The sequence below is a fragment of the Candidatus Methanogranum gryphiswaldense genome, from assembly GCA_019262145.1.
GTDB classification, from domain to species: domain Archaea; phylum Thermoplasmatota; class Thermoplasmata; order Methanomassiliicoccales; family Methanomethylophilaceae; genus Methanogranum; species Methanogranum gryphiswaldense.
Map to the genome: position 1 here is coordinate 1207397 of CP076745.1, position 115343 is coordinate 1322739.

The 115343-nt window shown below is 42.4% G+C and carries 115 protein-coding genes and 7 tRNA genes (2 of these 122 running past the window's edge); 58 read left to right on the forward strand and 64 right to left on the reverse strand.

Annotated features, from left to right (window positions below):
* The 3 genes from KRP56_06155 to KRP56_06165 form a co-directional block, all read left to right on the forward strand.
* On the forward strand, positions 1-611 hold the 3' portion of the coding sequence (locus KRP56_06155; protein UAL07408.1) for an ABC transporter ATP-binding protein. It extends 178 nt beyond the left edge of the window; the window shows 611 of its 789 coding nt (coding positions 179-789); the start codon falls outside the window, past its left edge; its stop codon occupies positions 609-611.
* Positions 612-672: 61 nt separating this feature from the next.
* Entirely contained in the window at positions 673-1011 is a 339-nt protein-coding gene (locus tag KRP56_06160; GenBank protein UAL08485.1) for an aspartate 1-decarboxylase, read from the forward strand.
* An 81-nt stretch (positions 1012-1092) separates the two neighbouring features.
* Complete coding sequence (locus tag KRP56_06165) at positions 1093-1896, forward strand: sel1 repeat family protein (protein UAL07409.1); 804 nt, start codon at positions 1093-1095, stop codon at positions 1894-1896.
* Between the two features lie 44 nt (positions 1897-1940).
* Here KRP56_06165 and KRP56_06170 read toward each other — a convergent pair whose 3' ends face one another.
* Together KRP56_06170 and KRP56_06175 are read right to left on the reverse strand one after the other, a co-directional pair.
* Entirely contained in the window at positions 1941-2810 is an 870-nt protein-coding gene (locus KRP56_06170; GenBank protein UAL07410.1) for an ABC transporter ATP-binding protein, read from the reverse strand.
* Between the two features lie 234 nt (positions 2811-3044).
* Positions 3045-4370, reverse strand: a complete 1326-nt coding sequence (locus tag KRP56_06175) for a hypothetical protein (GenBank protein ID UAL07411.1) — start codon at positions 4368-4370, stop codon at positions 3045-3047.
* Positions 4371-4505: 135 nt separating this feature from the next.
* Between KRP56_06175 and KRP56_06180 the strand changes: the two genes are divergently transcribed.
* The 3 genes from KRP56_06180 to cobN all read left to right on the forward strand — a co-directional run bounded on the left by KRP56_06180 (position 4506) and on the right by cobN (position 10483).
* Complete coding sequence (locus KRP56_06180; protein UAL07412.1) at positions 4506-5579, forward strand: iron ABC transporter permease; 1074 nt, start codon at positions 4506-4508, stop codon at positions 5577-5579.
* Positions 5579-6643: an iron ABC transporter permease gene (locus KRP56_06185; GenBank protein UAL08486.1), complete on the forward strand. Its 1065-nt coding sequence runs from the start codon at positions 5579-5581 to the stop codon at positions 6641-6643. Before KRP56_06180 ends, KRP56_06185 begins: the two co-directional genes overlap by 1 nt.
* A 90-nt stretch (positions 6644-6733) precedes the next feature.
* On the forward strand, positions 6734-10483 hold the full coding sequence (cobN, locus tag KRP56_06190) for a cobaltochelatase subunit CobN (protein UAL07413.1): 3750 nt from the start codon (positions 6734-6736) through the stop codon (positions 10481-10483).
* Between the two features lie 2 nt (positions 10484-10485).
* On the opposite strand, the gene KRP56_06195 is transcribed toward cobN, so the two are convergent.
* Positions 10486-10728, reverse strand: coding sequence for a hypothetical protein (locus KRP56_06195; protein ID UAL07414.1), 243 nt, complete (start codon positions 10726-10728; stop codon positions 10486-10488).
* Between the two features lie 125 nt (positions 10729-10853).
* On the opposite strand from KRP56_06195, the gene KRP56_06200 reads away from it, so the two are divergent.
* Together KRP56_06200 and KRP56_06205 are read left to right on the forward strand one after the other, a co-directional pair.
* Complete coding sequence (locus KRP56_06200; protein UAL07415.1) at positions 10854-11888, forward strand: AAA family ATPase; 1035 nt, start codon at positions 10854-10856, stop codon at positions 11886-11888.
* A complete protein-coding gene (locus KRP56_06205; GenBank protein UAL07416.1) occupies positions 11870-13756 on the forward strand; it encodes a VWA domain-containing protein in 1887 nt (628 codons plus the stop codon). The genes KRP56_06200 and KRP56_06205 overlap by 19 nt, the downstream gene beginning before the upstream one ends.
* 96 nt (positions 13757-13852) lie before the next feature.
* Here the strand turns inward: KRP56_06205 and KRP56_06210 are convergent, their stop codons facing one another.
* Complete coding sequence (locus tag KRP56_06210) at positions 13853-15151, reverse strand: ABC transporter substrate-binding protein (protein ID UAL07417.1); 1299 nt, start codon at positions 15149-15151, stop codon at positions 13853-13855.
* A 345-nt stretch (positions 15152-15496) separates the two neighbouring features.
* Here KRP56_06210 and KRP56_06215 point away from each other — a divergent pair, with 345 nt between their 5' ends.
* The 9 genes from KRP56_06215 to KRP56_06255 all read left to right on the forward strand — a co-directional run bounded on the left by KRP56_06215 (position 15497) and on the right by KRP56_06255 (position 24996).
* Entirely contained in the window at positions 15497-16579 is a 1083-nt protein-coding gene (locus tag KRP56_06215) for an iron ABC transporter permease (protein UAL08487.1), read from the forward strand.
* A 70-nt stretch (positions 16580-16649) separates the two neighbouring features.
* Positions 16650-17666: an iron ABC transporter permease gene (locus tag KRP56_06220; GenBank protein UAL07418.1), complete on the forward strand. Its 1017-nt coding sequence runs from the start codon at positions 16650-16652 to the stop codon at positions 17664-17666.
* 87 nt (positions 17667-17753) lie between these two features.
* Complete coding sequence (locus tag KRP56_06225) at positions 17754-18104, forward strand: aspartate 1-decarboxylase (GenBank protein ID UAL08488.1); 351 nt, start codon at positions 17754-17756, stop codon at positions 18102-18104.
* 1 nt (position 18105) lies between these two features.
* On the forward strand, positions 18106-18507 hold the full coding sequence (locus KRP56_06230; protein ID UAL07419.1) for a ribonuclease HI family protein: 402 nt from the start codon (positions 18106-18108) through the stop codon (positions 18505-18507).
* A gap of 230 nt (positions 18508-18737) precedes the next feature.
* Positions 18738-19601, forward strand: a complete 864-nt coding sequence (locus KRP56_06235) for an ABC transporter ATP-binding protein (protein ID UAL07420.1) — start codon at positions 18738-18740, stop codon at positions 19599-19601.
* Positions 19598-20347 carry an ABC transporter permease gene (locus tag KRP56_06240; protein ID UAL07421.1) on the forward strand — a complete coding sequence of 250 codons (750 nt, stop codon included), beginning with the start codon at positions 19598-19600 and terminating at the stop codon, positions 20345-20347. Before KRP56_06235 ends, KRP56_06240 begins: the two co-directional genes overlap by 4 nt.
* Positions 20348-20894: 547 nt before the next feature.
* Positions 20895-23060 (forward strand): AAA family ATPase, encoded by a 2166-nt coding sequence (locus KRP56_06245; GenBank protein UAL07422.1) that lies wholly within the window; start codon positions 20895-20897, stop codon positions 23058-23060.
* Positions 23060-24334 carry a hypothetical protein gene (locus tag KRP56_06250; GenBank protein UAL07423.1) on the forward strand — a complete coding sequence of 425 codons (1275 nt, stop codon included), beginning with the start codon at positions 23060-23062 and terminating at the stop codon, positions 24332-24334. The genes KRP56_06245 and KRP56_06250 overlap by 1 nt, the downstream gene beginning before the upstream one ends.
* Positions 24335-24414: 80 nt before the next feature.
* Positions 24415-24996 carry an isochorismatase family protein gene (locus tag KRP56_06255; GenBank protein UAL07424.1) on the forward strand — a complete coding sequence of 194 codons (582 nt, stop codon included), beginning with the start codon at positions 24415-24417 and terminating at the stop codon, positions 24994-24996.
* Positions 24997-25050: 54 nt separating this feature from the next.
* Here KRP56_06255 and hisS read toward each other — a convergent pair whose 3' ends face one another.
* Positions 25051-26304 carry a histidine--tRNA ligase gene (hisS, locus tag KRP56_06260; GenBank protein ID UAL07425.1) on the reverse strand — a complete coding sequence of 418 codons (1254 nt, stop codon included), beginning with the start codon at positions 26302-26304 and terminating at the stop codon, positions 25051-25053.
* A gap of 186 nt (positions 26305-26490) precedes the next feature.
* Here hisS and KRP56_06265 point away from each other — a divergent pair, with 186 nt between their 5' ends.
* Complete coding sequence (locus tag KRP56_06265; GenBank protein UAL07426.1) at positions 26491-26982, forward strand: PH domain-containing protein; 492 nt, start codon at positions 26491-26493, stop codon at positions 26980-26982.
* On the forward strand, positions 26975-28447 hold the full coding sequence (locus KRP56_06270; protein UAL07427.1) for a PH domain-containing protein: 1473 nt from the start codon (positions 26975-26977) through the stop codon (positions 28445-28447). The genes KRP56_06265 and KRP56_06270 overlap by 8 nt, the downstream gene beginning before the upstream one ends.
* On the opposite strand, the gene KRP56_06275 is transcribed toward KRP56_06270, so the two are convergent.
* Positions 28448-29548 (reverse strand): GTP-binding protein, encoded by a 1101-nt coding sequence (locus KRP56_06275; protein ID UAL07428.1) that lies wholly within the window; start codon positions 29546-29548, stop codon positions 28448-28450.
* Between the two features lie 190 nt (positions 29549-29738).
* Here KRP56_06275 and KRP56_06280 point away from each other — a divergent pair, with 190 nt between their 5' ends.
* Entirely contained in the window at positions 29739-30842 is a 1104-nt protein-coding gene (locus KRP56_06280; protein ID UAL07429.1) for a zinc ribbon domain-containing protein, read from the forward strand.
* 58 nt (positions 30843-30900) lie between these two features.
* On the opposite strand, the gene KRP56_06285 is transcribed toward KRP56_06280, so the two are convergent.
* On the reverse strand, positions 30901-31743 hold the full coding sequence (locus KRP56_06285; GenBank protein UAL07430.1) for a hypothetical protein: 843 nt from the start codon (positions 31741-31743) through the stop codon (positions 30901-30903).
* Between the two features lie 210 nt (positions 31744-31953).
* Between KRP56_06285 and KRP56_06290 the strand changes: the two genes are divergently transcribed.
* Together KRP56_06290 and KRP56_06295 are read left to right on the forward strand one after the other, a co-directional pair.
* The gene (locus KRP56_06290; GenBank protein UAL07431.1) at positions 31954-33984 is read left to right on the forward strand and encodes a DNA topoisomerase VI subunit B; all 2031 of its coding nucleotides are present in this window, start codon (positions 31954-31956) and stop codon (positions 33982-33984) included.
* Positions 33962-35068 (forward strand): DNA topoisomerase IV subunit A, encoded by a 1107-nt coding sequence (locus tag KRP56_06295; GenBank protein ID UAL08489.1) that lies wholly within the window; start codon positions 33962-33964, stop codon positions 35066-35068. Before KRP56_06290 ends, KRP56_06295 begins: the two co-directional genes overlap by 23 nt.
* A 94-nt stretch (positions 35069-35162) precedes the next feature.
* Here KRP56_06295 and lysS read toward each other — a convergent pair whose 3' ends face one another.
* A complete protein-coding gene (gene lysS / locus KRP56_06300; GenBank protein UAL07432.1) occupies positions 35163-36707 on the reverse strand; it encodes a lysine--tRNA ligase in 1545 nt (514 codons plus the stop codon).
* Between the two features lie 133 nt (positions 36708-36840).
* On the opposite strand from lysS, the gene KRP56_06305 reads away from it, so the two are divergent.
* On the forward strand, positions 36841-37008 hold the full coding sequence (locus KRP56_06305) for a preprotein translocase subunit Sec61beta (GenBank protein ID UAL07433.1): 168 nt from the start codon (positions 36841-36843) through the stop codon (positions 37006-37008).
* A gap of 159 nt (positions 37009-37167) precedes the next feature.
* On the opposite strand, the gene KRP56_06310 is transcribed toward KRP56_06305, so the two are convergent.
* Genes KRP56_06310 through KRP56_06320 form a run of 3 tightly spaced genes read right to left on the reverse strand, consistent with a single transcriptional unit; the run spans position 37168 to position 40558 of the window.
* Positions 37168-38001 carry a class I SAM-dependent methyltransferase gene (locus KRP56_06310; protein ID UAL07434.1) on the reverse strand — a complete coding sequence of 278 codons (834 nt, stop codon included), beginning with the start codon at positions 37999-38001 and terminating at the stop codon, positions 37168-37170.
* Positions 38001-39095 (reverse strand): iron ABC transporter permease, encoded by a 1095-nt coding sequence (locus KRP56_06315; GenBank protein ID UAL07435.1) that lies wholly within the window; start codon positions 39093-39095, stop codon positions 38001-38003. The genes KRP56_06310 and KRP56_06315 overlap by 1 nt, the downstream gene beginning before the upstream one ends.
* A 47-nt stretch (positions 39096-39142) precedes the next feature.
* Complete coding sequence (locus KRP56_06320; GenBank protein ID UAL07436.1) at positions 39143-40558, reverse strand: hypothetical protein; 1416 nt, start codon at positions 40556-40558, stop codon at positions 39143-39145.
* Between the two features lie 95 nt (positions 40559-40653).
* Here KRP56_06320 and KRP56_06325 point away from each other — a divergent pair, with 95 nt between their 5' ends.
* Positions 40654-41415: an ABC transporter ATP-binding protein gene (locus tag KRP56_06325; protein UAL07437.1), complete on the forward strand. Its 762-nt coding sequence runs from the start codon at positions 40654-40656 to the stop codon at positions 41413-41415.
* Between the two features lie 17 nt (positions 41416-41432).
* On the opposite strand, the gene KRP56_06330 is transcribed toward KRP56_06325, so the two are convergent.
* From KRP56_06330 to KRP56_06340, 3 genes are all read right to left on the reverse strand, one after another.
* Positions 41433-42710, reverse strand: coding sequence for a cation:proton antiporter (locus tag KRP56_06330; protein UAL07438.1), 1278 nt, complete (start codon positions 42708-42710; stop codon positions 41433-41435).
* Positions 42711-42818: 108 nt separating this feature from the next.
* The gene (locus KRP56_06335) at positions 42819-43991 is read right to left on the reverse strand and encodes a hypothetical protein (protein UAL07439.1); all 1173 of its coding nucleotides are present in this window, start codon (positions 43989-43991) and stop codon (positions 42819-42821) included.
* A gap of 162 nt (positions 43992-44153) precedes the next feature.
* Entirely contained in the window at positions 44154-44522 is a 369-nt protein-coding gene (locus KRP56_06340; GenBank protein UAL08490.1) for a CopG family transcriptional regulator, read from the reverse strand.
* Positions 44523-44628: 106 nt separating this feature from the next.
* Between KRP56_06340 and KRP56_06345 the strand changes: the two genes are divergently transcribed.
* Complete coding sequence (locus KRP56_06345; GenBank protein UAL07440.1) at positions 44629-45414, forward strand: ZIP family metal transporter; 786 nt, start codon at positions 44629-44631, stop codon at positions 45412-45414.
* 75 nt (positions 45415-45489) lie between these two features.
* Here KRP56_06345 and KRP56_06350 read toward each other — a convergent pair whose 3' ends face one another.
* Both KRP56_06350 and KRP56_06355 read right to left on the reverse strand, forming a co-directional pair.
* Positions 45490-46035: a nitroreductase family protein gene (locus tag KRP56_06350; GenBank protein UAL07441.1), complete on the reverse strand. Its 546-nt coding sequence runs from the start codon at positions 46033-46035 to the stop codon at positions 45490-45492.
* A 137-nt stretch (positions 46036-46172) separates the two neighbouring features.
* Entirely contained in the window at positions 46173-46316 is a 144-nt protein-coding gene (locus tag KRP56_06355) for a rubredoxin (protein ID UAL07442.1), read from the reverse strand.
* A 442-nt stretch (positions 46317-46758) separates the two neighbouring features.
* Between KRP56_06355 and KRP56_06360 the strand changes: the two genes are divergently transcribed.
* From KRP56_06360 to KRP56_06375, 4 genes are all read left to right on the forward strand, one after another.
* Positions 46759-48126 (forward strand): ammonium transporter, encoded by a 1368-nt coding sequence (locus tag KRP56_06360; protein UAL07443.1) that lies wholly within the window; start codon positions 46759-46761, stop codon positions 48124-48126.
* Between the two features lie 10 nt (positions 48127-48136).
* The gene (locus KRP56_06365) at positions 48137-48457 is read left to right on the forward strand and encodes a P-II family nitrogen regulator (GenBank protein ID UAL07444.1); all 321 of its coding nucleotides are present in this window, start codon (positions 48137-48139) and stop codon (positions 48455-48457) included.
* A 99-nt stretch (positions 48458-48556) separates the two neighbouring features.
* Positions 48557-48754 carry a hypothetical protein gene (locus tag KRP56_06370; GenBank protein UAL07445.1) on the forward strand — a complete coding sequence of 66 codons (198 nt, stop codon included), beginning with the start codon at positions 48557-48559 and terminating at the stop codon, positions 48752-48754.
* Between the two features lie 75 nt (positions 48755-48829).
* Positions 48830-49345: a hypothetical protein gene (locus KRP56_06375; GenBank protein UAL07446.1), complete on the forward strand. Its 516-nt coding sequence runs from the start codon at positions 48830-48832 to the stop codon at positions 49343-49345.
* A gap of 891 nt (positions 49346-50236) precedes the next feature.
* On the opposite strand, the gene KRP56_06380 is transcribed toward KRP56_06375, so the two are convergent.
* The 3 genes from KRP56_06380 to KRP56_06390 form a co-directional block, all read right to left on the reverse strand.
* Positions 50237-50590: a hypothetical protein gene (locus tag KRP56_06380; GenBank protein ID UAL07447.1), complete on the reverse strand. Its 354-nt coding sequence runs from the start codon at positions 50588-50590 to the stop codon at positions 50237-50239.
* Positions 50591-50617: 27 nt separating this feature from the next.
* A complete protein-coding gene (locus KRP56_06385; GenBank protein ID UAL07448.1) occupies positions 50618-51499 on the reverse strand; it encodes a hypothetical protein in 882 nt (293 codons plus the stop codon).
* A 164-nt stretch (positions 51500-51663) separates the two neighbouring features.
* A complete protein-coding gene (locus tag KRP56_06390; GenBank protein UAL07449.1) occupies positions 51664-52536 on the reverse strand; it encodes a hypothetical protein in 873 nt (290 codons plus the stop codon).
* Between the two features lie 242 nt (positions 52537-52778).
* Between KRP56_06390 and KRP56_06395 the strand changes: the two genes are divergently transcribed.
* Complete coding sequence (locus tag KRP56_06395; protein ID UAL07450.1) at positions 52779-53312, forward strand: hypothetical protein; 534 nt, start codon at positions 52779-52781, stop codon at positions 53310-53312.
* A gap of 243 nt (positions 53313-53555) precedes the next feature.
* Positions 53556-54419, forward strand: a complete 864-nt coding sequence (locus KRP56_06400; GenBank protein ID UAL07451.1) for a hypothetical protein — start codon at positions 53556-53558, stop codon at positions 54417-54419.
* Positions 54420-54448: 29 nt separating this feature from the next.
* Here KRP56_06400 and KRP56_06405 read toward each other — a convergent pair whose 3' ends face one another.
* Positions 54449-55072, reverse strand: a complete 624-nt coding sequence (locus tag KRP56_06405) for a hypothetical protein (protein ID UAL07452.1) — start codon at positions 55070-55072, stop codon at positions 54449-54451.
* Positions 55073-55220: 148 nt separating this feature from the next.
* Positions 55221-56120, reverse strand: a complete 900-nt coding sequence (locus KRP56_06410) for a hypothetical protein (protein ID UAL07453.1) — start codon at positions 56118-56120, stop codon at positions 55221-55223.
* 522 nt (positions 56121-56642) lie between these two features.
* Here KRP56_06410 and KRP56_06415 point away from each other — a divergent pair.
* A complete protein-coding gene (locus tag KRP56_06415; protein ID UAL07454.1) occupies positions 56643-57494 on the forward strand; it encodes a hypothetical protein in 852 nt (283 codons plus the stop codon).
* A 3-nt stretch (positions 57495-57497) separates the two neighbouring features.
* Here the strand turns inward: KRP56_06415 and KRP56_06420 are convergent, their stop codons facing one another.
* The 3 genes from KRP56_06420 to KRP56_06430 all read right to left on the reverse strand — a co-directional run bounded on the left by KRP56_06420 (position 57498) and on the right by KRP56_06430 (position 59067).
* Positions 57498-58496: a DUF4062 domain-containing protein gene (locus KRP56_06420; GenBank protein UAL07455.1), complete on the reverse strand. Its 999-nt coding sequence runs from the start codon at positions 58494-58496 to the stop codon at positions 57498-57500.
* Positions 58497-58535: 39 nt separating this feature from the next.
* Entirely contained in the window at positions 58536-58760 is a 225-nt protein-coding gene (locus KRP56_06425; protein UAL07456.1) for a ribbon-helix-helix domain-containing protein, read from the reverse strand.
* Between the two features lie 234 nt (positions 58761-58994).
* A tRNA-Glu gene (locus tag KRP56_06430) sits at positions 58995-59067 on the reverse strand.
* A gap of 126 nt (positions 59068-59193) precedes the next feature.
* Here KRP56_06430 and KRP56_06435 point away from each other — a divergent pair.
* Positions 59194-59742 carry a zinc-ribbon domain-containing protein gene (locus KRP56_06435; protein UAL07457.1) on the forward strand — a complete coding sequence of 183 codons (549 nt, stop codon included), beginning with the start codon at positions 59194-59196 and terminating at the stop codon, positions 59740-59742.
* Between the two features lie 39 nt (positions 59743-59781).
* On the opposite strand, the gene KRP56_06440 is transcribed toward KRP56_06435, so the two are convergent.
* Positions 59782-60576 (reverse strand): NAD+ synthase, encoded by a 795-nt coding sequence (locus tag KRP56_06440; GenBank protein UAL07458.1) that lies wholly within the window; start codon positions 60574-60576, stop codon positions 59782-59784.
* A gap of 121 nt (positions 60577-60697) precedes the next feature.
* Between KRP56_06440 and KRP56_06445 the strand changes: the two genes are divergently transcribed.
* Positions 60698-61468 carry a carbon-nitrogen hydrolase family protein gene (locus KRP56_06445; GenBank protein ID UAL07459.1) on the forward strand — a complete coding sequence of 257 codons (771 nt, stop codon included), beginning with the start codon at positions 60698-60700 and terminating at the stop codon, positions 61466-61468.
* Here KRP56_06445 and KRP56_06450 read toward each other — a convergent pair whose 3' ends face one another.
* Both KRP56_06450 and KRP56_06455 read right to left on the reverse strand, forming a co-directional pair.
* The gene (locus KRP56_06450; protein ID UAL07460.1) at positions 61469-63301 is read right to left on the reverse strand and encodes a VWA domain-containing protein; all 1833 of its coding nucleotides are present in this window, start codon (positions 63299-63301) and stop codon (positions 61469-61471) included.
* On the reverse strand, positions 63283-64314 hold the full coding sequence (locus KRP56_06455; protein ID UAL07461.1) for an ATP-binding protein: 1032 nt from the start codon (positions 64312-64314) through the stop codon (positions 63283-63285). The genes KRP56_06450 and KRP56_06455 overlap by 19 nt, the downstream gene beginning before the upstream one ends.
* Positions 64315-64533: 219 nt before the next feature.
* On the opposite strand from KRP56_06455, the gene KRP56_06460 reads away from it, so the two are divergent.
* A tRNA-Ser gene (locus tag KRP56_06460) sits at positions 64534-64621 on the forward strand.
* A gap of 81 nt (positions 64622-64702) precedes the next feature.
* Here the strand turns inward: KRP56_06460 and KRP56_06465 are convergent.
* On the reverse strand, positions 64703-66040 hold the full coding sequence (locus tag KRP56_06465) for a ClC family H(+)/Cl(-) exchange transporter (GenBank protein UAL07462.1): 1338 nt from the start codon (positions 66038-66040) through the stop codon (positions 64703-64705).
* 122 nt (positions 66041-66162) lie between these two features.
* On the opposite strand from KRP56_06465, the gene KRP56_06470 reads away from it, so the two are divergent.
* Positions 66163-66834, forward strand: a complete 672-nt coding sequence (locus tag KRP56_06470; protein UAL07463.1) for a hypothetical protein — start codon at positions 66163-66165, stop codon at positions 66832-66834.
* Between the two features lie 116 nt (positions 66835-66950).
* Here the strand turns inward: KRP56_06470 and KRP56_06475 are convergent, their stop codons facing one another.
* The 4 genes from KRP56_06475 to KRP56_06490 form a co-directional block, all read right to left on the reverse strand.
* Positions 66951-67364 (reverse strand): hypothetical protein, encoded by a 414-nt coding sequence (locus KRP56_06475; GenBank protein ID UAL07464.1) that lies wholly within the window; start codon positions 67362-67364, stop codon positions 66951-66953.
* Positions 67361-67564, reverse strand: coding sequence for a hypothetical protein (locus KRP56_06480; GenBank protein ID UAL07465.1), 204 nt, complete (start codon positions 67562-67564; stop codon positions 67361-67363). Before KRP56_06480 ends, KRP56_06475 begins: the two co-directional genes overlap by 4 nt.
* A gap of 1157 nt (positions 67565-68721) precedes the next feature.
* The gene (locus KRP56_06485) at positions 68722-69948 is read right to left on the reverse strand and encodes an OFA family MFS transporter (protein ID UAL07466.1); all 1227 of its coding nucleotides are present in this window, start codon (positions 69946-69948) and stop codon (positions 68722-68724) included.
* Between the two features lie 514 nt (positions 69949-70462).
* Positions 70463-70888: a universal stress protein gene (locus KRP56_06490; protein ID UAL07467.1), complete on the reverse strand. Its 426-nt coding sequence runs from the start codon at positions 70886-70888 to the stop codon at positions 70463-70465.
* 237 nt (positions 70889-71125) lie between these two features.
* On the opposite strand from KRP56_06490, the gene KRP56_06495 reads away from it, so the two are divergent.
* From KRP56_06495 to KRP56_06515, 5 genes are read left to right on the forward strand one after another with little or no spacing between them, the layout of a single operon-like run.
* Entirely contained in the window at positions 71126-71545 is a 420-nt protein-coding gene (locus KRP56_06495) for a homoserine dehydrogenase (GenBank protein ID UAL08491.1), read from the forward strand.
* Between the two features lie 10 nt (positions 71546-71555).
* Complete coding sequence (locus KRP56_06500) at positions 71556-72542, forward strand: homoserine dehydrogenase (GenBank protein ID UAL08492.1); 987 nt, start codon at positions 71556-71558, stop codon at positions 72540-72542.
* Positions 72543-72544: 2 nt separating this feature from the next.
* Positions 72545-74113 carry a citramalate synthase gene (cimA, locus tag KRP56_06505; GenBank protein ID UAL08493.1) on the forward strand — a complete coding sequence of 523 codons (1569 nt, stop codon included), beginning with the start codon at positions 72545-72547 and terminating at the stop codon, positions 74111-74113.
* Between the two features lie 15 nt (positions 74114-74128).
* A complete protein-coding gene (locus KRP56_06510; protein ID UAL07468.1) occupies positions 74129-74401 on the forward strand; it encodes an ACT domain-containing protein in 273 nt (90 codons plus the stop codon).
* Between the two features lie 5 nt (positions 74402-74406).
* Positions 74407-75771 carry a PFL family protein gene (locus KRP56_06515; protein UAL07469.1) on the forward strand — a complete coding sequence of 455 codons (1365 nt, stop codon included), beginning with the start codon at positions 74407-74409 and terminating at the stop codon, positions 75769-75771.
* A gap of 156 nt (positions 75772-75927) precedes the next feature.
* Here the strand turns inward: KRP56_06515 and KRP56_06520 are convergent.
* The 3 genes from KRP56_06520 to KRP56_06530 all read right to left on the reverse strand — a co-directional run bounded on the left by KRP56_06520 (position 75928) and on the right by KRP56_06530 (position 77111).
* Positions 75928-76097, reverse strand: a tRNA-Trp gene (locus KRP56_06520).
* A 170-nt stretch (positions 76098-76267) separates the two neighbouring features.
* Positions 76268-76369: transfer RNA gene (locus KRP56_06525), tRNA-Arg, on the reverse strand.
* 142 nt (positions 76370-76511) lie between these two features.
* Positions 76512-77111: a hypothetical protein gene (locus KRP56_06530; GenBank protein ID UAL07470.1), complete on the reverse strand. Its 600-nt coding sequence runs from the start codon at positions 77109-77111 to the stop codon at positions 76512-76514.
* Between the two features lie 157 nt (positions 77112-77268).
* Here KRP56_06530 and KRP56_06535 point away from each other — a divergent pair, with 157 nt between their 5' ends.
* Complete coding sequence (locus KRP56_06535; GenBank protein UAL07471.1) at positions 77269-77736, forward strand: hypothetical protein; 468 nt, start codon at positions 77269-77271, stop codon at positions 77734-77736.
* Here KRP56_06535 and KRP56_06540 read toward each other — a convergent pair.
* Complete coding sequence (locus tag KRP56_06540) at positions 77726-78262, reverse strand: helix-turn-helix domain-containing protein (protein UAL07472.1); 537 nt, start codon at positions 78260-78262, stop codon at positions 77726-77728. The two genes, KRP56_06535 and KRP56_06540, sit on opposite strands and share 11 nt — an antisense overlap.
* Positions 78263-78375: 113 nt before the next feature.
* Here KRP56_06540 and KRP56_06545 point away from each other — a divergent pair, with 113 nt between their 5' ends.
* Positions 78376-78999, forward strand: a complete 624-nt coding sequence (locus KRP56_06545) for a MarC family protein (protein ID UAL07473.1) — start codon at positions 78376-78378, stop codon at positions 78997-78999.
* Positions 79000-79089: 90 nt separating this feature from the next.
* Complete coding sequence (locus KRP56_06550) at positions 79090-79710, forward strand: lactate utilization protein (protein UAL07474.1); 621 nt, start codon at positions 79090-79092, stop codon at positions 79708-79710.
* A gap of 65 nt (positions 79711-79775) precedes the next feature.
* On the opposite strand, the gene KRP56_06555 is transcribed toward KRP56_06550, so the two are convergent.
* From KRP56_06555 to KRP56_06650, 20 genes are all read right to left on the reverse strand, one after another.
* On the reverse strand, positions 79776-80135 hold the full coding sequence (locus tag KRP56_06555) for a 4Fe-4S binding protein (GenBank protein ID UAL07475.1): 360 nt from the start codon (positions 80133-80135) through the stop codon (positions 79776-79778).
* Between the two features lie 2 nt (positions 80136-80137).
* Positions 80138-81223, reverse strand: a complete 1086-nt coding sequence (locus KRP56_06560) for a nickel-dependent hydrogenase large subunit (GenBank protein UAL07476.1) — start codon at positions 81221-81223, stop codon at positions 80138-80140.
* Positions 81220-81591: an NADH-quinone oxidoreductase subunit C gene (locus KRP56_06565; GenBank protein ID UAL07477.1), complete on the reverse strand. Its 372-nt coding sequence runs from the start codon at positions 81589-81591 to the stop codon at positions 81220-81222. Before KRP56_06565 ends, KRP56_06560 begins: the two co-directional genes overlap by 4 nt.
* A complete protein-coding gene (locus KRP56_06570) occupies positions 81588-82034 on the reverse strand; it encodes an NADH-quinone oxidoreductase subunit B family protein (GenBank protein UAL07478.1) in 447 nt (148 codons plus the stop codon). The genes KRP56_06565 and KRP56_06570 overlap by 4 nt, the downstream gene beginning before the upstream one ends.
* Positions 82035-82046: 12 nt before the next feature.
* Positions 82047-82916 (reverse strand): NADH-quinone oxidoreductase subunit H, encoded by an 870-nt coding sequence (locus tag KRP56_06575; GenBank protein ID UAL07479.1) that lies wholly within the window; start codon positions 82914-82916, stop codon positions 82047-82049.
* Positions 82913-84826, reverse strand: coding sequence for a hypothetical protein (locus KRP56_06580; protein UAL07480.1), 1914 nt, complete (start codon positions 84824-84826; stop codon positions 82913-82915). The genes KRP56_06575 and KRP56_06580 overlap by 4 nt, the downstream gene beginning before the upstream one ends.
* Positions 84827-85861: 1035 nt before the next feature.
* A tRNA-Ala gene (locus KRP56_06585) sits at positions 85862-85934 on the reverse strand.
* 31 nt (positions 85935-85965) lie between these two features.
* On the reverse strand, positions 85966-87396 hold the full coding sequence (gene purF / locus KRP56_06590) for an amidophosphoribosyltransferase (GenBank protein UAL07481.1): 1431 nt from the start codon (positions 87394-87396) through the stop codon (positions 85966-85968).
* A 10-nt stretch (positions 87397-87406) separates the two neighbouring features.
* On the reverse strand, positions 87407-87577 hold the full coding sequence (locus tag KRP56_06595; protein ID UAL07482.1) for a 50S ribosomal protein L37e: 171 nt from the start codon (positions 87575-87577) through the stop codon (positions 87407-87409).
* A gap of 13 nt (positions 87578-87590) precedes the next feature.
* Positions 87591-87806 carry a small nuclear ribonucleoprotein gene (locus KRP56_06600; GenBank protein UAL07483.1) on the reverse strand — a complete coding sequence of 72 codons (216 nt, stop codon included), beginning with the start codon at positions 87804-87806 and terminating at the stop codon, positions 87591-87593.
* 80 nt (positions 87807-87886) lie between these two features.
* Positions 87887-89008, reverse strand: coding sequence for a YkgJ family cysteine cluster protein (locus tag KRP56_06605; protein ID UAL07484.1), 1122 nt, complete (start codon positions 89006-89008; stop codon positions 87887-87889).
* Positions 89001-90263 (reverse strand): dihydroorotase family protein, encoded by a 1263-nt coding sequence (locus KRP56_06610; GenBank protein UAL07485.1) that lies wholly within the window; start codon positions 90261-90263, stop codon positions 89001-89003. The genes KRP56_06605 and KRP56_06610 overlap by 8 nt, the downstream gene beginning before the upstream one ends.
* Positions 90263-90850, reverse strand: a complete 588-nt coding sequence (locus tag KRP56_06615) for a TIGR00296 family protein (GenBank protein UAL07486.1) — start codon at positions 90848-90850, stop codon at positions 90263-90265. Before KRP56_06615 ends, KRP56_06610 begins: the two co-directional genes overlap by 1 nt.
* Positions 90847-91368 (reverse strand): hypothetical protein, encoded by a 522-nt coding sequence (locus KRP56_06620; GenBank protein UAL07487.1) that lies wholly within the window; start codon positions 91366-91368, stop codon positions 90847-90849. The genes KRP56_06615 and KRP56_06620 overlap by 4 nt, the downstream gene beginning before the upstream one ends.
* Positions 91349-92539, reverse strand: coding sequence for an ArsA family ATPase (locus KRP56_06625; GenBank protein UAL07488.1), 1191 nt, complete (start codon positions 92537-92539; stop codon positions 91349-91351). The genes KRP56_06620 and KRP56_06625 overlap by 20 nt, the downstream gene beginning before the upstream one ends.
* A gap of 190 nt (positions 92540-92729) precedes the next feature.
* A tRNA-Met gene (locus KRP56_06630) sits at positions 92730-92838 on the reverse strand.
* 65 nt (positions 92839-92903) lie between these two features.
* Positions 92904-93650: a 30S ribosomal protein S3ae gene (locus tag KRP56_06635; protein ID UAL07489.1), complete on the reverse strand. Its 747-nt coding sequence runs from the start codon at positions 93648-93650 to the stop codon at positions 92904-92906.
* A 243-nt stretch (positions 93651-93893) separates the two neighbouring features.
* Complete coding sequence (gene hdrB, locus KRP56_06640) at positions 93894-94739, reverse strand: CoB--CoM heterodisulfide reductase subunit B (GenBank protein UAL07490.1); 846 nt, start codon at positions 94737-94739, stop codon at positions 93894-93896.
* Between the two features lie 4 nt (positions 94740-94743).
* Complete coding sequence (gene hdrC, locus KRP56_06645; GenBank protein UAL08494.1) at positions 94744-95175, reverse strand: CoB--CoM heterodisulfide reductase subunit C; 432 nt, start codon at positions 95173-95175, stop codon at positions 94744-94746.
* 150 nt (positions 95176-95325) lie between these two features.
* Entirely contained in the window at positions 95326-96129 is an 804-nt protein-coding gene (locus KRP56_06650) for a LysR family transcriptional regulator (GenBank protein UAL07491.1), read from the reverse strand.
* 85 nt (positions 96130-96214) lie between these two features.
* Here KRP56_06650 and KRP56_06655 point away from each other — a divergent pair, with 85 nt between their 5' ends.
* Both KRP56_06655 and KRP56_06660 read left to right on the forward strand, forming a co-directional pair.
* Complete coding sequence (locus KRP56_06655; protein ID UAL07492.1) at positions 96215-97699, forward strand: DUF1538 domain-containing protein; 1485 nt, start codon at positions 96215-96217, stop codon at positions 97697-97699.
* Positions 97700-97787: 88 nt separating this feature from the next.
* Entirely contained in the window at positions 97788-98294 is a 507-nt protein-coding gene (locus KRP56_06660; protein ID UAL07493.1) for a hydrogenase maturation protease, read from the forward strand.
* Here KRP56_06660 and KRP56_06665 read toward each other — a convergent pair.
* A complete protein-coding gene (locus KRP56_06665; GenBank protein ID UAL07494.1) occupies positions 98260-99534 on the reverse strand; it encodes an insulinase family protein in 1275 nt (424 codons plus the stop codon). The two genes, KRP56_06660 and KRP56_06665, sit on opposite strands and share 35 nt — an antisense overlap.
* A 61-nt stretch (positions 99535-99595) precedes the next feature.
* On the opposite strand from KRP56_06665, the gene KRP56_06670 reads away from it, so the two are divergent.
* The 3 genes from KRP56_06670 to KRP56_06680 are packed head-to-tail and all read left to right on the forward strand — an operon-like array spanning position 99596 to position 101229.
* On the forward strand, positions 99596-100315 hold the full coding sequence (locus KRP56_06670) for a PAC2 family protein (protein ID UAL07495.1): 720 nt from the start codon (positions 99596-99598) through the stop codon (positions 100313-100315).
* A gap of 4 nt (positions 100316-100319) precedes the next feature.
* The gene (locus tag KRP56_06675; protein UAL07496.1) at positions 100320-100793 is read left to right on the forward strand and encodes a pyruvoyl-dependent arginine decarboxylase; all 474 of its coding nucleotides are present in this window, start codon (positions 100320-100322) and stop codon (positions 100791-100793) included.
* A gap of 4 nt (positions 100794-100797) precedes the next feature.
* On the forward strand, positions 100798-101229 hold the full coding sequence (locus KRP56_06680) for a hypothetical protein (protein ID UAL07497.1): 432 nt from the start codon (positions 100798-100800) through the stop codon (positions 101227-101229).
* A 2-nt stretch (positions 101230-101231) separates the two neighbouring features.
* Here KRP56_06680 and KRP56_06685 read toward each other — a convergent pair whose 3' ends face one another.
* Entirely contained in the window at positions 101232-101948 is a 717-nt protein-coding gene (locus KRP56_06685; protein ID UAL07498.1) for a hypothetical protein, read from the reverse strand.
* A gap of 24 nt (positions 101949-101972) precedes the next feature.
* A complete protein-coding gene (locus KRP56_06690; protein ID UAL07499.1) occupies positions 101973-103928 on the reverse strand; it encodes a phosphoadenosine phosphosulfate reductase family protein in 1956 nt (651 codons plus the stop codon).
* Positions 103929-103988: 60 nt separating this feature from the next.
* Here KRP56_06690 and KRP56_06695 point away from each other — a divergent pair, with 60 nt between their 5' ends.
* Complete coding sequence (locus KRP56_06695) at positions 103989-104633, forward strand: site-2 protease family protein (protein UAL07500.1); 645 nt, start codon at positions 103989-103991, stop codon at positions 104631-104633.
* Between the two features lie 101 nt (positions 104634-104734).
* Positions 104735-105883, forward strand: a complete 1149-nt coding sequence (locus tag KRP56_06700) for a hypothetical protein (protein ID UAL07501.1) — start codon at positions 104735-104737, stop codon at positions 105881-105883.
* 62 nt (positions 105884-105945) lie between these two features.
* Here KRP56_06700 and KRP56_06705 read toward each other — a convergent pair whose 3' ends face one another.
* Positions 105946-107379, reverse strand: coding sequence for an FAD-binding oxidoreductase (locus KRP56_06705; GenBank protein UAL07502.1), 1434 nt, complete (start codon positions 107377-107379; stop codon positions 105946-105948).
* Positions 107380-107493: 114 nt separating this feature from the next.
* Here KRP56_06705 and KRP56_06710 point away from each other — a divergent pair, with 114 nt between their 5' ends.
* The 4 genes from KRP56_06710 (at position 107494) to crcB (ending at position 109523) form a co-directional block, all read left to right on the forward strand.
* The gene (locus KRP56_06710; GenBank protein ID UAL07503.1) at positions 107494-108126 is read left to right on the forward strand and encodes an adenylate kinase; all 633 of its coding nucleotides are present in this window, start codon (positions 107494-107496) and stop codon (positions 108124-108126) included.
* A gap of 77 nt (positions 108127-108203) precedes the next feature.
* Positions 108204-108279 (forward strand) — tRNA-Gln (locus KRP56_06715).
* Positions 108280-108465: 186 nt separating this feature from the next.
* On the forward strand, positions 108466-108957 hold the full coding sequence (locus KRP56_06720) for a ferritin (protein ID UAL07504.1): 492 nt from the start codon (positions 108466-108468) through the stop codon (positions 108955-108957).
* A 203-nt stretch (positions 108958-109160) separates the two neighbouring features.
* Positions 109161-109523 carry a fluoride efflux transporter CrcB gene (crcB, locus tag KRP56_06725; protein UAL08495.1) on the forward strand — a complete coding sequence of 121 codons (363 nt, stop codon included), beginning with the start codon at positions 109161-109163 and terminating at the stop codon, positions 109521-109523.
* Here crcB and KRP56_06730 read toward each other — a convergent pair whose 3' ends face one another.
* Both KRP56_06730 and KRP56_06735 read right to left on the reverse strand, forming a co-directional pair.
* Entirely contained in the window at positions 109524-110099 is a 576-nt protein-coding gene (locus tag KRP56_06730) for a potassium channel protein (protein ID UAL07505.1), read from the reverse strand. It abuts the gene before it with no gap.
* Positions 110096-110782 (reverse strand): potassium transporter TrkA, encoded by a 687-nt coding sequence (locus tag KRP56_06735; GenBank protein UAL07506.1) that lies wholly within the window; start codon positions 110780-110782, stop codon positions 110096-110098. Before KRP56_06735 ends, KRP56_06730 begins: the two co-directional genes overlap by 4 nt.
* A gap of 255 nt (positions 110783-111037) precedes the next feature.
* Here KRP56_06735 and KRP56_06740 point away from each other — a divergent pair, with 255 nt between their 5' ends.
* From KRP56_06740 to KRP56_06750, 3 genes are read left to right on the forward strand one after another with little or no spacing between them, the layout of a single operon-like run.
* Positions 111038-112237 carry a magnesium transporter gene (locus KRP56_06740; protein ID UAL08496.1) on the forward strand — a complete coding sequence of 400 codons (1200 nt, stop codon included), beginning with the start codon at positions 111038-111040 and terminating at the stop codon, positions 112235-112237.
* A 56-nt stretch (positions 112238-112293) separates the two neighbouring features.
* A complete protein-coding gene (locus KRP56_06745; protein ID UAL07507.1) occupies positions 112294-113451 on the forward strand; it encodes a formate--phosphoribosylaminoimidazolecarboxamide ligase family protein in 1158 nt (385 codons plus the stop codon).
* Positions 113452-113461: 10 nt separating this feature from the next.
* A complete protein-coding gene (locus KRP56_06750) occupies positions 113462-114253 on the forward strand; it encodes a DUF3244 domain-containing protein (protein UAL07508.1) in 792 nt (263 codons plus the stop codon).
* Positions 114254-114303: 50 nt separating this feature from the next.
* Here the strand turns inward: KRP56_06750 and KRP56_06755 are convergent, their stop codons facing one another.
* Both KRP56_06755 and argS read right to left on the reverse strand, forming a co-directional pair.
* A complete protein-coding gene (locus tag KRP56_06755; GenBank protein ID UAL08497.1) occupies positions 114304-114786 on the reverse strand; it encodes a GNAT family N-acetyltransferase in 483 nt (160 codons plus the stop codon).
* A gap of 16 nt (positions 114787-114802) precedes the next feature.
* A protein-coding gene (gene argS, locus KRP56_06760; GenBank protein ID UAL07509.1) for an arginine--tRNA ligase crosses the window boundary here: on the reverse strand, positions 114803-115343 show its 3' end. The gene runs 1178 nt beyond the window's last position; 541 of the gene's 1719 nt are visible here — the last part of the coding sequence; the start codon falls outside the window, past its right edge — the gene reads right to left on this strand; its stop codon occupies positions 114803-114805.

The window sequence follows — 115343 nt, forward strand, 5'->3', positions numbered from 1 at the left end:
TGATTGATGATACAGATCTGGAAGAACTTTCAAAGAAAGAAGTTGCCAAGACCATTGCCGTCGTACCGCAAACAAATGAGATCCGCTTTGCATTCACCGTAAAAGATATCGTATCAATGGGCAGACTTCCTTTCACAAGAGCATTCGAAGGTGAATCCCATAAAGATATAGACATAATAAACAGCGCAATGCAAAGAACAGGTATTTGCGAATTTTCTGAAAGATACATCAACACCATGAGCGGGGGAGAACGCCAAAGGGTCATAATCGCTAGAGCATTGGCACAAACTCCCAAAATACTTTTGATGGATGAACCCACTCTGCATCTAGATATCAACACTCAATTCGATGTTTTGGATCTTGTATATGAATTATCAAAAAAAGAAAATCTTGCCGTGGTCGTTGTTTCTCACGACCTAGCAATGGTGGCTAGATACTGCGACCGTATAGTGCTTATCAAAGATCACAAGATCCACTCTATGGGCACACTTGATGAGGTCCTGACACCGGAAAATATGGATCTGGTATTTGGTGTTGATGCTGAACTCAGCATTGACGAGAAAACAGGAAAACGCACTGTAGTGCTTCATGGTTCTACGAAGAGACTTTAACGTCAAACGTCGGACCGAAAGTATCTTTTATTGCATATGGATAAAGAATATCATGCGTTGGATGTTGCGCGGAAAGATCCACAGAGCCACTGTGACGGAGACCAGACTCGATTACGAGGGCAGCATAACCGTTGATCAGGACCTTCTAGATAAATCCGGCATATGGCTCGGAGAAAGGGTCAGCATAGCTAACGTCAACAACGGTGCCCGCTTTGATACATATACCCTTCCCGGGGAAAGAGGTTCGGGCATCATAGCCATCAACGGCGCCGCAGCACACCTTTGTAACGTAGGTGACAAGATAATCATCATGGGATACGAACTCACTGACGAGCAGATAAACGCGAAAGTTGTCCTCGTTAACGAATACAACGAACCAGTCAAAGAATTCATTTATTGACCTATGTCAGGTATGCTACAATGGCCTAATATCTGATGCCAATAAAACAATGATTTATACTTATCTTACATTATGCCATGTATGTTGGATTATCCATCCAAATCTGTCAATCCCAATTCATTCGTACGTTCAAAATTTGAAAAAGCTTTAGATTTATGGAAAACTGACCCGAAAAATGAAAAGATAAAAGATATTCTTCTTGATAACATAGAAAAAAGATGTTCTGATTCTATGGTCCTGCTAGGAGACATATATGTCGATGGAACTGAAGAAGAAAAGAAAATAGCATTGGATCTTTTCATAAGAGCGGCAGAAATGGGAAATGATTCGGGTATGAGGAATGCAGGATACCTGCTTGCCATCGGCATAGGGTGTGAACGCAATAAAAAGAAGGCCGCTGAATGGTATATAAAAGCGGGAAATGCAGGAAACGCAAAGGCACAATGCAATATCGGAGTCATGTACGACTTTGGAAATGGCGTTTCCCAGAATTTTGAAGAAGCCGTCAAATGGTTCAAAAGATCAGCAGAGAACGGATACTCCAGAGGAATGACCAACCTAGGGATGATGTATCTTGAAGGTAAAGGTATAGAAAAAGATCCCATTGAAGCTCAAAAATGGTTCATTAAATCTGGATCCCCCAGAGCACTTTACAAACTATCGGAAATGTATCTTGAGGGATCTGATGTTGAAAAGAACGAAACCCTTGGGATGTCATACCTCTTAAAAGCTGCTGATGCAAAGAATTCTAAAGCAATGTACCGCCTTGCAACAATTAAAGAAAAAGACGATATGACTCTCGCATTATCACTTTATAAAGAAGCTGCCGCAAAAAGGAATAAAGATGCAATTGCGAGACTTGTAGAAATAGAAAAATATAAATGACCGCTGTGAAACCTCTATAAAAATTCAAAATAACGAATGTGCCATCAAGCCTCTGTCTTCTCTGGCTCCTTAGAAACTTCATCTTTTGAGACTTTCATTTTGAGGGCGGCCGCCATCTTTGCACCAGGTACGTTCTCGTCAGTCATTGGTATTGCATCCCTGAGTATGACATGAGGTCTTCCCTCATCCTCGATGACCTTTGATGTCACGCCGTATACAACCTTGAGATTCTCCTCGCTTATGACCTCTAGCGGTGTACCCACATCGTAGATGTTGCCTTGGTACATAAGTATGACCTCATCTGCGAACTTTGATGCTATGTTGATGTCGTGACTTATCATTATTATCAATATGTTCTTCTCGATCGACAATTCTTTCAGCATCTTAGTAACATCGATCTGGTGCCTCACATCAAGATTTGAAGTTGGTTCATCCAGTAGAAGTATCTTAGGTTCCTGGACCAACCCCCTTGCCAACATGACCTTCTGATGTTGACCTGCAGAGAGCTCATTGAATGGCCTCATGGCAAGATGCGATATCCCCAACATCTTTAGGGTATCATAAACGATGTCAAGATCGTTATCCAACGATTTCCATTTACTGTGGGGATGTCTTCCCATGAGGACCGTGTCTACCACTGTGAGGGGGAACGTATCATTGGCAGAATAGGGAACATAACCAACACTCTTTGCCATCTCCTTTATCGTTATATCCTTTACATCCTTCCCATCAAGTAATACGGCCCCAGAATCTGGAGATAATATCTTGTTTATGCAGTGTATCAATGTTGACTTGCCGACACCATTTGGCCCTAATATCGATACGAACTTGGCTCCATCCAAGTCCAACGATATGTCGTTGAGTACGGGTACACTAGAATATCCGAACTCCACATTATCTATCTTCAAATGCATTTGATACACCTGTTCATATTGGATATATTATCCAAAGTAATAATACATTCTTTCGTATAAATAGATAGGCCTGTATTGAAAAAAAGGCCCCACAATATTAAAAATCCTTTGTGATCAGACAATCTAGCCCCGCTAATAGATGTGACTGACACACTTTTGACTTCCTTATTATTATTCAATTTATCATCTACTATGAATATTAAATTGGATGCGAGCTTTTTGCCCGCATCCATATCATGATCTAGCAGCGATATAATCCGAATAAGTGATAGTTGTGGTCACATCTTGAGTAACATCAAAATCACCATCAGATTGAGCATCGTTCAAATAGCCCATGAACTCATCAACGAATTCTTGGAAAACCTTATCCGCATAACCTGAGAACAGATCAGGATACATTATCTCGGCCGCATATGCTACCCTGCACGCAACAGGTATTGCCGCATTGAGATATACCAAATCCTCATAGGATGTGCAATTGAAGAAATAACTCATATACTTCTCCCATGTGGATACAATATCTGAATCAGTCTGATTTATGAGGTCCATCGTTCTGAAATTGATCATATGCTGTACGCCATCATACTGAGTTATCGCTTCAGTATTTGCCAATTTCACGGAGCTTGTACCTTCCAATTGGGTTATGTTATTACCGCCTGCAAGTTCGGTTATTATCGTATATTGTGATTCTGTCTGACATAGGGCGTAATATTGAGAGAAAGCTATACAGGTCTCCTTAGTCTCGACTGTCGATACCTTCTCACTCACATAGTCCAAAATATCATAACATGAGTCGACATAATTCAACGCTGTCTCTTCTGTATCGGTACCGAGTAGGAACCCGATGGTCAAGGCAGCATCGATTGAAGATGTCGGGTCTCCACATTTGATTATGACAGTAGGTATTCCTGCCGCCTGAAAATCAGAACCGTAACCTCCCAGATTGTCTGTGGTCATAACAAATATCGCACCTATTCCTCCAGAAGAGTATAATTCAGTATCAATATTCTTTATGTTCAAATATGCAGTGCTATCGATCGATCTGGAATTTCCTGTCGTAAGCAATTCTGCATCACTGCTATACACTGGCCCTAATAGTGATGTGTAATCTGTCGATGTGATATATCCTGCAATGCTGTCCAGCCCTCCTATCACAAGGAACAATGATGTCATATCGACATTGACTGTCACCACATTCTTCAAAGGATAACTCATCTCAACAACATTAGAATCCTGATCTATGACATATACGATCGTAGATTCACGAGATATCAATTTCTCAACTATGGCTACATCGGAACTGTCTATTGTCCCATCGTTGTTAGCATCCGCAAGAGGATATTCTTCAAATGATTTGCTTCCGGAAATTATGTCCTTGACAATGGTCAAATCCTCATCATCGATTGTGTAATCTTGATTTGCATTACCCATTATGGAAAGAGCTGTATCCACATCGATTGAATCACTGCCTTTATTATCATTATGAACCAGATAGATCCATGCCCCTGCAATAACAACAACGGCAACGACAACAACGGCTATTATCTTCATATTTGCCATATGATTCGCACCTATTTGGCGTACTATGTAATAATATTTAATAAAATCGTATATTCAAAGTAACATATAATCTTAAAATTATATTACTTATAAATACTGAGAAAATATGAGCATTCCTAAAGATAGGTGAGTGATTTGGAAGACCCGAACCCAAAAAATACCTACAAAACTAACTCTTTCAAAAAAATATCACTTATATTCTTCATAGCAGTGATGCTTTGCCTATTAGTGATATTTACATCATTCATAGGTACCGATGTCTCTTTTACCCGCTCCTATGAGGTCATAATGGATCACATATGTGGTATTACATACGCCCCGGGAAGTCCAGATTGGTGGGCGGATTACTACATCTGGAACAATGTCCTGCCTGGTGTCGTAATGTGCATAATTGCAGGAGCTGGCCTCGCCATTGGCGGATGTGTTATGCAAAGTATGATGGGGAATCCTTTAGCAGACCCTTATACTACAGGTATATCATCTGGTGCCTGTCTGGGAGCCGTTACCGCCATAATAATGGGATTCTCATTCTCAACGGTAGCTGGAGAATATGGTATCATCACCAATGCGTTCGTATGCGCATTGATACCTGCGATCATCATAGTCCTATTCTCAAAATACATAAATAACTCACCGGCGACCATGATCTTACTGGGCACTGCAATATCCTACTTTTTCAATGCATTGGTCACGTTCATAATGATCGGGACGGATAGTGACACACTCCAATCAGCATTCCTATGGCAGGTAGGATCCGTGACAAATGCCTCGTGGAGTGACATCCCAATAATGCTCACCATTGTGGTGATATCGTCGCTGGCCGTGGAATTGGCATCTAGAAAATTTAACATACTGGCATTAGGCGATGATAGTGCCAAAAGCCTTGGTCTTGATGTTGAGAACTTCAGAATATTGTGCCTTATACTCCTTTCCGTACTTATTGCTTCTATAGTGAGTTACACAGGCATAATCGGATTTGTTGGACTTACATCGCCACATATTGCTAGATTCTTGATCGGCGGTAACAATAGATTCGTAATACCCGCCTCAATGGCGATAGGCGCACTTATGCTCACATCTGCCAACGTTATCGCCCGTATGTTGACTTCGACTGCAGACATACCGATAGGCGTGATAATGGCTTTCATCGGCAGCCCCATATTCCTATATCTGGTAATAAGAAAAAAATCAGACAGAGAGGTGATCTGATCACCGATACGGCCCAGATATTCAAAGAAAAATATCTTAAAAGTAATCGCCAAAAGATACTATTCATAGCAATATGCATAATATTGGTCGTATTAGCTTTCGGATACACATTGACGATAGGTTTCTTTAAAATCGGGATTATTGATACTTATAAAGTCATAATAGATCATATAACCGGAAATATCACTGATGCTAGAGCAGACAATATAATCTGGAACACACGTCTTCCCGAAGCAATAATGGCCGTTGTCGCCGGTGCATCACTTGCGGCCGCTGGTGCCGTCATGCAAACAATGATGCGCAATCCCCTTGCAGATCCCTATATGATGGGTGTATCATCGGGTGCATCCCTCGGAGCTTCGGTTGCAATCATCTTTGGCATCTGCATATTACCTGGCATTGCCGGTGACAACGCCATCGTGATCAACGCTTTCGTTCTCTCACTGTTGCCTACAGCTTTGATACTAGTAATGTATCGGAAGAGAAGCATGACGCCTACAAGGATGATATTGTCGGGCATTGCAATAATGTATGTTTTCTCTGCGATAACGACACTTTTAATGGTCACTGCATCATCCGAAACACTCGATGAGATCTACAGATGGCGGGTTGGAACACTATCCGGTATAGAATGGTCGTGCATACCTCTTACAATAGTAATTACTCTATTGGGATTGTTATTCTTGATGTTCCAGTACAGAAAATATGATATACTGTCCACAGGCGATAAAATTTCTTTAACACTTGGCGTCGACCCGAAAAAGGTCATACTTTTCGGTAGCGTCGTAATAGCGCTTATGACCGCTACGATAGTGAGCTTCACAGGTACTATTGGATTCATAGGACTTGTTGGACCGCACATAGCTAGGATGTTCGTCGGCTCCGATTCCAAATATCTGATACCTGCATCCGCATCTTTTGGAGCCCTATTCTTGCTTTGTGCCGATTCCATTGCTAAAGTATCTGGATCTTTAGGATTGCCAGTAGGCATTATCAGTGCCCTGATCGGCTGTCCACTTTTTATCATCATACTCATAAAATTAAATCATAAAGTCTGGGCATAATTAGTTCAATCAAATTTTAGTTTCTGCTTGTTCGTTTTATGATTGGGGCGCCGTTGATATTTTATATATTGGCTTATACATCCAACATATATGAAGATCAAAGTCGTGTCTGTATCGGTTCAAAGCTCTGATGCACGTTCCCTGACAGAACCCTTGAAAAAAATGGGAAAAGAACTGGATCTGGAATATGACATATACTGTGTAAACTGTGAAGATGCAGACGAAGATCTGCTGATATACCAGGAGCTTGAAAGAAAGACCAGAGATGCGGATTTCGTATTCATACGATGTATGGCCGATGTCTCGAGATTCAACAAATACGAAAAATACGAAAAAGCATTGAAAGAATGCGATGGATTCGTTTTCCTTAACTCTGGAAATCTAGAAGTTACGATGATGCACCGTGATTTATTCAAAGGTTCAGATGATGACTTCATCCTTTTGAGAAATTTTGCAATGAACAGAGGGCCGGAGAACGACCATGGACTTCTACGTTGGGCCGCCGTGGCACTGGGTTTAACTAATTTACCTGTACCGGCTCCGGTAGAGCAGAGATCGTCTGGAATATATCATCCAAATTTTCCAAAGGATGTCACAGCCGATCACTATTTTAAAACACTCACACCTAGAAAATTAAAGATCGGGATAATGTTCACCAGCAGTCTGTGGTCATATGACAATATGGACCACATCGACTCACTCATAAGATGCCTTGAGAGCTATGAAATGAATACAATACCCATTTTCTTCTCGGCTACATCTTTTAGTGTAGACGGCGTTGAAGGCACAAGATCCAGTGTAGAAAAATATTTCATAAAAGATGAAAATGTGATCGTTGATGCTCTCATAGTATGCACTCCTTTTTCACAACTTGTAAACTCCAGAAAGATCCAAGGCGTAGGAACAAAAGATTCAGAGAATTACTACCACACATTGTTGGACGTACCTGTGATACATGCCATTAGTGTGACAGGAGATTATCACGATTTCGAACAAGACCAAATAGGTCTAGGAAAACATGATATTTCTGCCAATGTAGCATGGCCAGAGATCGACGGGCAAATAATTGCTGTACCGATATGCTACACTCCAAAAAAGGGCGGATTAAAACGGGCCGTACCGATACAAGACAGGATAGAGCATATATCTCGTCTTGCGAAAGGATGGGCAACACTGAGACATAAGCCGATCTCGGAAAGAAAGGTCGCTATACTTCTATATCAATCACGTCCCAACTCTGGTAACATAGGCGGAGCTGCAGGACTGGATTCCATTGAGAGTGTATCGGATCTCATGAAAAAAATGTACGATCTGGGATATCATGTTGAAGGCGTTCCTGACTCTGGAAAGGAATTGATAGATGAGATATTGAATGGCGTCACAAACGATCTTGATAATATTTCATCAGAAAATATGAGAAAAAAAGCTGCAGACCTTGTAAATTCAAAAGAATACAAACAACAATTTTCGAATATCCCTGAATTTGACCAGATCATGACAAAAAATGATTGGGGAGAACCGCCGGGAACAATATGCATAGATGGAAATGAAATCGTGATACCTGGCCTCATAAAAGGAAATATTTTCATCGGATATCAGCCACTAAGAGGATGGGCCGATAAGATGGAATCAAACTGTCATGATCCCACACTATTCGCACAACATCAGTATATCGCTTATTACAAATGGATAAGAAACACCTTCAAAGCAGATCTTCTTATGCACATAGGCACACATGGAACTTTGGAATGGCTTCCGGGAAAAAATGTGGGACTTTCTGAAAAATGCGATCCCGATCTTATACTTGACGGCCTTCCAAACCTATACCCTTACATAATTGATGACCCAGGAGAAGGAATACAAACCAAGCGTAGAACAGAATCGGTTGTCATTGGACACATGTGCCCTACTATGGCACGCGCTGGTATATATGAAGAATTGGACCAAGTCAATATCCCTCTTCAAGAATATTTCAAATCAAGAAACATAGCTTCACAGGATAGAAAGGATGTCATGATCTCGCAGATATATGAAGCTGCAAAGGAACACGATCTTTTAAGCGACCTTGGCATAACAGAAGACCCGGGCTCTCAAGGATTCGAACCTTATGTCGGCAAACTTCATGATTACATCACTGAGATCAAAGATGCATTGATCAGAGCCGATCTTCATGTTTTAGGAAGATCCCCGAAAGAACATCACATGGACGAAACCGTATACTCCCTGATGAGATTGGATAACGGTGGAATACCGTCCCTCCGTTATTCTTTTGCAGAGAACATGGGTATCGATCTCAGAAAAATAATTGATGATCCGTCTGGTACATCCAATGGGGAAGTCAATAGTATTGCAATAGATCGGGTCGATGACGAACTTCAGGCATTCATAATAAAAATGAGGGAAATGGAATATGACCGGATAAAATGCTTAGAGGAGATCCAAAGAAGATACAATACTGTCTCTGAAAAACTCATTGAATCAATATCCTACACATGCGATACGCTTGTGCCTAATATACTAAGGATGACAGACGAAATCGATAACATCATGCTCGGACTCGATGGAAGATATGTACTCCCGGGTCCTTCTGGGGCTCCTACCCGCGGTAACGCCTCGATACTGCCAATGGGAAGGAACTATTATGGACTGGATCCTGACACTGTCCCCAATCATGCGTCATGGGTGATTGGCAGCAAGATGGCAGACCAGATGATCGAACATTATGTTAAGGAAAAAGGAGAATACCCTCGTGAGATCGGATTCATACTCTGGGCAACTGACACGATGAAGACGGGTGGAGACGACATATCGTACATCCTTTGGCTCATGGGCGTGAAACCCATATGGTCAAAAGAAGGTGGACAGGTAATAGATCTGGAAGTGATTTCGCTTGAAGAACTTGAACGTCCGAGGATAGATGTTACCGTCCACATAACTGGGCTTTTCAGAGACACTTTCCCTAACCTTATCGATCTGATAGACACTGCCGTAAAAATGGTCGGCGACCTAGATGAATCTGAAGAGGACAATGCTTTGGCGGCAAATCTCAGAAAAGATATGATCGATAGCATTGCCAACGGCCTAAGTCCTGAGGAAGCTAGAAAAAAGAATTCCGTACGTGTGTTCGGAGCCCCTCCTGGGGCTTACGGCACTGGTGTGAACAAGATGATCGAATCCAGCACTTGGAAGACCGTCAACGACCTTGCAGACATGTACATCGACTGGTGCAGCCATGGATATGCAAAAGGAGACTATGGCATGAACCTCAAGGATGAATTCATCAAAAGATTCAGCAAAGTGAGTGTCACGGTCAAGAACATGCCAGACAGGGAAATAGACCTATTGGACTGCGATGACGTCTATGAATATCTGGGTGGAATGAATGCTTTCGTACGTGCATATGGCAAAAAAGATGCGATATCTGTTATGGGGGACAGTTCCGACCCCAACAGACTAAAGATAAGGGATACCGCAGAAGAGTGCAAATTCGTTTTCAGAAGCAAGATATTGAACCCAAAATTCATGTCAGGACTTAAGGAACATGATTACCGCGGAGCATCAGAACTTGCCAACATTACGGAATATGTTATGGCCTGGGACGCAACATCAGATATTGTAGACGATTGGATGTATGAAGGGATGGCAGAAAAATTCCTATTCGATGAAGAAACACAAAAATGGATGCAAGACGTCAATATACACGCCATGATGAATATCCTTAATCGTCTTCAAGAGGCAATAGAAAGAGGCCTATGGAATGCATCTGATGACATGAAAGATAGGATCAAAGACCTATACATGAAAACGGAAGAAAAAATAGAAGAAGTCACAGATCGCTGAGATCATTTGTCCTTTTGATCTGCATCTTCACTTCCATAACGCTCTTTGTAAGTTTCCGACGGAGACCTCATATAGATCAAAGAGGCAGATATCAGTACGAATAAAGTAAGTGTTGACCCCAAGAAAGAACTCCAAAGAAGAAGCATATCGGGATCGTCACCGAGAGTAAGTATGCATATCGCCAACATTACAAAAAACAAGGATACTACGATTGTCGAAAAAATGGCGATTGTCTTCTTTTCCATACACAAGATAATGCATATCTGAAATATAATCTATTTTGCAGACCACAGAATTATTTTTAAGGTCTATATCCCACAAAGATATATTTATTGGATTAATCATCCAACATCATTACAAGGTGTAAAGAATGTCGATCGATGAACCAGTACTTTTTCCATTCACGAGTATAGTCGGCCAAGAGAATATGAAAAAAGCACTTCTTTTGAATGTAATAGATCCCAGTATCGGAGGAGTGCTCATCAAAGGGGAAAAAGGTACTGCAAAATCCACGACCGTGAGGTCGATGGCACAGATATTGCCTTCGCGCGTAGTAGTGAAAGGCTGTCCATTCCGTTGCGATTTCTACAATGAAGAAAGATATTGCCCATACTGTCGTAAACGTGTGGCCGACAATGAAAAACTAGAACCTATATCTGTACCAATGAGGGTGACAGAACTTCCGTTAAGTTCCACGGAGGACAGGGTATCTGGAACATTAGATCTGGAACATGTCCTTAAAACAGGTGAGAAGAAATTCGAGCCAGGTGTACTTGCAACTGCGAACGGCAATATCCTCTATGTCGATGAGGTCAATCTTCTGGACGACCATCTTGTGGATCTCCTTCTCGATTCTGCGGCAATGGGCATCAACTATGTGGAAAGGGAGGGCATATCATTTGCACACCCAGCAAGATTCGTTCTCATTGGTACGATGAATCCTGAAGAAGGGGACCTCAGACCTCAACTTCTAGATAGATTCGGATTGTCCATAGATATTATTGGGGAACGGGACGTAAAGAAAAGAGCTGAAGTGGTAAAACGCAGACTATCATTCGATATGGATCCAAAAAAATATGTAGATTCTTGTTCCAAAGATATAGATGTAATGAGAGCGAAGATCATCAGAGCCAAAGAGATATTACCGACAATTGAGATAGATGATGACTTTGTCGATATGGTTGTATCCGTGATGATACATTTCGGAGTAGACGGCCATAGGGCAGACATCACACTCATGAAGGCCTCAAAGGCCAATGCCGCATTGGAAGGAAGAACGAATGTCACTAAAGAGGACATATACGCTACAGCAGAACTCGTTCTGTCCCACCGCTTGAAAAGACGGCCATTCGAAGACTCTAGCCTCGACCAAGAGGAGCTAAAAAAATGCCTGCAGAGCCTTTGACGTGCATTTATCCAATATCTGCGATCGTAGGCATGGAGAATGCGAAGATAGCGTTAGAATGTGCACTCATAAATCCTTCTATCCATTCCGTACTTTTGCGTGGAAGTGAGGGCACTGCAAAAAGCACAACCGCACGTGCAATAGCTGGAATAACATCTAAAAAGGTTATAACTTGTCCTCTGGGAATATCAGAAGAACAACTTTTCGGAGGTCTTGATCTGGAAAAGGCCATGAGGACCGGAAAGACCGAATCTGATGCGGGACTTTTAACAAAAGCAAACGAGAATATACTTTACATAGACGATGTGAATCTTATGGAAAAGACAACATTGGCATCGATATTCGATGTTGTTCTTACAGGTATGGCCAAAGTAGAAAGGGGACCAATATCAAGGACGTACTCATGCAATACGATCCTGATAGCAACCATGAATCCTGAAGGTTCTGACCTAGACCCACACATGTTGGATAGATTCGATCTATGTTCATATATTGAACCAACGGATGAAATATGCCGCAAAGAAATCTTGAATAGAAATATTGACTTCTGTAACGATCCCATAGCTTTTTCAAAACTTTACAAAAAAGAAGAAAATGAGACCATTGCAAAAATTAGAAGAGCCGAACAAATCCTACCAACGGTCACAATATCGGATGAGATAATATTGATAATTTCCGAACTATGCATAAGACTGGGCGCAGATGGATGCCGCGGTGATATTTCAATGGTAAACTGTGCAAGAACGCTTGCAGCCATGAATGGAAGAGACGAGGTCATAAGAAAAGATGTGGAAGCAGCAGCCATACTTTGTCTAGCGCACAGACGCAACAACAATCCGCCTCCTCCTCCCAAACAACAGACACCAGAGAATCAAAAAAACGATCAAAACGAACTTCCATCAGAACATAATCAGAAAGAAGATCAGAACTCCCCTGAACCCCCTCAAATCGAAAAAGACGATCATAATAACGAATCCGTTGAACCTGAAGAACAAGAATTACCGGATATTGATGATATCATGTTCGAGATAGGCAAACAGTTCCGCGTAATTGACTACCTTGATTCTTATGAAAGATTGCCTTCCAGAACAAAGACCCGCAAAGGTCGCAGAGCTATCGCTGAGAGCGGTGACGGTACAGGGAGATATGCACGCTCCAGGATCCCGTTCGGTCAATCCAAGGACATAGCATTTGATGCTACTATACTGGCGGCTGCCCCCTATCAAAGAACCAGAGAAAGCAATGGATTATCCATTGTCATCAACAAACAAGACCTACGTGAAAAAGTGCGTGAAAGACGTAGCGGATGCACATTGATCTTCCTTGTCGATGCCAGCGGTTCATTGGGAGTAAAAAGAAGGATGGCGACTGTAAAAGGAGCCATATTGTCCATGTTGCGTGAAAGTTATGTGAAGCGCGATAGGATCGGACTCATTGCTTTCAGAAGGGATTCAGCCGATGTCATCCTCCCACCTACCAGATCGGTCGAGTACAGTTATAAGAAACTGGAAGAATTACCAACTGGTGGAAAAACCCCATTGGGAGAGGCATTGAATAAGGTCGATGACTACATGAATTCATATGCCAGGTGTCATACCGGTGAAAGATGTTTTGTGATTCTGGTAACAGATGGGAGAGCGAATGTACCGCTCAAAGAAGGCACAGATGCTAACGATGAAGTACAGAGAATAGCGAAAAAGATCAAGATACCAGGAATAAGATGGATAGTGGTGGATGCAGGCATAAGTTACCCTCACTTCGATAATGCAGAAAGACTTGCGGAAAACCTTAATGCTAGATACTTCAGATTAGAAGATCTGGATGCCGACCGTTTCGCTAAAAACATTAAATCTGCAATAGATTCATGATATGTGTCTACCGTTTATCATCGTCTCTTCTCGACCTTATATGGTAAAGATAAAATCAGAAAATTAAAAATTGTAAAGGGTTTTTATTAGCTGTTTTTAATTGGAGGTCGCGGCAATCATATCGCTTGTAAGCACGAATATGCCATCGGTGGTCACATCATACCCTGACTCATGTAGATTGTCAACGAAGTTATCGATAAAGGTCTGATGGACCTGTGCTCCGTAATCGCTTCCGAAGAGATCAGGATAGAATATTGATGCCATATATGCGATCCTAACAGGAACTGGCATATTACCGTTCAATATCAGGTAATTGCCATCCTCATAAGCATCCATTGCTGTGAAATATTGCGAATATGTATCCCATATCGTTACCAATTGCTCGGAGGTGTATGTGCCATACCCTATACTCCTCACATGTACTATGTAATCTGCCTGATACTTACTTTCCAACAACCATTCGTCTCCGATATTGAATCTCTTTGTCGTCTCCGACCAATCTGCAAGATTTATAGCGCCTGCAAGTTCAGTGGCGGCATAGTAATCGGATGATGTTCCACCGACATAGTTGGTCATTGTAACACTTAGTGCGGTCACACGATCGTCATCAGAGAGGACATCCGATCCAATCTTGGATTGCACATAATCTATGACCTCGTCACAAAACTGTGCATATGCATTGGCACGATCCTCACACTGAAGTAAATATCCTAATGTGATGACACCGCTGATAGATTCGATACCATCTGAAGCCGATATCCTTACAACATCTATTCCTGCCGTCTCAAAATCAGAATAATTTGTTAGAAATGATGAACTATCTGAAGTTATTATTGCAGAGACTGTGTATTTTGATACTTCCTCCACATTGGCCTTGAATAGGCTGTCACTTACAGTAGGTAGATCTACAATATCCGAATAAAGTGTACTGTCTATAGTACCACCAGATATACAAACGATATCCTCTTCGGCTCCAATCGATTTCATAGCGAGAAGGACACTGGTCCCAACAATGCACGCAGAAGTTATAGGATAACTTACCTGACCTTGTAAAAGATTGCCACCGTAATAATAATCATAATAGATCTCCATGGATTCACGATCTATCATCTTCTCGACCATATCGATATCAGATTGGTCGACCTTACCGTCCAGATTGGCATCTGAATAGGTGGTAGCTTCAAGCTCACCAGATATTACCTTCTCCAATGTTGCCACATCATCCTCATCCAAATAATCATCGTTATTCGCATTACCGTATATCATAAGACGACCTGTATCATCATCAGATCTGTAGTTGCTACTGTCATTACTATTATTCAAAAAATAAAGACCCGTACCTGCAGCTACTACGACCAAGATAACGACAACTGCAATCAATTTTGTATTTGCCATATGTCTCACTTGGATATAACATCCAATTGTATAATCTGATTGTGATATATAAAATCGATGAGACAATAATTCGATATGAAAAATATGCTATAAACTAAATAATTACCATCAATTAAAACCATTAAAACATTTGATTCAGATATGAAAATAACAGTTCATTTTTGCTTCAATATTATTACATGATAATGCATGAAAACAAATAAAAAATCCAACCATAAAGAGGATTATATACATCTTTGTCAATTGCGTTGGAGCAATAATCCAATTATATAAAATGCATTGTACGACCACAATATAAATCGAAATAATGCAAAAAAAACCAATTCGACAAAAATAGGAATGACCATGGATAACGAGAATGATAAGATTACCCTTAGGGAGAATTACCATAGTTATACCATAAGAAAATTACTTTTCATTGCAGTAACCATCATTGCCATTTTTATAATCGCAGGTGTGGCATTAACATTAGGCGGCCGGGACATAGGGTTCGTGCAAGTCTATCAGATCCTATTTGATCACATATTGGGCGCCACTTACACACCCGGAACCGAAGAATGGTGGGACGATTATATTGTCTGGAGCGTCAGACTCCCCCGTATCCTGATCGCAATCGTTGCCGGTGCTGGACTTGCCATAGGTGGTGCAGCAATGCAGGTTGTGGTGAAAAATCCATTAGCAGACCCATACACAACAGGAATATCCGCGGGAGCTGTATTCGGAGTTGCCATAGCACTTGTTTTAGGTTTTACTGCTGGATCAACTATTGGCGATTACGGACTTGTTATCAATGCATTCCTGTTCGGCCTGATCCCAGCGGGAGTGATAATAATCATATCAAAATTCACGAACACTTCCCCTGCAACCATGATACTTGCCGGTATAGCAATGTCATACATGTTCACTGCACTTAGTACACTTCTTCTTGTATCTGCAAATACGGAGACCATACAACAGGCATATCTTTGGCAGATTGGAAGTCTCGAGAACGTAAATTGGTCTGACCTTCCATTGATGTTCGTTATAACGTTGATTGGTGGCATATTCATGATGTTCTCCACAAAAAAATTGAATATCCTTACACTTGGAGATGACAGTGCCAGAAGTCTGGGACTAGATGCTGAGAATTTTAGAATTCTTGTTTTGATAATCCTTTCGATAATGACCGCAAGTGTGATTGGATTCATAGGAATAATCGGATTTATTGGCCTTATATCTCCGCATATCGTTAGAATATTCCTTGGCTCCGACAATAAATATGTATTGCCTGCATCAGCAATATTCGGTGCAGCCTTCCTTCTATTGGCTGATCTGATATCCAGGGTCATTGTATATCCTGGAGAAGTGCCAGTGGGTGTAATAATGTCCTTTATTGGCGGCCCGCTCTTCCTGATATTGATATTACGTTCTAAAAAGGAGATGTGGTAATATTACAACATCGATACCTAATTTTTCTGATTTTAAAAATACATATTACAAGTATCTTTCAAAAAAACTGATGTTTGTGATATTGTGTCTAGTAATAGCTTTCTTAGCAATGGGGCTAGAACTATCTTTCGGAAAATATGATATCGGATTTATTGAATCTTATCGCATACTAATAGACCATATCTTGGGAGTTGTGCCAATAAGTGAAGCTGAAAAGATGAAAGATTATGTTATCTGGGACTTACGTTTTCCACGCGCGATTGCTGGATTGGCCGTGGGTGCAGGCTTAGGTGTGTGTGGTGCTGCCATGCAAAGTGCTTTGAAGAATCCTCTTGCAGACCCATATACTACTGGTATTGCATCAGGTGCATCATTCGGAGCATGTTTAGCGATAATACTTGGAATAAGTCTGATACCTGGCCTATATAGCGAATCAGCCACCATGATGAACGCATTCATTTTTGCATTGATACCTGCAGCAATGATAATCATCATATCAAAATTCAAAAAGAACATAACCCCTGCAGCGATGGTATTAATCGGCATTGCAGTCATGTACATATTCACAGCTGCAACAACGATGCTGAAAGTTACCGCCTCAGAAGAATCCCTCGCTGAAATATACATCTGGAACATTGGTACATTAGGAAAGGCCAGCTGGAGTAACGTCTGGTATATGGTCGTTGCAGCATTACTGGGGATCATAGCATTCCAAATACTTGCAAAAAAACTCAACGTGTTGGTAATGTGCGATCAAGGTGCAATAACATTAGGAGTTAATCCCAAAAAAACAAGATTGATAACACTAGGTATCGTATCTTTGGTCACTGCTGTGCTTGTTGGATTCACAGGAACAATTGGATTTGTTGGATTGGTAGCACCACATGTCGTAAGGATTTTCCTGGGATCCGATAACAAATATCTCATTCCCGCTTCTGCAGCCTTTGGCGCAATGATGCTCCTTCTAGCAGATTGCATCGCAAAGAGCGCAGGATCCACAGGATTACCGGTCGGTACCATTACAGCACTTATCGGTGGACCACTTTTCCTATATTTGCTTATCAAACAGAGTAAATCAGCATGGTAATTTGAAAAAAACATATTATTTGTTAGCAAAAAACTTTACTTCAAACGTCAGACCGAAAGTGTCTTTTATTCCGTACAGATAAAGAATATCATGCGTTGGATGTTGCGCGGAAAGATCCACAGAGCCACTGTGACGGAGACCAGACTCGATTACGAGGGCAGCATAACCGTCGATCAGGACCTTTTGGATAGGTCCGGCATATTGCTCGGAGAAAAGGTCTATATCGCTAACGTCACCAACGGTGCCCGTTTCGAAACATACTCCCTCCCCGGGGAAAGAGGCTCGGGCATTATAGCCATTAACGGCGCCGCAGCACACCTTTGTAACATAGGTGACAAGATAATCATAATGGGATTCGAACTTACTGATGAACAGATACATGCAAATGTTACCCTGGTCAACGAATACAACGAACCTATCAAGGAGTTCACCTACTAACATGTACCAAATATTCTCAGACGGAGGATCGAGAGGCAACCCTGGACCTGCAGCGTACGCCATCGTAGTAACTAAAGACGGCAAGATAATACATGAGCATTCTGAATTTCTTGGAATAGGAACCAACAATTATGCAGAATATCGTGGATTGATCGCAGGCATGATTAAAGCAATCGAACTAGGTGCAGACGATGTTGAGTTCATTATGGACTCCCAACTGGTAATAAAACAAATGACTGGGGAATATAAAGTAAAATCAGAGAACATCAAAGACCTTCATGCGGATGCCATCACCCTTTCATCGATGATACCAAAAGTCAGATTTAGAAATGTAAGGCGTTCAGAACTTTTGATACCGAGAGCGGATGCACTTCTCAACATAGAATTAGATATTAACAAGTAAGATAAATATTAAATTAATACCAATTTATGTATTATTTGTAATCGCCAAAATAACTTTTTTAATCTACAAATTAAAAATAACATAACAATAAAATCAAAAATAATCTTAAAATTTGATTTATAACAATTATTTTACTTATTTCTAATAAAAAATATAAAAAATAATTTACTTAACCCTAACTTGGTCATGCATTTATTATATGTTGGATGTATTTTCCAATTGGTGATTTATTGGACGACATCATATCGGTCAAAGGACTTTCCAAGGCTTTCAATAAAAAAACAGCCGTAGATCATATTGACCTAAATGTGAAAAGAGGGGAAGTGTTTGGATTTTTAGGACCAAACGGTGCAGGAAAAACAACAACGATCCGATTGATTACAACGTTGGAAAACAAAGACTCAGGTACTGTGATCATTAATGATTACGACATTGATAAAGACCCCATAAAAGCAAAAACAAGCATCGGCGTGATACAACAGCAGATCAGTCTTGATAATGACCTTACAGTCATAGAGAACATGATATGCCATGCAAAATATCATAAAATGTCAAAAAAAGAAGGAATGGAAAAAATTGAATACCTGATCAATTACCTTGGGGTTAGCGAATACAGAGATTACAAAATAACTGCCTTGTCCGGTGGTTGGAAAAAAAGAGTCTCCATCGCATGTGCATTGATACATAATCCAAAGGTGTTATTCCTTGACGAACCTACAGTCGGATTGGACATTGGAGCAAGAAGACTTATCTGGGACATTGTCAGAAAATTGAATTCCGATGGTACCACCATATTTCTGACCACTCACTATATCGAAGAAGCAGAGGCACTTTGCGATAGGGTCGCCTTCATCAATCACGGAAAGATCGTGGTCGTAAACACGCCTGAAGAACTATGTAACATTGTGGGATCCACAGCAGTTGAATGTTTTGACCAAATGAAAAAGACAACTTATTCGTACTTCGATAACAGAGAAAAGGCGAATGAATATGCCAATACCCTTGATCCAAAAAGTACAGTCACTGTAAGGAATACCAATCTTGAAGATTGTTTTGTAAAAATGACTGGCGACTCGGTCGGTGAACAAAAATGATCGACAATCTAAAGGAGATCTCCAGTGTTGCATGGGGCGATATGCGCTTCCTAAGACATAGTGCCCTCAGCGTACTTGTGATGAGCCTGATGAGCCCACTTTTATATCTTTTGGCATTCGGATATGGATTAGGAAATGGACAGATAATCGATGGCGTATCATATATCGCATTCATCATTCCCGGTATCGTTGCTCTTACTGCACTTTCTGCATCGTTTTCGTCAACTTCGGCTAGAATGAATGTTCAAAGATTGTATTATCATAATTTCGATGAATTGATACTGTGCCCTCTAAGATATTCATCAATTGCAATTGGAAAGGCCATGCTTGGGGTGGTGCGTGGTCTCATCAGTTGTGCAATAATATTCATCATCGGGTTATTCTTGGCCCCCGAATTACATTTCACAATAGAATTTTTGATCACTTTGGTCGTATCATGTTTTACATTCTCCCTACTAGGAGAATCCGCTGCTTTGATAGCAAAATCCCATCAAAGCATGTCAACATTCAGCACTTTGGTTATATTACCCATGACATTCCTTTGCGGTACTTTCTTCTCAGTATCCTCTATGCCGGAATGGTTCCAAGCAATACTGTACTGTCTGCCGCTGACATATTCAAGCACTCTGATGAGAGAAAGTTCATTAGGATTAGATTACTCTTGGTTATTCCTCATTGTCTTAATAGCATTCGGAGTTGCATTATTGCTGTTCAACATCTATCTTATGAGAGAAAGAAAGATCTGAATGTTTAAATTTAAACTTCTTAAAACTTTTTTCTATAAATTTTCAATAGGCCCCTGTAACTCAAAATAGAACTTTGAAATCATTATGGAATCATAGAAAGCGTCTCATGAATGCGCTCTATGTGCTGTGCAAATTATTCTCAGTAATCTTAACCCATTAAATCGTTTTATTCATAATCCTTCAATTATGTAAACAAAGTTGAAATGTAAATCCAAAATATCTTTTAAAATTTAATCATCGATGGATATCAAATTAACAACATATATATAAGAAAAAATTAATCAACAATTGGATAATATATCCAAATAACATTTGCATTAAACAAAGTTTAAACCTTCAAATTGAAACTGTAGTAAAATTTCAAGAGTGCATTTAATAATTCGTTATATTTGCACAAAAACTCAACCAATGCAGATCAATAAAACACATTATTCATTACATATCGCCAAATTTCTACAAAAATACCAAAAAGGCTATAATAAAAAATAATGAAACTGCACAATACAAAAAACAGCAAATATTACATTATACAAAAAAAGGACATCCTATGATACAAATAGCAATTTATGGAAAAGGAGGAATAGGAAAATCTACAGTATCGTCAAATATTTCATATTCTCTTTCACAAAAAGGAAAGAAGGTTCTGCAGATAGGATGTGATCCCAAACATGATTCCACTAGAGCTCTTTTGGCAGGAAAAGAACAATCTACAGTACTCAACTACATAAGAAATACACCTCCCTATGACAGGCATCTCGAGGATATTGTTCTTGATGGGGTCAATGGAATAAAATGCGTGGAAGCAGGAGGTCCAGAACCTGGGATAGGTTGCGCTGGCAGAGGTATCTTGAGTACATTCGATACCCTGAAGAAACTCGGCCTCGACGATATGTGCTTTGATGTGAAACTGTATGATGTCCTTGGAGATGTGGTATGTGGGGGATTCGCAGTTCCTCTAAGAAATGAATATGCAGACGGAGTATACCTAGTGACATCGGGCGAATTTATGTCATTATATGCTGCAAACAACATACTCAAAGGAATTAGCAATTTTGATAGGGGAATTCCCAGAGTGGCAGGCATAATCTTGAACTGTCGCGGTGCAGATGCTGAATATGATACTGTAAAAAGATTTGCAGATGCGGTCGATCTTCCAATAGTAGCGTGCATTCCAAGGAGCAAACTTTTTGCAGATGCTGAAAGAGCAGGAAAGACCGTAATGGAAATGTTTCCTGACTCCGATGTTGCATATGAACTTAACAAGATCTCCGAAAATATCCTGAATATAGTGAACGGCAAATCCAAACTACTGGATTCAAAACCATTAAATGATCATCAAATGGAACAAATAGCAAAAGGAGAAACAGTAAGAAATAGTACTGCTGATCTCTTGAGTATCAAGAACGAAATTTGTCGAACGTGTGCTAGAACCACCAAAGAAAAGGTCACAACAGAAGAGAAGATACTTTCATCGTGTGCCACATCTGGCGCAGTACATGGATGTTCTTCGGTCATAGATTCCATTGTTATAATCCATGGCCCCCGCAGCTGTGCACATATAATGTCATCATCAAAAAATCTAAGCGAAATAAAAAGAAGAAGCAACCATATCCATAATTTTAATCCTCAATCAATGAGAATAATATCCACAGATATGGACGATACAGTATCTGTGTTTGGTGGAGCTGGACTTCTTGAACAAAAAATACGCGATTCGATACTTGAAGGCCATCACAACATATTCATTGTAACATCATGCGTTTCAGGCATAATCGGAGATAATGTGATCGATGTCGTCAATGCTATCAGCAATGAACATCCTGACATGTATTTCAGAGTGGTAGAAGCTGATGGAAATATTCTTGGAGACTGGGAAGCAGGTTACATTGAATCTGCCAACGCACTCTTGGACATGGTAAATAACACTCTAGAACCTGAGATGAGAAAGGTAAACATCCTTGCAGAAAGATATTTCTTCAAACAAGGAGAAAACAAAGATAACGAGATATTCGACCTTTTCCGCCCATATGGAATAGAAGTCAACTGTAGATTCATGTATGAATCCTCGATGGAATCTATCTGTAATTTCCGCTTAGGAAAAATGAATTACATCGTTGACAGTGATAGGGGTTCCATTAAAATTGCTCAACTGGTAAAAAATAAATTGAACGTACCTGTAGACTTTGAACCACTTCCAATTGGTATAAGGGAATATCGCAGATTTTCTGAAAAAATTGGAAAACAGTTCAACATTTCCGATATAGCCGAAAAAATAGCCAATGATGAAGAAAAGAAATATGATTCTGAGATCAGTAAACTAAGGACAAAATTAGTGGGAAAAAGGATCATAATCGAAGATAAATTTACACAAAACGTAGATTGGCTTATCGAACTTGTTCTAGATCTAGGGATGGAGATCATTGTCGTCGGTGTCGGTCCAGTATATTATTGGAAAGAAAAAAGACAGGAATCGATCTATGTTGCCATGGGCATCAAATTCAAGCACAATTATAGATTAGAAGAAATAACTTCAGATATCGTACTCTATTCGCCCGATATTGTGGCCTCGGATAGCGGACTCACCGAATTGGACGGTGTTTATCATATGACCTATTCTCGTCCAGGTCCGGGCCTTAACGGTGTTTTAGCATATGGACGCAAATTCGTAGATTTGATTAGCGTTCCAAAAAAAGAAGGATGGAGGGACCTTTAATGACAATTAATAGAATATGCATGGACGGATTTACAGGTGCACTTTTGGCCGTAGAGAGTTTTAGCGATGGATGTGCTGTGCTCCACGGCCCTGGCGGATGTAGAAATTATCATACATTTTTATCATCTATGTGCTACCCGCGTGCAAATCCTGGAGATTTCAAAAAATATTCACAACAATATTTCTTTGGTCAATCCAGAATACCTTGCACTTTCATTGATGAAGACAATTACATAAATGGGTCTGACAAGAAACTTGAGGAATGCATACCGCTGATCTGCAACATGAATGATTGTTTTGATGTATTCATAAAATCTCCTGGAGCGGCTCTTATCGGAGATAACATAACAGATTCGATAGAAAGATCTGGTTTTACGAATAAGGCAATGGCAATAGAAGAATCACTTATATCCCAACCTTTCTCTGCAAGTTACGATCATACCATAAAATCCATACTCGAATGGAAATCTCCGAAAAAAAAGACCACTATACCCAATACTGTAAACATAATCGGTCTTCCGATTTCCAGTAATGACTGGGAGGATGCACTCAACGATCTAAGGCTAATGCTGAATGAAATGGGCATTGATGTCATCTCCTCACCTGGTGCGGGATGCAGTTCATCGGATTTGGAAAGATCAACTGCAGCAGAATTCAATGTTTGTGTAAGTCCAGAATATTGCAGTAGGGTCGCCTCGTTCTACGATAAAGAATATGGTATTCCGACAATATTTTCAGAAATGGGTGCCCCCGTTGGATTTGATGCCACAGAAGGCTGGGCAAATAATATAGCAGAAAAAATGGAAGCTGATACTTCAATAATGACCAAACATGTACACAAATATAGAGAAAGGGCTTTCAAAAGGATCAACGGCTCCCTATATTCACAAAGTACAAAATGTTGCAGATTCACAATAATGACAGATAGTTCTGTGATGTATCCGTTGATGAAATGGTTATACAGCTATCTCTGCATGGTACCCATGAGCATATCTGCGGACCCGGGGGCTGACAAGAATATGATCGCATCAACGATCAAATTCTTGGAAGATACAGGACTAAAAGAAGCATGGTATAACGATCCCGCAGCGAACAAAGTAGATTTCATGTTCACTGATGGACAGACAGCAGAGACTCAGATGATGATGGGTAACTGCAGGAAAGGAGTGGATATCGCTCTACCAAATCTTTCTCGTGCAAATTTCATTCCAAGACCCATATATGGCCTTAATGGTTCACTATTCATACTAGATGAGATTTTCAACAATCTTTAATCCAATCGAGAACTAAATCCTCTTATGAATCGTCATTGATATTTACCTGTGGATATATACTCCAATTGATAAGCATGCCAATGCCTGAAAAAAAAGATAGGAAGTTAGCACTTGTTATAATAGATGTGCAAAAAAAATTTACAGGAGGCTCCATATCTGAAGAAGGCAACCTCGACAGCGTAGCAACGATAAACAGAGCTGTTGCTTCATTCCATAAAAATAAAAGACCGGTCATTTTTGTTCATTACGACGGTCCGTGCGAATGTTCGCTATATGAAAAAGATGATGGTGACGAATATATTCAAGGCATCATATCAGATCCAAGAAACATCATCGTCCATAAAACACGCATGAACTCCTTTGTAGGAACAAAACTAGCGGATGTCGTGAAAGAATGTAAATGCGACAGCATACTCTTGGCTGGACTGGTCACTCAATATTGTATTATAGGGACATATTACGGGTCCTTTGAACACAACATCAGCCCGTATCTTCTGATCGGAGGAACAATATCCACTGATAATAAATTTGACAATGCCGCATATACCATTTGCAAAACATTCACAATGGATGAACTAGAAGAAAATCTAAGTACAACAAAAATACCCGAATTCACAATTTGTGGATCGGAATACCCTTGTTGTGAAATTATTAACAAATGAATATGACCAAATAAGATCTGGGGCACTTCTGACCCTTGAAGGCAGCATCGATGTTCAAAACGGACCTGACATTACCTCAACTATGTTCCAGATCTTTACAATGGTCTGTTTTCCTGTGACCATGTCCCTAAGGGTTACCGCTCCTTCCTCCATCTCTTTTGAACCGACGATAAGGACTTTCCTTGCCTTTGCATCGGATGCAAATTTCATGGCCTTGGACATCTTGCGGCCCATGAGGTCTACATCCGCAGATATGCCCGCATTGCGTAACAATGAAACTATCTCGAACGCCTTGATCCTCATCTCATCGGAAGCTGGTACAACATATACTTCGATACCTTTTGTCTCGTACTGAATGCCTTCCTTCTCCATGGCCAGAAGTATCCTGTCGAATCCGATGGCAAACCCTGTGGAGAACACCTTTTCACCACCAAAAAGCTCAGACAAAGTATATGACCCGCCTCCGCAGATCTGTTTCTCTGCTCCAAGGACCGGTGCCTCTGCTTCAAAGACCATCCCTGTATAATAATCAAGACCGCGAACAACACCCAGATCGATCTCGATGTTGTTCACACCCATCGCAGAAAGATAACTGACCACGGATCTCAAATAATCCCCAGCCTCTCCTGGGATCTTTTCCAGAACAGTCACGTCTCCCACTGTCTCAGTGAATCTAAAGATGTCGTCTACCATATCCTGGGACACGCCCATGTCAATAAGGAGCGGCTCTGCTTCATCATAGAGCTTCTTATCCAGTTTCTGAAGGACTTCGGCCGTCCTTTCCTTTGGAACACCTGCATCTGAGATCTTCTGTCTTAACACACCGATGTGCCCGATACGCATCTTGTAATCCTTGAGGCCAAGGTCCTTTATCATGGAGGCAGCCATTGCAATGACCTCTGCATCGGTCTCGGGTGTTGCACTGCCTATGATTTCAGCACCGAATTGGAAGAATTCCCTGTATCTGCCGCTCTGCGGCCTCTCATATCTGAAGCACTGACCGAAATAGAACACCTTTATCGGTTTTGGATCATTGCTCATGTTGTTGACGAAAAGCCTGATCGCGGGAGCGGTCATCTCAGGACGAAGGGCCATTTCCCTGTCCCCTTTGTCCTTAAAATTGTAAATTTCCTTCAACACATTGGGTCCAGAACGAAGTATGAACAGCTCTGCCTCTTCGAATATGGGGGTCTCTATCTCCCTGAATCCGAAGGTGTGCGCGGTATCCCTGAGGATGTTCTCGTAGAATCTTCTCTTTTCCATCTCGTCCGGGAGAAAGTCCCTTGTACCGCGCGGGCATTGGATCATGACTGACCCAATGTTCAGGACAGTAATAAATTTTGACCCATTTTTACCAATAATAGATCGAAATAAAACAAGACATCTCGTGCATATCTGCCAAATACACGACGCTTTGTCCAAAAAATACAAATAAAAATCCAAGACCAATAATAATTTATACGTATTACAACTAGGAAGCGAACAGCGATTTGAATGACAGATGTGGAATATAAGACATTGAACCCGAAATGCAAATCTGCGATGTATGTGAAATATGCGATATTGCTGATAATATTCATAGCAGCCGTCGCAATAATCGAAGCATTATTCATCAAGAACGATTCCGTTCGCAGCGACATACGTATCATCACAGCATTGATCTTTGCAATATGCCTGATATATTCTATCGTAGGCCCGATAATATTCTACAGACGCTACAAATACATCCTGACCCAGGACAAAGTGGATATCAGGCGCGGGATAATAATCGTAAGACACACACTCGTGCCTATAGAGAGGATCCATCAGGTCGAAGTCGTCAGCGGTCCGATCAATAATATGTTCGGTCTGGCTGATGTGAACATCACCACTGCCGGCGGTACAGCGCGCATTGAATTCCTGGAAAAAGACGAAGCAGACAAGGTCGCTATTGAATTGAACGCAGTCGTCGAAAAAATCCTCAAGGACAGGATGAAGAATGAATGAAAGGAAGTACAGGAATCACCCAACGGTGATGATCCAGAATACCATATTATTGGTTGTGATACTTGGATTCATAATCATATCCTTCATGAAGGATTCAAACGTTCCAATAGGAGCGACCTATTTCATATTGGCCATCTTCATAATATGGGAGCTTTTAGTTTTCATTTCCTGGAAAAGAACGACCATTACATTCGAATCGGATCAAGCCATTGTGGAAAGCAATGTATTCTACAAAAAGAAGAAGACCATACCTTACTCGAAGATAGCCTCGGCCAACGTAGTACGCAGTGTCTTCAATCGTATATTTGGAACTACAAGGCTTCAGATAAACATAAATTCCTCACACAATGCCGCAATACCCGAAGCAAGCTTTGTTTTCAAGAAGGACCTTGCCGACCAGATCAGAACAGAACTTATGTCCGGTATATTCAAACAGGAATACAAGACAGAAAATGAGAACTCATTTGAATCAGTATTGAAATTCAAAGGGTCCGATGCCATACTTTATGGAGTGATCGGAGGTTCTAGCTGGAGTTTCCTGTACGCTCTGTTCTTTGGTGCCTTTTCACTCATATCCGTCATATTCACTAGCGGAGGAGGATTGATCATCTCTCTGATGATGCTCTTGGTATCCAGTTTGATACCGATGGTAAGTTTAATATTCAGATATTATAACTTTAAGGTTTATCGTTTAGATGACAAGATCCACCTACAACACGGATTGATCGAAACCTATCGTACCTCGTTCGAAGTAAAAAGGATAAATGCTGTGCGTGTAAGAAGGCCATATTTTGCGAGACTCCTCCACAGATGCTGCATAGAAGCAGAAGTGGTGGGGATCAACGCTATCGGAAAAGAGACCACGCCCCTTCTATGCCTTCTGATCAAAGAAGAACAATTAGATGAAGCAATGAAAGCACTCGTGCCTGAGTTCATGCGCGACATAAAGACGCATGTACAGCCTGAAACTGCCAAATTTCCACTTGTATCAAAGACCACATATGTAATGATCGCCTGGGTGATCTTAATGGCATATCCGTGCTGGTGGATATACACCTACACAGGAACTATCGGTAATTTGCCAGACTATTCTGTCACCGTATTAAAATATCTCACCATTGTTGGTACAGCCGCTGTTGTTGCACTATTTTATTTCGGAGCGTTCATATCCTACAAAAAACGTGAATTTGGAATGGATGATGAGATGTTCGTGTTGATCAACGGTATCTTGGATAGAGAGACCCTGACTGTGCAATATGATCGCGTACAGATAACCGATGTATTCGCTACACCTATGTCTAGAAGATTCGATCTCGCAAGAATTGACATCTCCCTATTGTCATCAGCAGGTGCAAAAACCGTAAGATCTGGATACTTCGATGAACAGGAACTCTCAATGATCTCAAATAAGATCATGGAACGTCTTGCTGACGGGAGATATGATTACAAAGCAACCGAGATCTGATCATCTCTTTACGATGATGGTCAAGATATCCTCATCCTGAACAATGTGGTCCAGTCCCACGGTCTGGCCGGGGAACTTTGCGCTCTTACCCCAGATCATGGCATAACGGAAATTGCTCTTGAAATCCCTGTGTATGAGTTCACAGACCTCACCGACACTGTTCCCCTTTTTGACAATGAGGGGGACTTCCATATCTGCATCCTTGCCCTGAGGCTTCAGATAGATGCGGATCATCTCGATGGTATCGTACAATGTCTTTTTGAGGTCTTCCATACCAAAACCCGTGGCTGCAGAAACAGGCACCTTGACGAAATCTTTGTGCGTCTCCAGCACCGCCTCTAATTCTCCGGGCTTCGCCAGATCTATCTTATTAATTGCCATGACGGACTTGATGTAAACACGGTTACCTGCTAGAACGTCCAGCATCTGTTCCACGTCGATATCTTCCCTTACAACGACTGTCGCATTTATGTGTCCATACGCAGAGGTCATGTCTGCGATGGTCTCTACATCTATCTTTGTCAACTTTACCGTGGGCATGACGTTTATCCCGCCCTGAGAACTGGTAGTTATAACCACATCCGGTCTTTTTTGATCCAAACGTATGGCCGCATTGTAAAGTTCCTTCATCAGGACATTGATATTGGGATTGAAGATATCCACAACAAGAAGTATCACATCGGCTGCCCTCGCAGCCGCGATTACCTCTCTTCCTCTTCCTTTTCCCCTTGATGCATCCTTTATCAGCCCTGGCATATCCAAGATCTGGATCTTTGCGTGGTTGTATTCCAACACCCCGGGCACAACATCCAACGTTGTGAAATGATACGCTGCTACTTCGGATTTGGCTCCTGTCAACTGATTCAGAAGAGTGGATTTACCAACCGAAGGGAATCCTACGAGGGCAACTGTCGCGTTGCCTGCCTTTTTGACATAAAATCCTTTGACCGGTCCTTTAGAGGACCTTCTCTTTTCCTCTTCCTCGGAAAGACGGGCGATCTTCGCCTTCAACTTTCCAATGTGGGCCTCGGTGGCCTTGTTATATTTGGTATTGGAAATCTGATCTTCCAACTCCTTGATCTGTTCTTCGATCGTTGCCATAAAGAAATCTCTTACAACTAGGTGATGTCGGTCACATATTTTACAATTATTAATAGACTACAATTGAAGGTTGATCCGAAAATACCTATCTGCGGCTATTTTTTTCCATACTGGCACATTAACATTAAAAAATATCCCCCAAAAAGATGTGCACAATACCTTTTAAAAGAAAGAAAGAATAATGGGGACCATGAGTATATCGCTGAAGATCGATAAAAGTAAACTCGATCTAAATCCAAAAAGGACGGCGGCCTTGGTAATAACCTTCATCTTGGCCCTTATCCTTACTTTGTATGGATGGACGGCTAACTGTTTTGGAATGTTCCTTATCGGTGTAATGCTTTACATGATCCCTCACCTATTAGGTGTCAATAACCTCAAACTCTTGACAGCTTACGGTGCCATCTTCATGATAACAGCATTGATAATTGGTGCCACGGTAATGGCGCCAGGTGTGATCGATAAGAATTCGGAACCAGTAGAAGATTCTAACTTTACAGATATCACATGCACTTACGAAGACAATACCGTCACAATAGTTGCAACCTATTCCGGTGACACTTCAGGATATGACATAGTCCTCCGCACTTACACGGTCAGTGGCGTAGGTTTCACTACCGATCAGGTATACGGTTCTGACTTAGAAAAATTCGAATTAACGGTCGTATCCTATACCTCAGAAAGTACAACGGCTAGCGGTACTTTCGATCTAGATTCCTCTAAGCTATACATTGGTCAATTAGGTCTGGTCAACGATAATGATGACTTTAGTGATGGATCATACACCTGGTTCCTGACAGATGCTTACGACGGAAGTCTCACATCGATTTGCATATATGGAACCTTCATGAGCACGGTCTACGTGATCATAATCTTCCTGATGATCCTCTTCCTCTCTGCATTCATGAGGTCAAGATTGGAAAAGACAAGGACCAAGATGGAAGAAGAGGGCCGCCTGTACCCCAAGGGATACGGTAGATGCGAAAAATGCAACGCAGTTGTATTGCCTGGTGAGGTCAACTGTAGGAAGTGCGGTGCATATATCGACCGTCCAGAAGACATAAAACCGAATAAGGCAGACTTCTTTACCTGTTCAGACTGCGGAGCCGAAGTGCCAGCAGATGCCAAGGTATGTCCCAAATGCGGATCCAAATTTGATGAGGAGATCGAAACAGAGGTCACACATGCCGACGGAACAGTAGAGGTCACTTTGAATAACATCATCTGTCCTGACTGTGGAGCCGAAGTACCTTCGACCGCGTCCTTCTGCCCCAAATGCGGTAAGAAATTCTGATCAACATTTTACAGGGCGGGAAACCGCCCTGACTTTTTTACCCTGTTTTATATATCGATTATCCCAGTTCAAATGAGGTTATACCAAAAACATTGTTCCAACGAACATCAGGACATCCTCTGGTATACATCCTTAAAGTCGAAAATATCGGCCTCATTCCTATATTTTGGACCAATGTTCCAGCTTCATTATTGTTGTCCATTATGTCCAAATAGATCTTGTTCCCTTCCAGACCATTTACCAACCCGCTCAAAAGATCCTTTGCTATACTGGAATTGTCACTGAATAAGGGGCCGATCTTATAACCATCATTACACTCCCTTATGACACCAAGACCTCTGATATTATCTCCCTCCATGTATGTAAATGACCTATGGGAATTATGTATCCAGGATCTCAAGAATGCATCCCTTCTTGCAGGAAAATGCATCCTGTCATAAACACAGATATCCTCGAATTTTATTGCGTCTGCATCTACAAGACACCTGGTATCACCAGATGAACGGATGTCTTGACCGCAATAACGATGATTAACGTTGTTCGATTTGAAACCACTCTTGATGTAATTATCTACTTGAGCTGGCACACCGTCCAGACCTACATTCCTATTAGGATTGCGTCCGAACACTTCCTTCCATAAAGAATGACCGTTACCCTCATTTCTGTGTTCGGGGAAGGTCATGTAAAACCCAACGAATGAAAAATCTGAATCTGGGTAATTGACAAAACTCAGTGTGCTAACTATCCTTTCGTCATCATCAAGACCGACCCAGAATCCATTGTTATCGCATGAATAAAAGCACTCTGCATCGTTCAGTCCAGGATTCCATCCCTCTGACTTGGCGGCCTCGATCAGCACATCCATTTCATTCCTTTTGACATTCCTGATCTCAGATAGCAAGTTTATATCTCCGATTTTATGACCGAACAAGACGGTCGTACAAGATTGAGTTGGTCTGTATTAAAATTAAGCATTAAGATATTGAAAATAAGGGATTAGCAATTCACTAATCAATCTTGAATTACACCGCCTGCAAACATAAGATAATAGCATTTTTCAGTTTTTTATGAAACTAAATCATAAAATACGCTAATACAATACCTCGGCTGGATGCCCTCTACTAGTAGTGATTCTAAAGCCGTCAAGGACAAGGCTCCGACGGCACTTCAGCTTGCAGCAAAACAACAGGAGATCTCAGTAACTGAATTCTTTGAGAAGAATAAACAGATCCTTGGTTTCGATTCGCGTCAAAAATCGCTCATAATGGGTATAAAGGAAGCCGTGGACAATTCTTTGGATGCTTGCGAAGAAGCGGGATTCTTGCCAGATATAATTGTCAAGGTCAATCACGGTGAGGATGATGATGACTACATAGTGTACGAGGAAGACAACGGCCCAGGTATCATCCACAAAATGATCCCCAATGTTTTCGGCCGTCTACTCTATGGTTCAAGGTTCCACGCCCTCAGACAATCCAGGGGACAGCAAGGTATCGGTATATCGGCCACTATCATGTTCGGTAACATAAACACCGGAAAACCAGCCCATGTCAGATCCAAGATAGAAGGTATTGATGAAGTTGCATGGCAGATGGACATCTCGGTGGATACCAAGACAAACCGCCCCATTGTCACCCACGACAAAGCATTCACCTGGGAAGGCAAAGAACACGGCGTAAGCGTTGAATACACTACAAAAGGAAGATATGTGACCGGAAAACAGTCCATATTCGAATATCTGAAAGAGACGGCCATCGTCAATCCTCATGCGCGCATAGAGTTCCATGACCCAGACGGAAAAACATACACTTTCGAAAGAGCGACCGATCAGTTGCCTCCGAGATCCAAGGAGATCAAACCCCATCCGGAAGGCATGGAGATCGGAGACCTCATGAAATATGCCAACAACACACAGCAGAAGACCATGAGACTTTTCCTGAAAAGTGATTTCTCCAGGATCACAGACAGAATAGCTGACGATATCTTAGAAAAAGCGAAGATAAATCCAGAATCAAAACCCGACAAAATGTCACGTGATGATTTCAAGAATCTACTAAAGGCCATAGACAATGTAAAGATAATGGCCCCTCCTACCGATTGCTTATCCCCTATAGGAGACATACTTATCAAAAAGGGTCTCATGCATATCCTGGACGGTATGCGTCCAGATTATTATGCGACGCCTGTCACCAGAGCTCCTAAGACAGTAAACGGCAATCCGTTCATAATCGAAGCTGGAATAGTCTACGGTGGAGAGATACCCAGCGATTCACCTGTACAGATCCTTAGATTTGCCAACCGTGTACCTCTGTTATATCAAGCAGGTGCATGCGCGATAACCAAAGCAGTCGCAGAGGTTGATTGGAGAAGATATGGTCTTGAACAGAGAGGAGGAAAGGGAGTCCCGTACGGACCAGCCATAATACTGGTACATATTGCCTCCACAAAAGTTCCATTCACTTCCGAAGGAAAAGAGGCTGTAGCTACATTCGATGAGATACAATCTGAGATCAATCTTGCACTCAGACTATGTGCCAGAAACCTTAAGAGTCATCTTAATAAAATGGAAAGGAAGATCAAGACACATGCCAAATTCGAGATCGTGCAAGTGATACTTCCGGATCTAGCACAGAAATCCGCAAAGATGCTGAACAAACCTGTTCCAGACCTCAGCATGACCATATCGAAGATCATGAATGTCGTGTGGATCGAACCCACCGTGACAAAGATCGGGAAGAACGCGCGCTCATTCAAATATACGATATATAACTACACAACACACCCCAGAAGCATGCAGCTACATGCACAGTTGCCGAAGGAATGCGTAAATCTCACACTTTTCACCAATCCTCACTTCATAGAGATGAACGAAGAAGGAAAGACCACATGGGAGATCAAGGATCTTGCACCTTCCACCAACTTAGAATTGAATTTCGAACTCAAAGGAGATATGTCAGATACTTTCGATGCAGATGATATCTACATCTCTGGAATAAATCCTGTGATCGTAATGGGTGCTGAAGCTTTGCCCGGAGATTGGGGAATAAAGGGATTGGAGATCGTTGAATCCGAGGATGATTACGTCCAAGATAGCACAGAGGAAGAAGAAACAACGGAGGATGAAGATCTTGGAGACGAATGAGAGACAACGGATAGCCCGTGAAAAGTTGACAACCGTCGTAGAAGGCCTCTACAACGAGATGTCCGCCGGAAACATACCTGAGATGAAATTAGCACTAAGGTCAAAGAAGAACATAGAGTTCGATTGCACACATAACGTTTGGAAATACGGCAGTCTCAGAACCTGTCGTACAGCAAAGACCGTCCAGGGGGCGCAAATGATGCTCAGGACAGCATACACAGCAGAGTTCATCAATGAAATGATCCGCGAAGGCCACTCTTCAACCTTAAGGGAGATGTATTACATCTCTGAAGGATGGCATAACGCAAAATTCCATACACAAGATGAAAGCAATCTTTTAGCGGAAGACCTGGAGGTCATATCCGGCTGCATGAGAGAGGATTTCAAACTGCGTCCGGAAGAAAGTGGTGCTCATATCTATGGAAATGTAGATTTCCAAACGATGACGAAAAAAGGTCTGAAGACCATCAATTGCATGGAAGATGTTGCCGAGACTGGATTCGCTGTACCTTACAACGTAGATGATGGAACGTTCAATATCAAAGGCATCAGAGATTCCAAATTTGTGATGGCCATAGAAACTGGTGGTATGTACGCAAGACTGATCGAGAACGGCTTTCCTGAAAAATACAACTGCGTATTGGTACACCTTAGCGGACAACCTGCAAGAAGTACCAGGCGCATTATAAAAAAGCTAAATGAGGAATACAACATGCCCATCACTGTCTTCACTGACGGTGACCCTTGGTCATTCAGGATATACGGTTCCGTCGCATATGGTGCGATCAAGACCGCACACATATCAGAATACCTTGCAACGCCCACAGCACAGTTCATCGGTATAACTCCGTCAGACATATTGAACTACGATCTGCCGACAGATAAACTGAATGACAAAGATATCGGGGCCCTCAACGCAGAACTTTCAGACCCCAGGTTCGCAGATGAATTCTGGGTCAATGAGATACAGGCCATGCTCAGTATGGGTAAAAAATCTGAACAGCAGGCATTGGCCAAATACGGTCTGGATTACGTCACGGACACGTACCTTCCCGAAAAACTCACCAATATGGGAATATTGTGATCTTACTAAGGGTCGAATTAAAGACGTAATATATGCGCCTCTCGGATTCGACTCTTATGATCGGGTCAAATTAATTAAAAAAAGGTTTCAGGCCTCACATCGAGGCCTGAATGAACCTATTTATTACAAATTGTTTATCCATGCTTGCAAGGAAGGGGCCCAACCTTGGACCTGCGGCCTTTCCGATAAGTACAGAATATATCGCCTTGAACGCACCTTTCGCACCAAGCGGAGAACTGTTTCCAGTATCGGATATTATATCGCTGATGGTCTTTGAATCCCAATTGCAATCATTCATCTTGTTGACAAGCTCCTTGAAGAATACCTTATCATTCATTGTAAGCTCGACCCCCATGGGAACAGTTGGATAAACAGAGAACTTGACAATATCTGGAGCAAATCCCTTGAGCCAATATCTCACACAAGTGACCCTGCGTTCGAGTCTCTTGAGGTCCTCCTCGTTTGCTTTGGACATGTCCTCTGTACGGCTCAATACTTCAATGACGCCTTCGAAGGAATCCGTCATCTGAACAACATTGACAAGGTGCCTGTATGGTATCTGCATAGGCATCTGTTTAGGTACATGATTGTGCTGTGCAATCTCGTAAGCACGAACAGAATTCTCTTCGGCCTCTGTAAATTCTCCCTGGAAGAAAAGACGTTCCATCCTGTCATATTCGTCTGCCATATCGAGGGTCCCGATACCGGAGTCATAATCAATAGCTCTGCTGGGATTCACTCTCAGGAACAGATAATTCAAAACTTCCGGAGGGGTCATACTGATCGCATCCAGTCCTGTAACGGAACATCCCAAGGACTTATGCATCTGTCCGACCCCTTTGAGCTGAACGAACTCATATGGGATCGGAACTGGAGGTTCTGCACCGAAGATCTCCCTTACGATCCTTACACCTGTGTCGTAAGAGCCTCCTGCCGCTGCATGGTCCTTACCAAAAGGCTCTGCGGATGTGCCGAATAGTGCCCACTTTGCAGGCCATTCACACCTCCATGTGAGCTTTCCATCTCCTTTCCTGATGTCGGCCTTTCCATGGTGCCCACATGTACATTGGTACTCCACGAAAGGGAATGAATATGTATCGAACAAGGGATTTGTGAAACGTCCACATTTCGCACATATTGGATTGTAAGGTGCATAATTTGGATTGGCCTCCTTGCCTGAGACCTCATTGAGTATCTGTATGACCTGATGCCTCTTCTTAAAGGTCATATCGATGGCCTCCGCGAACTTCCCGTTGTCATACAGTTCATGGGTCCAGATTATATCGCATTTTACTCCTAAAGAGTCCACTGCATCCAAGAATGGTTTAACGAAATGATGTGCATAATTCTCATGCTTACCGCATGGACATGGGATCCTTGATATGGGCATCCCTACATAATTCTCATATTCCTTGGGAAGAAAATCGTAGCATTTCCTGAGAGGATCGAACGAATCTATCAGATAGATCAACCTGACCTCTTTACCGAGTCCTTCCACAGCGCTGCGTACAGACTCTCCTGTAATGGCCTCTCTCAAACTTCCCACATGAATGATTCCCGTGGGGCTGATACCTGTAGCTATGAGCGGGTGCTCACAGGTGTCGGCCACTTCTTTCGCAATAACGTCAGCCCAGTGCATTTTGATCAGACTTGATATAGACCTGGAATAAAAGAGATTTTCGGTCTAAAAAATAGATCAACGATAAAGAAAAGATGTCTGTGCTCTAAACCCACGGTAGGTTTTTATATGCTGTCATTATTTAAGACAAGTAATGGCCAAGAAAAACGACAGCTCGTTCGCATCATCTGCCGGATTGATGAGATACTTCGATACAGAGGACGACAAAGGTATTAGGATCGGCCCGAAGACCGTCATCGGAATAGCCATTGGATTCTCGATATTTATTCTTCTTTTGTCCGTATTCCTGCCAATGAACTGATCCTGCTAGGTATCCCGCATTGCGGAACGAATCATTCATTTTCATTTCCATCTTCAGGCTTGGCCTTGTATCCACTATTATAAGTCAAATAATATAGGAAAGAGATGTTCACAAATGGCCTGACCATTTTGATATCAAGAAATTCTTATCGATCTGATATCATGAAGCCCTCGTAGGCTTCCATATTAGCATTCCCATCCTCATTTCCTGTTCTGTGTTTACATGCCCATTACTCTGATAAGACATGACCACATCTGTAACAATGTTTTCGATCTCAGGACATATTGATCTATATTGAGATATCTTGGCCAATTCCGAAGATATTGCATTTTCCACGGTTTGCTCATTTTTCAATATCTCTGAATAAAATCTCAACTCAGGTTCACGACCTTGTGATTTCAAAAACTCGTAAGGATACTTCGTATCATACCCTCTGAAAGAATATTTTTTCCCTAACCTATTCCAGATCTCAAGATTCATACCTTTATCATCATTGGATGAGGATATGTACACACAATACTTGGATGCAAATTTTTCCAGCCTTAGTATTGATATCGGATCATTAAGGGGAGGACACAACGATGTAAAAGCCACATCCACATCATCAATGGGCTCCAAACTTTCCCATGTGGAGTGCCTGACCTCTATATTTTCGACACTTCTCTTACCCATATTGGATACTAGTCTGTCTATCATTGGTATACTGCTATCGACACAGTACACCTTCTTGACGCACTCTGCAAAAGGCAATGCGAAGAGACCGGGGCCGCAACCGATATCCAATACGATGTGCTTATCGTTCAATATGCCCATTTTTAAAAGGTCTTCTATTATGGATGAACGGATGTTAGAATAATTATCGCCTGTATATTTCTCTGCAGAACGGTCCCAACAAGAAAGAACCCTATCCTCGGAAAATGATTCTCCAAAAAAAGGATGTTTTTCTCTCTCAAGTCTCCATTCCATGCACACTGGAACATCATCGTAATCCATCAACTCACCACGGTGTTCTTGTTACGTAACAAGAGATATATTAGTATCGGTGCACCGATCAAAGCAGTAATCGCTCCGACAGGAAGTATTATTGGATTTAGCAGGTCCTTGGCGATTATGTCCGCAATTACCAGTAGTAATGATCCAGTAACAAGAGATGCTGGAAGCAGATAACGAAGGTTACCTCCTACGAATATCCTTGATATCTGCGGTGCAAGAAGACAGATGAATCCTATTGCTCCAACAAAACTGACAGCGATCGCAGTCGAGAAACATGCCAGTACAATGGCTGCTGTACGCGTCCTTTTGACATTGACACCCAACGCTGTGGCCGTCTCATCTCCCATCCTCATTATGTCTATATCTTTAATCAACCATGCTGCCAACGCAACAGTTATGCACAATGTTACAGCCACATAAGGAACCTGACTCAATGTCGCATTGTTAAGATCGCCTACTGCCCAGAACATAGCCTGTTTTACTGCATCCGCACTACCAAAGTACTGCATTATCGTATTTGCAGCACTGAAAAGATACGATATCGATATCCCAACAAGTATCATCGTCGTTGCCATCATGTTCCTGCGTGCAGAAGCAAGTAGTATTATGGCGGCCGGAATGAGTGAGAACAAGAATGCATTTAGCATCGTGCCAAATGTTCCAGCAACCGCAGTTATGCCAAATATTATGGCCATTCCAGCACCGAATGCAGCACTTGAAGATACTCCCAACGTGTAAGGTGTGGCCAGTGGATTCTTCAATATCGTCTGCACGATACACCCCCCGACCGCTAGAATTCCTCCCACGATGAGCGCCATCAAAACCCTAGGCGCATACACTTTCATTACTATCTGCTCGGTCTTCCAAGGTATATCAAAAAGACCTGGGAATATCTGATTTATAAGTGCCTCATAGACCTGAATAGGTGTTATCGTTGTAGAACTTATAGTGATTGAATATGCAGAAAGGACCAATACCAAAACAGTAATTATCAAAATATAACTGATACGTTTTGAACGTGATCTGCGTACAGTTTCTTTATCCAGATCGTTCTCTTTCGACCCGAACAATTTAGAACCGAACTTAAAATTCATTTAGATCTACCATTAAATAAAAGGGGGGAAACCCCCCATGTTTTTAATCATTCTGCGGTGTAAATGAATACTCCACTAGTAGCAACATCGTAATCTTCGATGCCCATCCATTGGACATACTCGTTATGCATTGCAATCGGGTCTATGCTTGAGTAATATTCAGAATTGATTATGTTTCCCATATATGCTGCAAGCAATACTCCCCCGGTACATCCATTCCTGAAATCTCCTGCAATAAGAGATATGACCTCGTCTGTAAGCAATGAACGACTGCTAGCATCCTCGGTAGCTGCTTCAATCTCTGTATAATCGTCCGCCAAATACCCATGTTCAGGGGTTGTAGAATATGACAACGCACTGTATGTGTGTTTAACCATATGCAAAAAGAAATAGTCCACATAAACGTCAGGATCATCATTGAGAACCGCATCGATCTGTACCTTCACAGAATATGTCGAACTTGATAAGAATTCAGTCGTATCAATAAGCGACACTATGTTCTTTCCTCCTGCAAGAGCGATTGCCTGCCCCAAGGGATCATTATCCTTATACAGTACCATTGTTGTGTCTGTTTCAACCTGGAAGTATCCAGAATTTCCACTGTAGTTGGATATGCCTACCACGGGCTTTTCATCTTCTGGTATAGAATTAGATATCTCTAAAAGTCTGTCTCTATAATCCAGTATCCAATCTACATATCCCTCTGCACGATCCACGGCTCCAAAGATATATCCTGCCTTTAAAACTCCCTGAACAAAACTAGAGTTGGCAGTGTTCGTGAGATCAGGATTATAAAGTCCCAGATAGAGAACATCACAGTCGATGATCTTATCTTGCTTTGCCTCATAACTCGCTGTACTGGAAAATATCAAAAGAACATCAAGATCCAAGGTGTTCACAAAATCATAATCGGGCGTGTTCATGTTAACCATATTAGTAATGTTACTCTGCTGCTCTGTTGTAAAATAAAAGTCCTTGTACATGTAAGGTGCGTTATCCACAGCAACGATACTGTCCGCAAGACCCAGAATCAGACAAAGTTCTGTGCACTGATAATATTCACACCCTATCCTAGAAATATCAGTTTCAACACTGCGCACATTTCCAACACCATCAAGGAACCAGATCTTTTCTTCTGTACCATTTGATATGGCTTTGATCTGTTCAACATCGATACTATCAACAAAACCGTCATTGTTTGCATCTGCAAATGAAAGGTTGATCTCAGATTCTAGCTCAATAATCTTAGTCTGATTGTTATTTTTGACCGCGGCAACATACTCCTCTACAAGAACTGCATCATCCTCATCAATGTCCCAGTCCTTATCTGCGTTACCATAAACTTCCAAATCTACATCCAGATTGATACTATTGTTATCATCGTTTTTCAAGACAAGATAAATTCCCGCTCCAGATACGACGAGGATAACGGCAATAATGACCACTATTATTTTTTTATCCATGGTTAACTGCAAAGAAATTATTCTATTTAATACATACCTTTTATTATATTCGTAACACCAAAAATTATTAAATTCATTTTTTGTATTACTCCAATATGCATCTGAAGATGGACGGCGTGGAATTCAGTTATGGTAGCGTGCCTATCTTACAGAATGTGAACATGGAACTTCATCCATCCGAGATATTGGGCATATTGGGACCTAACGGATCTGGAAAAACAACCATGCTTCGTTGCATAAACGGAATTCTCACACCTCAACAGGGTTCAATTACATTGGATTCGGATGAGATCAAGAAGATGCCTCGCAAAGATGTGGCAAAAAATTTAGGGTATGTCCCTCAAAACGCCATATCAGAAAAGAATGGGCCTACTGTATTTGAGGTCGTCTTAATGGGTCGCAGACCCCACATAGTATGGGAATTCGGTGACAAAGATAAAGATATCGCATGGAACGCGATGAATGATATGGATGTAAAGAATCTCGCTGATGCTGATTTCGGAACACTTAGCAGCGGTCAGGCACAAAGGGTTCTTATGGCAAGGGCCATAGCACAAGAGGCCAAAATACTGCTCCTTGACGAACCTACAAGTAACCTTGATGTGAAATATCAGATAGAGGTCATGAGAACCATACATGATCTGGTACATCAAAAAAAGGTGGGCGCGTGCGCAATAATACATGACCTGGACCTTGCCATGAGATTCTGCGACAAAGTAGTACTGTTACATAACGGCAATATTATGGCCGCAGGACCCACAAGACTGGTCCTCAACCCCAAGAATATTAAGACCGTTTACGAAGTAGATGCTATCATAGACGACAAATACGACCGCCCGCGCGTTCTTATAATGTAAGAATGATCTAAAGTAGTTTACACATCGTCCAGTGTGATCTTGTATTCTTCTGGATACTTCTTCCTGAATGCCTTGGATAACAGCGGAGGCGCTATTATTGTCGTCGCCACGGCCATTACTATCACGACAGCATACAGATCATTGCTTAACACACCATGTTGAAGACCATATGCTGCGACTATGATACCAACCTCTCCTCTGGGGATCATTCCGACTCCTATGATATTAATAGAGGTCTTATCCAAGGTCTTATCACCCAATCTTGCTCCCAATCCACAACCAATGTACTTAGACACCACTGCGAGGAGTATGATCACTATCGCAAGACCTATGACCGTCCAACTTGCACACTCAGAAATGTCGATCTGCATACCGACATTCAAGAAGAAGAACGATAGGAAAAGTGTCATTATCGACTCCACCTTACTCTCAAGTTCCCATTCCCAGGCGTGATCTGCTAATAGCATGCCTCCCAAGAATGCACCAATTATTGCTGCAAGACCTATTGAATCCGCTATCCATGCAAAGAAAAGACATGTTACCAAGGCCAGGATCAATTTATTCACTGTAGAATGCGCTTCTCCAGTCTTCTTCAATCTATTTTCTGATCTGGCCTTGAAATAATCATAGACCTTGGGTACAATGAACTTGGCTGCAGCTATCGTGAGCAGAACGAACGCTACTGCCATCGCGGACACGAGTATTACATTGCCTATGTCGATACCGCCGCCTGTACCGGACGACATGCCAATTACAACAGCCAATACGATCATGCCAAGAATATCATCTATCACCGCGGCACCTATTATGATCCTAGCTTCCTTGGTATCTATGAGTTTCATGTCCTTGATGACACGAGCAGTTATACCTACACTCGTAGCGACCATCGCAGCCGCCATGAACAGTGCCGCGTTAAGACCATCACCTGTTACTTCGATGACGGCAAATCCCAGAATGAACGGGACTATGACTCCAAGTGTGGCCACCAACATGGCGGCCTTTCCAACGGACATCAGATCACTGACCCTTGTCTCCAATCCAACAGAGAAAAGTAGGAATATGACACCCAGCTCAGCAAAAAGCTCCAGCACCTCATAATTCTCATTCGCAGGATCCATCTGGATATCGAGCATGGACAAGAACGACCAATCACCGATCGTAAGATTCGCGATGACCACACCAATTATTATCTCACCGATAAGTCCGGGCGTCCCGAATCTCGCGAATATCCTAGAGCCGATACGTGCCAAAATCAATAGCACGACCAACATTATGAGGATTGGGCCTATGTCCATATTGGCCAATAATGTCGGCCTCTTATAAAAACTTCATTTTATTAAAAAAGAACAATAATTCTTAATAGGCCAGAGTAAATAAAAAAATAAAAACTGAGGGAAAATCCCTCAGAAAGTGAAATTAAGTGAAGATCCAATGGTCTGGATCTTCTTCCTTCCGAAATCCATCGCAACGGAACTTACCGGTGCAACCTTAACCATACGAAGGTTGAACTTTGCATCGAAGCTCTCGAGTCCATCCTCTGGGATGTTCCTCTCGATATCGGCAGGAAGATCGGAAACGATCATCTCGTCCTCGTTCAATTCGGGAAGTGTGAGCTTCAGGACATCAGCGACGATATCCTTGACATCATATACCTCCACGATCTTGGACCTGGACTCGACTGTGGGGATCTCGACCGTAATATCAGCTACTGGGTCCGCAGGGACCTCTGAATAAAGCTGTGTTGCAGGCCTCTCCTGTGCCTCCGATGTGACCGCAAGGTCCTTGAATATCTCTCCTGAGAAAGATGTGCTGTACTCGACCTTGTCCTCGGACTCGGCGGAATTGATATTCTTGGCTCCCTCGATGTGAAGGCCCTGAGTATCCATTCTGAAGTCTCCCTTGTCGGTTGACTCCTCGACCTCCTCCACGATGTCAGCCTCGTCTGTGAAATTAATTGTGTGCATGCATATCGGCTCGGCGACCGCACCATCGCAGGTCATTGCCTTCTGCTCTTCAGGCTTCGAGACATTGGTCATACCAGTGTCCACGAATTCTTCCTTTGCACCCAAATCTGCAAGAGGTGCTTCCGCTTCCTCTTCATTGTGCTGCTTGACGATGACCTCATTGAAATCTATATCGTCGAAGGCCTGTCTTGGCATTGCGTGAACGAAGAACTGCTCTGGTCTGAGACCTACATTGACAGTCTCTTCGAAAACCTCGGGCTGCTTGACAGCCCTATTAACATCGATATCGGAGATTCCAAAGTCCTCTGTACTGACCTTGATCAGTATGGGCTCATCCTCTTCGAAAAATGCCTTGTCTCCGGGGCGCGATACAAAAATATCGTTATCTTCCGGAAGATTATAGATCACGAAGCCTTCCTTATTGAGTTCCATGATCCCAGGGTCCGCTGCGTTATGCATCGGTATTGCCCTAAATCCATCATCGTCGTTCGTACTGTCAAAAACGGCCTGCTTCTCAGCCGCTGCCCTGTCGGTACTGCGATCTGCACCGAGTACCTTCCTGAATATGCCCCTCCCGAGGCCAACTCCATTCTTGCCTGAGCTACCACTCATGCTATCCCATCCAAAAGATACATAGGCATTACCTATTATTAAAAGTCACGGTTTGAGCTTAACTAATAAATGTAAAAATGTGTCTGTTGTAATATCATAATCACACAAAGTGTCTATAAAAAAACATTTACTAAAATGATATGTATCTAAAGATACAATTTTTCAACTGCGAACGAATTTTACATAATCCGCTTTACCTTGAGCGTGTATCTCTGTAATCATTGCAGACAATCTTCCGGAATCACTTGATATCACCATGACCTCAAGACACTTGCTATCCCTCAAATGAGAATGCAACTGCGTCTTGATATCCGATACATATCTGGATTGGATGACGTTCATCCAAGGATCGGCATGATCCCTTCTCACGATTATCAATACCCCTTCCACGACCCCGGACATACCTTTGAGATCCTGCATCTCGATCTTGGCAGCATTGATGGCAGTACGGACAGCTTCACTTCTTCCTGCCAATCCAAAAACCTTCTGAATATCATCCAATGCCTGGATGTTCTCATCGTTCAAAGAAATACTTACAACTGCCAAAAACATCACCTTATTAACAGGAAAGGTTAAACATTCAAGATATTAATAATTTTACAGTAAAATTTATTAACTTCTTAATGTTGGGACCGCTATGGAGCAAACGGTCACATTCGCCATATTCATTGTAGCGATACTCATCGTATCTCTCGTGGCAGCTTTGCTGCCCCTGATGATCAAGATCAGCGATAAGCAGGCACACTTGCTGATCGCATTCAGCGCAGGTATTTTCACAGGTGTTCTCTTCCTCATACTAATGCCTGAAGCGATAGAGGAAAGCCTCGACTCAGGTTATTCTGCCCAGACCATAATGTACTCTTTGATGGCTGGATTCGTAGCGGTATTCATCTCAGATATAATCCTGAAACACTACTACAAGACCGAATGTGCATGCGAAACCTGCATGGACCTACATTCACATGATATAACATCCATGTCCGCATTCATTGGACTGTCGATACACGCCTGCTTCGACGGTCTGGCCATCGCCTCGGCATTCGTCATAGGGACCGAGATCGGAGGCATGGTGATCATTGCGATGTGCATCCACAAGGTCGTGGAAGTGTTCTCACTTTCATCAACCTTCCTCATGTCCAACAAGAAGAAACAGGCAAAGAAATACCTCACCACATTCTGTTTCATAACTCCTTTGGCAGCAGTGGCATCATACATATTCCTTGACGGGATCAGCCTAGAATGGACCGGTATCGCCCTGGCAATATCCGCAGGTATATTCATGTTCGTCACTGTGTGCGACATAATACCCGAGGCATTCCACAGGAAGAAATACGACCTCGAGTCGCTAGGACTAATGATGATCGGTATCGCCGTGGTAATTGCTGTGGTCATATTCGCAACGATGGCGGGCGTAGACTTCTAAAAAAATCAACGGGGCGATGCCCCATTTTCCTTATTTTAATTGAAGATAATGTTCTATAAGATGCCAATTTGTATCTTACCATTTTTCAAAATGCATTATTTCCTTTGTGTCGATCCTTGTTCTTTGACGTCCATCTTTGGTCGGTAATCCTATCGGAAGCATCGCAACTGGTCTGATGTGTGAAGGTATATCCAATATCTTTGAGACCGCTACTTCATCGAATCCACCGATCCAGCATGAAGCATACCCTGAATTTACGATGCAAAGTAGCATGTTCTCTACAGCGGCAGCCACATCCTGGATGCAATATAGCTCGATCCCTCTTTTTTGATATTTGGTTATCTTTTCAAAATTTGCACAACAAACAATGATGACAGGAGCATTTCTTATGAACTCTTGATGATTACCGGCCATTTCCCTGGTAAACTCGACCGAAGCTTCAGTGATCTTTGATATGGAATCCTTATTCTTCACAATGATGAAATCCCTTGCCTGAAAATTACCGGCCGATGGCGCTAGATTCCCGAGACGAACAAGTTCGATGATGAAATCGTTCGGTACATCTTCATCGGTAAATCCCCTTACACTCTTCCGAGCCTCGATGCATTCAACTAGGTCCAAGTTTTTGTCTCCCATATGAACATGATATTCAAAGATATTACAACTACCCAAATTTCAATGGACCAATTCCAATACGCGCCACTCTGATTGTTAAAAATAATTTTTCAAATAGGAAACTCCCTTTCCTTACTTTTTGTTTAACACAATGTACGATATGGTAAGAATGCCGACTTGGGTACTCCACACATCGGGCAGGTCCAATCATCAGGAAGTTGATCGAAAGAAACCTCTTCCTTATCGTCATCGTAAATGTGGCCACAGAATGAACAGATATACTTCATGGACAGGATATTAAGAACAGAGAATATATTTTTAATGAGATGAGTGTAAAAAAATAAATTTCATCTCAAACAGATCCGTATTCCATATCATTAAACAAATATAAATTGATCAGATCTCTCCAAATTTACAAATTTTGAGATCGCATCGAATACAATAGATTCAATACTTTTTCTCAATTTTATACGATTGTTCGGGTATGGTTTAAAAACCTTTCGTACAAATATGACATTATTTAAAAAATATTATATAAAAAATGTGGTCATACCAGCAAAATTCTGTTGTTAAATTCACCTAGATCCAAAATACTGGTCTTTAACTTAAATTTTACATTCATTTGTTCACAATAACTCCTACTTGTTATATCAATTGATACAAAGATAAATATAATACTAGACATTTGTCTAATTAGTATTACATCTTTAATACAAATGGGGGAAGAAAATGAAAACGAGTATAAAGATCGCTATAGTGGCATTCATAGTCCTTGCGATCGCGACAATTCTAGTGCCTTCGGTAGCGGCAGAATCGTTGGAAGACTATGGTATGGATACCATGGACACTATATGGATCCTTATCGCCAGTCTACTTGTGCTGATAATGGCGCCAGCTTTGGCATTGTTCTACGGAGGAATGCTAAGGAAGCAGAGCATGACGTCGATCATCACACAATGTACTTTCGCAATGGCCATCGTATTTCTGTTTTGGGTAATGTTCGGATTCTCATTCGCATTCGATGGCTCATGGAACAACGGTGATTTCTTTGGTATAATAGGAGGTACCGCGTACTTCTTCATGGATGGCGTCAGTGCATTTACTCCGTGGGGAACAATACCCGGAGCATTATTCCTTATTTTCCAAGGTTTATTCGCACTTGTGACTGCCATCATCGTTCTGGGTGCAGTCGCTGAGAGGGTCAAGTTCATACCTCTCATGATATACCTCGCCCTTTGGTGCGTCTTCATATACGCACCGATGACGCACATGGTCTGGGGAGGAGGCCTGCTTTCGACAGGAATAGAGGATATCTTCGGATGGCCTGTCCTCGATTACGCCGGAGGTACAGTGGTTCACATATGCTCAGGAGTATCTGGCCTTGCTATCGCCATTGTCGTCGGCAGACGCAGTAAGAGGATCGTGAAGGACAGACCTCACAACATTCCGTTCATGTATATCGGAGCGGCCTTGGTCCTTCTCGGATGGCTTGGATTCAACGGCGGATCCGGCCTTGCGTTCAACCTCACCCTGATAAATGTCGTTCTGGTAACATTGATCAGCGGCTTCGTCGGTATGATTACATGGGCGGTCATCCAGGTTCTCCACACAGGACGCGTCAATGCGACCGGACTGTGTACTGGTATGCTAGCGGGATTGGTTGGAATAACACCTGCCTGTGGATTCGTCGATACCACCGGAGCGATCGCCATCGGAATAATCACACCTATAATCTGCTATTTCGCAATACTCTTCATGAGAAAGAGATCTGGTGTGGACGATGCGCTCGATGTCTTCGGACTTCACGGAGTAGGAGGTATCGTCGGAGCGGTACTTACAGGATTTTTGGCTGTCCACGGATGGGGCGGAGTGGGTGACGGTGTTGCCGGTCTGCTCTATGGCGGAGGTTTCGCCCTCATCGGAGGTCAGCTCCTTGCGGTAGGTGGAACGTTCATCTATTGTTTCATAGTATCATACATCCTGATGACCGTGATATCGAAGGTCTTCAAGTCCGCTGGTAAGAGCGCGACCCTGTCTGACGAGGAACAGCAGGTCGGAGCAGATATCGTGGAACACGGAGAGTCCGCATACAACTGAGGTGACAAAGATGAAAATGATAATCGCCATAGTACGTCCGGAAAAGGTGCAGGATATCAAGGATGCTCTTAAGGAGGCGGGCGTTAACGGCCTGACCATGACCTCGGTCCGCGGTAGAGGGTCCCAGGGCGGTCTTTATTTCACCAACAGGGTCGAGAGGGTATGCGTAGATGAGATCGAGAAGATCAAGCTGGAGATCGTTGTTGAGGACGATCAGAAACAGACGGTGATCGATACGATCAAAAGCTCCGCTGCCACAGGCAATATCGGTGACGGGAGGATATTCATCGTCAATGTCGAAGAATCCTACAAGGTGCATGACGTGAATTGATCTGGATCTCAAACTTTTTAATAAACTTCTTACCCGTAAGATATATTTACCACACAATAACACGCTTTCTTATCAATAATCATACAGAAAGATGAGAAAATGAAAGAAGTAGATGGAAAAAGATCATTGGAAATTTATATCATATGCGGGATTTTATTTATTTTGATATGTATCTGGCAATTATTAGAACATGGTCTGGATCCTACACTAGGTGTAATAATAGGTTCTGGTACAGTTTATCTGATACTCGGTATCTATTACTGGAGAAAAGGACAAATGCATTGGTCTAAAAATTGATTTCAAATGTTAAATATTTTAATTAATTCAAAGATTATATATAATATGTAAATTGTATTTGCAATTGGTAATGAAATGGTTAAAAATAGCACAATGGTCGTAGCTATTACATTGATTGCAGTTACAATAACAGCGGCATTCTCTGTTATCATGATGACATCAGATTCTGATGAACAGTATGTATCTCCCTATGAGTCCATGGGATGCTATGAAGATGAAATCACCACTGTAAATAATGCAAGTGATTTTGATAATGTGAAAGAGGGTGGAATAATTCTCCTAGGAGAAAATGTATCGGCAGATGCTGAGTTTTATGCAAAATTGAAAATTGCAATAGACAATGGTTCACCCATAATCTCATTTAACGGACCAGATGTGTTCAAGTCTCCGTATCTAGGTAGATCCGTATCGTACTGTGAAGATACTGATTTTATGGGATACTATCAAAATCCTGTTACAGGAACAATAAAATGTTATGGCATCGAAGGAGTGGACAACGGTGAATCAACATTCCGTCTTTGTGAATGGGCAGACCTATGTTCAGAAATAACAGAAAGCGTAAATCTTTCTAAGGAAACCTCTGAGACCTAAAACAAACAACGGGGCAGTCGCCCTTGTATTTCATTTTTATTCTATATTATTCCGATTTTTTCTAACTATATATGCTGTACCGAACATGGCAAGCCAATATGACTAATACGATTATTATTGAGTAAATGTCAGCATCTTCTATTACTCCGAAAAATAACATTGCTGCGATCCATACAATTGACATTATTGTAACAAAGAAAGCAAGTTCTCTAATACTCATATGCTCAAGCGACTTCATAATATTCTGATCCCTATATTCTTTATTATTATCTAATTTTGTTGTTAATATTTTTTTTAAATTTTATTGAAAGGTTTGGATCTTTTACGATTGTATGATTGCAGATATTACTATCCAATTTCCGTCCAATAATCCCAAAATTATCATATTTTTATGAATGTAATTTGACTTAAGGGATTTATTGAATGCTTATCTACGACGGAGGCCCGAGTATCAATTCAACAGTTAAAAACGAATAAAAACAAAGGAAGTTTGTAAAAATGAAATTTATTGATAAAGAAAAATCAAAGGGAAATATCAAGAAGAATTTGAATGAAGTCAGACTAAATGAATCAGTGCTTTTTATGATAATGTGCTGTCAAATTCTATTATTGATTGTGACAGTTTGTAGATCGTATTGTTATGAAGATCTGATAAATGCAACATTATATTCTATAATATCAGCAACTTTGAGTTTTATAGTCATATTGTATATTTGGATATTATACAAAAAAAAGGTCACGAATACAAATTTTTGTTTCTGTTTTCTATTATGATTGTTGGAATTATTATGTATTTAGGAAATGAATTCATCTTTTCCGTTTACACTGCTTTTGTAGCATTTTGTTATATAACATACATGATTTGTGTATTATCGATACTATATGTATACCTCATATACGTTCTACACAGAATTTTATTACGATGGATATGATCACGACTGCGAATGATAACAATATTATCGGCAATACAACCTCATTGAAAACCCTTAAATTTATTCCAGGTTCCTTGATCTCCGCAAATACAGCGGAGATTACTAAACCTGATACTATGGTTCCAATTATCATCATTGGAATCGATTTGCCGTTAAGAATAAGATAAAGGAAAGGCGCAGCAAAGAAAAGTGCCATTGCCAGCCCTAGACCAAAAAAGTCCAACATATATCCTGCTATTCCGAAGGCCAATATCGCCGCAGGTAAAGTGAACTCGATTGTAATACTATTGACATTGATTCCTGGAATGCTCATTTTATCTCTCGGTTCATATAAAGGAGGTCAGATTTGATTTTTAATTTCATTTCTTTTTAATATTTCTTTATAGTGTCTAATATTCAGATCCATATTATTAATCCATTCATTTAGTAATTGAATTCTTGTTTTATCTTCTTCTTTATTTTTAATTAAAATTAACTGATCTTTTTCCAATTCTAAGATATTAATCATATATTTTAATTCAGATGATTTTTCAAAACATTCTAATTCAATTAAATTACGATTACGATTATCCCTAGAAATCTTATTTTTAATCATTTCTTCACGTTGTTTTTCAACATAATTAACAGACCTTTCTAACTCATCCATTTTATTCAATAGTTCATACAGGATATCTTTAGTGATAGAGTCTGAAGAACTAGTAGTTTTTTCAAAATCTTTATTCAAGTCTATTTTTAATCTATTCAATCCACTTATTATCGGATTACTATAATCATCATTTTTTATTTTTTCAAATAGTATATCTTTTGTTTTCTCTATACTACCAAATTCAAAATTATGATCGTAATGTGTGGTTATCATATTCATATTGTCAAAAGGAATTGGCGTATTATCTGACTTGAACAATATGGTATTTTTTCTTAAAGCGTGTGCAAAAGCTAGCTCATAATACACATTTGGATTATTATATGTTAAATCTGCAATAATGATGTCTGCTTCATAAATGGATTTTACAATTAAATCAGTTATTTGTCCTGAATGTTCAATGGTATCGGATCTATTTACTTCATAGCCTTTCGATTCTATTGATTTCGCTATGTAATTAAAAAATTTATCTGCATGTATTCTTACTTCTGAGTCTGCTTTTTCTATTGGCGAAATCACAAAACATTTTTTATCTTTACTTTGACTATCATATGGAACTATTGTTTTTTCATTTTTCATAATTTCACTAATGGAAATTTGAATGTTTTCTATTTAATAAATTGGTCAGGTATGGGTCATTTCTGACCAATTGCTTTTTTTGGGTAACTGCCTCCTTCGATTATTGATCTGGGATATACTCGGTGTTCTTCGTCAGAAGAGCCTATTGGAAAAGGGCAAAGCCCTTATTTTCTATAAACATAATTTTTTAATTTATCATAATCAGATTTTTTTATCTTGTTTATATCTAATTTATCCATCAATTCAACAAACATATATATGCTCATTCCAGCATCTAACGCATCTAAAATTTTTAATACTTTATCAATACCATCTGATTCTTCGTATATCATTTCTATTAAACTATCTATCATCATATTGTCAGTGTCAACTAATTTAGATTGCTTTAATTTTATATTCATATCATATAAATCAGAATCCAATTTTTTTGATTTTTTATCACCTATTACATCATCCATACTTTCTATTTTATCATTCATTGTTTTTAACATTTCTAAAACCATAGAAAGTTCAGATCCTTTATTCTGTTCAATACTTTTATTTACAATCTTATCTAATTCTATAAGACCTAGTGAATTTTTTATTGGATTGTCATATTTGTTAGTTTTTATTATTTCAATTAATTCTGTTCTAATTTCATCTATGTTTCCATAATCGAAAGTATCATCATATGAAATAATTTTCATGTCTTTAGTATCAAAATACATTTCTGTCTTCTTTGTTTTAAAAACAATAGTTGGCTTATTTATTGTATGCGCGAATGCCAATTCATAATATACATTCGGATTATCAAAAGTTAAATCAGCTATTATTAGATCAGATTCATAAATCTCACGTATTATTTTTTCTTTTATTTCTCCTGAAAAAGAGTACTCATCTGCCCTTTTAACAGCATATTCCTCTTCTATTGACTTTGCAATATATTTCAAAAATTTATCTGCATGCATCCTTTCTTTTGAATCTTCTTTACCTATTGTAGAGATAACGAAACATTTTTTCTTTTTGATTTTTTGATCGCTATTTTTTATTGAACTCATTTTAACACTGTGCGAAAATCATTATTCCATTATATTAAAGAAATATATGAAAATTAAAACTAAAAATTATTTATTAATTTGTCCACAACGGAGACCTGCATATTGACAGACCTATCAAAAAGAATGAGAATCTGTTGAAATATTTTATACACAAAGTCAGGTGGATGAGATGACGTTATAATAATTTTGGAAAGATAATAAAACGAATAGAATTTATATATCGATAAATTGTTATTTTTGATATGGGTCTGTTTAAAAAAGAAAAAAAGTATTCTAATGATGCGTTAGCTAGAATCGAATCGAAAAAAAAGATTGAATGTATGAATGATCAAAAAATAAAAGAAGATCAAAAACAAAAAGATACTGAACAGCGTATAATCGAAATAGAAACGAAGAAACTTGAATCTGCTCTCCCAGAATTATTTTCAAAGAAATATGGTGATGATTGGAAAAATGATATTGATCTATGGGGATTAATATTAGAAGATTATCCTGGTTCATATTTCATTGCATGCTATAATTGTAAAATAGCGCACACATATAAAGATGATTGGGGAGACATGGAAACAATTGAAATTTATGAATCTGGACAATTAAGTGAACCTTTGTATACCGTTGAACAATTGAAACGTAATTTATCTAGAGAGTTCAGACCCAATTGTCCTCATTTAGATGAATCACGCCGCATAACAAAATATATGCCAACAAAAAGAATTGGATTACACATATCAATAAATGGAAAAACTCCTATACTTGAATTGAAATATAAAAAATAAATTCACAATACGAAATTCATAAACATTAAGCTATCAATTCGGTCTGTATATTGCTTCCGTTATACAATATAATAGTTTTGAAATCGGAATTATCTTCCGCTCGTTGTATTAAATGTTGTGATGACTTGTTTAAAATCACCTTCTCAAAATAACAAATAATTTAATTTTTATCTATAACAATGCTCGGATATAAATTAGAAATCAAATGAATAGGTTTAATTGTTTGTTTGTGATTTTTACATTATGTTGGAGTTACTTTCTTTGAGAAAAAAACCCATAGAAGATCCAGATCAATTTGAATATTCTAAAACTAGTCAAAAATTTAAAAACCAATCTTCTAATGTTATACTTGATCTTTTAAATAATGCGCCATTTTGTTATGATATTAATGATATTATCAAAGAATACTGTAAATTTAAAGGTATTTTTTGTTATCCAGATAAAATACATGATCTTAGGAATCTTACAAATTTATTAAATGATAATAATGATGAAGATTATTTAGATTTAATTGATTGTTGTTGTATTGTTGCATATTATCGTGGAAATTGTACTGAAATATATAAAAATTCAATTGATGACTTAAATATCATATTTAGAATGAATGGTATCGGCTATGAAGTAAATGAAGGCAAACTTATTTTAATATTTAATCCAAAAATTCATGAAGAAATAATACGGCCTTCATTAAAAATCATACATAATTCTTTATTTAAAGTTGCTAACGAAGAATTAATCTTGTCTTTTGATAAATTTAAACAAAAAGATAATTCTGGTGCAATATTATCTGCATCCAACGCAGTTGAAAGTACAATAAAGGTAATTGCCAAAGAATTAAAAATCAAAATAGACGATTCAAAACCCATTTCTGTACTCATAAAAAAACTTTGTGAAGGTGGATTTTTTGATACATTTTTAGATAGCCAAATCAATTCACTTACAAATTTATTGCAATCTACATCTAACGCTCGTAATGCGACGAGTTCCGCACATGGATCGGAGGGTAAAACAGTTAATACTGATGATGAGCTTGTAAAATATGCAATTGATTCTGCTGCATCTAATATTCTGTACCTTATACGCAGATTTGAAAGAATAAAAAAATAATTTTTACTTTCATTATATGAAATCTTTTATTACTTTTTAATTTCTAATCCTTCATTACAAAGTTTTTCTTTTTCTATATTCACCTGTTTTGTAAATTCATTTATTCTTTTACTTATATCAAAAATTTCCTTATTTCCTATTTTTTTACCAATTGCATAATTTTCAGTTATTATTTTTATTACTCCAAAAATTTCAAGATATTTGTAACTCATATTTTGATCCAAATTAATCATTGCTCTTTCACTACTTCTTACTGCATTACAAGCATGAATATTACATTCTTCTATTTTTTCAATTTTTACATTAAATTCATTATCTTGCTGTGTAAAATATATGAGATCAATTTGTAATGCAAACAAATCTTCAAGCATTTCATCAATTGCATTAATTTTTGATTCGAAAATATACTTCTTTTTTTCAATAATAAATTGTTGTTCCAATTCTAATTTTTTATTTATGTTTTCTAATTGTGTCTGCATTTTTACTATTTCTTTATCTTTTTCATCTTGTTTAATCAATAATTCTTTTTCGAAGATTATCCGTTCATTTTGCAATTTTTTATTACTATTTGATGTGTATGCTACAATAATAATTGGAATAATCGCTGCACTAATTAGTGAGATGCAAATTGTAACAATTTCAAGTAACGTCATAATATCAATAATAGTAGTATTGTTCTTAACTTATTTTTAAAATTTGTCTACGAAGATTTCCCCGAATATCAATTCAACAAATAAATGAATGAAAACAAAGATTATAGTAAAAATCATAGATAATATAAAATTTAAATTGAATCTTCTTTTAGTAAAGATAAAACATACACAACACATAAGATAATAAGAAAGTAAATGAAAACAATATTAATTCTAATGGCATATTAAACGTTATAATCAAATAAATACAACATATAAATAGAATCAAGAAGATAATAATTGATTCTCTACCATTGATTTGTCCGAATTTATTTGCTACAATTATTATTAAAAGTACAAATGTAAATAATATAATGACATATATCGATATACCTGTTTTATCAATAATTTCAGGACAAAGTGTCATTAAACTAACAAATATTAGTAAGTAAGAACAAATAATAATTGGATAAGAAGTATAATTTAAATAAAATCTATATCTTCTTGTATATTTTAATTCATAATTAATTTCTCCACACTGTTCTAACCACTTTTTTGATACCCAATTATATGTAGGCGATACTGTTGTCCATTTTTTTGATATGAATACATCATAATCGGAATAAATCAAAAATTTGAATCTAAAATAATCCAATGAATATTTATTGTATCTTAATATTTGCAATATAACTGAATTATTTACATTTTTTGTCCATTTTTCTTTAATAAGCTCGTATAATACGGATTCATCATAAAATATTATTTTAATAGAATCATTGATCTCAATTTTTTTATTTAATAATTCAAAATTTTCAATTTCATTATCTCTTATTTCTAAAACATCTCCTCGAAAATAGATACGAATACTGTTTATATTTACAGGTCTGTTGCCATCATTAAATATAGTCAAGACTGATTTATTATTGTAATTATCTCTTGAATATCTTAAAGCAATACGTTTTGCACGATTCATATAGATTGTTTTGTAAATTGTAATTATCATTACTATTCCTGTGAACCAGGTACCTATTGCAGCAACTGCTTCCCAAGGTATAGATGACCAATCCAAATGAATCACTTTGATTTATTCAAAACCTCATGTGGATGTTTTTGAATGTCTTTATTTGTTTCGTGTAAAATACTCTGTGAATTCTATCTTGACCTCATAGTAGATATCGTCTATCTACGCGTAGCGGTCGTGCCGTGCAGGCACGAAACAGCCGGAGACTCCCTATGTATCTTGACCGTCCTCCAATCAATGATTTTCTTATTTTAACAGTTCGGATCTCCTGTTCACGTTATTCATTATCTCCCTCAGTTCCTCTTCTCTTCTCTCAGGATCCTATATTCTGTTGACATAACGCGGATCACATTCCATGAAATCCACGATATCAGCCATGACATTGTGTTCTGTCGCATCATAAATCGTGTCCATTATTTCTTCGTTCAATTCAGATATCATCCTTGTTATCATCATTCTCAACTTTCAATAACAATCAACAATGTTTTATTCAGATTAATTACAGTTAGTATAACTGACCAAACTATTTTCTAAAATAGTATTATATAGTGTAAAAATCAGTTGAATTCGATGGTCGATGTATATAATAACTTCTTAAAAACAATCAGCGATAAATTCAAAGCCTCCTTTAATGAAATACAGTCGGATTATAATTTCGATCTAGGCGATGAATTCGAAATAGCTGTTTGTAAAACACTAAATCGGATATTACCGAAAAAATATGGTGTTTGTCGTGGAACAGTTTTCACAATAGATGGAAGAACTTGCGGAGACGATATAATCATTTATGATCAACAAACATTTCCAACTCTCAGATTGTTAGAAGATGATCAATGCGCTCAGAAACAGCGTATTCCGATTGAGGCAGTAGTTGCTTATATCGAGGCGAAAAATACCATTGTTCTTGAAGATGGGTGCGGTAATAGCCTTATGCACGCTGTTGAGCAAGCAGTAAAAATTAAAACTCTTGGTCGTAAAGAACATCCATTAGATGTACTCAATGGACAAATTGATCCAATTCCCGAATGTCTTAAAATTGAAAGAGATAAAAGATATCCGCAAATCAATAATCCCATATATACTTGCATATTTTCAAATGGAATACGTAAAAAACCAAAAACCAAAATACTCAATAATGTGGATGCGATTAAATTAATGGATGGTATGAGTTTAAAATTTGAAGAGTTTCATCCAGATCTACTTATCCTTAGTAATGATATTTTTTTACTTCCTGCAATAAATGGTTCATTTTGTTCTCCATTTTTTATGGAGGGACAATCTAAATTACATATTACTTTAGAAGAAAAAATGGCTTGGGGTATAGGAATATCTCTAATGTTTCATGCATTTGAAGATATTAGACTTAAATCTGAATGGAAGTGGACGGTTATAAAAAGTCTTGAACTACTAGAAGAACAATAATAATTATTTTTTCGATTTTATTGCGTAAATCTGTTCAAATTTATATTTTCCATATGGTGTATATTTCCATAATAATGAATTTCCAGCAATCTCATATTCTATAATACCTAATGCTTTGAATTGCATTTTTATTATTTTTGTTATTTGATCTATATTTGTTATGCGATAACCATTCCATGGTTCAACTTCATAATATCCATTAAAATCATTTTCTAATAATCTATCTAATTGATTATCGTACAAATCAGATATTAATTCGAATCCAAAAATCTTCAACAATTCATTCCAAGATAGGGATATTTTTATTATATCCTCGTTTATTATCATGTCACCCTGAAATATTTCTAAAAAACAATTTATTTCATGTATTTCATCGTCCTTTGCAAGATCTTCAGTTCCTTCAGGAGCTTTTGTATTTATGTCGAGCAAATTTTCTTTTAGTTCTTTATTTTCATCTATTAATCCAATGTATTTCTTAGAAATTTCTGGAGGAATCGTATCTCCTCTTATCCAACCAACTGCTGGTTTTTCATCTTTGGTTTCGTCTATTGCTTTAAGAACCTCTAAGCAAAGATGGTATTTATTTTTCCAATGCCTTAGATGATGACTGTCTGTTAATCTTTTTATAAATTGCGAATACTTTATTTTGCCTTCTTCTGTTTCTTCCTTTTTTTCAGATGGCATATCTTCGATATTTTCTGGTATAAAAACTAAAACTGGAATCTTTTTTTCTAATGCATACTCATATTCTTTTTCAGTATAGGATTTTCCATCCTTACAGGATCCATATCTACCGCCTACGATTAAAACATAATAATCGCATTGATCCATTACTTTTTTGATATAACTGAATTGATCATCAGGCGATGCAGCAAATAATTCCATTCCCGATGGTATACAGTTTGCATCCAATAATGTTTGAAAAACGCCCATCCTTTCTTCTACTAAGTCTGTAAATGTTGAACTGACAAAAACCTGATATTTTACGGTATTATCAGCCATATTATCAGTCCTTATTCAAATTTCTGCTCACCGACATCTTTATTTTGCCGTATCTAAACTGATTTCGCCGTTTTCAGAAAATTTGATGCCTTTTCTTTCAGCTAAAAGTTTTATCCTATACGCTTCGTATTGTCTTAACGCAGCGATAATGTAATCATTTCTACTTGAAAAATCTCCGGAAGATATTATATCTTCTTCGATTCTGGATAGTAAACCTTCTGGTATCTTTACTGAGGTTGCTTTTGTTCTTTCTTCTCTATCCATTGTATTTCAATTGAGTTTTCCTTTTAACTAGTTTGGTATTTCTTATGTGTTTTAAATGTAATATTTATATAATCTATATTTTATTTGAAATACTGAGGTTGCAACCGACACCCGATGCAAATGATATGGAATCAGAGTATCTGGCAAGATAATATTTACAATTTTTACGTAAAAAAATCTAATAATAAAAAATAACCCAAATGAAAAATCTACCAACAGAATGAATCAGAATAGTGCTCCCGCCGGGATTTGAACCCGAGTCGAAGCCTCGAGAGGGCTTCATGATTGGCCGCTACACTACAGGAGCTGTAACTCCACCCATACGAAGGTCATTAATAAAGATTTCGAAAAGCGTTCATGTCACTGGATTACCCACTACAAACGGTGTGGATGATACTAAGCTTTAAATTCATGGCAATACAATCCTTACATCATGTCTGAACAATTCTGCACCCAATGTGGTACTATAATCGCAGATGATGCCCAGTTCTGTCCCAAATGCGGGAAAGCGGTCGAAGGCCGTGATGCCGCAACAAAGGAAAAACAACAGATCGCGCAATTCCAGAATGCAATCAACGAGTCTAGAATAGGCTGGCTCGTGTTCCTTCTGGCGATATACTCGATACCTGCCATCATCATAGGACTCTATTACGCTATTGACCCATCAGCTATGGCCAACGCGGCATGGAACAACGAATCGATCAAACAATGGCTTATTGATAACAATATAACCTACGACCAGTTGGTTAATTATTTCCGTTACTTCGGATACATAATCATCGCAAGCGGTGCAATGGTCCTCGTCAGCCTGATATGCACATGGAAGCGCACAGCCTGGAAGATCGCATTCATCGCATGCATGATCGGATCGTTCCTTTGCTTTTTCTCCATATTCGGTATCATCATCGGCCTTCTGGTCTCTTGGATGATCTATGGCACAAAGGATCTTTACGTCAACGACAAATCAATCTCCAAAACGTGAACATCTGAAAGTTAAACCTTTTAAACCCTTTCCATTTTTTCAAGCATTGAATCTTTTATCTGGACAATAAGCGGACACTCTCTTATGCTCCATCGCTGAGATCCTGTCCCTTGTTTCCCTGACCTTGAACACCGATACGCCTGTATCTTTGGATATGTCCTCATCGGTCATCGAAAGTGCTATGCCGTTGAGAACAAGATCGAGATCATGATAGGTTATGCCCATCTCACCCTCATCCGTCTGGCCTTCCCACAACCCTGCAGTAGGTATCTTGTCAATGAACACCTGAGGCACGGCCAATAACTTGGCCAACTGCCAGACCTGCGTCTTATAAAGGTCTATCATAGGCGCCACATCCGCTGCACCGTCACCGAACTTGGTGAAATATCCCATCATCAGCTCGCTCCTATTGGAAGTTCCCACCACAAGATAGTTCTTCTTCCTGGCAATGTTATAGAGAACGATCATCCTGCATCTGGCGGAGATGTTGCCTCTCTCCAGCTGAGAACCCTGATCGGTGAAAAGGGCCGCCGTGAAAGCATCAACTGCTGGCTGTATGTCCACCACCTTGTATGTTGTGCCCCATCTGTTGCTGAGGACCTTGGTGGACTTGTAATCATCCAGGGGCGTAACTGATGTCGGCATGAAGATATTGATGACATTCTTTGCACCTAAGGCTTCGATACACAATTTCGTGATCGTTGCAGAATCAATGCCTCCGCTGAGACCTACCACTGCTCCCTTGCATCCTGCCCTCTTAACAGTGTCCCTGATGAAATCGACCAGCGCCCTGGCGTCATCCTCGTTCATTTCGCGCAACTCGGTGCCTGCCATAGGAAGCGTATCCAATTATTGATAGAAAAACATGTCTGGTGACCTATATCTTAACTGTACATGGGAACAACATTCCGTTAGACCCGAAACACATAATAAAGAAGATTCCATCAGGTTATACATGGGAGTAAGAATCGCCTTGTGTCAGATACCTGCGAACACTGGCAGTGTCGGGACCAACTTAGACCGTATAATGAGCACAATAACACAGACCAAGGCGGACATCTATGTATTTCCAGAGCTTTTTTTGACAGGATATGGCACCGATTATGTGCCATTGAAGAACGATGTCGAATACGCCCTCGACAAGATCTCCCTGTGGTGTTCTGAGAACGATATCGCCATAGCTGTCGGTTCCCCCGCGTTCGTGGAAGGGGCCATCAAGAATTCACTCTATTTCATTACTCAGAACAAGGTCGTACGTTACGATAAGATATACCTCGCAAAATTCGGGATATATTGCGAATCCATGTTCGTCCAAGGTAACAAACCAGCCATGGCAGAATTCAAAGGCATGAAATTCGGTCTTTCCATATGCTATGACCTATTCTTCCCCGAGATCTCCAGATTCTATGCTATGAACGGCGCCGACGTCAACATATGTGTTGCGGCATCGGCAGAACCTTCCAAAGAATATTACGAGAAGATAGCGCCAGCGAGATCGTTGGAGAATGTCATGTACACCATATTCGTGAACAACATCGGTAAATACGGTACAACGAAGATGTTCGGCCATTCCCGCCTAATAGGCCCACTCGGGAACACGATAAGCGAGGCCGATGACCGTGAGGACATCAGATGCGTCTATGTTGACAAAGAAGTGATCAAGAATTCACGCAAGATAAGAAGACACATGACCGATCTGAGAAAGGACATCGACTGGAAGATATGATCAATATTCTACCAGATCGCCCAACTTTATGTACCTCGCGTTCAACCATTTGGCCAATTTCAACGCGTCCTTCTTCCACAGGCCGTCACTCGAATCGATGACCGTCCATTCAGTATTGGGAAGGTTCATGATCGGTGCGATCTTCTTCAGTTCCGAGATCGGTTCCATCCCAGGAACTGCAGACACGTTACCTTGGCCATCCGTGATTATTATCACATAACATCTCTCATCCGGATGCTTCCTCAGATAATTCATCAGATAATCCCTTGCTGTCAAAAGAGCAAGATTCAACGGAGTAGAATCTCCGGTGGGTGTATTTGCCAAGGTCTCGCATATGGTCTCCACAGAACGGGTGAACGGTACTATCAGATCCGCCCTGTCTGATCTGAATGTCATCAGTGCCACCTTGTCCCTCTTGACATAACTATCCGTCAACATGGACCTTATAGCTCCCTGGACCACTGCCATCATGTTGCCTACTACAAGCGACCCGCTGACGTCCACCATGAATAAGAAGGAACACGAATCACGTTTGATCCTGACCTTCTCACGTATATCCTGGGACTCGATAACGAGACTCAGACCGTTGGATTCCCTTGCTTTCTGATGTGGTGCCGCCGCCCTGACTGTGGCATCGAAGGCCGGGTCACCGGTCTTTCCATTGGGTATCCTGAATCCCTGATACCTGCCAGAATTCTTTTTGCTGGATCTGTCGACCCTTTTGGTCTTTATACCGACCATCTCATGAAGGCGTATCGCTTCGAACTCAACTATCTGGTCTATGGTCTTCTTAATATCATCACATAGGTCTGTGCTGTTTCCAATGGGCACCGTTGTTTTTGGTTCGAGATCCCTTACAACTATACTGCTCTCATCTATGTCTTCAACATTCACATCGGTCTCGACGAGCTCCATCACATCCACATCATCGAGTTCCAGAACATTCTCTGCCTCCACCTGATCCTCGACCTCTCTGTCCGTTCTCCTATGGGAAAGACACATTATCGATGCTTCACGTATATCATTGTCAGAAACAGAGGCCCTGGCATCCAAAGCGGCCAATACCTTCGAGACCCTTGCAACGGCGATATCGCCGCGATGTCCCTTTACGCCTAGTTCCTCGCATATGCGTGCGATGGTTGTAAGGTCCCCATGTGTGAGAACAATGCCCGAGATCGTTGATCTGGCCGTCTTTATCCTGTTTGCCTCTGCCACATCATGTTCATCATAATCAGATGAGAAAACAGAGGGGTCCTCGCGGAATCCCAATTCCACCGAGGTTATGTCGGCTCTGACCCCTATCTCCTTTTCAGGAAAGACACTCACACATATGTCGAATCTGTCCGATATAGCACCAGATATCTCTTTCTCTGCTGGGTCCATCGTAGCCATGACAGTGGTACTTAGAGGATATTCTGCTGAGACGCCCTCCCTCTCGACTATGACCTCACCAGACAGTACGCACTCCATCAGAGCGCTTACCGTCCTCTGATCGAAAAGATTGATATTGTCCACATACAGCATGTTGCCGTCAGCGCGCTTTAGAAGACCGCCTAGAACTACAGTACGCCCCTCTTTTATGGCCTTTTCCAGATCCAATCCTCCGAACAGCTGTTCGTCGGATATGTTCTGTGGGACCTCCACCATCTTTTTGCCCTGTACAAGATTCGAGAACGATCTCACAAGAACGCTTTTTGCAGTGCCAGAGGGCCCCCTTATAAGAACCCCTTTTATGCGATCGTCCACTGCAGCGCACATCAAGGCTTTCTTGGCAAGGTCCATACCGACAACGGCCGAGAAAGGAAGACCCTCTCTCAAAGATTGCTTAGACATTCCTCTAACTCTCTCCTGTCGAACTTTGTATCCTCGAAAGGTTTCCTCTTGATACGATGACTCAGCACCATGGGTGCGACGATAGCGAGGTCCTCTTTGGTTACACTGTCCCTGCCTTCGAAAGCTGCGTTCGCCCTTGCCGCCCTCACTAACGTTATATCGGCCCTGTGACCTTCCATGTCGAAATGCATTGCAATCTCGGATGCCATTACGACGGTGCTCCTGTCCACCTTGATACCCAGCACTCTTTCTCTTGCATCCTTTATCTTATTACGGAGCTCGACGGTTTCTTTTTTGTATTTCTCCGTGAAGGCCACTGGGTCTGAATCGAATTCCAATCTGCGCATGACCACTTCAGCCCTATATTCGATGGTCCTCTCCCCGATTATCTCCACACAGAGTCCAAATCTGTCCAATAATTGAGGTCTCAGATCTCCTTCCTCCGGATTCATTGAACCTACCAGTATGAACTTCGAAGGATGGGAGAATGAAACTCCTTCTCTTTCGACGTAATTGACGCCCATCGCCGCGGAATCTAAGAGCAGATCTACAATATGGTCATCTAAAAGATTGACCTCATCCACGTACAGAAGATTTCTGTTCGCCTGTGCCAGTACACCCGGTTCGAACTTTTTTTGACCAGTCTGCAGAACATGTTCCAGATCCAATGTGCCTGCCACACGGTCCTCTGTCGCACTCAACGGAAGTTCGACAACACGCATTGGCATTACCTCGATATCGTATTTTTTGGAATGATATCTCTCTGAACATTCTGCACACATGTTATTCTTATTTTTTGGGTCACAATGAAAAGGACACCCTTTGATGTACTCCACTTCTGGAAGCACCTGCACCAAAGACCTGATCGTGGTTGATTTGGCGGTTCCTTTTTCGCCTTTCACAAGAACGCCGCCTATTCCTGGATCCACGATATTCAACAACAAAGCCCTTTTCATATCTTCCTGTCCCACTATAGCGGCGAATGGAAACAGATTCTGACCTATGGACGACATCTTATCAAAATCAAAATTACATCATCGGGACTTAAACATGATGTGCTGGATGTAAACAACGTTACAACCAATGTTTGCTAATGTCTATGATAAAACAATTAAAAACGATGTATATCTGCGCGCATTGCTATAATTCCAAAGTTATTCTCCATTATTTCTAATCTATTTTTCTGGCTTCCACAAAAACTTATAAATGTGAAGCATTTAACGGTGACCTAGGCCGAGATAGCCCAGCCCGGTAAGGCGCGAGCCTGGAAAGCTCGTGGGAGTCTTTCCCTCGGGAGTTCGAATCTCCCTCTCGGCGCCATTCCCTTAAAAAAATAAAAGTATTTTTCCTTTATATCATTAAAAAACCGTATTCATGAAAATTCTTTGAATAAAACTGGATTCATGTTTCGCACTTCATCAGATCTTCCATGGATTCCCCTGCACCTTCCTTAACGTCAGGATTCTTTTTCACATAATCATCGAGAAGAACATCGTATATCGGTTGCGTACCTACGCGTCCAGATATCACGTATGCAATGAAAACACATATAGCCACAGGAAGAAGATGCGTTAATGTTCCAGTCATTTCGGTCACCAGCATTATTGAGGTCACAGGTGCTCTTAAGGATGAGGCGAGTGTTCCAGCCATGCAATAAATTGCACAATTGCATATCAACTCATTTGGCATGCCGACCTTTGTCATCACTATGCCGACCGCAGCACCTCCTAACGCACCGACTGCCAGTATTGGCATGAATATGCCACCGGGAGCACCACAACCAAAACTACTGGTGCTGAAAAATAACTTGACTATTAAGAGCGTCAATATCATCGCGATCCCGATCTCTGCCTTTTCTGCGATACCTACTAATCCCTCCCCACTACCCAAGGTCTCTGGAAAATATATCCCGATCGGAAGGGCGACCAGAATTACCACTCCAGGAGCCAACCATCCAGGCAACCTGCCATACAATGCCCTCATCTTGATGTAAGAGTAGTTCATAGTCCAACCCAGTACTCCGGCCACTATTCCACATGGTATCAACCACCAATACTCATTGATGGCCAGATCTGGAACATCTACGAAATCAAGAATTGGTGTCAGACCGAAGATATACATGGCGATCAAACTCGCTGCCAGTGATCCGGCAATACCTGCCAAAAAAACATACTTCGAAAAACTATGTTGTATCTCTTCCATGGCAAATACCATACCAGAAATGGGTGCACTAAATGCCGCCGCGAGTCCCGCTGCAGCACCACTGGTCATAAGTAATCTTTTTTCTAACTCATCTCCACTCATCCGGTCAGATGTTACTTTTGCCGTTGCCGCACCGATATAAACAGAGGGTCCTTCTCTTCCGACTGAAAGCCCGAATATGCCGCCTAGAAACCCACCAGAGAAACGTGCCATCAATACTTTTGGTGCATTGAGTTTGAATCCGAACATCACATTTCCTTTAACTTGAGGAACACCGCTGCCTGATGATGAGGGTTCCCACTTTATTATACGATATATTAGAAATCCCGAAAAAAGGGCCAAAGCGATCCATGGGAATATGTATATCGGATTTTCTTCCAAAAAAGCATACATAAAAACGGCAAAATCCGTACCGTAATCGATACCCAAACGGAAAAGACAAGCCATAAAACCAGCTAAAAGACCGATTATTATGCATTTCCATGCAAGGTCCCATCTTGCATGTTTCTCTCTCGACCTGGATGCTTTTCTTTCCATTCAAATATGCATGCTGTTTGAATCCTATTAACATTTGGCCAAATAAAATTCATTATTCATGCCCTAATAATTATTTAAACCAGAAAGGCCATAGAAAAAGAAAGTCGAAAGGAAACGATTTCATGGACCTTAACGAAGCCATCATGTCAAGGCACTCTGTCCGCAATTACATGGACAAAGAAATAGAAGAAGAAAAACTCGCAGAACTATATTCTGAGATATATCTCTGCAATACAGAGGGCAAACTCAATATACAAATGATCACAAATGAACCGAATGCATTTGATGGGTTCATAGCACATTACAGTAACTTCAGCGGAGTTGCCAACTATATGGTGCTAATAGGCCCAAAAAATAAGGACCTTGACGAAAAGATCGGATATTACGGGGAGCGCTTGGTGCTGAAAGCACAACAACTTGGACTTAACACCTGTTGGGTAGCATTGACCTTCAATAAGGGAAAAACAGAATGCAGAATGGACAAAGACGATAAACTGGTGTGCGTCATAACCCTTGGATACGGAAAGACACAAGGTGTCCCCCATAAGAACAGACAACCATTGAAGTTTTTCTACAGAGCGAAAGAAGAACCACCAGAGTGGTTCATGAATGGTGTGAGAGCTGCTGTTTTGGCCCCTACCGCGATGAATCAACAGAAATTTGTAATCAGCCTCGTCGACGACAAGACCGTTGATGTGAAATCAAAATTCGGCCCCTATACAAAAGTGGACCTTGGTATTGTAAAATATCATTTTGAGATCGGAGCAGGCGAAGACATCTTCAAATGGAAATAAGACTGAAGTGTTTAAAACATCAAACCCACAAAAACAGATTATAAAACATCTTACCGTTTAGAATCAAAACCTGTTCTACAACGGATTCAAATCTTTAAAAGGATAAAAATCAGGAATTATAAACATTCCTTGAGAAATTTTGAAGGCGTGGTCACCCTGACGGGCGACCCGTAGAACGACTCTACATTACTGGTCAATATGACGTCTATCCCATTTCTCAATGCAGCATATGCGTATATCGCCTTGTCCGTTTCCGTCATTTCGGAATCCATGGCGCATACTACATCCTCCATCTGAGAATCCAGAGGAATCACCAACCGCATCAGTCTTACAGCAACTGCTCTTGCCAACTCATCAGAGCCGAGAATGCCCCTGGCAGTACAGATGATCTCCTCGATGCAAGACACCGTGCAGAACCTTTCCATGGTCTTATCGGCCATTATTTCTGAAAAGGAATCGACTTCGATCCTATCTTCAGCACAATCGAACATAAGATCCAGGATTATATCGGTGTCAACTAACAACTTCATCTGCTCATCCTCAACCTCTCTGGATCGCTTCCTATCGGGAATATACCGCGCAATGAATTGACCGCCGTCTTAAGTGAATCTTCGGTATTGGTCACTGTCGCAACGATCTTGTTATGCCTGGTGACCATTACATCCTCTCTAGAAGATAACTCCAGATAATACAACATATTTGACCTGAAATCGGACACAGATACGAACACTCTATCACACTTCCTTTGTTATTTAACAGGTTTAAAAAAAGTTTACAAATGGTTTGAAAGTGTTTGATATGGATTTGCTGACCCATTGGGTTTTTCTGGAAAGTGCCAATCTCGCTGGTTCCTTACGGACACACATTGTTGCAAGACTGCGATAGGAAACAACGAACATTTGAGCCCGTAAGCATCCTTCATTCCTTCCGTATCTCATTCTCATGACCAAAGACCATGAAGATACGCCACAATTTGTCTATCGACCTTGACTATGGACGTGCACATGACACGAACGCCCTCGGATCGCCAAATGTTATCAGGCATTTTTTGTATATAATATTTTTCTTTAACTAGACATTTGTCTAATCAAATTATATTTAAACATACAAAAGTTCCAAATACAAATGTTGATTTGAACAATATCATATGAATGAATTAGAAATCAAAAAAAATAATAACGTGCAGTTTCGAAATAATGCCACATGTTTTTAAAAACCGTTATACGACCAAATTGTTCTATGACATTGAATCAAATTACATCTCGATTCCAGCAAGGCAAATTTCCAGACGATTAATGATACCTAGAAGGAACAATCGAAAAACATATTGAACGCACAAATTTCTAAGCGGACAAAAATTCCAGACACCGAACAACCAGTCGAATCGAACATACGTGTACTAACCAAAATATCTATTAAACGACCTACTAATTATTCAATTATGGGATATTAATATACATAACGATACGTAACACTATTAAAATATTTTTATATTAGATATTTGTCTAAAATGTAAATTAGTTTGTATTAAAAAGTACATAATTAAATGTGTCTAGTCTAGACAAAAATAGAAAAAATAAGAATGAATCTTATTAAAAAGTGAAAGGAAAAATGGTTTTACGGTTCGATCGCATCATCGTCGGGCACCCATGCCCCCGCTGATGAGAACGGATCAATTCTTTTTCTGGGTCTGCGATGATTCTGCGGCCTTGGGTGCGTCGTTTTGGGCGGCCTTTGACTGAGCATTGTCGTTACAGCGCTCTTTTGGGTGCTTTCCCATGTAAAATGAATTGGCATTTCTATATATACGTATCCACAATCAACCAAAATCTAAGTAATAAATCTTAAAAAAGAAAGAAAATTAAAAGGCCATGGAGCCTTGTTTGATCATGCTGAATTCGGCTGATCGTTCTTCTCCCTCTTCAAAAGAAGTACGAGTATCAAAGAAACAACACAGGTTGCTGCCGCGATCAAGAACGATGCTGTATAATCCCCTGATCCAGATAGCGCATTGTTGATGCATGTGAAGACCAAAGAAGATGCACCCAGCGCCAAACACACGATACCATAGTTAACACCCATGTTCTGTGTTCCGAAATGATCTGCTGTAACAGTGGCATAAACACCGGACACGCCTCCGAAGGCGTATCCTATTATGCTGATACATACAAGGAACATTACACCCTGTGCAACAATGGCCGCAATGATGCCGACCGCTGTGAGAACAATAATGAACAATAATGCTTGAAGACGACCTATCCTATCGGAAAGCCAAGTAATTGAAAGACGACCGGCAGCACTACTGGCACCCACGATCATGACTCCGAGTGTCGCCAAAGATTCCACTAATCCACGGTCCATTCCCAGTGGCTTGAGAAGAGGATTCAAAATGAAGAATGCTGGAACTACGAAGAACAATGAGAGGAATATCAAATAGAATGACTTTCTACGAAGCATCTCTTTGGTCGTATATTGCTTCTGTGACATCTGGACGTTTATCTGCACACCATCTTTTGAAACAGTGTAGTCCTTGGGAGGGCTGACCAAGAAAAAAGAACTTGTCACACATATCAACAAGAAAGCGATTCCAAAGATCTCGAAGGTCGTTGGAACTCCAAATTCCTTAAGAAGATATGATGCGACAGGAGCAAAGATGACCATCGAAAATCCGAAGGCACCTACCATCATTCCTGTTGCAAATCCACGTTTATCAAAGAACCATTTCTGAACGTTAGCGACCGTACAGGTATAGATTATTCCTACACCCAGGCCACCAATTATCGCATATGTGAGAAAGATGAGGGACGGACATCCTGAATTGACGAACGCTGTGATCAATATACCGAACGACATCACAATACTTCCAAAAATGGCCGTCTTTTTTGACCCGAATATGGACATGATCTTACCACCAATGACCATTCCGATCACAAACGCCACCATCATTATCGAAGTGACCAATGCAGCCGAACTCGAATTCCAAGAAAGATACTGTGTTACCGGCTGCTTAAAAACGCTCCACATGTAGATGATACCAGCACAAAGTTGGACCACCATACCAGCTGCCAGGACCAGATATCTGTTCATGACCTTTTGACTGCAATTTTCACTCATGATTGCACCTATCGGGCTCCTGATGCAAGATGAGTATTTTAATATGTGTTCATTGATGTATATTTTTATACATTAATTCTAACAAAAACAGTGACGCATTCAGAGTAAAAACGAAAAAGAAGAGGTTTGGAAAGAGTTTCCCAGAACTACCGACCCGTAAAGGAGGAAACCGTCATGAAGACGTGGATCGGTTTTTTGTTCGAACCTAATGTTGAGGATTAGGGTCCAAACAGTTTTGGAGGTTGTCCCAAGTAAGTATCCATCCGTCATCGAACCGAAATAAAGTCTCGAAGACACGAGATGTCCAATCATCCCGCCCTTCCCTTTGTTCCAAACGTCGATTCAGGCATACAAAGGACTTACGTCCCACAAAAAGAACACCGATAGTGCCCTACTTTGTATGAACTAAACGAACGAATTCCTACTAATATAAAAATAATTCTATGCCGTATATATAAGAAGGTCACAATCGTACAAAATAGGCCTTAAATGGAGTAAGAAGTTTACGAATGAATCATTGCTTGCGACATATAAGAACGGGACAATATGCCATCCTTGCGATCTTCTCAGCAACACTACCCAAAAGTGTATGGGATAGACCAGTACGCCCAAGTGTTCCACAAACAACAAGATCGTGATTCTTGGATTCTTCTATTATTACTTCGGCCGGCCGTCCGGTAATGATCTTGGGTTGAACCTCGACTCCCATCTCGGCCGATCTTTCAGTCACATATTTCAACGAGGCCTTTGAAGCATTCAAGATGAAATCCCTCTCATCTCCAAGGCCATACCCTTGAGCTACCGCTGCATAACTGCCGATGTCGAAAACGCATATTGCAGTCACCTTGGAATTCAATGCCTTCGCAAGTTCAAGACCGTCATCTATCGCAAACTTGTTACTGTCGCTACCGTCAACAGCGATCAATATTTTTTGATACATATTATGAATATCGTGAGGCAAGAATAAAAAACTACGCCAAAATACAAACGGCCAGATTTTTTATTCATGATCGAAAGGAAGTCACCTACCGCACGCGTACACGCACACAAACAGCCATTTAAATAAGATAATATATTAGGTCTTAGGAACATCGAGGTTGAATTAATGTTAGTAAACGCAGAACTCTACGTAAAGGACCTCCCGGGACAACTGGTGGGATCTTTGGAACCTATCTCCATGGTAAATGGCAATATTGTCGGAGTGGTCCATAACCGCGATATAATTGTCAACCAGAGGATCTGCGTTAACGTCACCTTCGAAGTTGGAAGCAATGACGATCTGGAAAAGCTGAAAAAGACCTGGAAGGCCAAGGATATCCTGATAGCATCCATAGGCTCGGTATACAAAACGGCCACGATGGAATATCTCCTCTTAGGTTCATTCAATGCTTCACATGTAGAGAGGCTCATAGATGAGGCCTCCAATATCGTATCGTTCGAATCCGTGGACGTGAACTATTCTACAGCCAACGCCACCAAGACCCGTACCGCGATGATAACCGTAGAGGTACTCAATGACGAGGACCTTGACAAATTGGACAGATTCCTTGATGCCGCCTGCAGAGAAAGTGGCATTGTATACATCAGGGGGCTCTAAGATGAGAATACTGATATCAGGTTTCGGAACTGTGGGACAAGGATTTGCGGAAGTCGTTGCAGCCAGACAGGACTTTTTCCAAAAAAGATACGGCAAAGACGTTAAGATAGTCTGTGCCATGGATTCCAAATCATATGCATCGAATCCAGAAGGACTCGATCCATTAGCACTAGTATCCATAAAAAAATCCACAGGCAGAGTCGGAAACCGTGAATATACGAATTCCACAGAGGTCATGGATTCGGTCGATTATGATCTTCTGGTAGAGGTCAGCCCGACCGATGTACAGACCGGCGGGGTCGGATTGGTGAATATAAGACATGCCCTTGAGAACAAGAAAGATGTCATCACGGTCAACAAAGGTCCGCTCGCCCTCAAATTCTCCGAATTGATCGGTATAGCAAAGAAGAACAAATGCAAGTTCCGCTTCGAAGGATCTGTAGGGGGGGCTATGCCCATCATAAATCTCTGCCATGAGAACCTTGTGGGGGAGAATATCAAATCGATACGCGGTATCCTTAACGGTACCTGCAATTACATCTTGAGCAAGATGGACAACGGACAGCCATTCGAACAGGCCCTCAAAGAGGCCCAACAGATGGGATATGCAGAAACAGATCCCACGAATGACATAGAAGGTTACGATGCAGCATGCAAGATCGTTATCCTTGCCAATTCCATTTTCGGAAAGGATGTGACCTTTTCCGATGTTAGGATCACAGGTATAAAATCCATAACTGCAGAGGCGGTTGCTCTGGCTGCTTCCCACAACATGGTAATAAGACTCATAGGTGAGGTCTCAGAGAATAAACTCGAGGTTGCTCCGCGCCTTGTACCCAAAGGACACCCGCTTAGCATCTCTGGTACACTTAACGCCGCCCAGATCGTATCGGACCTTGCGGGGCCCGTGACCGTTACTGGACGTGGAGCAGGGCGCATTGAAACCGCTTCTGCCATATTGAGCGATCTGATAGCCATAATGGATGTAAGGAAATGAACATGTCCGAAAAGCCAATAGTGATGTATGATACCACTCTGCGCGACGGAGCACAGACCGAAGGGATAACCTTCTCGGTAGAGGACAAACTGGAGATACTCAAGGAACTTGACGAATTCGGGGTCGGATTCGTAGAAGGGGGATGGCCGGGTTCCAACCCCAAAGATGATGAGTTCTTCGAAAAAGCTGGAAAATTAAAATTGAAAAACACCGTTCTGACAGCCTTCGGGAGCACATGCAGACATGGCATCGAAGCCAAGGACGATAAGAACATGAACGCCTTGGCAAAATGTTCTGCTGGATGGTGCTGCATATTCGGAAAATCATGGGACTTCCAAGTAACAAATGCACTATGCATACCGTTGGAAGAGAACCTAAGGATGATCGAGGACAGCGTCAGATACCTAAAAACCTCAGGGAAACGTGTGATGTTCGACGCCGAACATTTCTTCGATGGCTACTATTCCAACCATGATTACGCACTGAAATGCCTGGGAGCTGCCGAAAAGGGAGGGGCTGAATGGTTAGTGCTTTGTGACACCAACGGCGGTTCCATGCCTGATGAGATCAGAACGGCGGTCGAGGACGTGATGCTCACATTCGATATCCCGATAGGCATTCATTGCCATAACGATACGGACCTTGCAGTTGCGAATTCGATGATGGCCGTAGAAAGCGGTGCTATCATGGTCCAAGGGACCATAAACGGAATTGGAGAAAGATGCGGTAATGCGAACCTTTGTTCGGTCATTGCCAATCTCGCGATCAAGATGGAGTATGATGTGCAGATTAAGGACATCTCAAAATTGACAGAGGTCTCCAAGTTCGTCGGTGAGATCAGCAATACCTTACCGTCTTCCGGACTGCCTTACGTAGGAGAGAAGGCATTCGCCCATAAAGGCGGCATGCATGTATCGGCACTCGCGAAAGATCCCCGTACTTACGAACACATACCGCCGGAGACCGTCGGTAACAAACGCAGAGTACTGATCTCGGACATGGCAGGAAAAGCCAGCATAAATGAGAAACTGAAAGAATTCGGCATTGAAATCACCGACAACGAAAGCAAAGAGATCATAGAAAAGATCAAGAAGCTTGAGGCCAAAGGATATGAGTTCGAAGGGGCAGATGCAAGTTTCGAACTTCTCGTAAGAAGACTCAAAGGAGATCTGGAACCCCCTTTCAAAGTGGTAGGGTTCAGACTATTCATTGATGAGATCGGAGATAACAAACTAATATCCGAGGCCAGCATCAAGGTCCAGGACGCAAACGGCAACATAGAGCATACGGCGGCCGACGGAGAAGGTCCGGTTAATGCATTGGACAACGCATTGAGAAAAGCATTGTCCAAATTCTTCCCAATAATGAAGGATATAAGATTAACGGATTACAAGGTCCGTGTGCTCGATGAGAAATCCGCCACAGCAGCAAGCGTCAGAGTACTCATCAGATCATCCAACGGCAAGACAAGTTGGACAACAGTAGGTGTTTCGGAGAACGTGATCGAGGCATCCCTCAATGCCTTGGTCGATTCGATAGAATACGCCATCTTAAAATATCACGAAAATTGAACAGGAGCAATAGAGATGAATAGAACAATCATCACGCTGGTCGGAAAGGATCATACAGGGATCATAGCTGCGGTCTGCAACTATTTCGCTGATAATGACATCAATATCCTTGACATCAGTCAAACAACAGTCCAGGAATACATCAACATGATGATGATCGTGGACCTCAGCAAATACAAAAAGAGTTTCAAAGAGCTCGCTGAGGACCTTGACAAAGTCGGAGAGAAAGTTGGTGTCAAGATCAAGGCACAGCATGAAGAGATCTTCGACATGATGCACAGGATCTGAGTAAAATGTTGGAAATGAACGAGGTTTTCGAGACCAACAGCATGATCTCCAATGAGAATTTGGATGTCAGAACCATCACGATGGGCATCAGTCTCCTTGACTGCATAGATTCAGATCTGGATGCTATGTGCGAGAGGATCTATAATAAGATCACGACCTGCGCCAAGGACCTCGTCAGAGTAGGTGACGAGATCGGTCTAGAATTTGGTATTCCCGTCATAAACAAAAGGGTCTCGGTCACACCGATCGCTTTGATCGGAGCATCCGCGTGTAAGACCTCGGACGATTTCGTAAAGATAGCAGAGACCTTGGAAAGGGCCGCTGGAAAGATAGGTGTCAATTTCATCGGTGGATATTCAGCGCTGGTCCAGAAAGGCATGACCCGTGCCGATGAGCTCCTGATAAGATCGATACCAAAGGCATTGAAGGTCACAGACCACATATGCAGTTCCATAAGCCTTGCATCTACAAAGACCGGGATCGATATGGATGCCGTCAGGCTTATGGGGACCATCGTCAAACAGACAGCGATGGAGACCAAAGACCAGGACTCATTGGGATGTGCAAAGCTGGTGGTATTCTGCAACCCTGCGGATGACAATCCATTCATGGCCGGAGCATTCCATGGAGTGACAGAAGGGGACACCGTCATCAATGTAGGTGTCAGCGGACCCGGTGTCATCAAGACCGCGATATCCAAAGTAAAGGGAGAGAACTTCGAGGTACTGTGCGAGACAATTAAGAAAACATCTTTCAAGGTCACGAGGGTCGGACAGCTGGTAGCCAAAGAAGCATCGAAAAGACTGAACGTACCGTTCGGGATCATTGATCTCTCGCTTGCTCCCACCCCTGCGGTCGGAGATAGTATCGCCGAGATCATCCAAGCAATGGGAATAGAGGTCGTTGGTGCCCCAGGTACCACTGCGGCATTGGCCATCCTTAATGACCAGGTAAAGAAAGGAGGCATAATGGCCTCATCTTATGTCGGAGGACTCAGCGGAGCATTCATACCTGTATCGGAAGACAGCGCGATGGCGTACGCCGCCGAGATAGGCGCACTTACATTAGAGAAACTGGAAGCCATGACGTGTGTATGCTCAGTAGGTCTGGACATGATCGCCATACCCGGCGATACACCGGATACCACCATAGCCGGTATAATCGCTGATGAGATGGCCATCGGTATGGTCAATCAAAAGACGACGGCCGTTAGAGTGATACCTGTCATCGGGAAGAAGGCCGGAGAGCACGCCGAATTCGGTGGACTCCTAGGAAGAGCGGTCATAATGCCAGTGAACAAATACGGTTGCGCTGAATTTGTAGATCGCGGAGGAAGGATCCCCGCTCCGATTCACAGTTTCAAGAACTGAAACCATTCAACATTTTTCTTTTTTATATTTATTCAAAATCTTACGGCACAAAGCCGACGCTGTATTAGAAAATTTAACCGCAATTTTTGACGAAAAGAGATAAGAAAGTATTTAGTCCCCTTTCGGGGCAAAGTCACAACTAAGATGTGCAAGAGGTGGGAGCAGAGGGATTTGAACCCCCGTCAGCGGGTTTCCACCACGGGGGGAGCTACCCCCCGCGAAATTAACGAGTCATCGCTCCAGTTAATCATCAACTGTCAGCAAACTCATTTTAATCACGCTCAATAACTGGAGCCCGCCAGTCTGCCAGGTTAGCCTATACTCCCATGGTAGCCCGTCAGGGTTACTTCTTGCGCATCTTTGCCGCTCTCTTTCTTCTTCTCATTTTCTTCTTGCGCCATTTCCAACGCTGGTTACCGCGTTTCTTCCAGGCGCGTGAACTTCTCTTCATGATATTTCCTCTCGATAGATCCTCATCACACAGGTGACGACCCTCTGGCGGGCCCGTCGGGAATTTCGGTCCCTTTAAGGGAGACTTTCGAACCCGAGGCGTCTGGCTTAGAAGGCCAGCGCTATATCCTGGCTAAGCCACGGGCCCCGCAGACCTCCATTCACATCTATCATTTAAAGGTTTAGTTTAAATGACACATGAAAGATGGAAATCTCCGACGTTCACAGGTAGATATAGCGGACAATTTGACTGATTATTAAAGATTTGCTATATAACTTGATTAATTCGGTTACCAGTACTTACTGTTGGCGATCACGTCTGAGTCCACGAAATATTGATAGATCGAATTTCCAGTGATCAATAAACAAAGCGCCTCGGCCATGCAGATTATTGCAAGCAGTACCATAAATGGCCACCAGTTGAACAGTTTACCGAACAACATCACGATCTTTTCTGCAAAACTTGCGATCATATACACAACTGCACCGGCCACGAAAGCGATTATTACTCTGGGCCATCCGCTCCCCAGCAATTCGAGACCCTCTATATCCGCACAACGACCCAACAGTAGATATGCAATGAAAATAACAACAAGGCCCAGTATAACTGCAAAATGAACTTCGCGGAATGGTCTTATGACCATTGTAAATCCCATCAATACTATGACAAGAGATGTAAATATCCCCCAAGAAGCATATTTTGAAAGGGTCAGGCCTATCATGACCACCCCGAATATCACACCTAGTGCCATAAGGACATTGTACTTCCAAGATGGCTGATCCTTCTTGTAAAAATATACAATAACAAGAGCCAATGCTCCACCGATAAGCAATATTACCTCTGGAATGTGACTCGCGTAAAAGTCCTGTATGGTCATCGTGTAGTCCATATCTGGTGATTGCGTATTTTGATTATAATACTTGACGATGAAACGTACCCCTTATGATGCTTTGTTGTAGATGCTACAACCATTATTCTCATTTTCAAGAAGTCGTATGCATCTTTCGAACAAGATTAAAATACTATCTTGAAACGATACCTCTCTAATGTCAGAAATAATCTACAAAGAATCCCAAAGACAACTGCCGTGGATAATATCGGCCCTGATAATATTGATGGCTGCCATTGTTGAGGCCGTATTATTCTACAGCTACTTCTATCAAGATCGTAACTCTGTTCCTTGGTATCTATTAGCAGTAGTAACGGTTCTGATGGTTTCCCTCGTGTATCTTGCTCTGTTCCTGAGAACCACTGTGACCGTAACAGAAGATGAGGTCATCATAAAGACAATCCCTGTACGGAGGATCTTAAAAAAGAAGATAAAGAACGTCGAGATCCAAGATATCAAAGCCCTGCGTCAATACGGAGGATGGGGAATAAGATACACTGGCAAAAAGATTGGATACATCAGCTACGGTGACAAACGCGGAGTCATGCTCCACTTCGAAAAAGGAAACGATATAATGATATCTTCAAAGGATCCAGAAGCCCTTATGGAAGCTATCACTTCGTGACCTTCGGCGGAGTGATTATCAGACCTATCGAATGCATTTTCCTCTCGGGGGTGGCTGGATTTTCCGCCAACCTCGAGATGGTCCTTCCGATGATCTGCACCGCATTATCCAACTCATATTCGGTGGCATATATTGGAGCTGTTGTGAATCCCATTATGTCTTTCTTGAGATCGAAACCTTCTCTTCTGAGTCCATTTTGAAACTCCTGAATGAATGCCATACAATATTGTGTGAACAATGCTAATAAGAATTCAGGAGATGGGTCCACTTGATCCTCAGAAGGCATGAATGCTTCTTCGGCCAAAGAATACGTCTTTTCCACAGTTCCGCGTTTTCTTGTTGTATCAACTACTGTCACAAGACCCGCTTTCTCAAGTTTTGCAAGATGCCTATACATCGTAGAGCGCGGTATGTCCTGACATCTTGTACATAATCCTTTGACTGATATCTTCTCTGCATATCTGATCTCCAGCAATATCTTTCCTCTGACAGGATCAATTAGATTTTCCAAGATCTTACTATCCATAATCTCAATATGAGAATGATTTCAAGGTAATAATAAATCTCCACTGCTAAAAATAAGAATGATGATACTGTCAAAAGAAAGGTATTATATCTCAGATGTCTTGATTTGCTACCATGGACGTCGGAGTATTGATCACACTAACAGTAGCTTTGTTCTTCATACTAGACCCATTCGCTAGTCTACCGGTGTTCATATCAGTAACAAAAAATCTGGACCAAAAGGAGATTAAGGCCTATGCGAACAAAGCCGTACTAGTTGCGGCCATCCTTCTTTTCGTATTCGTATTCGTAGGTTCTGACCTCATGGGGATCTTTGGGGTCACCATGGACAGTTTCCGTGTAGCCGGTGGTGCAGTGCTTTTCATGATGTCTATCGAATTGATATTCGGACTGAAACTTGCCAAGATGGATGATGAAAAGGGAGCTGCTTGGGTCATCATCGCTACTCCTATACTTACCGGCCCCGGAGTCATAACGACAGCGGTTCTATTCTCAGCGCAATATGGAGCGGCCATAGTGCTCATTGCAGGCGTCATCGCGCTTCTGCTTACATGGATAATCCTAAGAAGCGCAACGGTCATTATGAAATTCGTCGGAGAACAGGTGATCGGCATACTCTCCAAGATAATCGGTCTTCTAATCGCTGCGATGGCCGTAGAATACATATTCGGAGGGGCATTGGCGTGGTTCAATAACAATTCTGTAGAACTAATCTCCCTGGCACTTTCCTTCATATAAGATCAATAAGTAAATTCAGCTTCAAACAATCATGGGAAAAGAATAACTCCTTTGATATCGATGTTACATGAATTACTGGAGGATGATGAAATGGATGAGAACTCGCTCTATATCCGTGAAAGAAAGATAGAACATACCATAGATGCCCTTCAAAAGAACGGCATCAATGGATATTTTGCACATTCGAGAGGAGAACTTTACTCACTGATAGAGAAGATAGTTCCCGCAGGATCATCTGTTGCTTCAGGAGGATCGATGACACTCTCTGAGACCAATGTGTTCAGTTTCCTGAAAACAGAATACAATTACTTAGAATACGACCATGGAGATCCAAAAGCATCACGTATAATCTTCTCATCCGATGCATTCCTTTGCAGCGCGAACGCCATCACAGAGGAAGGAGAGATATACAATGTGGATGGGAACGGCAACAGGGTAGCTGCCATGATATGGGGGCCGGAGAAGGTCATAATCGTAGCAGGGGCCAACAAGATCGTGCCTGATCTCGATTCCGCGAAAAAACGCTGTAAAGACATATCCGGACCAATGAACGCAAAAAGACTCAACAAAGTCACCCCGTGTGTAAAGACTGGACGTTGTATGGACTGTAATTCACCGGACAGGATATGCAACGAATACGTACTTATCAAAAAACAGCGCATAAAGGAAAGAATGCATGTGATATTCCTGAACGAGGACCTTGGATACTGACCGTACACTCTTTTACTGAGTGGATAATCATAAGGATAAGGATCTTGGGAATCACCCAATAGTCTTTACTCTTCTTTCTTTGCTTTCTCCGGGATCTTCACCGTATCTATGACCTTCTTGGCGTTCGGTGAAGTGTACTCGTTCTTCATGACAAGACATTGCTTGGGGCAGGATTCGACACAACTCCTACATTGAACACATGACATCCTATCTATCGTCCAGATACGTGCAGCTTTATCCACCGTCAACGCGTCCGCTGGACACTTCTTAGCACATATCCCACACAGTATGCATTGTTCAGCATCGATCTCCACGTGCCCCCTTGTGCTCTCCTGCCACTTCCTAGGAACCGTCGGATATAATCTGGTGGACGGTCTCTTGAAAGCACTTGATAATACTGTCCTGCCTATCTTGAAAGAGCCCATATTCATCTCTCCGTACAGCTGATGCATGGATCTATCGTCATCACCATCATTGTCACATCATTAAGGTCGCATCCCTGAAGGACCTTCACCAGTATCGGTATGTTCGCATTAGTAGGTGTTCTAACGCGTGCCCTGTCGAGATACTTGGTTCCATTGCCTTTGACATAATAGAACGCCTCCCCCCTGGGCTGTTCTATCCTGACGATGAACTCGCCCACGGGAGGCATCCCTTTGACGGGGATGTTCACTGGACCTTCCGGTATGTTCTCTATATCTTTGATTATCAGATCTATGGATTGGAATACCTCCCGCACCCTGACCTTGCATCTCGCATAACAGTCGCCGTCGGTCTCGAGTATCGGCTTGAATCCGAGTTCCTTGTATTTTCCCAGATCCAAACATCTGACGTCGTTGTTGACTCCCGATCCTCTTGCAGTCGGACCGGTAGCACCGAGTTTCATGATGTCCTCTTTGGATAGCTTTCCAACTCCGCACATCCTGTTCTTCACTGAAGCATCCTCGAGGAAAACATTTGTTATCACCGATAGTTCCTTCCTCATGTTCTCCAGGATCGCGACTATCTCTGCGAGCGACTCCTTGGAAATGTCTTTGAACTGTCCTCCGATCCTAGTAAAAGAAAGGATGACCCTGCCTCCTGTCGACTTCTCGAATATATCGAGTATTGCCTCACGTAAACGCCAGCAATTCATGAAAAGGCTCTCAAATCCCATAGCATCCGCCAAAAGACCCAGCCATAAAAGATGACTGTGTATCCTTGAGAGTTCATGGAAGATCGTGCGCAGATGTTCCGCCCTCTCCGGAACTTTGATATCCATCAATCCTTCCACAGCGGCAGCGTATCCCCAACTGTGTCCAAAACTGCAGATACCGCACACCCTCTCCATTACAAAGCACATTAGCTGGTAGTCGTTATGTTCTACCAATTTCTCCAGACCTCTGTGCACATACCCTATGGATGGTATGGCCCTTATCACCTTTTCATCCTCTAGTTCGAGGTCCAAGTGTATCGGCTCCGGTAACGCTGGATGCTGCGGACCGAATGGAATTATGGTTCTCTTGCCCATCATTCCACCCCCTTTTTGACTTCTGTCTTCCATGGTGTTTTAGATGAAAGCTTAAAGAAATTGCCCTTATAATCCAAAACAAGGTCCGTAAACTCAATCCCGAAAAGATCGTGCATCTCGTTCTCAAATATGAAAGCAGGCCAGAAAGAACCGCTTATACTAGGGACCGTCATATCATCTGGCACATATACTTTGTAATTGATCATTTGGAAGTCTTTGTCAAAAGAATACAGGATCTCTGTTTTTCCATCCTTTGAAGTTGCACATATCTGTACCACTCTGTATCCGTTATCCGCAAGCTCCTTCGCTTTTGCTGGAAGGTCCGAATAAGATGTCTCTGTTATCTCCTGCGCCTTCTGTGATTCGGTCATTGATCCTTCCTCCCCTTATCCTGAAGGGCTTTGCTCTTTTCTTCGAGTATTCCCAACGCCTTTACCACTCCGTCTATTATCGCTTCGGGTCTGGCGGCACATCCTGGAACATATATGTCCACGGGTATCGCCTTGTCAGTACCTCCTAGGATGTTGTAACATTTTTTGAATACACCGCCGCTATTCGCACATATGCCTATGGCCACAACCACTTTGGGATCTGGCATTTGTTCATAGATCTGTTTTACAACATCACGGTTCTGTTCATTGATAGAACCTGTGACCAACAAGATGTCTGCGTGTTTAGGATTGCCAGTATTGACAATACCGAATCTTTCAAGGTCGTACATTGGAGTGAGACAGGCCAATACCTCGATGTCACATCCATTGCAACTTGAGCCGTCGTAATGAATTACCCATGGTGATTTTGTTAAGTATGACATATTTGCACCTCCTTAGAACACCCATATCAATAGTGCCACATTGATCAATCCCAAAAGTATGGCAACTACCCAAGAACTCTTTAGTGCCATCTGCCATTTCATCCTTGCAAAACTGTTGTCTACAAATGTTTCCAAGAAGAATGAGACAACAGCGATCACTATACCTATCGCATATCCCCACCAGGTCCCATTACAGAAGAAGAGGAATACAATACCCAGAAGCATGATGTTCTCATACCAGTGAGCTATCTCCACATATGCTAAGGTCCTTCCCGAAAATTCAGTTGTGACTCCTTTTACTATATCTTGATGGGCATGATGTGACATGCTGAGGTCAAATGGCGACTTCCTGAACTTGATCGTCAATATGAATAGGAATCCGACGAATATGCCGATCATCGTGACAAATGGCATCTTGTCGCCGTTTAGAATATCCGAGACATTGAAACTTCCACATGCCAGATAGAAACCTATCATCGTAAGCAATACCATTGGCTCATAGGCCATCATCTGATAGAGCTCCCTTTCGGCACCTACCTGCGAGTAGGGAGAATTGGATGAATACGCAGCCAGAACAAGGAATATGTTCGCCAGTGTCAATGTGAACACTACAAGTAAAAGGTCACCTCCCGCGAAGAAGATGCAACCTGTTATAACCACGAACAACAAGAAACAAAGTACATAGAAATCCTGCACTTTGTTGACCGTGACCTGATCCTTCCCCATCAGTTTCCTTACATCGTAATATGGTTGGATCACCGGAGGGCCTACTCTGCGTTGCATTCTTGCACTAACTTTCCTGTCCAATCCAGCCAAGATACATCCAAAGATGGGTGCCAGGACCAGATAACCTATCATCAATACCAGATATAGCGTATTCATGATGTCACGCCCCCTATTATCAGTGCGAAAGCGACAACGATTATTGCTATCGTTATGACCAGACCGATCTTATTTATCCTGTTCTCACCGAACCACTCCTCCATGTACCAGTTCCTCATCGACACATTGACGCTGGTTCCCATGGAGCCTGAATACGATAGATTGTCACCGTTGTTCACACCGCACATATAATTTTCCTTGACCTTCTTCTTCGTCTTGTTGAAGAACGGAATTGGAACGACCACGAGAAGTGCCAGCATCCCCAATAATACAGATACGTATGCTATTCCGAATGTCGCAAAGATCGGGTCTACCGGCTGCCCGAAAACTGATAACAGATAGGGAGACAGCACTTCAGATGATATCAACGGGAAAGAGAAGCAGACCGCAACGACCAATACGGCCAGTAAGCCCAATACAGACCATTCTTCCTTATGTACGGTCTCCTCGACGTCCTTGCTGTTCGCGACCACTGCAACCATCTTTCCAAGCCATTTCCCCCAATAGAATATGGTGACCGCGCTTCCAAAACATATGCATGCGATCAAGACCAGATTCTCTGAATTCACGAATGATATCATGGCGGCCCACTTCGATATCAACATACCGAAAGGTGCCAAGAACATGCCTGCTATACCTATGATCATCAAAGCAGACAGCTTGGGCATCCTTGAGAACAATCCGTCCATATCCTCTATGTCCCTGCTACCGATATGATGTTCAGCGGTACCGACGCATAGGAACAGCATGGACTTCGTAACAGCATGGAAGATCAATATCATTATTCCAGCCCAGAGGGCTTCATATGTACCTACCGCACCACACGCAGCGATCAATCCAAGATTAGCTATAGTGGAATAAGCCAGTACCCTCTTTGCATTGCTTTGTGATATTGCGGCCATGGACGCGAGAAGGAATGTTAACCCTCCGATGCACATCACCATGTATCCTACGGTATTATCGCCGTACATCGGCGATAATCTCAGAATGAGGAATACACCTGCCTTTACCATTGTAGAAGAATGCAGTAATGCGGATGTCGGGGTTGGAGCCACCATCGCACCGAGAAGCCAACTGTGGAAAGGCATCAGTGCCGCCTTGGCTATTCCTGCGATCGAAAGCAATCCAACGGCCAACATCACATACATAGCACCAGAATCCAATTCCAAGAGCGCATCGAATTCCATGACGCCGTACTGTGTACCCAACACTATTATGGCCAGTATGAATGCTATGCCTCCAACCAGATTCATGATTATCTGCCTGAAGGAATTGTTCACTGCTTCCTCTGTCTTTGTAAAACCTATGAGGGCAAACGAACATAGCGTTGTTACCTCCCAGAAGAAGAACATCCACATGAGATTGTTGGATGTGACTATGCCGAACATGGCAGATAGGAATATGAACATCAGGAAAAAGAACCAGGGCCTCCTGTCCTTCTCACCTGCATGATGTTCCTGAAAATCGCGCATGTATCCGAGAGAATAGATGCATATCACACTTCCAATTACACCGATTATTAGTATCATTATTATAGAGAATTGATCGATGTAAAGATTGTTCGACACGTCAATCTCGTGTGCATGTGTGAACTCGAACCATACCAAAAATACCGCTTGAGCCAAAGAAAGGATCGATGCGAGGTATTTCTTATGTTTTATACCGAGATAGACAACTATGGCGCACAATATGATCTCGATTGCCAACATCAACCAATTGAGCATCTCGCTTTCAAAATCGAAATATGTTGTACCGCCTTTCAAGAATTCCACTGCTACATACACCGAAACAGCCATTATCGCAATGGCCCCTGGAATTACGATCGCCCCTCTTATCTTATCGTTCTTGACCAATAACAGTAAAACCGCTATCAATGCTGGAAACAAGAGCAAAAAGAATATCGAGTACATGACCATGATATTCAGTTTGTCAATATAAATACGGTCGCATTTTTTTTAATACAGATCTATCAAATAAAGAATTCTTAGAAAAAATACTTGATTAATGTTTGAGATTCTTCCAAGAAAAAACACATGTCAAGCAAAAGAATATTGCAAAAAAAACAACCCCGGTGATCAACACTACACCTATATTGATCGAACCTTCCTTAATGATACCAAAAACTAGCATAATGACCATCCAAACGACGGAAACGATAACAGAAAATATCGATATGTTCTTAATACTCGTAAGTTCGAATGATACCATGGTCAGTCATATAGAACTGATAATTAAAGGTCTACTAAAATGATAATCGATTGATTGCGCATTTTCATTTTATCACAACCGAATGGCAGGAAGTTGCAGGCACCCGGCAATCGGGTACCTGCTAATTCAAATGACTAGCTGCATGATGATCGAGTCAGGATATATTTCCGTCATTTTTGGTCTCGTCACCTAGAAAACCGTGTTTATACAATATCCAAAGGATGGCGATACAGATAATAATACAGATTGTCGTGGTGACGATCATCTGAAAAACATTCAGATTCAGCATGATGATTGCCATATTGTTCACATAACCGATTGAGAAAATTAATACAAATAGTATCAAGAATCTCTTTTTATTCCAAATGACTTTCATGTCTTGTTACCTCTAATTTAATTGTATATCAAACAAAATTGAGACTACAAATATCCCTATTCATAACCGATTTCTTATCCGATTGTATAATATTTATATATATTCAAAAATTAAGATTACACTTAAACATTTAATGTGTTATTTTTACAAAATGTAAATAATATTGGAACAATAACCACAAAATTCACACAAACTGGTCTGTTCAACAAACAACAATACCAATGAACACAATTAAAGTATGAGCCCCCGCCAATCTACAATCGACAGTTCAGAGCTCCGTCCTCCGCGCCTGGAAAACCTGGTGAACAATCAGTGAATCAGGAAATGACTCACTTTTCAAAAATCTGAATGTTAAAATGAGTGGACAGGGCGAGATTTGAACTCGCGGCCTCTACAATGCCAATGTAGCGATCTTCCAACTGATCTACCTGCCCAGTTGATAATCGGTGCATTAAGTGTTTGTTCTTAAATCTTTCCGATGACTGGTTCATACTTCACATTGAGGGTCGACTGGAATCTTTCCTTCTCGCCCGGAATGCGTGTGGGGTACTCAGCGTTTATACAGGCCAGGCAAAGCTCGTTCTTCGACTTGCCTATGGCCTCTATGAGCCCTTTTATACTGATATAACCCAATGAATCCGCACCGATGATCTGTCTTATCTCATCAACACTGTGATTGTTGGCTATGAATTGCTCTCTGGACTTCATGTCCACACCATAATAGCAAGGTGCTATGACCGGCGGACTTCCGACGCGGACATGCACCTCCTTGGCACCTGCCTCCCTGAGCATGGATATCAATTTCTTAAGGGTCGTCCCCCTTACTATACTGTCATCGACAATGAGAAGACGCTTTCCCTCTACGGTGCTCTTGATAGGATTCATCTTCATCGATACCGCCACCTCTCTGTCCTTCTGGTCTGGAAGTATGAATGTCCTCTCGGCAAAACGGTTCTTCATGAACCCTTCCTCGTAAGGTATGCCTGAGGCAATGGAGAATCCGATGGCATGAGCGCGCCCCGAATCGGGAACAGGCATGATTATGTCCACATCAGCAGGACATTCCCTGGCCAATATCTCCCCTATGTTCTTCCTGACCGCGTAGACCTCTCTTCCGTCAATGACCGAATCGGGTCTTGCGAAATACACCCATTCGAACATGCAATAAGCTTTCTGTTTAGAATCGATCAAACCGCCATGGGAGATCACACCGTCCTTGGTGATCTCCACGATCTCGCCCGGAATCACATCTCTCACGAATTTTCCCCTTAGTGCATCGATGGCAGCACTCTCCGAGACGAGCATGTATCCGTCGTCGATCTGTCCGATGCAAAGGGGCCTGAGGCCATATGGGTCCCTGATACCGAATAATCTTCCGTTCAAAAGTATCGTCATCGCATATGACGCCTCGACCTCCGTCATCATGACCTTCAAAGCCCTGATCGGATCCTTGAATTCTGCCAGATGTATGACGAGGATGTTCGTCGCCAATTCGGTATCCGAATCTGTGAAAAGCGACATCCCTTCCGCCAAATAACGCACCCTGAGGTCCTTGTAATTTGTAATGTCACCATTGTGGGCCACTGCAACGGTACCGAAACTGGAAGTTACCGTAAAAGGCTGGGCGTTCATGATGCCCTTGGACCCTGTCGTAGAATATCTGACGTGACCGATCCCAACTTTACCATCAAGACCAGTCAATTTATCTTTACTTAAAGCGACTTGGACCAGACCCGTGTTCTTCACGGTCTGGATCCCGTTATCACCAAAAATGGAGATTCCCGCGCTTTCCTGTCCGCGGTGCTGAATTATCATGAGGGACTTCTGCAAAGCAGGAACAACGTTGTAGGGGGCTGCTATGCCCACAACACCGCATTTGTGTTCAGGTCCCGTCATTTATATCAGCTTATTCACGAAGCTTTGCCCAAGCGTAAGTTCTCATTTTTGCAGTCTTACCGTATCCGCAAGAGGCACATACCCCTTTCCTTGCATGGTAAGAGCGTTTTCCGCACCTGCGGCAGGGGATATGCGTCTTGTTCGTGTTGTGTCTTCCCTTTGCTGATGTTCCCGTTCCCATTATAATCGTCTCCTTATGGTGAAATGTAAATTACGTTGTCCCCGCGGACAATGACCAAGCTGATCTTCCTTACGGAATTCCCATCATAGAACTCCTCAGCGTTTTTGAGTACTACGTTCATGTGAGGATCGTATCCGTCAAGGACCCCTCTGTACTCTCTTTTGCCTTTAAGCTCGACGATAACATTCTTGTTAGACGCCTGACTGAGGACTGTCAATGGTTTCATCATGTTAGCCACTTACGTTCTTCATATTAGATTTAGTATTTGAAGGTTCGTCTGTTTTCATGCTATCCTTTATAGGTGGGGATTCACACAAAGGCGCCTATGGTCGGAGCGTCTAGACGATCCATATCGTAGAAGATTATCGCTTCCTTCATTCCTTTGGCACCCATACCGCATCCTGTGAAATGGTCCAGCATCGATGCTCTCCACATTAGGTCAAGTATTGTGGTCGACAAACATCCGTAATATGCATTGGCCATGTCGTCCTCATAATCGTTATAGTCCATCAATGAGAACACACTGCCCATGAAACTATCCCTTCCATTCAGTATCTCTATGTAATCGGCCAAGACCTTTGCGCCCTCCTCGTCCAGAGGTTTCAATGGTATGTCGCTGACATATACCGACCCCTTCTCCTCCAATTCACCAGAATCCGTAAGGACATTCCATGTCATCTTCTCATCCTGCGCCATGAATATGTTCCAGTTCCAATTCTCATCACAATATACCGGTGCATTGAGAGGGTCCTTTGTCGCCATGGACTCTAGAGCAGATTCCCTAGCTGCTAACTCGAGCTCTAACATGTCGGGCCTTGTCTCCCGCTGAATGTTATCAAGGGTCATCACAGGTTCGATCTCTGATAATTCCATTACTTTACTGATATAACCCAGATCTGTGAAGTTATTTAGATTTTCAGATACTGTCATCCTGAGTATGGACTGGTCTGAAAGAACCCCCGCCTCCTTACAGTTCGCATAAAATTGGTCGTAAACTGATCTTGACTCTGAGAGAGCGACCCTTATTCTTCTATCGGCCCTTGCAACTATATCCTTCGCCTCTACGATAGCATCATTACCGTTCCCAGTCCAGACCCCCCTACATGAGAGGTCCAACTCGACCTTCACCCTGTCGCTGACATATATGTGATAGGGGTATTGTCTACAGTACGCCGTCCTGTGATCGTATATCTGGCACTTCCTCGTGCCATTGGAAAGGAATGCACATGAACCGCATCCTCTCTTCATCGCCAAGGCAAGATAGGGTTCAGGACCTTTGCTCATGACCAGTTTGTCAGGATGCTTCTCCCTGAAGAATGACCTCTCTTCCGGAAGGACCTCCGGCTGACACAGACAGCATAGCCCACAGCCCTCTGGACACTCGACCTTTCTTCCAACGATGTCCGAATAATCTACCTCATAATCAGCCAAATATATCCTCTCCGATGCGATCCCCACAGAACTCGCCGTCTTGCACCTGTATCTCTCCCCTGATTATGACTGTATCGGGGAATATTGCCTCCATCCCATCGTATGGGGAGTGCCCTGCCTTGCTGTGGAGTTTCCTAACTTCTATCTTGGTTGTCTTACGAAGGTCGAATATCGCGAAATCTGCATCGTACCCGACAGCTATCGTTCCTTTTCTCACTCCGAATGCCTTTGCGGGATTCTCTGCCCCCATAGAGACGACCTGGTTCAACGGAACCATTTCTTTCTTAACCATGTTCATTAGTATTGGCATCGTCGTCTCCACTCCTGGGATACCGCCTGGAGCGGAATCAAAATCCTGGGACTTCTCCGAAGTTGTATGTGGAGCGTGGTCGGTACCTATCATCGTCGCTTTTCCGTCCAAGAAGGCCCTCCAAAGCTTGTCTCTTGTGCCTGGGTCCCTTATCGGAGGATTCACCTTGTACTCGGCGGTAGTATGACGTTCCACATCGAACAGAAGATGGTGCAAAGTGACCTCGGTCGTGAATCCGTATGAGGATGCCAACTGAAGGCTCTCAGCATTCGTATTATGGCATATATTGACCTTACATCCCTTGTAACGCCCCAATCTGTTGATGGCGTTGTGCTCTGCTTGGACCGGACGATTCCTGAGATGGTCCTTGGTGCACTTCTCAGGTTCCCTGAGGATCATCCTATCATCCTCGGCATGAACGCTAAGTCTCTTTCCGGTTATGCGTATGTCTTCCATTATCGAAGCGATCTCCGCATCATCATTGAGAAGTATCTCCCCTGTGGTCGAACCCATGAACAATTTGAATCCTGGCACCAGCGGGGCCATCGCTCCGACCCTGCAACCGGGCGTTACAGCGGCGAAGAGCCCGTAATCCGTGTATGCTCTTTTCCTTACCGTCGACTTCTTGGACATCAATGCGTCTAAATTCGATACAGGAGGTTTTGTGTTCGGCATATCGAGTACGGCCGTCACCCCCCCGCAAACAGCAGACAGGGATCCAGTGGAAAAATCCTCCTTCTGCGTCATACCTGGATCTCTAAAATGGACGTGCGGATCCATGAATCCGGGAAGGACCATCTTACTGGTCCCGATATCGATCCTCTCATCCCCTCCGCGGACCATCTTGCCAACGGCCACTATCTTCCCTCCGCTTATGCCTATCTCGGTATAGCTCAGTTCCCCGTTGACGAATGCCCTTCCCTCAATCACGGTCTCTATGTCCATTATTTTCTCACCACTTCGCCATAAGGCATTATCTCGGAGAATACCTCTCCTCTGAATGTCCAGACACGCACACCTTTGCCCTTCCATGCGTTCCTGTTAAGGCCCGCCTTGAAAGAGAGCGCACCGAACATCTGTTCCTTGTTCCAACCCTGCTCGGGCGCGACCTGGGGCAAGAACAACGCCCGCTGACCGGTGGACTCCATGATCACGCCGTCCCTTCCGATCTCTATTTGGGACAACATCTCCGATGTTCCGCTGAACTCAAGTTCCACGGGAGTCGTCAATATGGTCACCTCTACGGTACATTCCTTGGCCTCTCTGAGCGTGAGCGGCATGAATCTTGGATCGTGACATGCGAATGAAGCTGCCTTTACCAATGCCTCGCTCAGGGAGAATACAGGTTCCGGAAACCCTATGCAGCCTCTCAATTCGCCTGAGGGATACCAGGATATCGTGACAAAGACGCCACTCTTTTGGGAGAACGAATCCGGAAGGACTGGATCGATCTTCCTTCCAGCACTCTCCGCATCGACGACACTACGTGCCGTCTTGACAGCGATCCTACCGTCCTCATCTGTGAAGATCATTCTTTGTCGACCTTTACCGATCCTTTTATCGGGACCTTCTGTGCCTGTCTCGGAGCTTTCTTGTTGACACAGTCTGGATTCTTTTGACAGTATGCTTTCGTGGCATTATCCCTTGTCTCTTGGGCCTTTTCCGCAGCATCTCTGGCAAAATCCGGAAGGGGTGCTGCCTTTACCAATGCCTCGAGGGCCATCATCATTTCCATACCTGCGGAGACCATATGCTTCTGGAATTCTGGGTCCATGAACATTACTATGACGGATTGCGCTGCGTGTTCCATCTTGTCCTTCTGACAGTCAGCAAACTCCTCGAATGGTTCCTTGCTTTTAGATAGGATCTCTTTCATCTTCTCCTCTTGGAATTCTGCAAAATCCTTTGCATTGACGCTTTCCTCCTCGATGACCTTCTTTATGTTTGCACGCTCCTGCTGAAGCAGCTTCTCGATCATTTCCTTGTTCTCACGAACAAATTTCTCTATTTCGGGATCCGTGTACTTAGGATCAGTCTTCTTTGACGGCATTTGATTTCCTCCTGAACTTTACTACGAGACTTCCGTCCCTGAACTCGGCTCCGAGCATTTCCGCGCTCTTGAGCGTCAGAGGCAGAGTGACGGTCCTTCTCTGACCGCTTGTCTGAATTATAATAGAGTTATCATTGGTCTTAAAGAGTTCCACCGTACTCTCGTCGATAAAAGGCATTTTGATGTAAAGATAGTCTATGTCTTTCTTGGTCTCAAAATGCATCGGGCTTTCGGTCGCATAGACCTCGATGGGATCTGATTCGCCATAGATCATTGTCGCCATATTGTCGAGCATATCGGGTCCATGCAACTCTGTGGGCATCATATATGCGGACATGATCTTTAATGGATCGAACGATTGATGTATCTCTGCAATGTGCTTTTCCTGCTCGATCAATTTATCCTTGAAGAAGGGGCCTTCGGCCTCTTTGGGATATATCTTGTTTATCACAAGACACTCGACGGTCTTGTTGTAGAGGCAAAGATAAGTGTATGAGCGCCTGGTCTCCACTATGGCCATCTTTTCGGGATTGAGAACGAGACGTATTGTCGTGTGCTCGTGATCCTCCAGGATCTCCTTGACACGTTCCATATTGACCTTTATATCCTCGATGGATTGCATGACCTCCTTGGAAGGCAAAGGAATGTCCATGACCTTTCCGACGGTGTATCTGGCGATCGATATCAATCTCTTGAACATGCCGTACATCTTCTCGATGTACCAATTCGAAACATCCGGAAAACTAAGCAGTCTGAGGGTCTCTCCTGTAGGTGCTGTATCGATGACGACGACATCATACTGACCGCTGTCCTTGAACTGAAGTACGTAGAACAATGCCGCTACCATTTCCATTCCGGGAAGTATGGCCATTTCCTCTGCAGAAATGTCATTGACACCCTGAGAAAGCATGAAAGCCGCAATGTATTCACTTATGGCATTCCATTTGGTACTCATCTCGTGGACAATGTCCAGTTCAAGGGCGTCGAGATTCGGAGCGATGTTCTTGATCTCTGCTCCTAACTGCACCTCGTAGGAATCTCCTAAGGAATGAGCAGTATCGACACTCATTATGATCGTACGATGGCCGTTCTGAGCAATCCTGCGGGCCGTAGCTGCTGCAACGGAGGTTTTGCCCACTCCACCCTTACCGTTGAATATGATCGTCCTCATTGAAACTCAAATATCGTAAAGGGTATAAAACAATAGATACACCCAATAAAAATTGGTTATGGAATTGATCCAAAAATACGGATCACAGACAACGAATACATATCAAAAATATTCTGTCCAAAATCCAATCAAACGTACATCCAACAAAGAAAAATGATCACAGCAACAATATAGCGCATTGTAAATCAATTGGTGCCGAGGATGGGGTTCGAACCCATGACCTTCGGATTTCCCTGGAAGAGGTCTGTTAGACCAGAACCCTATGAGTCCGACGCTCCACCAGGCTGAGCCACCTCGGCACGTGTGTTTTTTGGGGGGAATTGGTTTGGGTTTAAAGAGTTTGGGGAGGAGGATCCGGGCAGGATCACTCTTTGACGGTCTCTTCTGATTCCTCAGTCTCTGCCTCTACTTCTTCGGTCTCTTCTGATTCCTCGGAAGTTTCTTTAGGCTGAGCCTCGGACACAGGACGGACCTCAATTATACACTCAGGCTCTCCGTCTCCGACCTTGAGAACCTCGGTCTTCCTTATCTCTATCCTCTTCATGGGGATGACGACACGGCATGCTCTTGCGAGATCCTTTGCCAGATCACCGGATATGATGGATTTGATAAGTTCTGCTACAGTCATCTTGGATCCCATCTCGAGAAGGGTCACACCTATGACATGCCTCATTCCGATCTCTTGAGAGGACTGGATCCTTCTCTCGGCGATAGACATCGTCTTGACCCTTATGAGGAAGTTATCTGATGTTGTGACATCGACGACGTGGTCGGTCTTTGTCTTCTTTCTGCGGGTAAGCCTTCTGACGTAATCGCTTGTGAGATCGTGTCCGATGAAAGTTGTCTTTGCATCGTGCCCATCTACCGCATTGATCTTGAATTTTAGCTTTATGTGCATCTTGGAGAAGTCACCAGTGAGGTCCTGAACTGTGACCTCGGACGTCCTTCCGATAAGATACTCGGGGTCTGCTGAGGGGGTCTCTCCGATGACGACCTCATTGAACATATGAGGTGCGTGAACAGAGTACCACTCCTTCGCTTTCCACTTGTCTTTGACCTTACGGCCTGCATTTCCTTTAGCTTTCTTTGATGCTGCGCTTGCTCCTGCCATTTGAATCCTCCTTTAGATTCTAATAAGTGGAACATCGAGTATTCATATTAATAGCTTTGTCCAACATTCATTTTTAAAATTTATTATACCCAGCATTTTTAAATATATCACAATATGGATAAAATTATACTTTGAGGTTGGTACCGCTACTACATAAAACTTACTATATTTTCATGCAACACAAAAAACAATGACAATTAATAATAAAAAGTAAGAAGAGGGCGCAAGGCCCTCAGATTATTCTCAGAGTTTAACAGGCACAACGTGTGCACTGAGGCCCAATTCGGCCTCAGACATACCCATCGCGATACCATAGAGCTGGCAGAGGTGAAGGACAGGGATCTTGTATCCAAGGTCTCCCTGGACTGTGTCGAACTGCATCTGACAGAAAGGACAGATATCGACTATGTACTGTGCTCCGGATGCCTGCATGTTCTCAAGATTGGTCTTGGTGAACTCTTTTGCAACATCTCCGAAGGCGGCTTTGAGACCTCCTCCTGCACCGCAGCATAGCATCTTCTGCTTTCTGGGCATGCTCTTGGCACCTGTTGCCTCAACGAGATCGTCAAGAACATGTGCGTTCTCGGGATCGTCGAGCTCCTTTATGGAGCTGGGCTTAAGGAAGTGACATCCGTAGAATGCAGCTACCTTGTAGTCGAGGGGGTTGGTGATCTTCTCTTTGATCTTCGCGATACCGACATCCTTGTAAAGGACCTCAGCGAAATGGTAGACCTTGGTTGTACCTTTGTATTCCATTCCGATCTCTTTGAGGATCTTGTTGACCTTTGCGAGCTCTTCAGGGTTATGATTCAGCTCATGTGCTGCCTCGAAGAGTGATCCGTAACATCCGTTGCAGATGGTGACGATCGGAAGGCCTTTTGCCTCAGCAAGTGCGAGGTTCCTGGCAGCCGCGGCAAGCCATGTAGCTTTGCTGAAAGCCCTGATGACTCCGGGTGCAGGACAGCAGCTTGCGTCCTCGAGGTCTACGAGCTCTACTCCGAGCCTCTCGCAAACGACCCTTGTGGATTTCTCGACACCTGGGTATCTCAGAGGTGCGATGCAACCTAGGAAAAATGCGTATTTTGCCATGTTATCACTCCACGATCTTGTTGAATCCAGTGGCCTTCAGGATCTTATCGAGCTGGGCCATGGCATCTTTGTTCGAAAGGACTGTGGGAGGAACTTCGGGAAGACCGATGCTCTTTCTCTGCGCCTTTATCTTATCATTGATCTGAACTGTGTGCCCGCTCTTGTAGAAGTTGGTTGCGGTCACTTTGTGGTTAGCACGGATGTGTCCCTCTGAAACTGCAATGTTCCTAAGAGCGACGACCACATCGACAATCGGGACCTGGCGAGGGCACCTTTCAACACATGTGTAACAGGTACTGCACTCCCAAAGCTCGTCACTGTTTACGATCTCGTCCTTGAGGCCGAGCTGTGCCATTCTCATGAGTTTCCTTACCCTGTAGGAAGTACGCCTTCCAGACGGGCATCCTGCGGTACATGTTCCGCACTGGAAACACATCTTAACGTCAGCACCGCCGGCAGCTGCCAGCTGTGCTTCGAATTCCGGATTTGCCTTGATTTCCGTAATAATCACCTAGGCCTTGAATGAGGTTATCCTATATAAAAAGTGGACTTCAAAACAAAAAGGTATTACCTTCTAAGGCAATAGTCATTTTATATTCTTTGCCAGCAGTGCCCGCAGTATCCTAGTTATCTGCTTATCTTCTCTACGATATATCGCAGTGATGGCATGTCTGAGTATCTTTGGATCGACAGCACTCTTCATCCTAAGGCCCTTTCTCAGTAGAAGGAACTCGTCGACGAAGAAGCTCTTGCTCGATCCAAGAAGTTCAGGCAAAGAGAAGGTCTCTGAATCGATGTTGTACTTACGGTCCATGGTATCCAAGAACATGAACGCAACCCTCTGCGCTCCATACCTATACCTTATGAAGGAATCCCCGTTATCGACGAAGACCATCCCCATATAACCGATCTCTGTTGCCTCGAACTCATCAGCATCGAACAGATACAACGGATCATCAATGATGGCGAAGTCCGCGAGATTCTCCCTCATCATCCTAAGGTTGTGTTCATCATCGGATATCACCAATTCTACATCCAACATCTTTAATGCTGAGAGCACCGTCATCATAAGATCCTCGGTGACGGGACTGCAACACACTGTGAAACCGTGATCGTCGCAACATCTCAATTCCGTTGAATCGTATGTCATAACGATCTGTTTTCCTTCATCGGTTAGAATGGTCCCTGCCGGGGTGGATTTTGTCACTGGTGAACCGACCGCATCCTCTATGGTACCTATGTACCTGTGAACGACGGGAACGGAGATCCCCAGCCTCTTGGCGGCAGACGTCTTGCTACCAGTCACAGCAACGGTCTTAAGAATCTCCAACTGACGGTTCGTGATGGTGTGCCCGTTTATCACCTGCTCCGTCCTTACATTCAAATCCACGAATGCGAATCAGTAATTGCGTTCATATATCTGTCCATACAACAGAATGCCTTTTTTTATATGCACAAGCACATGACATAAACGAATGTTGGATTTCAAAAAACAACTGATCGACGTCGGTAGGACCACTCTGCCCATAAGTGCATTGATCATCATACTGGACATTCTTCTGTTAGAACCTTCTGTGAACGAGTTCTCATTGGTATTACTATGTTGTGCTTTCATAGTGCTTGGATTCACTCTTTTCCTGTATGGCGTAGATATCGGTGTGATCCCTATGGGCATAGCCATAGGGTCAGAGATGCCTAAACGCAACTCGGTGCCTTTCATAATAACTGTGGTGTTCATAATCAGCATCACCGTGACCATCGCAGAGCCCGATATCTCTGTTTTCAGCAATATGGTTTGCAGAGTGTATTCGACCGTACAATTCTGGCCACTCGTCCTGTCCATCGCAGTTGGAGTAGGCACATTCCTCGTGATCGCCGCGATGAGGCTGATACTGAACCTTTCTCTACGCCTTCTCTTGACCGTTGGCTATGCGATAGTCATAATGTTAGCACTGATAACTCCGGAAGCCTTTCTTGGAGTGGCATTCGATGCAGGTGGTGTCACCACAGGACCGATGACAATTCCAGTACTCCTGGCGATGGGGATGGGTATCTGCATAACGATCTCCTCCAGGAACAGCATGAGCGGATTCGGAATGATCGGTCTTGCATCCATAGGCCCTATAATCGCTTTACTGATATACGGTATTCTTATGGATCCTGGACAGACCACTGTCGTTACGGAGACCGTAACCAATAGCAACATCGGTCAATTAACGATAATACATCAACTTCTGGAATGCACCAAAGATGTCCTGCTGGCAGTTGGCCCTCTCTACATGATCTTCCTGATATTCCAAAAATATTTCCTACATTACACATGGAGAGACTTCAGGATAATGAGCATCGGTATCGGAATAGCATCATTCGGAATCATATTGTTCCTGACCGGAGTGTATGCTGGATTCATGCCTCTCGCAGACAAACTCGGAGAATACATGGCCGAGAACGACTATGGGATACTCATACTGATCTTGGGTGCCGTTATAGGGCTCTTGGTGATAATGGCCGAACCGGCTGTAAAGATACTTAGTACCCAAGTGGAATCGGCATCTAATGGTACGCTCACAAGAAGATCCATCACACTGGTGATAGCGGTTGGCGTAGCTACATTCGTAGGTATAGGGATGTATCTGCTTTCAATAGGGGCGATGTCCATGTACTACCTCCTACCGATCTATGCGATAGCAATAATATTGGTCTGGTTCATAGATGAGGACCTGGTGGGCATAACATATGATGCCGGAGGCGTAGCAACAGGCCCCATGTCCGTCGCGGTGATAATGACGATGTACGCTGCCATAGCCGAGACCGTTTACTCAGGAAGCGGAACGGTACACGCATTCGGCGCAATAGCCCTCATAGCGTTGGCACCTATAATCTCTTTGTCTATACTGGGACTTATTACCCGTAGGAATAAAAACAAAAATAAAAATAACAAAACTAGCGACCAGATCTAAGATACACAATGATCGAATGTTAGAAGATCTATGAATAAACATGATTCCCAAAAACTACTAAAATATCAAAAGATCCAGAGGCTAATAAATGGAAAAAATACTTAATGACAGATTCATGGTAATAGGGCTGGGAAGTCCCATAATGACAGATGACGCTATAGGATTGCGCGTTGTTCAAGCAATATCAGATATGCACCTGGAACAGATAGATACGCTCCAGGAAGCAGTCGGGGGTCTGGAGATATTGCCGATGATACGTGGATATGAGCATGTCATTATCGTAGATGCGATACAAACGTATCAGCAGAAACCTGGAACTGTAATGATCTATGACCCAGACGACTTTGATGACACTGTAGGGAACACCTTTGCCCATGATATCAACCTCGCCACTGCCTTAAAAATAGGAAAACAAATGGACCCGTACACTATGCCGTACAAGGTAATGTTCATCGCCATAGAGGTACAAGACATACAGACGATGAGCGAGACCATGACCCCCGAGGTCGAGGCCTCGGTGGGCCCCGCGATTAACGCGGTACTCTATCTGGTGGATCAGCTCAAATGTCAACGTGGGCTAGATCGAACTTCTTGATCTCTCTGTTACCTTTTCCAAGAACTGTTACATTCAATGAATTAGACCTTAATAGATCATTAGCTACGTGCATGACCTGTTCTTCGGTCACATCTTCTACGGCAGCAAGACGACTTTCTAATGTCTGGCACTTTCCATTTAGCATATAGTCCCTTCCAAGCCTGTACATCCTATGCTCCGTAGATTCCATCGACCTTACGTACGCTCCTTTTAGAAGTCTCTTGGTCCTTATGAGTTCGCCTTCCTGAAGACCTTCACTCTTTATTTGAGAAAATACCTTGGCAGTTGTCTCGATCGCTTTGATTACATTCTCATCAGTACAAGACATGTATGCCACAATGGATGCTGCATCACAATACTGTTCGACCGTGGTATTCACAGAATATACCAATGCCCTCTTTTCCCTGACTTCCTGAAAAAGCCTCGAACTTGTACCCGCTCCGATCATTGTATTCAGAAGCAATGCCGGAATACGATTTTTATCATTCGGCCCATATGATGGTAGGCCCATTGCAACATGATAGTGATCGGAATCATTCTTTACGAATCCGTAAAACATGTCTGGTCTTTTAGGAACTTCTCTCTTTATGACCTTCTTGCCTGCCATACCATCGAATTTCTCCGACGCCCACATCACCGTATCCTCGCTCTCTATGTTACCTGCTGCGAAAACCGCTATGTTGGGTATTCCGTATCTTTCCTCGTAATATGCCCTCAGTTCCTTGGAACCAAGTGACTTCACGACATCTATTGAGCCGCCCTCATCCTGACAAAGCGGGTGCCCTCTCCACATATTCTGGGCAAAAAGATCGTGTATGTACGCCTCTGGCTCATTTTTGACCATACTAAGTTCTTGAAGGACCACTTTCTTCTCAAGTTCCACATCGTTATCGTTGATCATCGGATTAGCCACAATATCCGATACCATTTCCTTGGCGACATTTTTCGTTTCTTTTATCGTGATCCCGAAGAATGCCGTTAGCTCTCTGCCTGTGAAGGCATTCAATTCTCCACCCGCACCCTCCATCTCCTTCGACATTTGATACGATGTGCGATTCTTGGTCTCTCTGAATACCACATGCTCCAAAAGATGGGATATCCCGAATATGTCCTTGGTCTCATCCCTGGAGCCCGTACCAATCGCCACCATATACCCAGAACTTTCACATCCTGGAATCAATTCTGTCACCACGGGGATGCCCCCGTCGGTCTTCGAAATATTAATGGTATTCTCACTCATGTTATCACTAGCCTCCCATTGATGCATTAAATTAATAGTTTTAGTGAGATACACCGGTACAATGTCGGAGTTTAAGGTCATCAAACGCAGAGATATGGAACTTAAAGATCCTGTGGCGATCATTGGCTTTCCCACGATCGGTCTTGTCGGTTCCATTCTAGCCAGCTATATCTCGAAAGAAAAGGATATGCAATTCATTGCAGGAATGACCTCTCCAGAACTGCCACCCTATACATTGATACAGAACGGTGAACCTTTCCCGCCTGTGCGTATATACGGTTCCAAACTAGGGGAGGACCACAGTATCATCATTGTGACATCGGAGATCTCTCCCAAACCGGAATTGTGTTATGAGCTGTCAATAAAGATAATGAGTATCCTGGAAGAAATGGGCGTTCACAGAATAATAGCACTGGAAGGTGTCGCACAATATGACGATGCATCAATAGTCATATGTGGAACTAACAAAGATACTCTTGACAAAGCAAAAGAAGCAGGCCTTATTGTACTCAATGACGGACTTGTACGCGGCATCACCGGGATCATGCTATATGAAGGAAAAGAAAGGAACATGGATGTTCTAGCACTTCTCTGTCCGGCTGACCCGAATATGCCTGACCCCAGGGCCTCGGCTTCCATTATCGAACCTCTATCAAAATTGATCCCAGATCTGAAACTGGACGTCGAACCTCTACTCAAAGAAGCAAATGAGATGGAAAATAGGATACGCGACGAGATACAAAATAATTATAAAGATGAAACCAGACAGCTGTACGGATGAGAAAATGAAACTAATACCAACACAATTCTTTATTACATCGGGCAAAGCGATCAGCATTGTCTCCGACCTAAATGCATTCGACGTGGCCTTGATCAAAGCAGGCATCGGAGAGCAGAACCTTGTAGCAGTTTCCTCGGTTATTCCCGTAGGGGCAAAAAAAGTTGAAAAGCCCGAAATGGACATGGGCGCTGTGACGCACTGTGTCCTATCCCAGATGAGAGGAAAGAACGGTGAGGTCGTAGCTGCAGGAATAGCATATGCATATAGAAAGGACGGAAAAGGAGGGTATGTTGCAGAAGGACATCTCCACGGATCCGCAAAGAATCTAGATGTGGAACTTAGGAACAAAATGGCAGAGATGGCCAGGATAAGAGGTATAGAATTGAATGAGACCACTACTCTTACCGAAGAATTGAAGATCCCTATGGGGCAATTCGGTTGCTGCATCGCATCAGTCGTTTTCACAGAATATAGGTGAAAACTTGTACTCTGTCATTTCATGTCCAGGATGTAATCGGCTCAAAATAGCCGACCTCGATACTCTGACATCTGAATGTCCATACTGTGGAAAGACATGTGAGCACAGACACGTGAAGAGACTATATGATAATGAAGACCAAACCGCGTGCAGAGATGCCATTGCACACCTGTATGGTTTTACCCCAGAAAAAAAGAATAACAAGGAACGTATAGAAAAGGCCGATCCTCACTCGACACTTGTCTACAAATATGAACAATGCAGAAGCATAGATGAAAAAATGGATGTGCTTTCAAAAGGATTGACTGAGATACACGGAACATTCACATTTGAAGATATTGAAAAAATAGATCCCAAGAATGCAAAGAAACTCCTAGAGGCCATGTGTGACGAATGCATTATAGCTGAGATCAAACCTGGCAGATATAGGGTATGACATCATTTCGGTACATCATCACGTTTCTTTCCTTCCATTCTCAATACGTCCTTAACTACGCTTGAAAGTTTTACCACTACTGTACGGTAGAAATATCCTGCAGAAATTAAGAACGCTACAATAAGACACACCCATACCATTATATCGTTGGATGATTGGAAGGACGCTGTCATTACCAATGCAAATGCGACATTGAAGAACATCGACTGCATCGCGAATTCCATTACCCTGTGTCTTGCGATACCTTCCCCCACGGTGGTTCCTATGGCCGCGAAAGCCAGAATGAATGCAAACCCGTAAAGGAACAGCATTACATATCCAGCAATGTCTATATCGGATCCGAGATTTATTGCACTCCTTGCAATGAAATATATGAAACCGAACGCGAAGGTACATCCGAACCCCAAACCGAATCCATATCCGTAAAATACGGTATCCGATTTCCCACGGAATCTCTTCAGGTTGAATACCACTACGAATATCAATATCTCGACAACGGCGAACAATATCGCATAGATTATGCTCGCCCAAACGTAAGTATACATTGCAAAAGTGATAGTACCAACTATCAATGCTATTGAGAACAATGTGAAGAACGTCGGGTCACTAAAGAACGGCTGTTCCACTGCCGGATAAGTGTATTTCTTCAAAACAAGATACATTACCAACAATGCAGGCGCGAACGCCATGACAGCGGCCGCCATCAAGAGCATATCCATGATACTCCCATGGACATATCGTTTTTAAGCTTTTGTTCTTGCGTTCTTCGTATCACATTTCGAAGAACACTTAGGATCCATACGTTCCTTCGATACCATGATCTTGTCATAATAGTGAATCACCATGCAAGACCTCTCACATTTACCGCAATGGTTGCAAGCTTTTGGATCGACACGCATTCCTCCGGCGATTTTAATGGCGTGCCTAGGACATCCTTTTGCACAGATACCACAGGAAGTACACAACTGAGCCCTAAGCAATCCTTTTACCGTTCTCTCAAACAGATACTGCGCATCTTTGACATCGTCTGCAGTTACTGATATCTGGCCTCCACCGAAGACCTTGGAACGGCCCCTTGCAGTCTTGAGAAGTATTATCTCGAAATCGGGTGAATACTTGACCTCCCCGATAGTATTGAGCGCATCCTCAACATAAGAAAAATCCCTGTTCCTCGGAACACCCACGACTGCTTCCATCGAGTATCCTCCGGCCGTACATGGCGATGCTCCCTTCAACATCTTCAATGACAACTTGTCACCTTTAGCGGGCTCGGTCCTTAGATCCAACCCTTCTGCTAGCTGTACCATCTTAGGTGGCAGGACCTTCCATCTCCAGAACCCCATATCCACATACTCTTTTGGAAGTCCGCGGTCATCTGCATTCTTATGAAGATAGCCTTCCCAATTAGAATACATATCCGGATGTATGCGCTCGGTATTCCGCCATTCACTGGAAAGACATGAGGCACAAAGATAGCATCCTATCCTCTCAAAATCTCTGTCGTACAGCGTATTATATCTCAATTTCCTCATCCAAATATATCCCCATATCTCCGCAGCAGACCAGGTCCTGACCGGATTGAGGTTGGTCTGATTGGGAACAAATGGATTCTTTGAAACAAAACCAATATTGGAACGCGCAAACGATTCCAATGCTCTATTGCCTTCGACGGTTATTGTTCCCATCGGATAATCCCTGGATATCATATCGGTTATCGGCCCTAATTTACAAACCTTGCAGCACCATCTGAAATCTTTCGCAGGCGGACCAAAGGTCCCAACATTATCCCAGAAAGCATTGCCTGCACTTGCGATGTGAAGGGTCTCACCGTATTCTTCTGCAAATGCCTTCACATACTTCAATGTCTCCGGAAACTCAAGTCCTGTATCTATGAAAAGCAGCCCTGGATGGTCTGAGGCCCTTGATGCAATACCATATGCGGCAAGTGAGTCCTTACCTCCGGAAAAGGAAACCGTAACCGGCTGTTTCTTGCCTTTTATGAATGAACGAATATCACTGACACCTATCGATTCTAGTGCCAAAAGATGGTCTTTGTTTACCTTCACAAATATCTCCCTGTCGGAGATGGGCGAGATATGTCTCTCCTCCGCAGCATTAAGATCGCGGACCCTGATCGCCTTCTCTGCCTTCTTCATATTGCCACTACAGGTCAAAGCGACACCTGGACCGGCCTTCAATGCCTTCCTGACTATGATGGGGTCCCCTTCTGAGAAATCACCTTTGACCTCTATCACATTCTCTCCAGGAATGCTCTTTCCCTTGAGGTGCCCTGAAATGTTACCGAATATCACGATATTCTTCGTTGCTACATCCCTGAAAAGATCCACTCCAGGCTGCCTTAACTCGATCTTCAGACAATTGTCCTTCATATCGAATCTCAATATGCCTATGACCTCTCCGTGCGCAACGATCTCGTCGGTACGGTCCTCCCCAGGCACCTTGTTGAAAAATATCATCCTGCCATCTAATGGAGAAAATGTTCCAAAGGTATCCTCGAATAGACCCTTCAAGATAGCATAACTCTCACCCATGCAGGGACGGATATCACCAGGACTGTTTATTTCGAACTTACGACCTGGTTCACCGCAAAGTGAACATTTGTTACCAAGGATCAAAGTGCCGCATCTGTCACACCATTGGCTCATCTCCTTCCCGTGTGCGACGTTGCTGCTGACCATGAATTACCTCAAAAAAACAAGATAGTTCATATTTATAAATAATGATGCAAATGACCGGCCATGGACTTGGAAGGACTCAAAAGGGTAGACCCCGGCTTCAAGAGAGGGCCCAGCGGCCTTAGTTTCAGTAAGACGGAGATAGCCCATATTACAATAGCGGTCATAGTGCTTTCAATTGCATTCGCGATAATGATGTACAGTGATAGCTACCTTGATGCAAATAAGACTCTTAATTTCCTCAAGCTGTTGATCATCTCTGTACTGCTTGTCACATGCAGCTTCCTTGTGCACGAACTTGGACACAAATACGTAGCTCAATCATATGGGGCCTGGTCAGAGTTCAGGATGTATCCCCTTGGACTGATGATGGCACTAGTATTCTCATTCTTCGGATTCCTATTCGCAGCACCTGGGGCTGTATATATCCAAGGCAACATCAGCAAGGAACAGAACGGGAAGATCTCAATGGCTGGACCTATGATGAACTTTATAATTAGCGCTGTGGCGATCGTCGCAATGCTCATGACCACAGGGTTGACATCTCAGATATTGTTACAACTGGCTTGGCTCAATGCATTCCTCGGAATATTCAACATGATACCCATATTCCCATTCGACGGTTCCAAGATATTCGCATGGAAATGGCAGGTATTCTTGATCATGGTCATCATCGGAGCTGCAGAAATGATATTCCTTATCATCTAAAATCTTTAAAATGGTCCTTCAAAGAAAGTATTTTCTTTGAAGACCAAAATAAATTCTTTTATCCACAGTCGCATACGCCCTTTAATGAATCCGAGGCCAAGATGTCTTCGACCCTGCACAACTTGAAAACCAATGTTCTGAAGGAAGTCTCCACACCATATGAGAAACTTCTCATGATCGTACTTGGAATACTTTTCATAGTCAGCGGAATATACGAACTTTCTCTTTATCCGGATGGCTCGGGGAATATGAACTCGATAGAGGGCCTTTTCCTACTGATCATCTCGTTCAGGATACTATCTGGAGATACGGTCCTTGGAAATTTTCACTGTTCTTTACCTTTAGCAATATTAGGCGCCATCGGTATCGCTGTCAGTGTTGTAAGCCTCCTTGTACCCACAATTATGACAGAAGTAGTTGGTACGATCTCGGGGGCAATACTTTTTGTTTACGCAATCGTATGTATGATCGCCCCAATTATAGGTAAAAACAAAGAAACGCCACTGTATTTGTTGCTATGTTTCATTTTTGGAACGATGTTGCTTCTGATAACATTGAATAATCTTGGTCTAGATATTTTCTCGAATTATAATGCGGCAGGACTTACACTGACCGCGATGGGATTTATCTTGATAATGATGGCCCTGCTAAGGACTGGATTCATTAAACATGATAACAATGAATTCCCAGTGATATCACTTACCGTTCTCCTGACAGGACTGTCCTTATTCTGTTGCATAATCGCAATAATCATATGTAATGGGGACCAGAATGTGTACTCTATAACTGGTTCCATGGCAGTTTTCATGATGGCGATAGGGGTCAAAATAATTTCTATTGGGAATACTCCCTTCGGAAACATACGAAGATCCAGATTGGCGATAGGCCTTGGTATCTTCTGCATATCACTCACCATGGTCGCAGTGATACTTCCAATTGAAACTCTCAAGACGCTTTTAAGCTATACTTTAGGGACGGTCAACATACTCGGTGGATTGTATATAGCGAACCAGATCGTGAAAAAACACGGTCTCCCCCATAAAATGCCAATTAGATTTTCAATTGCATTTTTATCGATGCTACTTTTCGGATTTAACAGACTTTTCCCTGGAATATTCGCAGGCGACCTCCTGATGCCCACGTTGATATTGTTTGCGTTTGTGATGACCTCTGTAGGTGCAACGATATTCTCCATATCGATATCTAATTATGAAAAACAAAAAAAAGACAATAACTGCAGTTCGACATGATATCAACAATTGATTTGAAAACTCTGATAAATTAAGGGGGTAACCCCCCTTTGATTGTTTGTTTATTCGATACCAGCGCACGGATATCTCAAGTGAGTCAATATTGAACCTTCCCACTGCTCAAGTTTACCAGGATTTAGAATGTTCTTTGGATCCATGGCCTTCTTGATGGCAATTATACTTGAAAGCTCAGAAGCTCTTTCCTTCTTGAAATTAGGTGCCTTGGATATGCCTACGCCGTGCTCACCAGTGACTGTGCCTCCCAATTCCACACACACATCGAATATCTCATCTACGGCCTTGATACCTCTTTCCCACTCATCCTTGTTCGTAGGATCGATGAGCATCTTTGTATGAAGATTTCCGTCGGATGCGTGCCCGTATGTAGCGATTATTACATTGTACTTCGCAGCTATATCTTGGAATGCCTTGACCGCCTGTGGAACCTTAGAGACAGGCACTCCCATATCGTCCGCGAGAGACACCGATGCATAGTCTGGTTTCAATGCTGAAAGAGATGTCATTACTGATTTCCTAGCATCTGTCCATTTCGCTATTTGCTTATCATCAAAAGAAGGAGTTACAGCTATGGCACCTGTGGCCTTAGCCACATCCTCCACGATCTTTAGATCTCTGTGAATTATCTCATCCGTCTCCCCGTCAACCTCCACAATGACCAATGCGTTGACGTCGGGAAGTGGATGCCCACGCGCTTTGTTGACAGCTTCGATACTGACACTGTCCATAAGCTCACAGGAAGCAGGAATCAAAGGCTTTGCAATTAACGATGCAATGCATGTTCCAGCATCTGTCACGCTCTCAAAGCCGCACAGACACGATGCTGATTTCTTGGGCTTTGTGGTAAGTTTGAATGTTATCTCTGTTATTATGCCAAGAGTTCCTTCGGAACCGCACATGAGACGTGCGAGTTGATATCCAGATGAATCTTTGATTGTCCTTGTTCCACTGCGAACGATCTCCCCGTCGGACTTTACGAAGGTGAGTCCGAGAACAAAATCTCTTGTAGCCCCATATTTTACGGCCCTCATACCAGATGCATTGGTAGCTACCATGCCACCGACCTGACATGCCTCAGCTGATCCTGGCGATGGAGGAAAGAAAAACCCATGTTTCGAGAGTTCGGCGTTCAGATCGTTGTATATACAACCGGCCTCTACATCGACCCAAAGATCTGCTACACTGATATTCTTGATCTTGTCCATCTTCTGCATCGCCATGACGATGCCCCCTTTTATGGGAACAGCCGACCCACATAGCCCTGTACCAGAACCTCTTGGGACAACGGGAATATTCTCCCTGTATGCGATCTTCATGATCTCTGACACCTGCTCCGTCGATCTTGGCTGAACAACGATCTCCGGAGTATTGTGGAATATCGACGCGTCGAACCCGTAAGTATAGAGGTCGGCAACCTTTGTAGAGTATCCGTCCTTGCCTACGATCTTCTCGATTTCGTCTATAATTCTCTGTTCCATTTGAACACCAAAGGCCCAAATATCCTATCAGATTATAAAACAAATAGATAGGCGTAATATAATTACGAATTTCGAAGATAGGCTTTTTAAATATTGAGGAGGTTTGCCACCCCCATGAAAACGAAAATCGTCCTCCTAGGCCCTCCGGGATCCGGAAAAGGTACCCAAGGGGAGAAACTCAGCGAAAAACTCGGCTATGTCAGACTGTCCACCGGCGACATGCTCCGTGAGGCTGTAAGGAACGGCACCGATCTAGGGAAAAAAGCAAAAGGATACATGGATAGTGGTGCACTCGTACCAAACGACCTTATAATCAACCTAATGAAAGAAAAGATCGAATCCCTCAAACCTGGAACTGGTGTCATATTTGACGGCTTCCCGAGAACCGTTGAACAGGCCGATGCTTTGGGAGAGCAAATAAACATTGATCTGGCACTTAATCTTGATGTCGATGATGAGGAACTCATTGCCAGACTCACCGAAAGACGCAGCTGTCCAGAATGCAATTCTGTATATCACCTGATCTATAATGCACCTAAGAACGAGGGACACTGTGACAAGTGCGGGTCCGACCTCTACCAGAGAGATGACGATAAAGAACAGACCGTCAGGAACAGACTGAATGTTTATCGCGAGAACACTCTCCCGCTCATAAACTACTACAAGAACAAAGGTACACTTGTAACTCTTCCTGGCACCGGTGACATCTCCGAGATTTTCGAAAAAGTCAAAAAGGCTATCCAGTAAACTTTTTTGCAGGCTCCGGCCTGCATTCCCTTTCAACAAAAAACATTATAAAGTATTTCGCGATAAGCGGAATCGATAGCCTCGTAGTGTAGTGGTCAATCATGCGGGATTCTGGATCCTGCGACCGCAGTTCGAATCTGCGCGAGGCTACCATTTTCTTACTGGCTATTAAAGATTCCAGATTGTCAAAATATCAATGCTTCTTGAATTCACGATATTCAAATTTTTACTCCTGCTTCCACCATCATTGGTAGATCCGTTCCTGGCCTTTCAATTACATTATATAGAGACAATACGGTATTAATTCGCGGATATCAATATCCGCAGGAAAGGCACTAAATGATATCTGATAAAGTAGTAAAAATCATTAGCGAACAAATAAACATGGAATATGCTTCTGCATACATATATCTGGATATGTCCACCGCAATGGACCACCAAGGTTTCAAAGGGTATGCAAAATGGCTCTTCATACAGTACAAGGAAGAATTGAAACACGCTGAGAAATTCATAGATTTCCTTCAAAGAAGAGGTACAGAACCTGTTCTGACCGATATAGCAGCACCAAAACTTACTGCCAAAGCCCCATTAGAAATTGCCAAAGCAGCATACGCCCATGAAATGAAAGTTTCTGCTTCGATAGACAAAATCTACGACCTCGCAGTCAAAGAAGGCGACCATGCATCGGCCTCATTCCTCAAATGGTACATTGATGAACAAGTGGAAGAGGAAGAGAATACAAGGAACATCGTCGATATGTTCACAATAGCCGGTAACGATACGCTTTCTAAATTCGAGATCGATAAGCTCTTGGGAAAAAGAGACGATTGAAATATCAGGCCCTAGGGCCTTAATTTTTTATTTAATTCATCATGAACCGCACATGATAACTTAAATCCGCACCTGCAATGCTACCTATCGCCCTGGATGTGCTTTTATTTTCCAATTTTATTTGAAAGATGACATTCCGATATCATATGAAAACACCAAATAATTAAACAGAATGACTAGTATTAGCTGCCATGAATTCGGAAATGCTGACGATCATCGCATGTGTCGCGGTCGGCGGTGCGATTGGTGCCGTATTGAGATATCTTCTCGGACACTACGTATGCAGTCCCACATTTCCATGGGGAACATTCTTGGTCAACATGATCGGATGCACCCTTTTAGCATTCCTAACATTCTCTGTAAGCGGACAGATGTCCAGCAATATGAAATTCTTTGCATTCACTGGTATATTCGGTGCATTCACCACGATGTCCACATTCACGGTCGAGACAGTGTCTCTATTCTACGACGGGGAGATGCTGAAGGCCTTCGAGAATGTTATGCTCAATGGAGGGGCATGTCTCCTGGGCGCATTTGCAGGAAGGTATCTGGCACTTTTGATATGATCAGAGTTCCCTCTCGGTCCCATCGCAAAGATTCTTGAAATAAAGGACCCCTTCTTCAGGTCCTTTGGCTATCATGACATCCCCTGCTTTGATTACCGTTCCCCTTCCCGGTCCAAATACGTATGTCCTATCGCGCTTGAAAGCTATGACGAACATACCGCTTATCGTACTCAAACTCACGTCTCCGAAAGTCTTTCCCACCAATACGGAATCTTCAGATACCTTTCCTATCGCAATGGTAGTCTCGGACTCCTTGATGGACATCGCAAGTACGGGATGCTCACCCAATCCTCTGAGGACCACATCCGCGATAGACCTGGCGGCCTCGGCGATACACATTATAGAGGTTTGAAGCCTTATGACCACCGCGATCTTCGCTACCTCACCAGGATCGCTCTTTCCCAATTCAATGGCTGCATCCTGGATCTTTATCGATAACTCATCGAGCGTGTCCGAAAGGAAGATCACCTCTTCAGCAATCTCTGTATTATTGTATAACAGTGAAGAATATGCCAGATCCACCATGAACTCAGATGTGTCCTTCAATTCAAGAAGCATTAACTCGAGTCTGTTCATTCGTCCTCATACTCCTCAAGATTCTCTGCTTCATCCTCTGCTTCTTCAGGTTCCTCATCCGACTCTTCCGGGAACTCCCAAGACATCACACCGTCAGCGAACTTCACAAGACGATTGTATCCGTCCTCTGTTCCGCGCACTATGATATCATCGTTCGCACGTACCTTCACTTCATCTTCAGGGTCATATGTCCAGCCCTGACGATTCTTAATAGCTATTATCTTACAGCCTGTACATGCCTCAACGGCCAACTGTCCTATTGTATATCCTACCATTCCAGAATTCGGTTTGACCTTGGTGGCACGGATCTTTTCGTCTGACTCGTACAACATTGCCGATACGAACGGACGTCTGTCCAACGGTACATCTAGAAGGTCCACTATGTCTGCCGCGGCATCCGATATCCTGTCTGCCGCGGAAGCGACCTGCAGAAGGCCAGATAACTGCCTGGCATCCTCTTTTGTCCTTGATGATAATAGCACTTTATAACGAATTGCGAACTTGAGATTGTTCATCTCTTCCTCAAGCTCATTAACCTTATCTGCCATGCTCTCGCTGTTGTACATGAGAGACGCGTAAGCCAAATCTACAATGACTTCCGAAGTATCCTTCATTTCTGTCAAAAGTTCGCGGACGGTCATATCGACATGGTCCAGCTTTTTGAAGTCTTCAGGCTCGCTCATAGCAAGCCCCCCGCATTACATCCGGAAGAGCTACTATTGCCCTCCGGGTCATCTGAGTTGATCGACAATTTCGGTCACCTTTTCTGATTATTCTTTCAGTGAGCAATCCAACGTGTTACTTGTATATTAAAAATTTTACCAGCCTTTAAGTAATATCAATGAATTCGTCGTTTGATAATAATGTCATGAGGTGATTTTTTGGCGATCGTGAGTTCAATAAGCGACTTTGTTGTTCGGAACAGAACCGTGTTCATAATGGGGCTCGCTGCACTCATAATCGCCGGTACCGCTGACCTGTTCGCCGGTCTCCTCCTTGACAGCATGGAAGAGTACCTTCTCCTGATACCTGGAATGATGGTGTTGATCTACAGTGCGATCGGGATGCGCGGTAATATATTCGGCGCCATGGGGAGCCGTATCGGCACTGCGATGCACATGGGTACATTCCAGATGAATTTCAAGAAAGGCGGTGTACTCAGAGCCAACATAGAATCCGCGATGTGTCTCTCCCTCGTCCTTTCTGCGGCGATGGGAATTGTCACTTGGGTCGTAGCCAAATATTTGTTCAACGGACCGTACAGCGTTTGGGACTTCGTTTTCATCTCCTCCTTGGGTGGACTCCTTTCCGGAATGTTGGTCGTTTTATTCAACATACTCATAGCAAAGGAAGGATACAAGAAGGACTGGGATGTGGACAATATTACTGCACCCCTGATAGCAGCCATTGGTGATATTATCACAATGCCGATGATATTCCTGTCGACAATACTATTCTTGAAAATACTGGACCTTAACACCGGAGAACAAATGGTCATGGTATTCGCGATCATATTCATCGTGGCCGCTGTCGTGTATACGGCCAAGATCGTCCTCAGAGAATATAGTAAAAGAGATTACTCCGGAGAAACAAAAAGGATAGTCATCAATTCACTTCCTGTCCTTTTATTCTGCCTTATATTCGAAATTGGAGCGGGTATCACCATACAGAACGAAGAAGAAAAACTGTTCGAATACTCTGTTCTCCTGATCATGCTTCCTGCGTTCCTCAATCAGGGGAATGCGCTTTCTGGAATGCTGACCTCAAGGCTCTCTTCTATGATCCATTTAGGTACTCTAAAGACGAAGGCAGTGCCTTCCAGTGATGCTCTAGAGAACTTCAACATCATGTACATATGCGCCATGCTTACTTTCCTATACATAGGTCTGATGGCCTATTTGGCAACAATCCTCTTCTCTGGAGGATCCGACAATATGGGAATAGGTACCGCGTTGCTCATAATCTTGATCGCAGGATTCCTTGCCACGACACTTTTGAATTTCCTATCCTATTATGTTGCCATATTGGCAACCAGATTTGGTCTGGACCCCGACGACCACTGTATTCCCATCACATCTTCGATAATGGATCTGATCGGTTCCATGATTCTGGTCGGTGTGATACTATTCTTCATCTGACCTCCCACTAAAAGGTTATATTACGCGGAGGCTATCGAGTGCACAGAGGTAAACCGATGATAAGCAGAGATGAAGTTTTGGCCAATCTGAATAAATACGATCTCAGAGAAGCCAAGATCGGAGTTGTGGCATCACACTCTGCCTTAGATACGTGTGACGGTGCGATTTCTGAAAAATTTCATACCGTAGCCGTGTGTGAAAAAGGAAGAGAGAGGACATTTGCGAATTATTTCAAAACCCAGAGGGATCCCTCGGGTAACATAATCCGCGGAGTGGTCGACGAAACTATCATGGTCGACAAGTTCAAAAATATCATCCAACCACAGATCCAACAAGAGCTGATCAAAAAGAACGTTCTCTTCGTTCCCAACAGATCCTTTGTATCTTATTCAGGCATTGATGCAGTCGAAGATGATTTCAAAGTACCGATAGTAGGAAGCAGAAATCTTCTAAGGTCTGAAGAAAGAGGGGATGAGAAGGACTATTACTGGATATTAGAAAAGGCAGGAATGCCGTTCCCTAAAAAAGTATCAAGGCCCGAAGATATCGAAGACCTTACGATCGTCAAAGTTCACCACAAGGTCAAGAAACTCGAAAGAGGATTCTTTACCGTGAAGGATTATGATCAATTCGTAGAAAAATCTACAGAACTCATAAAACAGGGAGTCATCGAGGAAAATTTCCTAGAAGAGGCCAGAATGGAACAGTATATCATCGGTCCTGTCTTCAATCTGGACTTCTTCCGCTCACCTCTTGAAGAACACGGGGAGCAGATAGAACTACTTGGGGTCGACTGGAGATTCGAAAGCTCGCTTGACGGATACTGCAGACTTCCAGGAAAACAACAGGTCGAACTCGAGAACGACGGCATAATACCAGAATATACTGTTTGCGGTCACAATTCGGCAACCCTTAGAGAATCGTTGCTGGACAAAGCATTCGACATGGCTGAGAAATATGTAGCGGCAACAAAAAAATACTACAACCCTGGTATAATAGGACCTTTCTGCTTACAGACATGTGTTGATAAGGACCTAAACTTCTACGTTTACGATGTTGCACCCCGCATAGGCGGAGGAACCAATGTCCACATGTCCGTCGGACATCCATATGGAAACGCACTCTGGAGGAAAGAGATGAGCACCGGAAGGAGACTTGCGATGGAGATCAGGAAGGCAATTGACGCAGAACGCGTCGAAGAAATCATTACCTGAGGGAATTCAAATGAAAACCAAAAAAATATTAGTAATCACGGCCGCAATGATGCTGACATTGGTACTGGGCTTAAGTATGGTTGACCAGGAAGAATCCGATGCTACTGTCTCAATAATAGAGGCCTATCAGGACACGATCACACCTGACGGTGGAACCATATATGTTCAATTCAACAGCACGGAAGGCGTAGACAGGGAAATAACCATCACAATCACCAACTCCAATACGGGGTCTACTGTTGGTACAGCTACGATAACAATACCTGCAGATACGGAAAATTACAAAGCTTCAGTACATGTTAATTTGGGCGGTACTGGAGAATATAATATCAAAATAACATGTGCACCAACATCTTATTTCGATAACAAAGAGGCGTATTACACAACAACAATTACAGTAAATGTAACAGAATCCATATGGTCCAGTTGGACCGCATATGCAGCGATCATCATTGTGGTCATAATAATTGTAATTGCTATATTCCTACACATGCGTAACGCCCCGAAGATCAAACCAGACAAAACATTCACAGAGCTCGAATCTGAAAGAAACGATGGTAAGCCCTCCAGATCGACAGAACGTATTGCATCCTCTACCGAGAGAAAAAAATACAAATCAACGAAATCTGAAACAACGCAGGAACCCCCTGTAAAAAAGACAGAACCTGTGAAGGAAGAACCAAAGAAAGCACAGAGTTTCACAGAAATGGAAGAAAAGAAGAAAGTAGCAAAAGAGAAGAAAGATTCCTCCGATGATACTGAATCTAAGAAGCCTAAATATGTGAGCTCTAGAAGAAAATAAACAATTTATACGGCCCCTTCCGAAAAGGAGGGGGCCGTTAAATCTAAATTTTAAAGTTTCAAATTGGGATCTTGAAGATCGAGCAACGCGATCTCGCGCCTATCCATAAAGAATCCTGCTTTCTTATGAAGCATTATTGAGGGAGCATTGTCGGACTGTATCATACTGTGGGCTACCTGACCGCCCATCTCGCGTCCTTTTCTCAAGACCTCTCTCAGAAGTTTATATCCGATCGCATTATGACGAACATATGGATGGACCCCCATGTTCTCGATCCAGACAAGATTGTCCACATCCGCTATGTGATGCAACATCTGAGCAAATATGAATCCATAGATCTCCCCATCTTCTTCAGCGACAAAACTTAGGCCGCTATCGAGATATGCCTTGAAATGATTCTTACTACTCGCGCCGATGTTCTCCTTCCACTGCTGAGGAAGGTCTTCCCACTTGTTCTCTAATGTCTTGGCGAAATATTCTCTGATACAGGATAGCTCTAATTCCCTGACCTTCTCGATATCTTTGAGTTTCAATGGGCGTATATCCATCTTACATCTCCTCTGGTGCTTCCATTCCCAGACATGATATGACATTCTTAAGAACGGTCTGTGTGCATTCGACCAAGGTCAAACGGGCATTTCTGTTATTTCCCGCAACTAGTACAGGCACTGCTGCATAGAACTGATTGAACGCCGAGGCCACCTCATGCCCGTATGCCGGAAGCATATTGATGCGCTTCTGCTCTCCTGCCACCTGGATCGCTGCCTCAAATCTTGAAAGGACCTTGATCAGTTTTATCTCATACTCGTCTGTGAGCTTGGCTGGATCGTAATCATATTCGAAATCCCCCGCCTTTCTGAGCATACTGCATGTCCTAGCATAAACATACTGAAGATATGGTCCACTGTTCCCATCAAAATTAAGAGCATCTTCCCATTTGAAAACGAATTGCTTCTCCGGACTCACCCTTACGATGTTGTATCTGATCGCACCAACACCGATCTGTTTTGCGATGTCTCTCATCTTTTGTTCCGAAAGATCGGAGCGTCTGCTCTTGATTTCTTCATAGGCACGCGCGACGGCCTCATCG

What these genes read in the sequence shown, in the direction of transcription:
- KRP56_06745 (UAL07507.1), top strand. Translation starts at nt 112,294, where the DNA reads ATGATAAGCAGAGATGAAGTTTTGGCCAATCTGAATAAATACGATCTC.
- KRP56_06315 (UAL07435.1), bottom strand. Translation starts at nt 39,095, where the DNA reads ATGAATTTTAAGTTCGGTTCTAAATTGTTCGGGTCGAAAGAGAACGAT.
- KRP56_06195 (UAL07414.1), bottom strand. Translation starts at nt 10,728, where the DNA reads ATGGAAAAGAAGACAATCGCCATTTTTTCGACAATCGTAGTATCCTTG.
- KRP56_06205 (UAL07416.1), top strand. Translation starts at nt 11,870, where the DNA reads ATGCCTGCAGAGCCTTTGACGTGCATTTATCCAATATCTGCGATCGTA.
- KRP56_06600 (UAL07483.1), bottom strand. Translation starts at nt 87,806, where the DNA reads ATGATGAAACCATTGACAGTCCTCAGTCAGGCGTCTAACAAGAATGTT.
- KRP56_06170 (UAL07410.1), bottom strand. Translation starts at nt 2,810, where the DNA reads ATGCATTTGAAGATAGATAATGTGGAGTTCGGATATTCTAGTGTACCC.
- KRP56_06395 (UAL07450.1), top strand. Translation starts at nt 52,779, where the DNA reads ATGGGTCTGTTTAAAAAAGAAAAAAAGTATTCTAATGATGCGTTAGCT.
- KRP56_06175 (UAL07411.1), bottom strand. Translation starts at nt 4,370, where the DNA reads ATGGCAAATATGAAGATAATAGCCGTTGTTGTCGTTGCCGTTGTTGTT.
- lysS (UAL07432.1), bottom strand. Translation starts at nt 36,707, where the DNA reads ATGCACTGGGCTGACGTTATTGCGAAAGAAGTGGCCGACACCTGTGAG.
- KRP56_06690 (UAL07499.1), bottom strand. Translation starts at nt 103,928, where the DNA reads ATGGTCAGCAGCAACGTCGCACACGGGAAGGAGATGAGCCAATGGTGT.
- KRP56_06320 (UAL07436.1), bottom strand. Translation starts at nt 40,558, where the DNA reads ATGGATAAAAAAATAATAGTGGTCATTATTGCCGTTATCCTCGTCGTA.
- KRP56_06495 (UAL08491.1), top strand. Translation starts at nt 71,126, where the DNA reads ATGGTAAATGGCAATATTGTCGGAGTGGTCCATAACCGCGATATAATT.
- KRP56_06570 (UAL07478.1), bottom strand. Translation starts at nt 82,034, where the DNA reads ATGTCATACTTAACAAAATCACCATGGGTAATTCATTACGACGGCTCA.
- KRP56_06530 (UAL07470.1), bottom strand. Translation starts at nt 77,111, where the DNA reads ATGGACTACACGATGACCATACAGGACTTTTACGCGAGTCACATTCCA.
- KRP56_06445 (UAL07459.1), top strand. Translation starts at nt 60,698, where the DNA reads ATGGGAGTAAGAATCGCCTTGTGTCAGATACCTGCGAACACTGGCAGT.
- KRP56_06160 (UAL08485.1), top strand. Translation starts at nt 673, where the DNA reads ATGTTGCGCGGAAAGATCCACAGAGCCACTGTGACGGAGACCAGACTC.
- KRP56_06455 (UAL07461.1), bottom strand. Translation starts at nt 64,314, where the DNA reads ATGTCGTCCATAGGTCAGAATCTGTTTCCATTCGCCGCTATAGTGGGA.
- KRP56_06730 (UAL07505.1), bottom strand. Translation starts at nt 110,099, where the DNA reads ATGAACAGACTCGAGTTAATGCTTCTTGAATTGAAGGACACATCTGAG.
- KRP56_06490 (UAL07467.1), bottom strand. Translation starts at nt 70,888, where the DNA reads ATGTATCAAAAAATATTGATCGCTGTTGACGGTAGCGACAGTAACAAG.
- KRP56_06545 (UAL07473.1), top strand. Translation starts at nt 78,376, where the DNA reads ATGGACGTCGGAGTATTGATCACACTAACAGTAGCTTTGTTCTTCATA.
- KRP56_06535 (UAL07471.1), top strand. Translation starts at nt 77,269, where the DNA reads ATGTCAGAAATAATCTACAAAGAATCCCAAAGACAACTGCCGTGGATA.
- KRP56_06580 (UAL07480.1), bottom strand. Translation starts at nt 84,826, where the DNA reads ATGTACTCGATATTCTTTTTGCTCTTGTTTCCAGCATTGATAGCGGTT.
- KRP56_06440 (UAL07458.1), bottom strand. Translation starts at nt 60,576, where the DNA reads ATGGCAGGCACCGAGTTGCGCGAAATGAACGAGGATGACGCCAGGGCG.
- KRP56_06735 (UAL07506.1), bottom strand. Translation starts at nt 110,782, where the DNA reads ATGAGCGAGCCTGAAGACTTCAAAAAGCTGGACCATGTCGATATGACC.
- KRP56_06555 (UAL07475.1), bottom strand. Translation starts at nt 80,135, where the DNA reads ATGGGCTCTTTCAAGATAGGCAGGACAGTATTATCAAGTGCTTTCAAG.
- KRP56_06165 (UAL07409.1), top strand. Translation starts at nt 1,093, where the DNA reads ATGTTGGATTATCCATCCAAATCTGTCAATCCCAATTCATTCGTACGT.
- KRP56_06390 (UAL07449.1), bottom strand. Translation starts at nt 52,536, where the DNA reads ATGAGTTCAATAAAAAATAGCGATCAAAAAATCAAAAAGAAAAAATGT.
- KRP56_06670 (UAL07495.1), top strand. Translation starts at nt 99,596, where the DNA reads ATGTCGGAGTTTAAGGTCATCAAACGCAGAGATATGGAACTTAAAGAT.
- purF (UAL07481.1), bottom strand. Translation starts at nt 87,396, where the DNA reads ATGACGGGACCTGAACACAAATGCGGTGTTGTGGGCATAGCAGCCCCC.
- KRP56_06695 (UAL07500.1), top strand. Translation starts at nt 103,989, where the DNA reads ATGGACTTGGAAGGACTCAAAAGGGTAGACCCCGGCTTCAAGAGAGGG.
- KRP56_06210 (UAL07417.1), bottom strand. Translation starts at nt 15,151, where the DNA reads ATGGCAAATACAAAATTGATTGCAGTTGTCGTTATCTTGGTCGTAGTA.
- KRP56_06385 (UAL07448.1), bottom strand. Translation starts at nt 51,499, where the DNA reads ATGAAAAATGAAAAAACAATAGTTCCATATGATAGTCAAAGTAAAGAT.
- KRP56_06290 (UAL07431.1), top strand. Translation starts at nt 31,954, where the DNA reads ATGCCCTCTACTAGTAGTGATTCTAAAGCCGTCAAGGACAAGGCTCCG.
- KRP56_06450 (UAL07460.1), bottom strand. Translation starts at nt 63,301, where the DNA reads ATGTCTAAGCAATCTTTGAGAGAGGGTCTTCCTTTCTCGGCCGTTGTC.
- KRP56_06330 (UAL07438.1), bottom strand. Translation starts at nt 42,710, where the DNA reads ATGGACATAGGCCCAATCCTCATAATGTTGGTCGTGCTATTGATTTTG.
- KRP56_06635 (UAL07489.1), bottom strand. Translation starts at nt 93,650, where the DNA reads ATGGCAGGAGCAAGCGCAGCATCAAAGAAAGCTAAAGGAAATGCAGGC.
- KRP56_06255 (UAL07424.1), top strand. Translation starts at nt 24,415, where the DNA reads ATGCCTGAAAAAAAAGATAGGAAGTTAGCACTTGTTATAATAGATGTG.
- KRP56_06550 (UAL07474.1), top strand. Translation starts at nt 79,090, where the DNA reads ATGGATGAGAACTCGCTCTATATCCGTGAAAGAAAGATAGAACATACC.
- KRP56_06215 (UAL08487.1), top strand. Translation starts at nt 15,497, where the DNA reads ATGGATAACGAGAATGATAAGATTACCCTTAGGGAGAATTACCATAGT.
- KRP56_06610 (UAL07485.1), bottom strand. Translation starts at nt 90,263, where the DNA reads ATGGACATAGAGACCGTGATTGAGGGAAGGGCATTCGTCAACGGGGAA.
- KRP56_06485 (UAL07466.1), bottom strand. Translation starts at nt 69,948, where the DNA reads ATGAGTGAAAATTGCAGTCAAAAGGTCATGAACAGATATCTGGTCCTG.
- KRP56_06625 (UAL07488.1), bottom strand. Translation starts at nt 92,539, where the DNA reads ATGAGGACGATCATATTCAACGGTAAGGGTGGAGTGGGCAAAACCTCC.
- KRP56_06365 (UAL07444.1), top strand. Translation starts at nt 48,137, where the DNA reads ATGAAAATGATAATCGCCATAGTACGTCCGGAAAAGGTGCAGGATATC.
- KRP56_06560 (UAL07476.1), bottom strand. Translation starts at nt 81,223, where the DNA reads ATGATGGGCAAGAGAACCATAATTCCATTCGGTCCGCAGCATCCAGCG.
- KRP56_06425 (UAL07456.1), bottom strand. Translation starts at nt 58,760, where the DNA reads ATGGATAGAGAAGAAAGAACAAAAGCAACCTCAGTAAAGATACCAGAA.
- KRP56_06345 (UAL07440.1), top strand. Translation starts at nt 44,629, where the DNA reads ATGGAGCAAACGGTCACATTCGCCATATTCATTGTAGCGATACTCATC.
- KRP56_06400 (UAL07451.1), top strand. Translation starts at nt 53,556, where the DNA reads ATGTTGGAGTTACTTTCTTTGAGAAAAAAACCCATAGAAGATCCAGAT.
- KRP56_06310 (UAL07434.1), bottom strand. Translation starts at nt 38,001, where the DNA reads ATGGATTACGATGATGTTCCAGTGTGCATGGAATGGAGACTTGAGAGA.
- KRP56_06615 (UAL07486.1), bottom strand. Translation starts at nt 90,850, where the DNA reads ATGATCTTCACAGATGAGGACGGTAGGATCGCTGTCAAGACGGCACGT.
- KRP56_06575 (UAL07479.1), bottom strand. Translation starts at nt 82,916, where the DNA reads ATGAATACGCTATATCTGGTATTGATGATAGGTTATCTGGTCCTGGCA.
- KRP56_06265 (UAL07426.1), top strand. Translation starts at nt 26,491, where the DNA reads ATGACAGATGTGGAATATAAGACATTGAACCCGAAATGCAAATCTGCG.
- KRP56_06510 (UAL07468.1), top strand. Translation starts at nt 74,129, where the DNA reads ATGAATAGAACAATCATCACGCTGGTCGGAAAGGATCATACAGGGATC.
- KRP56_06270 (UAL07427.1), top strand. Translation starts at nt 26,975, where the DNA reads ATGAATGAAAGGAAGTACAGGAATCACCCAACGGTGATGATCCAGAAT.
- KRP56_06405 (UAL07452.1), bottom strand. Translation starts at nt 55,072, where the DNA reads ATGACGTTACTTGAAATTGTTACAATTTGCATCTCACTAATTAGTGCA.
- KRP56_06275 (UAL07428.1), bottom strand. Translation starts at nt 29,548, where the DNA reads ATGGCAACGATCGAAGAACAGATCAAGGAGTTGGAAGATCAGATTTCC.
- KRP56_06565 (UAL07477.1), bottom strand. Translation starts at nt 81,591, where the DNA reads ATGACCGAATCACAGAAGGCGCAGGAGATAACAGAGACATCTTATTCG.
- KRP56_06740 (UAL08496.1), top strand. Translation starts at nt 111,038, where the DNA reads ATGGGGCTCGCTGCACTCATAATCGCCGGTACCGCTGACCTGTTCGCC.
- KRP56_06230 (UAL07419.1), top strand. Translation starts at nt 18,106, where the DNA reads ATGTACCAAATATTCTCAGACGGAGGATCGAGAGGCAACCCTGGACCT.
- KRP56_06540 (UAL07472.1), bottom strand. Translation starts at nt 78,262, where the DNA reads ATGGATAGTAAGATCTTGGAAAATCTAATTGATCCTGTCAGAGGAAAG.
- KRP56_06325 (UAL07437.1), top strand. Translation starts at nt 40,654, where the DNA reads ATGCATCTGAAGATGGACGGCGTGGAATTCAGTTATGGTAGCGTGCCT.
- KRP56_06470 (UAL07463.1), top strand. Translation starts at nt 66,163, where the DNA reads ATGGACCTTAACGAAGCCATCATGTCAAGGCACTCTGTCCGCAATTAC.
- KRP56_06415 (UAL07454.1), top strand. Translation starts at nt 56,643, where the DNA reads ATGGTCGATGTATATAATAACTTCTTAAAAACAATCAGCGATAAATTC.
- hisS (UAL07425.1), bottom strand. Translation starts at nt 26,304, where the DNA reads ATGATCCAATGCCCGCGCGGTACAAGGGACTTTCTCCCGGACGAGATG.
- KRP56_06250 (UAL07423.1), top strand. Translation starts at nt 23,060, where the DNA reads ATGACAATTAATAGAATATGCATGGACGGATTTACAGGTGCACTTTTG.
- crcB (UAL08495.1), top strand. Translation starts at nt 109,161, where the DNA reads ATGCTGACGATCATCGCATGTGTCGCGGTCGGCGGTGCGATTGGTGCC.
- KRP56_06220 (UAL07418.1), top strand. Translation starts at nt 16,650, where the DNA reads ATGTTTGTGATATTGTGTCTAGTAATAGCTTTCTTAGCAATGGGGCTA.
- KRP56_06515 (UAL07469.1), top strand. Translation starts at nt 74,407, where the DNA reads ATGTTGGAAATGAACGAGGTTTTCGAGACCAACAGCATGATCTCCAAT.
- KRP56_06335 (UAL07439.1), bottom strand. Translation starts at nt 43,991, where the DNA reads ATGAGTGGTAGCTCAGGCAAGAATGGAGTTGGCCTCGGGAGGGGCATA.
- KRP56_06200 (UAL07415.1), top strand. Translation starts at nt 10,854, where the DNA reads ATGTCGATCGATGAACCAGTACTTTTTCCATTCACGAGTATAGTCGGC.
- KRP56_06435 (UAL07457.1), top strand. Translation starts at nt 59,194, where the DNA reads ATGTCTGAACAATTCTGCACCCAATGTGGTACTATAATCGCAGATGAT.
- KRP56_06685 (UAL07498.1), bottom strand. Translation starts at nt 101,948, where the DNA reads ATGGATATGCTCTTGATGGCGGCCGCTGTCATGGCGTTCGCGCCTGCA.
- KRP56_06240 (UAL07421.1), top strand. Translation starts at nt 19,598, where the DNA reads ATGATCGACAATCTAAAGGAGATCTCCAGTGTTGCATGGGGCGATATG.
- KRP56_06705 (UAL07502.1), bottom strand. Translation starts at nt 107,379, where the DNA reads ATGGAACAGAGAATTATAGACGAAATCGAGAAGATCGTAGGCAAGGAC.
- hdrB (UAL07490.1), bottom strand. Translation starts at nt 94,739, where the DNA reads ATGGCAAAATACGCATTTTTCCTAGGTTGCATCGCACCTCTGAGATAC.
- KRP56_06295 (UAL08489.1), top strand. Translation starts at nt 33,962, where the DNA reads ATGAAGATCTTGGAGACGAATGAGAGACAACGGATAGCCCGTGAAAAG.
- cobN (UAL07413.1), top strand. Translation starts at nt 6,734, where the DNA reads ATGAAGATCAAAGTCGTGTCTGTATCGGTTCAAAGCTCTGATGCACGT.
- KRP56_06370 (UAL07445.1), top strand. Translation starts at nt 48,557, where the DNA reads ATGAAAGAAGTAGATGGAAAAAGATCATTGGAAATTTATATCATATGC.
- KRP56_06475 (UAL07464.1), bottom strand. Translation starts at nt 67,364, where the DNA reads ATGAAGTTGTTAGTTGACACCGATATAATCCTGGATCTTATGTTCGAT.
- KRP56_06355 (UAL07442.1), bottom strand. Translation starts at nt 46,316, where the DNA reads ATGAAGTATATCTGTTCATTCTGTGGCCACATTTACGATGACGATAAG.
- KRP56_06595 (UAL07482.1), bottom strand. Translation starts at nt 87,577, where the DNA reads ATGGGAACGGGAACATCAGCAAAGGGAAGACACAACACGAACAAGACG.
- KRP56_06380 (UAL07447.1), bottom strand. Translation starts at nt 50,590, where the DNA reads ATGAGCATTCCAGGAATCAATGTCAATAGTATTACAATCGAGTTCACT.
- cimA (UAL08493.1), top strand. Translation starts at nt 72,545, where the DNA reads ATGTCCGAAAAGCCAATAGTGATGTATGATACCACTCTGCGCGACGGA.
- KRP56_06675 (UAL07496.1), top strand. Translation starts at nt 100,320, where the DNA reads ATGAAACTAATACCAACACAATTCTTTATTACATCGGGCAAAGCGATC.
- KRP56_06655 (UAL07492.1), top strand. Translation starts at nt 96,215, where the DNA reads ATGTTGGATTTCAAAAAACAACTGATCGACGTCGGTAGGACCACTCTG.
- KRP56_06305 (UAL07433.1), top strand. Translation starts at nt 36,841, where the DNA reads ATGGCCAAGAAAAACGACAGCTCGTTCGCATCATCTGCCGGATTGATG.
- KRP56_06660 (UAL07493.1), top strand. Translation starts at nt 97,788, where the DNA reads ATGGAAAAAATACTTAATGACAGATTCATGGTAATAGGGCTGGGAAGT.
- KRP56_06245 (UAL07422.1), top strand. Translation starts at nt 20,895, where the DNA reads ATGATACAAATAGCAATTTATGGAAAAGGAGGAATAGGAAAATCTACA.
- KRP56_06420 (UAL07455.1), bottom strand. Translation starts at nt 58,496, where the DNA reads ATGGCTGATAATACCGTAAAATATCAGGTTTTTGTCAGTTCAACATTT.
- KRP56_06710 (UAL07503.1), top strand. Translation starts at nt 107,494, where the DNA reads ATGAAAACGAAAATCGTCCTCCTAGGCCCTCCGGGATCCGGAAAAGGT.
- KRP56_06700 (UAL07501.1), top strand. Translation starts at nt 104,735, where the DNA reads ATGTCTTCGACCCTGCACAACTTGAAAACCAATGTTCTGAAGGAAGTC.
- KRP56_06665 (UAL07494.1), bottom strand. Translation starts at nt 99,534, where the DNA reads ATGAGTGAGAATACCATTAATATTTCGAAGACCGACGGGGGCATCCCC.
- KRP56_06465 (UAL07462.1), bottom strand. Translation starts at nt 66,040, where the DNA reads ATGGAAAGAAAAGCATCCAGGTCGAGAGAGAAACATGCAAGATGGGAC.
- hdrC (UAL08494.1), bottom strand. Translation starts at nt 95,175, where the DNA reads ATGTGTTTCCAGTGCGGAACATGTACCGCAGGATGCCCGTCTGGAAGG.
- KRP56_06750 (UAL07508.1), top strand. Translation starts at nt 113,462, where the DNA reads ATGAAAACCAAAAAAATATTAGTAATCACGGCCGCAATGATGCTGACA.
- KRP56_06720 (UAL07504.1), top strand. Translation starts at nt 108,466, where the DNA reads ATGATATCTGATAAAGTAGTAAAAATCATTAGCGAACAAATAAACATG.
- KRP56_06620 (UAL07487.1), bottom strand. Translation starts at nt 91,368, where the DNA reads ATGCCGTCAAAGAAGACTGATCCTAAGTACACGGATCCCGAAATAGAG.
- KRP56_06360 (UAL07443.1), top strand. Translation starts at nt 46,759, where the DNA reads ATGAAAACGAGTATAAAGATCGCTATAGTGGCATTCATAGTCCTTGCG.
- KRP56_06375 (UAL07446.1), top strand. Translation starts at nt 48,830, where the DNA reads ATGGTTAAAAATAGCACAATGGTCGTAGCTATTACATTGATTGCAGTT.
- KRP56_06280 (UAL07429.1), top strand. Translation starts at nt 29,739, where the DNA reads ATGAGTATATCGCTGAAGATCGATAAAAGTAAACTCGATCTAAATCCA.